The organism is Azospirillum brasilense (assembly GCF_022023855.1).
Taxonomy (GTDB): domain Bacteria; phylum Pseudomonadota; class Alphaproteobacteria; order Azospirillales; family Azospirillaceae; genus Azospirillum; species Azospirillum brasilense_F.
Genome location: NZ_CP059451.1, coordinates 285,764 through 396,088 on the forward strand (window position 1 = coordinate 285,764; position 110,325 = coordinate 396,088).

Here is a 110,325-nt window from a genome sequence, read left to right on the forward strand (position 1 = left end):
ATGCCCAGATCCTGGTGCGCCATCTCGCGCCCGCGGAACCGCATGGTCATCTTGACCTTGTCGCCCTCTTCGAGGAAGCGCCGCGCCGCCCGCATCTTCACGTCGTAATCGTGGTCATCGATGTTCGGCCGGAGCTTCAGCTCCTTGATCTCGATGATCTTCTGCTTCTTGCGGGCCTCGTTGGCCTTTTTCTGCTCCTCGAACCGGAACCGGCCGTAGTCGAGGATCTTGCATACCGGCGGCTCCGCCTGGGGGGCCACCTCGACGAGGTCGAGTTCAGCCTCGACCGCAGCGTCGAAGGCGTCGCGCAGCGAGACCACGCCGATCATCTCACCGTTGGCACCAACGAGGCGCACCGTGCGTGCCGTGATTTCCCGATTGATGCGCGGGCCTTCGCGGACCGGGTCCGCATCGTAGAGTTTAGCTATGTCCTGTCTCCAACGGTCTGTCCGGCGAGGAACCGGAATGGGTGCTGACGGCCCTGACGCCGTCCCTCAATTTAAAGCATCGGCGGCCACGGTCAATAGCCCTCGCGCAGTAGGCGCTTGCGCAGCAGCTTGCGCCGCCGCCGGACCGATTCCGCCGCCTGCCGTGCCCGGCGCTCCGAGGGCTTCTCGTAACGCCGATGCAGCTTCATCTCACGAAAAAGCCCTTCGCGCTGCATTTTTCTTTTCAGGACGCGCAGGGCGCCCCCCACATCGTTGTCGCGGACTTGAACGAGCATAGGGCGGCTGTCCTCGCGGTGGTTCCTGTGGAAAGGCTTTCTCGATACGGATGAAGCGGTTAGCCCATAGTGTCGAGAACGATCTGGCGAATCTCGCGCGGGGTGAGGCGGGGCCACCCCGGCGCCCACGCCGGCTCGATCGCGGGAACGGACTGTTGATGCTGAGGCTGGGCGGCCTGTGCCGTCCCGGTCGAAGGAAGCTTGATGGTCATGCGAATCCTATTGCCGATGCGGGCGAAGCCCGCCGGCCGCTGTTGGCTTATGTTGAAATCCGGGGATGCGGCGCTCAGAGCGCGCGCAGGTCCTCGGCCGAAACCTTGCCCCGCTGCGGGTCGCGGACGGCCTCGAACGACACTTTCTGCCCTTCGTCGAGATGGCCGATGCCGGAGCGGTCGACGGCGGAAATATGGACGAAGACGTCCGCCGAACCATCATCCGGCTGGATGAAGCCGTAACCCTTGGTGGAGTTGAACCATTTCACGGTGCCGTTGGCCATGGGTCTGTTCCCCTGCTGGTGTTGCCCCGCCCGACATCGGGCAGGCATCAAATTCACTTCGGGAAAAGAGACCCAAACCGGATGGCCATGGCTGAGGACAGCAGGCCCCGAAACAATCTTGATCGACTCCAGGTGGGAAGACCTCTCGGCTTTTACAAACGAGTACTGAGCGGTGTCGTCCGTTTTCCGCAAAAGAATGGGGCTGATGCAGGACGCTGGCGGGCGTCTGCAACGGCGAGGTCGCGATCACATCACGCGTGAACCGCGACGGGACGGTTCGCGTCGGCGGTGAACGGAACGCTGACCGTGGCTGTGCAGCCTGACCGGGCGTCGAAGGTGATGGTGCCGCCGACCTGCCGGACCAGCGCGTCGACCAGCGTCGTGCCGATTCCCCCCTTGGGCGGCATGTCCGGGCAGCCGATCCCGTCGTCGGCGACGGTCATCGTCAGACGGTCGCCCGTTTTCCGCAGCCGGACCGTGACCGTCCCGCCCCTCCCCTCCGGAAAGGCGTGCTTCAGCGCGTTGACGACGAGTTCGTTGGCGATCAGGCCGAGCGGTGTGGCGAGCTCGATGGAGCAGGACACGTCGTCCGTGTCAGGGTGGATGGTGATCGCCTCGTTCGGGCGAAGCTCCTGAAGGGCGCCGCAGAGCTGGCGCAGATGCGTTCCGAAATCGACGTTCATCAGGTCGCCGGAGGTGTAGAGCTGCTCGTGCAGGCGCCCCATCGAGGTCACGCGCCCGGCCAGTGCCTCGATGCGGCCCCGTGACAGGTCTCCCTTGGGCAGGCGGCGCATCTCCACCATCATCAAGCCGTAGATCACCTGCAGGTTGTTCTTCACGCGGTGGTGCACTTCGCGAAGCAGCACCGTCTTCTCGGCGACGGTGCCGCGGAGCCGCCGGTCCGCCTCCTGCAGGTCGCTCACGTAGGCGTGCAGCGCCCCGGACAGCGTGGCCGCCTCCGTGTAGCGGCCGGTCAGCGGCAGGACGGGCATCGCGCCGTCCGGACCCGCGGCTTCGACGGCTCTGGACATGGCGCGCAAGGGCGCCGACAGCCAGGTCGCCAGGACGTGACCGACGAGGACCGCCAGCAGGCTGGCAGCGATCCCCCAGGCGATCACCCGGTTCCGCAGCTCCGCGACCGGCGCCATCGCCTGATCGACCGGCTGGCGGAGCACGACGCTCCACCCCAGCCCGGGATAATCCCGGTAGCCCTTCGTGCGCGCCACGCTCGTCAGGAAGCGGCGCCCGTCCGGCCAGGATTCGACCCACGCGCGCCGCCCTGGCGCCGACGCGAAGACCAGCGGCTTGCCCACCAGGGGTTTGGGCCCGAGAATCACCGTGCCGTCGGCGGAGAGGATCATCGCCTCGACCTCGGCGTCCTCGGAAATCTGGCCGAGCACGGAGCGTTCGACCTCCGACGCCCAGTCCCAGCTCAGATGGGCGGCGACGACGCCGGTCAGAGTCCCCTGCTCGTCGCGCACCGGCGCCGCCAGATCGACGAAACGCGGAACCTCCATCCGGTTGGCGTACAGAAGCTTGCCCAGTACAACCGCGTCGTGCACGTCGCCGACATAGGGGCGGTCGAACCCCTGCTTCCACCATCCGCGCGCGCTCACGTCCATACCTTCATAGACACGGCCCGTCGCCGCCTCGAGAAGGCCGGTCGGCCGGATGAAGCCGATCCAGGCATAGTCCGGATAGCTGTCCTGAAGCTTCTGAAGGACGGCGCGCCGCGAATCGCGGGAGGTGTCGGTCGCACGGATGGTTTCGAGGCTCGTCACGACGAGAAGATCGCGGTAGCGCTCGAACATGCCGCGGTCGAGCTTGTCGGCGACTTGGCCCGCGTAGAGGTGCAACTGCCCACCGATCACACGCTGGAGCCGCTCCCCGGCTTCGACCTGCAGAATCGCGGCGGTGCCGGCCGTGAAGGCCAGCCCGACACCCCCCAGACAAGCGATCAGCATCGTCCTCAGGCCGATTTTCAAGGTCGCGCATCTTCCGTTGGTGAAGGCTTCGCCCGGCGCCGCCGTGCCGGTTCCCAGCAGGAAGAATGCACATATCCCCGCGGAACGAACAAGGGCTAGAAGCCCCCCGAAATGGCTGGGGAAACAACCACAGCCCGTTCAGCTTTGTTTTTCATCGCGCCGCCGGTTACAATCGTACCTCGAGCTGGACCACATCGTCCTGCACCCAGGACTGTGTTTACTCTGTACGGTGAGCTGCCATGACCGAACCCCGCCACATCCTGCTGGTCGACGATGAAGCCATCGCGATCATGGCGCTGGAGCATGGCCTGATGGACGAGGGGTTCCGGGTCACCACGGCCTTCAATGGCCAGGAGGCCCTGAAGCTCTGGCAGGACGATTCCTTCGACGCCCTGGTCACCGACCTCAAGATGCCGGTGATGGCCGGCGACGAGCTGATCCGCAACCTGCGGAGCGAGGAGCCCGGCTTGCCCGTGGTGGTGGTCAGCGGCTACGCCACCGGCGAGATTTCCGAAAAGCTGAAGGTGAGCTTTCCGGACCCCATCGCGATCATGCCGAAGCCGGTGCGCGTCGAGGAGATTTCGGACGCGCTGAAGCGGATGCTGGCGATCGCCCCCGGCGCCTGACCCCGGCGCGTCACGGCACAACCGAGGATCATGGACACCGTCACTCAAATGCTTCTCGGGGCCACGGTCGCGCAGGCCGGCTTCCGCCGCCGGCTGGGTCGCCGAGCGCTGGCCGTCGGCGCGGGCATCGCGCTGATCCCCGACCTGGACGTGGCCGCCGGCTGGATCGGCGGCCCCTTCGCCAATTGGGTCCATCACCGCGGCCTGACCCATTCGATTCTGTTCGGCCCGGTCGCCGGCCTGCTGCTCGGCTGGCTGGTCTGGCGCTGGCAGCGCCGACGCCATGGTCCGGACAGCCCGTCGGGTGACGGCGAGGCGCGGCGCGCCTGGATCTGGCTTGCCATCCTGGCGCTGATGACCCACCCGGTGATCGACGTCTTCACGTCCTACGGCACGCAGTGGCTCTATCCGCTCACCACCACGCGCTTCGCGATCAACGCGATGCCGATCATCGACCCGATCTACAGCCTGATCCTGGTGTTCGCGCTGGTGGCCGGCGTCGCGCTCCGCAAGCGGGCGGCCCTGGCGCAGGACATCGCGGGCGCGGCGCTGATCCTGGTGACGGCCTACACGCTCAGCGGCTGGGCCATCAACGATCGCGTCGAGGCGATCGCCCGGGCGCAGACCGGCGGCATGGCCCGGGTGACGGCCTACCCGACCCTGTTCCAGCCGGTGCTGCGCCGGGTGGTGGCCGAAACGCCGGACGCCGTGCTGGTCGGCTTCCACTCGGTTCTGGGCGACGGGGACATCCAGTGGGAGCGGTTCGAGCGGCACCGCTCGCCGGCCATCGAGGCGGTCGCGGCGACCCAGGAGGCCGAGGTCTTCCGCTGGTTCTCGATGGAGAAACTGATCTGGCGCGAACAGCCGTTGGAGTCCAGGAACACCCTGGTCCAGGCGCTCGACCATCGCTACGGCATGCCCGGCGTCTCGGCGCTCGGCTTCTGGGGCATCCGGGCCGTCGTCGACCCGGCGGGGAGGCTGGTGGGTCCGGTGGAGACCTTCCAGACGCCCCGGGACGCGTCGGGGGCGGCGTGGCAGGATTTGTGGGTCCGCATCGTCGGCACGGGTCCGGCGGACCGGACGGTCAGCGCCGACTGATCCCGCGGGTCCGTTACACCGCCAGAGCGACGCCGAGGTGCCGCTCCATGAGGGCGTGGTCGTCCCGCAGATCGGCGGCCGCCCCCTCATGCACAACTTGGCCGCGTTCCAGGATCACCGCACTCTGCGCGAAGTCCAGGGCGCGGTCCACCTGCTGCTCCACCAGGATCAGGGTGACGGTCAGCTGCGCCAGAGCCTGCATCAGTTGATCGCAGATCACCGGAGCCAAGCCCTCCAGCGGCTCGTCCAGCAGCAGCACCGTCGGCCGGCCGAGCAGCGCGCGGGCGACCGACAGCATCTGCTGCTCGCCGCCGGAGAGCGCGCCGCCGCCGTTGCCCCGCCGCTCCTTCAGGCGGGGGAACAGCGCGTAGGCCTCCTCCAGGGCGGAGCGCGGCCGGCCCTTCAGCCCGGTGACCAGATTCTCCTCCACCGTCAGCGAGCGGAAGATGTCGCGCGTCTGCGGCACATAGCCCAGCCCGGCCGCCGCCCGTGCGGAGGAATTGAGGCCGCTCAGCTCGACGCCGTCCAGCCGGACGCTGCCGGCGTGCCGCGTCGTCTGCCCGACCAGGGTGGCCAGCGTCGTGGTCTTGCCCATGCCGTTGCGGCCCAGCAGGGCCAGCCGCCCGCCGGCCGGCACGGTGAAGGTCAGCCCTTCGATGATGCGGGTCTCGCCGTAACCGGCGGTCAGACCGGTGATCTCCAGCGTCCCTTCAGTGCGGCGCATTGGCCCGGCTCCCCAGATAGACCTCGCGGACGCGCGGATCGGTGGTGATCTCCTGCGCCGTGCCGCTGCACAGCAGGCGACCCTGCGCCAGCACGACGATGCGCTTGGCGAAGCGGAAGACGAGATCCATGTCGTGCTCGATCATCAGAACGGCCAGATCGGCCGGCAGACGGTCCAGCGCGTCGAGGATGCGGTGGCTTTCCGAATGCGGCACGCCGGCCGCCGGCTCGTCGAGGATCAGGAGTTTCGGTTTCAACGCGAGCGCCAGCGCGATCTCCAGAAGACGCTGCTGCCCGTAGGCCAACGCCCCGACGGTGGTGCCCGCCACCGGGACCAGCCCCATGCCGTCGAGCAGGCCGGCCACCTCGTCGGCCAGCCCCGGCGTTCGCCGGACCGAGGCGAAGAGGCGGAAGGTCCGCCGCTCGCGCTCCAGAACGGCCAGCTCCAGATGCTCGCGCACCGTCATCGAACGGAACAGCCGGGCCACCTGGAAGGAGCGGATCAGGCCGAGGCGCACCCGCGCCTGGGCCGACAGGCGGGTGACGTCCTGCCCGGCCAGCCGGATGGTGCCGGAGCTGGGCGCCAGGACGCCGGTCACCAGATTGACGAAGGTCGTCTTGCCCGCCCCGTTCGGCCCGATCAGGGCGCAGCGCTCGCCGGGATGAAGCGCCAGGGTGATGTCGGCCGACACCTGCAACCCGTCGAAGTTCTTGCTCAGCCCCTGGACGTCGAGAAGCGCGGTCATGCCCGGTTCCCCTTGATGAGACGGTCGGCGAGCGAGGCGATGCCCCCCGGCAGGAACAGCACGGTGCCCATCAGGAACAGGCCGATGAACAGCATCCAGTGGAAGGGGTCGATTGCGGCCATGACGTGATGGATGGTCATGAAGGCCACCGTGCCGATGATGGCACCAACGAGCCGCCCGGCGCCGCCGAGCACCAGCATGACCAGCGCCTCCGCCGACCAGGAGAAGCTGACGCTGTCCAGCCCGACGATGCCGCTGGTCACCGCGGTCAGCGCCCCGGCCACCCCGGCGAACACCCCGGCGATGGCGTAGAGCGTGACCAGATAGCGGCGCGGCGAGCCCCCCAGGGCGGCGACGCGCAGCGGGTCCTCCTTCACGCCCCGGCAGGCCAGCCCGAAGGGCGAGCGGACGATGCGCCGCGCCACCAGGAAACCGACAAGAAGCACCGCCAGCGCGAACAGGTAGGAGGTGCGCCCGAACATGTCGAAGCGGAACAGGCCGAACAGCGGGCTCGGCTCGATGCCCGACAGGCCGTCGCTGCCCCCGGTGAGGTCGCGCGCCTTGTTGACCACCTCCTGGACGATCTGCACCACGGCGATGGTCAGCATCAGCAGAGTCAGGCCGCGCGCGTGCAGGATCAGCGCGCCGGTGACCAGGGCGACCAGACCGCCGGCCAGACCGCCGACGGCGAGCAGGACGAGCGGGTCGCTCACCAGATGCACCGCGGCGATGCCGGCGGCGTAGGCCCCGGCGCCGAACATCGCCGCCTGCCCCAGCGTGGCGATGCCGCCGAAGCCGAGCACGAGGTCGAGCGACAGGACGTACAGCGCCGTCGCGGCGATCCGCGTCATCAGGCCGAGATCGTTGGGGAACAGCCAGAAGGCGGCCAGCCCGGCGGCGGCCAGCAGCGGAACCGCGGCCCCGCCGAGCGCCCGGCGGAACCAGGGCCCGCGCGCCGCGACCTGCGGAGACGGATCGATGGCCACCGCGCCCGTGTCACGTCCACCCATCAGGCCGCCCTCCCCTGGAAGAAGCCGTGGGGCCAGCGGAACAGGATCAGGATCAGCGCGGCGTAGAAGAAGAACTCGCCGAAGCTCGGGATCAGGTATTTGCCCGCGGTGTCCACGATGCCCAATGCCAGGGCGGCGGCGGCCGAGCCGAGGATGTTGCCCGCCCCGCCGACGGCGACCACCGCCAGGAACAGGACGATGTAGCGGATGGCGTAATAGGGCTCCAGCGGCAGCAGCTCCGCCCCCAGCACCCCGCCCAGCGCCGCCAGCCCGGTGCCCAGCGCGAAGGTCGCGGTGTAGAGGCGCTCCGTCCGGATGCCCAGCGCCGCGGCCATGTTCGGGTCGTCCACGGCGGCGCGCAGCTTGATGCCGAAATCGGTGCGCTCCAGCAGCCACCATAGGCCCAGCACGGTCGCCGCCCCCAGGGCGATGACGAAGGCGCGGTGCACCGGGATCGACTTCGGCCCGATCGCCACGGTGCCGAGCAGTGCGTCCGGCAGCGGGATGCGCTTCAGCGTGGGGCCGAACAGGTAGTTGATCCCGGCGACGATGACGAAGGTCAGGCCGATGGTCAGCAGCACCTGGGCCAGCTCGTTGGCGGAGCCGTAGATGCGCCGGTACAGCAGCTTCTCCAGCGGCAGCGTGGCGAGCACGGTGAACAGGATCGCCGCCACCAGCCCCACGGCGTAGGGCAGGCCCAACCCCTGCGCGGCGTAGGAGGCGACGTAGCCGGCGACCATGGCGAAGGCGCCGTGCGCGAGGTTGACCACGCGCATCAGGCCGAGCGTGACCGACAGACCGACGGAGATGATGAAGAGGATCATCCCGTAGGCGACCCCGTCCACCACGATGCCGAAAAGCGTTTCCATCAGGAACTCCAGCGCGGACAGGCCCCCTTCCCGTCGGGGACGGGGGCCGTCGATGGTCCTACTTGCCGGCCTTGAAGCCGTAGTCGGGCTGATCGGGGAATCCGGCGACCTCGGTGTTCTGCAGCCGGCCGTCCTTGCGCTCGGTCACGCGCAGATAGATGGTCTGGGTGACGTGGCGGGACTCGGGGTCGATCCGCACCGGCCCGCGTGGGCTTTCCCAGGCCATGCCCTTGACCGCCGCCACCGCCTTCGCCCCGTCGCTCTTGCCGCCCGTCGCCTCGACCATGCGGTAGATGACGTGCGCGCCGTCATAGGCGCCGACCGAGGTGAAAGTGACGATGTCGGACGAGCCGAACAGCTCCTTGTGCTTGGCGAGGAACTGGCGGTTCAGGTCGGAATCGTGGGCTTGGCTGTAGTTGAAGGTCGTGGTGATGCCGACCGCCGCGTCGCCGAGCACCGGCAGGTCCGGTTCCTGCGTGATGTCGCCGGGACCGAAGAACCTGATCCCCGCGGCCTTCAGCCCGGTGTCGCTGAAGGCGCGGGCGAAGCCCAGCGTCGTCGGGCCGGCGGGCAGGAAGGCGTAGATGGCCTCCGCCCCGGAATCCTTGATGCGCTGCATGAAGGGGGCGAAGTCGGTGGACTTCAGGGGCATGCGGATGCTGTCGACCACCTTGCCGCCGGACTTCTCGAAGGTCTGCTTGAAGGCGGTCTCGCCGTCGATGCCGGGGCCGTAGTCGCTGACCGCGGTGGCCACCTTGCGGATGCCCTGCTTGGCGACATGCTCGGCCAGCGGCACGGTGTTCTGCCACAGGGTGAAGGAGGTGCGGACGTAGCGCGGCGACTTCTCGGTGATGGCGGAGGTCGCGGCGTTGAAGATCACGCAGGGGATGTTCGCCTCGTCGATCAGCGGGGCGACCGCCAGCGCGTCCGGCGTGAAGAAGAAGCCGGCGAGGTAGCCGACCTTCTCCTTGACCACCAGCTCCTGGGCCAGGGCCTTGCTCTGCGCCGGGTTGGCCTGATCGAGGTCCTTGTAGACGAACTCCACCGTGTTGCCGGCGACCGTCTTGCCATGCTGGGCCTGATAGACCTCGATGGCCTGCTTGAAGGTCTGGCCGACCGTGGCGAAGGGGCCGGAGAACGGCGCGATCACCCCGACCTTGATCGTGTCGGCCCAGGCCGAACCGGCGTTTAAGGCACATAGGAAAGCCGTGCCCAGCAGGGCCTTGCGAAATGTTCCGGACATGTTTCCTCCTCGTTTTGAAAGCCCCCGTGTTTTTCGTCGTTGATTGGGGGGCGTCTTGGCGTTCGCCGGGGCCGGACGCGCAGGCCGCCGATACCGTCACCAGTGCATGATTATCAGTGATCGCAGCGCTGCGCTCATTCGTTGAGCGAAGGCCCCATTCGTTTTTTGAATAACGCTCGGGGCGCCATTGCAATGCAGCATGGTCGTCTAAACTGGAAATAGACGGTGCCAAGCCGCAAAGCCTATGGGTGGTCTATAGTAAAACTCAATGCCCCAGGGCTTCGACGGTCCGGCCCGTGCCGCTCGACCGGTCCTCGGGGTGGACGAACTGCTTGACCAGCAGAGCCAGGGCGGCGACCAGACCCGGAACGGCGACGATGGCGAAGATGCTGGTGAAGTCGAGCTGTTGGCGGGCCAGCTCGGCCACCAGGAACGAGCCGCCGATCCCGCCGAAGCGGCCCAGCCCCAGCATCCACGCCACGCCGGTGGCCCGCCCGTGGGTCGGGTAGAAGCTGGCGGCCAGCGCCGGCAGCGAGGTCTGGGCGGTGTTCATGATGGTGCCCGCCGCGAAGACCGTGACCACCAGCAGCCCGACGTTCCCGGCCACCTGCCCGATGGCGTAGACGGCGCCGTAGGTGAGCACGAAGCCGAAGGCGATGATCCTGTTGGCGTTGAAGCGGTCCATCAGCCAGCCCGACAGGATGGCCCCGACGCCGCCCAGCGGGAACAGCGCGGCGATCAGCGCGGCGTCGCGCGGCGGCAGCCCGGCGTCCTTGAACAGGATCGGCATCCAGTTGATCAGCGCGTAGAAGATGACCAGCCCCATGAAATAGGCGACCCACAGCATCACCGAGCCGACCAGATAGCCGCGCGACAGCACGACCGCGATTCCGTTCCGCGCCTTGGTCGCCGGGGCCTTCTCGGTCATCACGAAGCCGGCCGCCCCGGCCGCCGTCTCGGAGATGCGGCGCAGCACGGCGCGGATGCGCTCCACCGGGTGGTTGTGGGCGACCATGTAGCGGACCGATTCCGGCAGCAGGACCAGCAGCACCGCCGCCAGGACCAGCGGCGCGATCCCGCCCAGCACCAGCACGCTGCGCCAGCCCCACAGCGGGATCATCCAGGCGGCGAGGAAGCCGCCGAAGGCCGCGCCGAGCGGGAAGCCGCAGAACATGGCGTTGGTGACCATGGCCCGCCGCCCCTCGGGGCAATATTCGCTCATCAGCGTGACGGCGTTGGGCATCGCCGCCCCCAGGCCGAGGCCGGTGACGAAGCGCAGCATGACGAGCTGGTCCAGGTTGCCCGAGAAGGCGGAGGCCAGACAGGCGGTGCCGATGACCAGCACCGAGCCGATCAGGATCGCCTTGCGGCCGAAGCGGTCGGCCAGAGGCCCGGCGGACAGGGCGCCGAAGGCCAGCCCGAACAGCGCCGCGCTCAGCACCGGCGCCAGCGCCGGCCGCGCAATTCCCCATTCCGTCGTCAGCGACGGGGCGATGTAGCCGATGGCCGCCGTGTCGAAGCCGTCCAGAAGAACGATGAAGAAGCACAGCGCGAACACCAGCCACTGGTATCGCGAAAAGGGGTGTTCGTTGAGAAAGGCCTGGACGTCGACGCTGCGCGCGGTTGGCATGGGTTTCCTCCTCGGGGCGGGTCTTCGCGGGACGTTTTTCTTGGTCTTGCGTCCCGCGTCCTTGTTGTTTGGGGCCGGGGGACCGGCGACGCGTTCCCCGATCAGGCGTTCAGCGATTTTTCCAGACGGTCGAGCGTCCGCATGGCCGGCAGGCACTGCGCCACGCTGGCGTTGGGCTCGCGCCCGTCGCGGATGGCGGCGAAGAACTCGCGGTCGATCAGCTCGATGCCGTTGGTCGACACGGTGAGGCCGCTGAGGTCGATCTTGTTGTCCTTGCCGTCGTACAGATCGTCGTAGCGGGCGATGTAGGTCCCATTATCGCAGATGTAGCGGAAGAAGGTGCCCAGCGGCCCGTCGTTGTTGAAGGACAGCGACAGGGTGCAGATCGCCCCGGACGGCACCTTCATGCCGATGCTCATGTCCATGGCGATGCCGAGCTGAGGGTGCGTCGGCCCCTGCAGGGCGTGCACCTGGCTGGCCATCTCGCCGGTCTGGTACTGGAACAGGTCCACCGTGTGGCAGGCGTGGTGCCACAGCAGATGGTCGGTCCAGGTGCGCGGCTTGCCCAGCGCGTTCATGTTGGAGCGGCGGAAGAAGTAGGTCTGGACGTCCATCTGCTGGATCGTCAGCTCGCCGGCCTGGACCCGGTTGCGGATCCACTGGTGGCTGGGGTTGAAGCGCCGCGTGTGCCCGGCCATGGCGACGAGGCCGCTGGCCCGCTGCGCTGCGACCAGCCGTTCCGCGTCGGCCAGACTGTCGGCCATCGGGATCTCCACCAGCACATGCTTGCCGGCTTCCAGACACTGGATCGCCTGGGTGGCGTGCACCGGCGTCGGGGTGGCGAGGATCACCGCCTCCACGTCGGTCCGCTCCAGGCTCTCGGCCAGATCCTTGGTCCAATGCGGAATGCCGCGCGCCTTGGCGAAGCCCTCGATGTCGTCCGGCTCGCCGCCGACCACCGACACCACCTCGACGCCGTCGATGGCGGCGACCGCCTCCAGATGCTTCACGCCGAAGGCGCCCGCGGCCCCGGCCACACAAATCCTCATCGCGTCCTCTCCCGAAATCCCTTGTCCGGGCCGGGGAGCCTCCCGCAGCGGCGGGTCCGGCTCCTTGCCCCTTAATCCCTCATGATCGAATGGGTATCATCCCGCCCGCCGCCGAGGAAATTCGTTCGTCGAAGAGCCCATTTGTTTTTTGAATAGCAGAGAGGTCGACCAGCGTGGAAGGAACCCCGTCGAGGCGGCTGCACGACAGCCCTTTCCTTACCCGACAGCGCGCCTTTGAGCACAGCCCCGTATGTTGCATCCCCATGATTCGACATGAGATTACGCCTGACGCGACATCTTCGTATCGACCCCGGAGGCATTCCCGCGCCCGGCATCCCATGGCGAGGCCCAACCGAAAAAGATGCCTATAGCAAAACCAAATGGTAACGAAGGGAGTTCGAAATAGGATTTGCCACCGGACCGGCGGATGATGGGCCATCGGAATCGGACTGCCCACAACAAGGCTGCCCACCACCAGACTGCCCATGCGGGGGAGCGGACATTCATGGCACAGAACAAAAGAGCGCTGGTGCTCAGCGCCCATTCGGCGGACTTCGTGTGGCGCGCCGGTGGCGCCATCGCGCTGCATCAGAAGAAGGGTTACGAGGTCACCATCGTCTGCCTGTCCTACGGCGAGCGCGGCGAGTCCGCCAAGCTGTGGAAGCAGGACGGCTGCACGCTGGACCACGTGAAGACGGAGCGCCGCAAGGAGGCCGAGGCCGCCGCCAAGGCGCTAAACGCCCACGACATCCAGTTCTTCGACCTGGGCGACTACCCGCTGGAGATCGACCGTGAGGCCAAGTTCCGTCTGGTCGACGTGATCCGCAAGGTGCAGCCGGCCTTCCTGATGAGCCACTCGCACTACGATCCCTACAACACCGACCATTCCTACGCGACCAAGGTCCTGATGGAATGCCGGATGATCGCCCAGGCCTGGGGCCACAATCCGGGCCAGAAGGTGCTCGGCGCGCCGCAGCTCTACCTGTTCGAGCCGCACCAGACCGAGCAGATGGGCTGGAAGCCGGACGTCTTCCTCGACATCACCGAGGTGTGGGACAACAAGCGCGCCGCCATCGAATGCATGGCCGGGCAGGAGCATCTCTGGGATTATTACACCAACCTGGCGCAGAACCGCGGCAACCACTTCCGCCGCAACTCCGGCGGGCAGGCCGGCGGGCGCAACGCCCGCTACGCCGAGGGCTTCCAGTCGGTCTATCCCCGCACCGTGGATGAACTGTGATGAACGTCGTCGTCCAAACCATCGAGCGGGCCGACCCGGCGGTGATCGCCGGTCTGGCCGAATGCGGCGTCGCCACCGTGCACGAGGCACAGGGCCGCAAGGGCCTGCTGGCCTCCGCCCTGCGCCCAATCTATCCCGGCGCCCAGCTCGCCGCCTCGGCGGTGACCGTGCTGGCCCCGCCGGCCGACAACTGGATGCTCCACGTCGCCATCGAGCAGGTGACGCCGGGCGACATCCTGGTGCTCGCCACCACCTCGCCGTCGGACGCCGGCTACTTCGGCGACCTGCTGGCAACCTCGGCCCAGGCGCGCGGCTGCGCCGGTCTGGTCATCGACGCCGGGGTGCGCGACGTCCGGACGCTGACCGACATGGGATTCCCGGTCTGGTCCCGCGCGGTCTGCGCGCAGGGCACCGTGAAGGAAACGCTGGGCTCGGTCAACGTGCCGGTGGTCTGCGCGGGCGCGCTGGTGAATCCCGGCGACGTGATCGTCGCGGACGATGACGGCGTCTGCGTGGTCCGCCGCGAGGAGGCCGCCGACGTGCTTGCGAAGGCGCAGGACCGGCTGGCGAAGGAGGAGGAGAAGCGGGCGCGGCTATCGGCCGGCGAACTCGGCCTCGACATCTACGGCATGCGCGGCCCGCTCGCCGCGAAGGGGCTGCGCTATGTCTGACGGCGTGCGCTGCCTGTGGATGCGCGGCGGGACCTCCAAGGGCGGGTATTTCCTGGCCGACGACCTGCCGCCCGGCACGGCGGCGCGCGACGCCTTCCTGCTGCGGGTGATGGGCTCGCCCGACCCGCGCCAGATCGACGGGCTGGGCGGCGCCGACCCGCTGACCTCCAAGGTGGCGGTGGTGCGCCGGTCGGAACGGCCGGGCGTGGATGTGGACTACCTGTTCCTTCAGGTGTTCGTGGACAAGGCCATCGTCACCGACGCCCAGAACTGCGGCAACATCCTGGCCGGCGTCGGCCCCTTCGCCATCGAGCGCGGCCTCGTTCCCGCCCGCGACGGCGTGACGCCGGTGACCATCCACATGGAGAACACCGGGCAGGTGGCGGTGGCCGCCGTGCCGACGCCGGGCGGGGCGGTCACCTACCGGGGCGAGGCGCGCATCGACGGCGTGCCCGGCACGGCGGCGGCGATCCCCATCGAATTCCGCGACACCGCCGGCTCCTCCTGCGGGGCGCTGCTGCCGACGGGCAACGTCGTGGACGTCATCGACGGCGTTCCGGTCACCTGCATCGACAACGGCATGCCGGTGGTGGTGGTGCGCGCCGCCGACCTCGGCGTGCGCGGCGACGAGACGCGGGAGGATCTCGACGCCGACACGGCGCTGAAGGCGCGGCTGGAATCGATCCGGCTGCAGGCCGGGCCGCGGATGAATCTCGGCGACGTGACGGACAAGTCGGTGCCGAAGATGACCCTGGTCAGCGCGCCGGCCAACGGCGGGGCGGTGTCCACCCGGACCTTCATCCCGCACCGCTGCCACGCCTCCATCGGCGTGCTCGGCGCGGTCAGCGTCGCCACCGCCTGCGCGCTGGAGGGCTCCCCCGCCGCGTCGCTCGCCGTGGTCCCCGACGGCGCCACCCGGACGCTGAGCGTCGAGCACCCGACCGGCGAGATGACCGTGGTCCTCGATCTGGACGGGTCCGGAACGGTGACCCGCGCCGCCCTGCTGCGCACCGCCCGCAAGCTGTTCGACGGCACCGTCTACGCCGACTGATCTCTTTCCCCGAAGGGAGCCTTCCCATGGACGCCGACTACCGTCCCTTCCACCCCAACCCGAGCAAGCCGGCCTACACGCCGCCGCCCGGCGCGGTGGACGCCCACTGCCATGTCTTCGGCCCGGCCGACCGCTTCCCCTACGCGCCGGAGCGCAAATACACCCCCTGCGACGCGCCGAAGGAAAAACTGTTCGCCCTTCGCGACGATCTGGGCTTCGCGCGCAACGTCATCGTCCAGGCGACCTGCCACGGCAAGGACAACCGGGCGCTGGTCGACGCGCTGAGGGCCTCCAACGGTCTGGCGCGCGGCGTCGCCTCGGTCGGCCCCTTGATCACCGAGGGCGAGCTGGCCGAGCTGCACGAGGCCGGGGTGCGTGGCGTGCGCTTCAACTTCGTCAAGCGTCTGGTGGACGCCACGCCCAAGGAGGTCTTCCTCGGCATCGCCGACAAGATCGCCAAGTTCGGCTGGCACATCGTGGTCTATTTCGAGGCGCCGGACCTGGACAATCTCACGCCCTTCCTGCGCGAGTTGCCGACCACCATCGTCGTGGACCATATGGGCCGCCCGGACATCGCCAAGGGGGTGGACCACCCGCAGTTCCAAAAATTCGTCGCCCTGATGGCCGAGAACCCGAAGGTCTGGAGCAAGGTCAGCTGCCCCGAGCGGCTGAGCGTCCAGGGTCCGCCAGCCTACGACGACGTGGTGCCCTTCGCCCGCCTGCTGGTCGACCGCTTCACCGACCGCGTGCTGTGGGGCACCGACTGGCCGCACCCGAACATGACCTCGCACATGCCCGACGACGGGCATCTGGTCGACGTCATCCCCCGCATCGCCACCGACGAGGCCAAGCGGACGGCGCTTCTCGTCGACAACCCGATGCGGCTTTACTGGTCCGAATAAGTCAGAAACGAAAAGGAGGAAACATCCATGAGCGCACCGACGCCACATGAGCCGATACCCGGCACCACCATCTTCGACGGCCGGATGGCCATGAAGGGCTATCCGCTCAACAAGATGTGCTACTCGTTCAACGAGGCGGCAGCCCGGCAGGAGTTCCTGGCCGACGAGGACGCCTACTGCGCCAAGTTCGGCCTGACCGACGAGCAGAAGACGGCCATCCGGGAGCGCAACGCGCTGGCCCTGCTCGCGGCCGGCGGCAACATCTACTACCTCGCCAAGTTCATCGGCATGCTCGGCCTGAATGTCCAGGACATTGGCGCGCAGCAGACCGGCATGACGGTCGAGGAATTCAAGGCGAAGCTCAAGGCGGCGGGGAACTGAGACCATGGCCAAGATCGTCGGTGGCGTCACCACCTCCCACATTCCCGCGATCGGCAACGCCATCGCCAACGAGCTGTTCGAGGACCCCTATTGGAAGCCGTTCTTCGACGGCTATCCCAAGGCCCGCGAGTGGCTGGCCGAGGTCAAGCCGGACGTGGCGATCGTGGTCTACAACGACCACGGCCTGAACTTCTTCCTCGACAAGATGCCGACCTTCTCTATCGGCGCGGCTCCGGAGTACCAGAACAAGGACGAGGGCTGGGGCCTGAAGCCGCTGCCGCCCTACCCCGGCGACCCGGAGCTGTCCTGGCACATCATCGAATCGCTGGTGAACGACGAGTTCGACATCTGCTCCTGCCAGGAGATGGCGGTGGACCACGGCTTCACCGTGCCGATGGCCCTGCTGTGGCCCGACCAGACCCAGCGTCCCGTTCGCACCATCCCGGTGGCCGTCAACACGGTGCAGCACCCGCTGCCGACCCCGGCGCGCTGCCTGAAGCTGGGCGAGGCCATCGGCCGCGCGGTGGCGTCCTACCCCAAGGACCTGAAGGTGGTCGTGCTGGGCACCGGCGGCCTGTCGCACCAGCTCGACGGCGAGCGGGCGGGCTTCATCAACAAGGACTTCGACCTGATGTGCCTTGAGAAGATCGTCGACGAGCCGGAAGCGCTGGCGAAATACTCCATCCACGATCTGGTCCGGCTGGCCGGCGCCCAGGGGGCGGAGCTGATCCTCTGGCTGATCATGCGCGGCGCGCTGGGCCGGAAGGTCGCGAAGGTCCACAGCAACTACCACATCCCGATCTCCAACACCGGGGCCGGCCTGCTGGTCCTCGAAAGCGCGGCCTGATCGGGCCTCCGCTGCCGTTGGCGTCCTTTCCGCCGCCGCGTTCCCCGGCGGAAGGGGCGCCATGTGCCCAGGACGGCGCAGCGCGTCCTGCAATCATCACAGCCTGGGCACACCCCGTCGACAACTTGATGGTGCAGCCCAAATTGCCAATTGAGCGGTGAATTGCTATAGAGACCCACCTCATTCCCGCACGGGTCGGTCGTCTGCAATGCACATGTTCAGCGCCGCCGTCACCCGGCGAGCCCTTCTGATGCTGCTCGCCGCCGCGCTGACGCTGCTGGGAATCGTCGCGATGTCGGGATGGCTGGCCGACAGCACACAGACGTTTTCCAGGTCCGTCGGCCGGATAACCGCACTGCGCGTTGCCGCCGGGACGCTCCTCAGCCAGTTGCAGGATGTCGAGATCGGTCAGCGGGGGTATCTCCTCACCGAGGACCGTCACTATCTCAAGCCCTATGAGGCCGCCAACGCCGCGGTCGACAGCACGATCGTCCGGTTGCGGAACCTCGCCGACGGGGATGCCGACGAGCTGCGCATCGTCGACCGCCTCGCCGTCCTAGCCGACGCCAAGCGGGAAGAGTTGGCGCAGACCATCACGCTGATGGAGGCCGGGCGCCGGGACGAGGCCCTGGCCGTCGTGCGCACCGGTCGCGGCATGATGCTGATGGACGATGCCCGCCGCTCGCTCGCCGACCTGATCACCCCCGCAGACGGCCAGCTCGACACCCAGCTCAGCGCATTGATCGGGCAGGCCAGGACATCGGGCTGGGTGGCCAACCTGGGCGGCCTGTTCATCGTTCTGGTCGTCGGCGGCGCCGTTTGGATCGCGCTCCGCTACACGCGGGACCTCATGCGGGCGCAGCACGCGATCCAGGCCCTCAACGACTCCCTGGAACAGCGCGTGTCGGAACGCACGATGGAGCTGCAACGGGCCAACGACGAAATCCAGCGCTTCGCCTACATCGTCAGCCATGACCTGCGCGCCCCGCTGGTGAACGTGATGGGCTTCACCGGCGAATTCGAGGTGGGGCTGGCCAGCGTGCGCACCCATCTCGACCGCCTGCCGTCGGATGGCGATGACGCCGCCGCGTCGGAGGCGCGCCGTGCGGTGGTGGAGGATATGCCGGAAGTCATCGGCTTCATCCGCGCATCGACGACAAAGATGGACCGGCTGATCAACGCCATCCTCGCCCTGTCGCGCCAGGGCGGGCGGACGCTGAACCCGGAACCCGTCTCCATGCAGGCGCTGCTGGAAAACGTGGTTGCCAGCCTTCGCCATCAGGCCAGCGAGCAGCGTTGCAGCATCGACATCGAGGAACCCTTGCCGTCCCTGCTGTCGGACCGGCTCGCGCTGGAGCAGGTGTTCGGAAACCTGCTCGACAACGCGATCAAGTATCTCGATCCGGCGCGGACGGGACGGATCGCCATCCAGGGGCGGGTCGAGGAGAAGCGCCTGATCTTCGAAGTCGCGGACAATGGGCGCGGAATTGCGCCGCAGGATCACGAACGGATCTTCGAGCTGTTCCGCCGCTCCGGCGTGCAGGATCGCCCCGGAGAGGGGATCGGGCTGGCCTATGTGCGGACGCTCATCCGGCGCCTGCAAGGCGAGGTGACCGTCGAATCGGTTCCTGGACAGGGCAGCGTCTTTCGCATAACCCTTCCCAAAGCCCTCGCCCTGTCTTTGGAGAAGACCGTCCATGACGCGTGACACACAGTCGGCGTGCATCGTCATGATCGAGGACGACGAGGGCCACGCGCGGCTGATCGAGAAGAACATCCGGCGGTCCGGCGCGACCAACGACATCGTCTCCTTCAGCGACGTCACGAGCGCGCTCGCCTACCTGTTCGGCCCGGACGGAAGCGGGCAAGCGAGCATGGGGCGGGCGCTTCTCATTCTTCTGGATTTGAACCTTCCAGACATGACGGGGATGGATATCCTGGCAAGGCTCAAGACCAACCCCTACACAAAACGCTTCCCCGTCGTGGTGCTGACCACGACCGACGACCGGCAGGAAATCCAGCGCTGCTACGATATCGGGGCCAATGTCTACGTCACCAAGCCGGTGAATTACGAGAGCTTCGCCACCGCGATCCGGAAGTTGGAACTGCTGTTTTCCATCATGCAGATTCCCGAGGCGGTGGCATGACCGACCCGGCCGTCCGCATCCTCTACATCGACGATGACGTCGCCATGGCGCGGCTGGTGCAACGGAAGCTCGAACGGCGCGGTTACGCCGTCGAATGCGCACAGGATGGCCAGGAGGGGTTGAGACGGCTGGACCTGGGCGGCATCACGGTGGTCGGGCTGGATCACGAGATGCCGGGGGCGACCGGGCTGGACATCCTGCCCGCCCTGTTATCGCGCGACGACGCGCCGCCGGTCGTCTACGTCACGGGCGCCGGCGACACGCGGGTGGCCGTCGCGGCGCTGAAGGCCGGCGCGGACGATTACGTTCCCAAGGAGGCCGGTGAGGAATTTTTCGATCTGCTGGTGGCGGCCATCGAGCAGGCCCTGGAGAAGGCTCATCTTCGCCGGGAACGGGAACGGGCGGATCAGGACGTGCGCGCCGCGCGGGACCGTGCGGAGATGCTGCTGCGGGAGGTCAACCACCGCGTCGCCAACAGCCTGGCCCTGGTCGGTGCCTTCATCCAGATGCAGAAATCCAGCCTCTCCGACCCCGAAGCCCGGGCCGCGCTGGGGGAGACCCAAGCGCGCATCATCGCGATCTCCGGCATCCACCGCAGCCTGTACACGTCCGACGACGTGCGCTCCGTCCGCATCGACCTGTATCTGGAAACGCTTCTCGCCGGAATGCACACCGCAATGGCGTCCCGGCGCCCGGACAGCTTCATCGTCGTCGCCGACGCCATATCGGTGCCGACCGACAAGGCCGTGTCCCTGGCGGTGATTGTGACCGAATTGGTCACGAACGCCTGCAAGTACGCCTACCCGGACGGCCGAGCCGGAAGCATCCGGGTCCGTGCGAAGGCCGCCGACGGAAATCTGTCGGTGAGCGTGGAGGATGACGGCGTCGGCTTCTCCCGTGACGACGCTCCGCGGGGAACCGGCCTCGGAACCCGGATCGTCCAGACGATGGCATCCAGCCTGGGTGCGCAGTTGAATTATGACAGGCGGCACGCTGGCACATGGGTGACGCTGACGATGCCTTTGCAGCCGCTGTGACGGGTCTTCCGAGAGCAGGCATTGTCACGGCAATGGCGGCGGCCCATCGTTCGTGACGGCATCTTCGCTGGAAGTGGGTTCAGAAGTTTGGCCCTGCCATCGTCGACAACTTGCGATCTTGGGGCGTTCTGCAGGCCTGTCCCGTTCCCGCGACAGAGCTCTTGCTTCATGCCAATTCACACAGCTCAGGATCAGGCCGTCGTCGTCGTGCGAAAGCGCTTCCGGTAGTCAACCGGATTGATGCCGAGATTGCGAACAAACACCCGCCTCATGGAACCGGCGTCACCAAACCCACAAATATGAGCCACCCGCTGGAGCGGCGTGGATGAATCGACCAGCATCCGGCGCGCCGCGTCGAGCCGCGCCGCTTCCACGAAATCGGCCGGAGGGCGGCCGACGTCGCGTTTGAACACCCTGGCAAAATTCCGCGAACTCATGCCGGCCTGGGACGCCAAGGCCTCCACGGACAGATCCGCGGAAAGGTTGTCCAGCACATACGCCTGGATCTTCTGGATTCCGGTACGGCTCGACACCTGGGCGGCGAGATGGGCACTGAATTGCGACTGCCCTCCAGGCCGCTTCAGGAACATCACCATGTAGCGCGCGACCAGCAGCGCCAGTTCCCGCCCGTGATCCTCCTCCAGCAGGGATAGCGCCAAGTCGATGCCGGAGGTGACGCCGGCGGCGGTGGAGATGTTGCCGTCGCGAATGAAGATCTGGTCCGAATCGACCGTCAGGGTTGGAAACTCAGCGCGAAGCTTGTCGGCGCATTCCCAATGGGTGGTGACACGGCGGCCATCAAGCAGGCCGGTGGCCGCCAGCAGGAACACCCCCGTGCAGATCGATCCGTAGCGGCGGACTTCGGGCGCGCGGCGCCTGAGCCAGTCGATCACCGCCGGATCGATGGCGCTGAACGACGGGTCACCGGCGATCAGCAACGTGTCGATCGGCTGATCGGGGTCGTGGATCGTTCGATCGGCGAGGAACCGCAGGCTGCCGGTCCCGCAAACCGGCCCCTCCGCGGTGCCCATCACCTGCACCTCGTAGGCCTTCGGATCGCCGAGACGGCGCGCCGCTTCCCAGAACACCTCCGCCGGACCCACCACATCCAACGCCTGTACCCCGGGAGGGGCGAGAAGCACAATCCGCATGAAAGACGCTCTTCTTGCAATCGGGCGGCCAAAGGGCACAGCCGCCCGATTGTATTTGGCATACCAACTATCAGGCAAGAGCCGGACTGCGGAGCGTGGTGACGCGAAGCAGCGGATTGCCGGCGTCCAGCCGGCCCAGCACCCGCAGAAGCCCGCAACTGATCGCCGGTTCGCACAGCACGACCGGCAGATAGGCGGCGGCGAAGACCGCCCAATCCGCGAACGGCGTCGCCCGCTCGCCCAGCATCAGCCAGAAGCCGACCATGGCAACCACGCCGCTGTAATAGACGGCGTCGAAGCGCAGCACCGACGACCAGCGGATCGAGGCCAGTCCACCGGATTCCAGCAGGCGCTTTCCACCCATGGCGTGTGCGGCAACCAGCGGCACCATCAGCGACAGCGAATTCACGGCGAGATGCCCGAGGTCCTGCGGCTCGAACAGAAGGGCCTGCAGCGTCAGGCCAATGCCGAACCCGAACAGGGTCGCGGGAAATCCGAAAATGAAATAGATGGCCGAGGCGCCGATGAAGTGCAGTTCCGACGGGCCGACCGGCTGGTGCCAGAACTCCATGAAGACCGAGAAGAAGATGGCCGCCAGGAGTGCCTTGCCCCATTCGAGAGGCCGGCGCAGGAAGGCCGGAGTGTGCGAGGCGAGAAGGCTGAGCGCGGCCGCGTTGGCGCCGACGATCTTCGCGGCGGACAGCATGCCGGGTTCAATGTGCATGGTCGTCTCCCGATGTTCGGATGGTGGTATCAGGCCGACCGGGTGTCGGCGGTCGCGGTGGCCGTGACAAGGCGGGCCGACAATTCGTCGGGCGTCGCGAGGCCGGATTGAAGGATCGTCGCCTCCAGGGCGCTCAACCACTGTTCGTAGTAGTTCCAGGAGGGGCCGTCGGAAGACTGTGTCCTCTCCCAGTCGCCGATGGCGGCGATCAGGTTCTGGCGGAAATCCTCCCATTCGAAATGGCCCTCCCGGGCCAGCGCGAGCGCCACCCCGAAGGCCGACCGCTCCCACTCCTCCGCGAAGCAGAGGGTGCCGTTGGCGCGGGGCGGGGAATCCTCGGCCCCGGCCATGCTGGTCAGGGCGAAATGTTCGAAGCGGGTCAGCATGCCCGTTCCTCCTGACGATGTTGAGGACCCGGTTCGGGGTTCAGGCGGACGCCGCCACCGCCACGCCCATCATGGCTTCCGGCGTGACCAGAGCGGCGAGTTGGTTCTCGCTCATGCCCTCGGTCCCGGCGGGGCGCTCGGGAATGACGAACCAGCGGATCTGCGCGCTGCTGTCCCAGACCTTGACCTCGGTGCTTTCGGGCACGGTGAGCCCGAACTCCTTCAGCACGGCGCGCGGCTCGCGGGCGGCGCGGCTGCGGAAGGTCGGGTCCTTGTACCAGTAGGGCGGCAGCCCCAGCACCGGCCAGGGATAGCAGGAGCAGAGCGTGCAGATGACCAGGTTGTGGACGCCCTCGCCGTTCGCCACGGCGCGCATGTGCTCGCCCTCGGCCCCGGCCATGCCTTCCGGCAGATCCGTCAATTCGGCGATGGCGGCCGGCGCATCCGCGACCAGCCGTTGCTTGAAGGCCGGATCGACCCAGGCGCGGGCGACGATCCTGGCGCCGTTGAACGGACCCATCTTAGTTTCGAACACGTTCAGCACCGTGTCCACGGTCTTGCTGGTGATGACGCCCTTTTCGATGAGCAGCGCCTCAAGGGCGCGGACGCGCGCGGCGCTCCGGGCCTCGCGGTCGTCGGGATGATGGAAACGATCGGTCATTCGCGATGGCTCCGGTTCAGGCGGTGGGCTTGGTGACGTAGGCGGCGTAGAGGTCGGCGTAGAGCGTGACGTTCGGCTCCGTGTTGCCGGGCCACAGGTCCTTGGCCTCGAAACGCACGCAATAAACCGGCATCGGCGCGCCGACGCCGTCCGTCCCGGTGTCGGTCAGATAGCCGTAGGCACCTGGGTAGACCGTCTCGACCACGCCACTGTGGTTGCGCAGGAAACCGGGAAGGCGGGTGTGCTCAAGCGTCGGCACGTTCCTGACCGTCACCGTGTCGCCTTCTTGGAAGTCGGGCAGGATCGCGACGTCACGCTTCGGGGAATCCCCTTCCGCCAGATAGCGTTCGACGCGCCGGTCGATCTCCGGCGCGCCGCCTTGCGGCAGAGGCTTCTCCGGATCGGCGAGATACTCGGCCGTGCGCGCGTCCAACTCCTCCTCCGTGATGTAGCCGTTCTCGATGAAATAGCCACTGATGCCGCCCAGCCATTTCTCGTAATAGCGGTATTTGAAGTAGTCGAAGGGATTGAGCCCTTCGGCCCCGGTGCGCAGGTGGGCCCAGGTCCAGACGGTGTGAAAGGCGCTCGGCGTGGCGGGAAGCGGCAGTTGCGGGCTGAGCGCCATCATCGCCGTGTGAATGCCGAAGATGCGCTTCTCCCATTCCTCAACGAAGACGCGCGTTTCGACGGTGATGGGGCCGAGACCTTCCAGGCCCCCGAGGTAATGTTGCAGCTTCATTGGATGCTTCCTGAAATCGGGAACGGAATCAGAAGCGTCAGAGGGCGGGAACGTCCGCCCGGACGGCGCAGCCGCGAAGTCCCTCCAGCAGCGTTTCGGCATCGAGGTCGCGGCCGATGAAGACAAGCTGGTTCAGCCGTTCCTCGCCGGGTTTCCAAGGCCGGCCCGGCCGCCCGTCCAGCGTCATGTGGACGCCGTGAAAGACGAAGCGGCGGCCCTGGCCGTCGAGATCCAGCACGCCCTTGGCGCGCAGCAGGTCACGCCCCTTGTCCTGGATAAGCTGGTTGAGCCAGCGGTCGACGGCCGCCGGGTCAAGCCGTCCGGGCTCGCGAAAGGCCACGCAGCCGATGCCGGCGTCGTGTTCGTGCTCATGCTCATCCAGGATATCGGGGTCGAGGCGCAGGATGTTCTGCAGGTCGAAGGCGCCGATGCCGAGGATCTCCGAGAGCGGCAGGGCGCACTCCTCGGTGCGGTGGATGCGCGCCAGCGGGTTGAGCCGGCGGATCTCGCGTTCCACGGCGTCGAGCGCCGCGGCGGGTTCCAGGTCGATCTTGTTCAGCAGGATAACGTCCGCGAAGGCAACCTGTTCGCGCGCTTCGTCATGACCGAGTTGCAGGGGAAGGTGGCGGGCATCGGCCACGGTGATGATGGCGTCCAGTACAAAGCGGCCACGCAGCCCTTCGTCCAGCACGAAGGATTGAATGACGGGAGCCGGGTCGGCAAGGCCGCTCGTTTCGATCACCACCCGGTCGAATCCGCGTTCGCCTTCGGCCAGCTTCACCAACGCCTCGATCAGGTCACCGCGGACGATGCAGCAGACGCACCCGTTGTTGAGTTCGACGATCGTCTCGTCCGTCGCCGTCACGAGCAGCCCGTCGATGCCAAGTTCCCCATATTCGTTGACGATGACGGCGGTCCGCCCGCCACCGCACTCCGCCAGGATGCGGTTGAGCAGGGTCGTCTTGCCGGCCCCGAGAAATCCGGTCAACACGGTCACCGGAATCGGTCGCATGGCGATGCTCCGTTGCTTCAGGTTGCAAAGGGCAGCCTTCACCTGCGGAGATGGCCGAAAAGATCCGGACGTTCCGCTTCAGCGCTGCTGTGGTATACATTGCACCGCATACCATTCGCTGACTCAACAAGCGGCAGAGGGCAATTCCGGACAAAGCGCCTATCAGAATCGGCCAACCGCTTTGTGTGGATCGACATGGGGATACGGACTCTGACGCGGTTCGGGAGTCCTGGCACCGCATGGCGGCGTGGTGCGGGAATGGGGGATTGGCGACGGCTTGGGGTTCGGTGCGGAAGCCGGGCGCTGTTGATGCTCGCGCTAAGAACCGCTGGCCGCGACGGAGGGAGTATGCCGTCTTGAGAGCGATCGGCGAGCAGACCGCCGACGCGCCGAAAAGCGGCGTTCTCAAGGGGGCTGAATTCTCAGTTTTGGTTGCAAAGTCGCAAATACGCTGGGAGAGCGGCGCTATACGGGCTCAGTTCGCCCCAAAGCCAGATCAAGTGTCGGAAAGTCTTGGCGAGGTTGGCGATGCCGCTCGTCACCGTCGCGCGACCGAGGCCGATGGCACGGATGAACGACAGCCGGTCGCGCACCTGATACCAGCCTTGGCGACGGCGGCGGTGGCGGACCTGGGTTGGTTCCCGTTTCCCGAATACACTCAGCCCGGCTTTTTCGCAGCAACGCCCGGCAAATATGCTCAGAAAACGACGCCGCTACTCATGGTCACCGACGGGCGGCATGGAGACCACCATATCGACCCAGATGCTTCCGCCCGTGGTCATGTGGTCGTGCATGTGCCGGCGCGCGGCCTCGCCATCCCCTTCCAGGATCGCTTTCACGAAAAGGTCGTGTTCCGTGTAGGACTTCAAGGGACGCGCGGTGTGCTGGAACGGATACTGGCGGTAGATGCGCAGGCGACTGCGAATGAGTTTCGCCTGATGCTCCAGATGCTCGTTCCGGCTTCCGGCGTAGATCAACTCATGGAGTTCGCGATTGAGATTGTCGTAGGCCTCGATGTCGCCGGCCTCGGCGGCGGCGCGGCTCGCTTCGTGCACTTCCAGAAGACGCTTGCGCCCGGCGATTCCCATGCGGCGGGCGGAAAGGCTGGCGGCCAGGGATTCCAGTTCGACCAGAACCTCCATCATGCCGACGAGCTGCTTGGCGGACATCCGCAATACGGAGGCGCCGGCTCCCGGCTTTATCGTGACCAGGCCGCTCGAACCGAGCTGGGACAGCACCTCGCGCACCGGCGTCCGTGACACGCCGAACCGTTCGGCCAAAGCTCGTTCGTCCAGGCGCTCACCGGGCGCGATGATCCCGCCCAGAATTTCCTGTTCGAGCACCTGCCGCATTTCCGTTACGCGGCTTGGCTTTTCCGCCTGCATGGCATGATCCGTTGGCAAATCGGGATCGGCCAACAGTATCGCGTGCGCCGGTCGGCGTCAATGTGATGGTATGCCAAAACTCGCTTTTGGTCGACCGAAGAGCCGCAACCGGCGGAGAAATCAGGCCGTAGCAAGCCGCAGCGCACCCTCGCCCGGCGAAGGTTTTCAGCGCTCTCCAACGCGCAAAGCACGATCGGATACCGATGCCGCCTATTGCTGGGCGAGCAAACCATAAGCGTGCCAAACTTTCCATGTTGCATTCCATTGTCGCTCTCTGGTATGCATATCGTCGTTCATGGTTCTTTAGAAAAACGAAGGCGGTATCCGCAGGGCCGCGCCGTCGCCAATGACGGCGCCTGGGAGGAAACAATGAACGGGACGCCACGGGGTCAATCGGACGGGCCGGCGACAGCCCCCCAACTGACCGTGAAGGACGCGGTGGGCACCATCCGGCTCAACCGCCCGCTTCAGCACAATCGGATCGACGTGGCGGACATCGCCATTCTGGAGGAAAGAATCGCGGCCGCCGAAGCGAACCCGTCCGTTCGCGTGCTGGTTCTGACCGCGACGGGGCCGAGCTTCTCGTCCGGGTACGACCTGAGCACGGCCCAATCGTCCCAGCGCGGCGGGGCGGACGGTCAGGACGGGGAGAATGCCTTCGCACGGTTGTGCGATCGCGTTGAAGCGGTCCGTGTTCCGACGATCTGCGCCCTCAACGGCAGCGTCTATGGTGGCTCTACCGACTTGGCGCTCGCCTGCGACTTCCGCATCGGCGTGACCGGGATGCGCATGCGCATGCCGGCCGGGCAGCTTGGCATACAATTCTACCCCGGCGGCCTTCGCCGTTACGTGTCGCGGCTCGGCCTCAACGCGGCCAAGCGCTTGTTTCTCACGGCGGAAACGATCGCCGACCACGAAATGTTGAACATCGGCTTCCTGGACCGGGTCGTCGATCCCGACGACCTCCCGGCCGCCGTGGACGAACTGGCCGGACGCATCACGGCCTGCGCGCCGCAGGCCATCGCCGGCATGAAGCGCGCGCTCAATGACATCGCCCGTGGAGAAATGGACGATCGGGCGGCGGAAGCGGCCTTCACCGCGAGCCTACGATCCGACGAGTTCGCCAACGCCCTGAAGGTTTGGTCGCAGCGCCGAGCGTCCTGACCGCCTCCGCCCCGGGCGCACGCCGGATCGGCGCACCAGCCGCATTCGACCGCCCCATTCAAAAAGAGACCGTCCATGACCGACCAGAACCTGGTTCTGAACACGACCCCCCATGCCCTCGCGCGCGAGTTGTCGGGTTTGCTGCTGATCGGCGGCGAGCTCCGGCCGGCGGCCACGGGGAAGACCTTCGATATCGTGAACCCCGCAACGGGCGACGTGATCGCCACGGCGGCGGACGGCGGCGAGCGGGACGTTGACGCCGCGGTCCGCGCGGCGGCCGCGGCGCAAGGCGCCTGGGCGCGCCTTTCGGCGCGCGAGCGGGGCCGGCTGCTGGTCGAATGCGGGCGCCGTCTGACCGGCCATGCCGAGGAGATCGGGCGCCTGCTCGCCCTCGAGACGGGGAAGGCCATTCGGACCGAAAGCCGGGTCGAGGCGTCGCTGGTGGCGGACACCCTGACCTTCTACGGCGGGCTCGCGTCCGAGCTGAAGGGCGAAACCGTCCCCTTCCACCCGAAGATGCTGACCTTCACCCAGCGCGAGCCGATCGGCGTCGTCGGCGCCATCATCCCGTGGAACGTGCCGCTGTACCTGATGGCGCTCAAGATCGCGCCGGCGCTGGTCGCCGGAAACGCGGTCATCGTCAAATCCGCCGAGGAGGCGCCTCTCGCGGCCCTGCGCGTCGTCCAGGTCATGAACCAGGTTCTGCCGACGGGGGTCCTCAACATCCTGTCGGGCGACGGTCCCGGCTGCGGCGCCCCCCTGGTCACCCATCCGGGGGTCGGCAAGGTGACCTTCACCGGCTCGGTGGAGACGGGGAAGATCATTTCGCATCTGGCGGCCGACAAGCTGATCCCCGTCACCCTCGAACTGGGCGGCAAAAGCCCGATGATCGTGATGGGCGACGCCGATCTCGACAAGGCCATCGACGGCGCCGTGGCGGGCATGCGCTTCACGCGGCAGGGCCAGAGCTGCACCGCCTCCTCGCGCATCTTCGTCCACGAGAGCCTTCACGACTCCTTCATCGACAAACTCAAGGCGAAGGTCGACGCCATGACCATGGGCGACCCGCTGGACGAGGCGACGGACATCGGCACCATCATCTCGCCGCAGCAGTTCGAGCGGGTGCAGTCCTACATCGCGCTCGGCGAGACGGCGGAGGGCGCGGTGGCCCATCGTTGCTCGGCCCTGCCGAAGGACGAGCGGTTGGCGCGCGGCCTGTTCGTACAGCCCGTCCTCTTCACCGGCCTTGCCAACGATCACCGGCTGGCCCGCGAGGAAATCTTCGGACCGGTCACCTGCGTGATCGCCTTCCGCGACTACGAGGACGCGTTGGCCATGGCCAACGACAGCGATTTCGGCCTCGCCGCGACCATCTGGACGCGCGATCTCCGCACCGCCCTCGACGCGACCCGGCGGCTCCAGGCCGGCTTCGTGCAGGTCAACCAGAACCTCGTGGTTCAGCCGGGCCTGTCCTACGGCGGCTTCAAGCAGTCCGGCCTTGGCAAGGAAGCATCCCTCGAAGCGATGCTCGACCACTTCACGCACAAGAAGACGGTCATCATCAACATGGACTGATCAAGAATTCATCAAAAAAAGGGAGGAAACAAGAATGCGTACGTCCTTTATCGCCGCCCTTCTCGCCACGACGACCTTGACGGCGGGAGCGGCCCAGGCCGCCGACGTCATCCGGATCGGCGTTCTGAACGATCAGTCGGGTCTGTACAGCGAATTCGGCGGCGCCGGTTCGGTCGAGGCGGCGCGGCTGGCCGTCGAGGATTTCGGCGGCCAGGTTCTGGGCAAGAAGATCGAGATCCTGTCGGCGGACCACCAGAACAAGCCCGACATCGGGCTGGCGAAGGCCCGCGAATGGTTCGACACCCAGGGCGTCCATGCCATCGCCGACCTGACCAATTCGGCCATCGCCATCGGGGTCCAGAACCTCGCCCGCGAACGCGGGAAGATCACCCTGGCCACTGGTCCGGGGACGACGCGCCTCACCAACGAAGACTGCTCGCCCAACGGCTTCCACTGGATGTGGGACACCTATTCCCAGGCGGTCGGAACCGCCCGCGCCGTGGTCCAGGACGGCGGCAAGGACTGGTTCATGCTGACCGCCGACTATGCCTTCGGTCATCAGATGTCCGCCGACATCGACAAGACGGTCAAGGAGAACGGCGGCAAGGTGCTGGGGCAGGTCAGGCACCCGCTCGGCAACAGCGATTTCTCCTCCTTCCTTCTCCAGGCACAGGCGTCCAAGGCCGCGATCATTGGGCTCGCCAACGGCGGGACGGACACCACCAACGCGGTCAAGCAGGCGGCGGAGTTCGGCATCACCAGCAGCGGCCAGAAGCTCGTCGGGCTGGCCGTCCTGATCAGCGACGTGCATGCGCTCGGCCTTGAAAACGCCAAGGGGCTGATCGCGACCACGGCCTACTACTGGGATCGCGACGAGGGCAGCCGCAAGCTGGGTGAGCGCTTCGAGGCGCGCATGAAGCGCAAACCCAACATGGTCCAGGCCGGCGTGTACTCGGCGGTGACGCATTACCTGAAGGCGATGCAGGCGGCCGGCACCGACGACGGCACCGTGGTCGCCGCCAAGATGAGGGAACTTCCCGTCGACGATCTCATCACCAAGGGCGGCAAGGTCCGCGAGGACGGCCGGGTCATCCGTGACATGTACCTGATCGAGGTCAAGACTCCGGCCGAGTCCAAGGGACCCTGGGATTATTACAAGGTTCAGCGCACCATCCCCGGCGACCAGGCGGCGATCCCCTTGAGCGAAAGCAAGTGCTCCCTGGTCAAGAAGTGACCCACTGAAAGACCCTTCCGGAGGAAAATCATGGCGCGGATTGCTTTCATCGGACTCGGCAACATGGGCCGTCCCATGTGCGACAACCTGACCAAGGCCGGGCATGACGTCGTCGGGTACGACGTGGTGGCCGCGGCGCGCGACGCCTACGCCGCCGCCGGTGGCCGCGTGGTTTCCACGCTGGCCGATGCGCTGGCCGATGCCGACACCGTCATCAGCATGATCCCGACGGGAAAGCATGTGCGGGCCGCCTACGAGGGCCAAGACGAGGGTGAGGGCGGCGTGCTGGCGCACGCCCGTCCGGGCACGATGCTGATCGACTGCTCCACCATCGACGTGGAGAGCGCGCGGGCGGTCAGCAAGGCGGCGGCCGAGGCCGGTTTCGTCATGGTGGACGCCCCGGTGTCCGGCGCCGTTCCGGCGGCGCAGGCCGGGACCCTGACCTTCATGGTCGGCGGCACCGCCGAGGGTTTCGAGCGCGCCCGCCCGGTGCTGGCTGCCATGGGTCCCAAAATCTTCCATGTCGGCGCATCCGGGAACGGCGTAGCCCTGAAGATCTGCAACAACATGATGGCGGGCATGAGCATGGTCGCCATCAGCGAGGTGTTCGCCCTGGCCGAGAAGCTCGGGCTCGACCACCAGACGGTCTACGATGTCATGACCGTGTCCTCGGGCAATTGCTGGGCCTTGCAGAGCTATTGCCCGGTTCCGGGGCCGGTGCCGGCATCGCCGGCCAACCGCGACTACCAGCCGGGCTTCGCGGCGGCCATGATGCTGAAGGACATGCGCCTGTCCCAGAACGCGGCCGCCACCAGCGGCGCCGCCACGCCGCTCGCCGGCAGCGCCGCCGCGCTCTACCAGATGCTTGTGGAGCACGGTCACGGAAACAAGGATTTCAGCGCCGTCTTCGCCCTGATCACCGGACGGCTGACATCGGCGTGAAAGGGAAACCGAGCATGGTTCATGCGATCCGCGTCCACCAGCCCGGTGGTCCCGAAGCCCTGGCCTGGGAGGAGGTGGCCGTGCCGCCGCCCGGCCCGGGGGAGGCCCTGGTCCGCCACACGGCGATCGGCGTCAACCTCATCGACACCTATCACCGCTCGGCCCTCTCCGGGCAGTACGCGATCCCACGCCCAGCCGTGCTGGGTGTGGAGGGCGCCGGCGTCGTCGAGGCGGTCGGCCCCGGCGTCACCGATGTGGCGCCCGGCGACCGCGTCGCCTACTGGATGCTGCTCGGCGCCTACGCCGAGCAGCGCATTGTTCCCACGCACCGCTTGGTGAAACTGCCGGACACGGTGCCGGACGAGGTGGCCGCCGCCGCGATGGTCAAGGGGACGACGGCGCAGTATCTGCTGCATCGCGTTCACCCGGTCAAGGCGGGGGAAACCCTTCTCGTGCACGCCGCGGCGGGCGGCGTCGGCCAGATGCTGTGCCAGTGGGCGCACGCTCTGGGGGCGACGGTGATCGGCACGGTCGGCTCGCCGGAAAAGGCGGCCGTCGCCCGGGGCGCCGGCTGCGATCACGTCATCCTCTACCGCGAGGAGGATTTCGTCGCGCGCGTCCGCGACATCACCGGCGGTCGCGGTGTCGACGTGGTCTACGACTCCGTCGGGCAGGACACCTTCATGGCGTCGCTGGACTGTCTGAAGCCCTTCGGCCTGATGGTCAGCTTCGGACAGGCGAGCGGCCCAGTGCCGCCCTTGGATATCAGCGTGTTGGCGCAAAAGGGCTCGATCTTCCTCGCCAAGCCGACCCTGGCCACGGTCACCCGCAGCCGCGACGACATCGAGACCCTGGCCGGCGGGCTGTTCGAGGCCCTGGCCTCGGGCCGCGTCCAGGTCGGCATCGCCCATCGGACGCCGCTCACCGAGGCCGCATCGGTGCACCGCGACCTGGAAGCCCGCCGCACGACGGGATCGATCGTGCTCATTCCCTGAAGCGAACCGTCCTTCGCTTCAGGGAATGACATGGCCCGCATCGCGGCGACAGGAACACCGGAATGACGCACAATCTTTACAGCCTGCTTTTGAAACCCGGAGCACCGTCCGACGCGCGGGTGGCCCTGCGAACCGATACGGGGCGAACCGACAGGGGGCGGACCTGGACCTACGCGGACCTGTGGCGAACCGCCGGACGCATGGCACACCTCCTTGACGAGGCCGGCGTCGGTCCGGGAAACCGGGTCGCCGTGCAGGTGGCGAAGTCGCCCGAGGCGGTGTGCCTTTATCTCGCCGTCCTGCAACTCGGGGCCATCTACCTGCCGCTCAACACGGCCTACACGCTGGCCGAACTGCGCTACTTTCTCGACGACGCGGAACCCACGGTGTTCGTCGGGCAGACTCCGGTCGTGGGCGATCTGGTGCCACCGGCTGGGTGCCGAACCTTCACGCTCGATCCGGACGGCGAAGGAACCGTGATGGCGGCGTGCCGCGGACGGCCACCCTGGGAGCGTGTCGCCGAGGTGGGTCCCGACGAGGTGGCGGCGATCCTCTACACCTCCGGAACGACGGGGCGCCCCAAGGGCGCCATGATCTCCCACGGCAATCTGGCCTTTGGCACCCGCACACTGAACGCGCTTTGGGGCATCTCCGAAGCCGATGTGCTGTTGCATGCCCTGCCCATTTTCCACGCACACGGCCTGTTCATCGCCTTGAACTCGATGCTGTATGCGGGCGCGTCCTCTGTTTTCCTTCCCAAGTTCACGCCCGACGCCGTGATCGAGCATCTGCCGCACAGCACCGTGTTCATGGGCGTCCCGACGCTCTACACGCGCCTCCTGGCCGACCCGCGGCTCGCCAGGGAGCGCTGCGGAACCATGCGCCTGTTCACCTGCGGCTCGGCTCCTCTGTCACGGGAAATCTTCGAGGCGTTCGAGGCTCGCACCGGGCATCGGATTCTCGAACGCTACGGCATGACGGAAACCACGATCATTGCCTCCAATCCTCTCGACGGCGAGCGTCTGCCCGGCACGGTCGGCTACCCCCTGCCGGGGCTGGAGGTCCGGGTTGTGGACGCCGCCGGACAGCCGCAGCCTGCGGGCACGGTCGGCGGCCTCGAACTGCGCGGTCCGAACGTGTTCAAGGGCTATTGGCGGATGCCGGAAAAAACGGCGGCGGAATTCCGGCCGGACAGCTTCTTCATGACGGGGGATCTGGCGCGCGCCGCGCCGGACGGCCGTCTCACGCTGGTCAGCCGCGCGAAGGAGATCATCATTTCCGGCGGCTACAATGTTTATCCGCGCGAGGTGGAGATCGTGCTCAACCGCATCGATGGGGTGGGCGAGACCGCGGTCTTCGGCGTTCCCCACCCCGATTTCGGCGAGGGCGTGGTGGCCGCCGTCGAGCGCCAACCGGGCGGCGAGCCGCTCGATCCAGCCTCCATTCTCGCACGGGCGGCGCGCGAACTCGCCGGATACAAGCTGCCCAAGGCCGTGATCGTCCAGGATGCCCTGCCCCGGAACGCCATGGGAAAGATTCTAAAGAACGAACTCAGTTCGCAGCACAAGGACGTGTTCAGGAAGCGAGACGCGACCGGTTGAGGTGTCGGCGCACGAAGGCAAAGGGCCATAGTGAACCGCGCCGGCGACGCCGAGCGATCCCGTCAATGCCGAAGCCTGTCGTCAGCAGGCGGAGCATTGGTTCCGCGCAGCCCACGGCCGCACCGATCCCTGAGGCTCGCTGATACAGTTGTCGGTATCCTCGGGCCGTGGCGGCCTGACCCAGACCAAATGGCCTCCGGAAAATCCGGAGCGGTTCAGTCACTATGTCCTCATCGACTGGAGCGACGAGTTCCAGCGCAGCATCCGTTTGCGAAATCCGGAGCTTCTGTCCTCGGCCGCGCCGAGGAACGCGCTGAGCGGATCGCACACGACGAGCCGCGGCGCCGCATCATAAAAGGATGGAAAGGTCATAACCGGATCATGCCACGATGATGCGAGGGCCTCTTTGTCCTCGCGCAAACGGCACGGCCAAGCACCGCCGGCAAGCGGGAAATGCCCAACGGAGGAAGGCAGGCTCTCACCCCACCCTCCCCCTGCGCATCCCACCGGGGTGGGATCAATGCTTCATCTCACCGAGCTGCTTGCGGGAGTCGCCGCTCTTGTCGAGGATGACGCTGTCGTCCGCCTTGCCATCGACTTCCAGAATGCCGATGAGCCCCTTGGTGGCGCGGCTCAGAGCGTGGTCGACCAAGGCGTACTTGCCCGGATAGTCGACCTTGAACTCCACCATCGTCGCCCCGCCCGGCGCCACCGTGACCGTCTGGACATTCTTCAGCGGCGGCGTGTCCAGGGCACCGAGATTGTGGACGCGATCGAAGATCTCGCCGATGACATGGAACGACGAGGTGAAGTTCGGCCCACCGACACCGAACCAGATGCGCACGGTTTCGCCCACACTGGCCTTCAGCGGCTTGTCCTTCACCAGCCCACCCACGGCGCCGTTGAACACCAGATAGCCGGGCTTCTCGTTGACCAAGCCGTCGTAGTCATCCTCCGCCGCCGGCAGGTTCTTCGCCTTGGTGGCGTAGATCTCCTGCTGCATCACATAGAATTCCTTGTCGACCTTCGGCAGGCCGCCTTCGGGCTCCACCACGATCAGGCCGAACATGCCCTTGGCGATGTGCTGAGCGACCATCGGCGTGGCGCAGTGATAGACGTAGACGCCCGGCGCCATCGCCTTGAACGAGAATTCCTTGGTCTGGCCCGGCTCCGCCTGGGTGATCTGTCCGCCGCCGAGGAAACCGGTGGCCGCGTGGAAATCAATGGAATGGTTCATGACCGACCCGGGCGCGTTCGTCATGGACACGTTCACCGTGTCGCCGACACGGACGCGGACCATCGGGCCGGGAACCTTGTTGTTGAACGTCCAGTAGGTGTAGGTCGTGCCGTCATCCAGCCTGGCTTCGACCTCGGTCGTGGTCAGCACGACATTGTGGGTCTTGGGCGCGCGCGTGCCCGCCGCTTCCGGCGCCGGGACCGCCGCGGGGTCCTGGACGATGTCGACCGCCGGCTCCTTGACCTTCGGCTCGGCGTACAGCGTGGTGGCCGATGCGGCGCCGATCCCCGACAGGGCGATGAGGGCGGCGGCGCTGACGGTGGCGAGGAAGGTCTTGGTTTTCATGATGCAATCCAGGGCGAGTGTTGCTTCTGAAGCCAACATCCCGGATTTCACGCCCCGATTACTTGACGGCCGTCAAGAATTTGAAGAAAGGGCAATGCCCTGTTTTTTCGAATTTCTCTTGCTTTTGTCACAACTCCAATAAAGCCCGGTGAGCAGGCTGCGCGCGATGTTGCGCGCGCGGTCGGTGAAAAAAGCGGCGGCGGCGGGCGGGCAGACCTCGGCGGCTGTGTCGGAGAACAGCGACAGCCAACGGTCAAACTGCGCCGGCCCGATGTCTAGGTTGGCATGCAGCGGCATCGGACGGCCGTGGTAGCGGCCCGAAAGCAGGGCGACCGACGACCAGAAATCCTCCATGGTGCGCAGATGCGGCTCCCAGTCGGTGATGGTCCGGTCGAACACCGGCCCCAGCGTCGCGTCGGCTCGAACCTTTCCGTAGAAGGCATGGACGAGCGTCCGGATCATCGCTTCGTCGATGCCGGTTGCAGCGACGCGTTCGGCGATGACGATGTCCCGGTGCGTGCGGTGGGGTGCGGCGTTCATGGTCAATGGCTCCTTCCCGGTCAAGCAGCCTTGCGCGACTCGTCGCGGCGGTCCACGTCGGCGGACGGCTGGCCCGCCAGCGTGTCGGCGAAGCCGTGGTTCACGTCGCGATGGTTGGCCTCGTCGTTGCGGACGGCGAGTACGACATCGCGCAAGGTCGCGGCTTCCGGAAGCTTCCAGTAATCGATGGCGAGGCGCGGGGCCGGCGGGTTCGCGTGCCGGCCGGCGTCGATCTCGGCGAGATAGCCGGTGTAGCTGACGACCGCTTCCTCTTCGAAATAGCCGACCACGCGGTGGGCCGTCTTCGGCGAGATCAGGTACAGCAGGAAGAAGGCGTTGTAGAAGGCACCCTGGGTCAGCAGGATCAGGACGCGTTCCAGCCAGTTCGGTTTCGCCACCTCGATGAAGGTCATCAGGTGCATGCGTTCGTTCTCCGCCTCGTCGAGCAGGGTGTGAATCCAGCCCTGGTCGTGCTGCATGCGGCGCAGGCAGCGCAGATGCTGCAACGTCGCGCCGACCATGCCCGGAACCGCCGCAACCGTTTCCAGCACGATGGCGCGATGGCCGTAGCGTTTGGCGAAAAAGGTGTCGGCCAGCAGGCGCAGTGCCTTGGTGAAGCCCAGCGCGATGCGGTCACTGAGGTCGCGCGGCGTGTGATGCGTGGTGAGGATGAGAGGCTTCATGATGTGAGCTCCTTGGCTCCGGTGCGCTGGCGCGCCCGATCGACGATGGCCGCCGGCGTCTTCAGCGTGAGTGGATGTCCGGTGGATCAAGCGCGTCGCCGGTGGCGGCAATCGTGCGATGTCATGGGAATAATATGCACTATAAATGCATCTTTAAGAATGGACAGATTGTCGCACCAGTCCGCGTTCGAAGCGGATCCTGAGCGTCTAACGCCTCATGGGGCGCATACTAGATGCTGAAGCAGATGCTAAGCAGACTGCATCGCAACGCGGCGATCTGCAGCAAATTAAAACATTCATATTCAATGAATGTATATGGCGGGGCCGATCTCTTTGGCAGATACGGGCTTGATGCCTGACGTGCTGCCCTTCGCTTCCGGATTGAGGGGCGTTTCAGCTGGATCGCGATGTGCGTGCTGTGGTCCGGGCGCTGAACCGCTCCTGAATCCAGTTGGCGATTTCGTCGGAGAACTCTGCCGGGGCCTTCCGGCCGAATGTGTTGGCAACGTTGGCAAGCGTCTCTTGGGCCAGTACGGCCCGCATCGCCTTTTCCGCGCGAATCATCACCGCATGGACCGCACAGACACCGGATGTCGCCCAGGAGGGCGGTCGCTGGCCGAACACTGCACAGCGACCGCGGATTTCCTGGCAATCGAAAAGCGGCTTGTCGCCTTCGATCGCATCGACAATGTCCAGAAAGGTGATGTCTTCCGGCGCTTTGGCGAGTCGATAGCCGCCGCGCACGCCTTCGCTAGCCATGACGAGTCCGGCCTTTTCAAGCTTCGGGAAAATCTTGGCCAGAAAAGACGGTGAGATGCCCTGCAGTTCGGCCAGGTCACGGCTGCTCAGTGGCTGGTTACCCGATGAGACCAGCCAGAGGAGGCAGTGAATGCCGTACTCAACGCTGACGGTGAGATGTGCCATGGCCGGTTCCGATAGAAAACAGGGGAACGGGGACATTAATAATCCGCGTTTCAAAGCGCAAGCCGTCCCTGTTCCGCAACGCCTCCGTCACTTCTTGTCCGGCGTGGTCAACTCCGTATCAGCGGTGTCCACAACGAAGACCGCAAGGAGTTTCGCCGGCTTGGTGTCGCTGGCGTTGGCGCTGACCCCATGATGGTCGCCCGGCAGTTCGGTGAAGTTCTCGCCGACACGATAGGTTTTGGCCGGGCCGTCATTGACCTTGCTGCGGATCGCCCCTTCCAGCACGGTGGCGTAGATGAGCGCCGACTTCGCATGGGTATGGGCAGGTGAAGAGCCGCCCGGACCATATTCGACCAGCACGCCCTTGACGCTCTTGCCGGGCACGTCGGGCAGTGCGTGTTCGTAGACCAAAGTCACCTTGGCATTTTTCGGCTGGGGAGTATCCGCGAGAGCCGTGGCGAACGGCAGGGTCGCGACCAGCAAGGGGGCGAGAAAGCGTTTCATGGTTCTGCTCCTTCGGCAATCGATGGCTTTGATTGGACGCCGGTAAAGACGCCCTGCGGCGGAAAGTCGATCAGACGCCGGCCTTGGACCGATTGAGCCAGTCAGTCAGGTTGATCTGGCCGAGGCGGGCCGGGCCGGTGGGGACCAGGGAAAACTCGGTGACGCGGCCGCCGAAATAGCGGGCTGCCGGATCGCTGACAGCGGTGCGGCGGTCGCCCACCGCCGTCAGATAACGGCCGACGATGTCGGCGAAGGGGCCGCGGTCCGGGCCGGCAATGTCGATGAGGCCGTTGAGCGGCTGCGCCAGGGCGGTCTCTGCCAGGACGGCCGCCACATCGTCCGCGGCAATCGGCTGGAACTGCACCGGCGCCAGCCGCACCGTGTCGCCGTCGGCATGGCCGTCGGCGATGCCGGCGAGGAATTCCAGGAACTGGGTGGCGCGGACAACGGTGTAGGGAATGCCGGACTGCGCGATCAGCCGTTCCTGTTCCACCTTGGCACGGAAATAGCCAAGGTCGGCGACGCGGTCGGTACCGACGATCGACAGGGCGACATGGTGGCGGACACCGGCCTTCGCCTCGACCGCGGCCAGATTGCCGCCGGAGGTCCGGAAGAAGTCGGTCACGACCCCTTCGTCGAAGGACGGGACATTGGACACGTCGACAACGACCGCAGCGCCGTTCAGCGCACCGGCCAATCCTTCGCCGGTGATGGTGTTCACGCCCTTGCTGGGCGAAGCGGCCACGACCTCATGGCCGCTGGCGCTCAGGATGGCGACAAGCTTGGAACCGATCAGTCCCGTTCCACCGATGACGACGATTTTCATGAGTCCCTCTCCTGTCCGACGGGCATCCGTTGCCTGATTGAGAAGCCGGGGAATGGCGAAAGGCGGCAGCGGGCATTCGGTCCCTGCTGATCGCCGTGATCCGGCCGCCATCCGGTAACGCGGACAATATCCGTCCGTGTTCAGCCGCGCAAGCATAAAACGCAGACTAATTTTATCAGCGTTTCGGTGGCCGGGTGCTGATGGCGCTTTTTAAGGCTGTTCAGTCCTGGTGCAGGGTCACCCCGTCGGGCCCGGCTTCTGACCGTGCAGAGGTGGGGTCGAAGGGGTTCAGCCATTCGCGATGCCGGGCGAAATGCACGGCCAACAGGTCGATGAAGGTTCTCACCTTGGTGGACAGGTGATCCCGGTGCGGATAGATGGCGTTGATGGCGAACTCCACCGGCCGGTGGTCCGGCAGCAGCCGGCACAGGGCTCCGTTGCGCAAATCGTCCAGTACGATAAAGCTGGGCAGCAGCAGCAGCCCCTCGCCGCTCAAAGCGACCAGCAGCAGGGTTTCCGCGCTGTTGGTCACCAGATTGCCGGACACCCGTGCCGACACGCCCGACTGGTCCGGTCCGATGAAACGCCACTCATTGCCGAACGGATAATGGCTGTAGCGCAGGCAATTATGGTTCGCCAGATCCTCCAGGTTTTGGGGAATGCCGTGCTTTTCCAGATAGGCCGGCGCCGCGCACAGCACGTGCCGCCAGGGCGTCAGCCGCCGGCAGATCAGGCTGGTGTTCTGCGGCTGCAACGGGTGCACCGCGAGGTCGAATCCTTCGTCCACGATGTCCACCGAAGCCTCGCCGATGGTCAGTTCCACCGAAATTGCCGGGTAGCGTGTGACGAAGTCGCCGATCACCGGCGCGATGAAGCGGGCGAGGTGCGTGCCGATGTGCAGGCGCAGGGTTCCCCGCGGCGTCGCGTTCAGCGCCACCGCCAGCTCGTCCGCGGCTTCCAGATCGGCGAGGATAGTGACGCAGCGGTCGTAATAGGCGCGGCCGGCGTCGGTCAGGCTGACCCGCCGCGTGGTCCGGTTCAGCAGGCGGACCGCCAACCGGTCCTCCAGCGCCTGGACATGGTTGCTCACCATGGTGACGGACAGGTTCAGCCGCCGCGCCGCCGCGGAGAAGCCGCCGCACTCCACCACCCGCACAAAGGCCGTCAGGCTCGTCAGCCGGTCCACGCGCACCCCCGCCGCCCTGGTTCGCCACGATTATCCACTCACACTGGATAAGCTTTCCAGTCTTTCCCGAATTCTCAACCGACGCCCCCGCACCCATCCTGACATCGCGGTTCGGGACGGCCAAAGCCCCCGCGAATACCTCGGAAAGGATGGGTGCCATGGTTGAACTCACTCACGGCGAAGAGGCCGGAGCGACGCCTGCCGCGCTCGGCGCGCGCAAGGCGCTGAAGCGCATGGCGCTCGCGCTGGCTCTTCTCGGCGGTGTCACCGCGGCCGGCAACGCCGGCTATCGCTACTGGACGGTCGGTCGGCATCTGGAAAGCACCGACGACGCCTATGTCAAAGCCGATCACACGGTGATCGCGCCCAAGGTGTCCGGCTATATCGCCGAGGTTCTGGTGCAGGACAACGAGCGCGTCGTTGCCGGTCAGCCACTGGCGCGGATCGACGACCGTGATTTCCGCGTTGCGTTGGATCAAGCCCAGGCCGACCTGGAGACGGCGGAGGCGGCGATCCGCAACCTGGACGCCCAGATCGTGCTGCAGCGGTCGCTGATCGAACAGGAGAAAGCCGATGTGGCGGCGAGCGAGGTCGCGCTGGTCTTCGCGCAGAAGGACAATGCACGCTACAGCAACCTGATGCAGACTGGCTACGGCACGACCCAGCGGGCGCAGCAGGCGGAGTCGACCCTGGGACAGGCGCAGGCCAAGCTGCGCGGCGACCGCGCCGCTCTGGTGGCCGCCGAGAACAAGGTCGCGGTGCTGGTCACCGAGCAGGGCAAGGCGGAGGCACAGCGCGACCGAAGCCGCAGCGCGCTGGAACAGGCGCGGCTGAACCTGTCCTACACGGTCATTGCCGCCCCGATCTCCGGCACGGTCGGCGCCCGCTCGCTGCGGGTCGGCCAATATGTGCAGACAGGCACGCAGCTGATGGCCGTAGTGCCGCTGCAGGCGGTCTATGTCGTTGCGAATTTCAAGGAAACCCAGCTGACCCACGTCCATGCCGGGCAGCCGGTGGAGATCGCGGTGGACGGCTTCCCCGGCGTCGAGCTGAGGGGCCATGTGGACAGCCTGTCGCCAGCCAGCGGGCTGGAATTCGCCCTGCTGCCCCCGGACAATGCGACCGGCAACTTCACCAAGATCGTGCAGCGCATCCCCGTGAGGATCGTCCTGGATCCCGGTCCCCTGTCGGGCCTTCTGCGCCCCGGCATGTCGGTCGAGCCGACCATCGACACCCGCGAAACGGCGACGCCCGCAAGCTGAGCACCCCTCTGGGCAAAGGACCAAGACCATGTCCATTCCTGCCTCAGCCGGCCCGGCCGGCGCTGCCTCCACCCGCAACTGGCTCGCCGTGACCGGTTCGACGCTGGGCGCATTCATGGCGGTGCTCAACATCCAGATCGTCAATGCGTCACTCGCCGACATCCAGGGTGCGATCGGCGCCGGCATCGACGACGGCGGCTGGATCTCCACCGCCTATCTGGTGGCCGAGATCGTTGTGATCCCCCTGAGCGGCTGGCTGGCCCAGGTCTTCTCCATCCGCCGCTATCTGCTGGTTAACGCGGTGCTGTTTCTCGTCTTCTCCGTCCTCTGCGCCTTTGCCGCGAACCTGGAGCAGATGATCGTCCTGCGTGCCATCCAGGGTTTCAGCGGCGGCGTGCTGATCCCGATGGCCTTCACCATCATCATCACGCTTCTGCCCAAGGCGCAGCAGTCCACCGGGCTCGCCCTGTTCGCCCTGTCGGCGACCTTCGCCCCGGCGATCGGGCCGACCATCGGCGGCTATCTGACGGAAAACTGGGGCTGGCAGTACATCTTCTACGTCAATCTGATCCCCGGCGCCGTGATGGTCGGCCTGCTGGCCTTCTCGCTGGACCCCGCGCCCATGAAGCTCCACCTGCTGAAGACCGGCGACTGGCCTGGGATCGTCACGATGGCGGTGGGGCTTGGCGCATTGCAGACCGTGCTGGAAGAAGGCAACAAGGAGGACTGGTTCGGTTCGCCCTTCATCCTGCGCCTGAGCGTCGTGGCGGCGGTCTCGCTGGGACTGTTCCTGTGGATCGAGCTGCGCAGCGCCCGGCCGCTGCTGAACCTGCGGCTGCTGGTGCGGCGCAACTTCGGCTTCGGCATCCTGGCGAACTTCATGCTGGGTGTGGCGCTCTATGGGTCCGTCTTCGTGCTGCCCGTCTACCTGTCGCGCATCCAGGGCTACAATGCGGAACAGATCGGTGGCGTGCTGGCCTGGACCGGGCTGCCGCAGCTTCTGCTGATCCCGCTGGTTCCGCGCCTGATGAAGCGGTTCGATGCGCGCCTGCTGATCGCCGTTGGCTTCTCGCTCTTCGCCGGCAGCGCCTTCATGAACATCGCCATGACCGCCTCCTACGCTGCCGACCAGCTGCTGGTGCCGAACATCATCCGTGCCATCGGGCAAGCGCTGGTCTTCGCGCCGCTGTCGGCGGTGGCGACCGCCGGGATCGAGAAGGAGAACGCAGGCTCCGCCTCCGGCCTGTTCAACATGATGCGGAACCTGGGAGGGGCCGTGGGCATCGCCCTGCTGCAGACCTTCCTGACGAAACGCGAGCAGTTCCACTCCAACATCCTGTCGCACGCGGTGTCGCTGTTCGAGCCGGCGACCGTCGCCCGCATCGAGCAACTGACGCGGTACTTCCAGTCGCACGGCATCACCGACCCGCTCGACGCCGGGCGGCGCGCCTATGTCGCCATCGGCGCGGTGGTGCGCAAGCAGGCCTACGTCATGGCGTTCGGCGATGCCTTTTGCCTGCTTGGTGCCGCCCTGCTCGTCGCCCTGCTCGCGACCCTGCTGCTGAAGAAGCCCGACCATCTGAGCGGGGGCGGCGCCCATTGAACGGCGGCTCTTGCCCGACAATCCGGAGGGATGTCATGAGACACCTATCCAGCCGATCGGCGACCACCCATCCCTGGCCTGCCGGCAGCGGGGAACGCCACCGGCTCCACGGTTCCGCACGGATCCTGGACATCGTGGAATGGCTGGCGGGCGATGATTGCCATGCCATGGACGAAGCGGCGTTCATCGCCGGGCTGGGACGGCGGCTGCGGTCGGTTGGACTGCCCATCGACCGGCTGACGCTCCACTTGCGCACACTCCATCCGGAGATTCTCGGTCGCACCATCGCCTGGGCTCCGAACGAACCGGTGGAAATTCACGACCGGGAGCATGGCATGGAGGTGTCGGCCGGATTCCTCGGCAGCCCGGTGCGGCGGGTGATGGACAGCGGCGAGACGCTTCTGGTGCGGCCGACCGATCCGACGAATTCGCCCTGGCCGCTGATGGACGTCTTTGCCGGGCGCGGCCTTGCCGAACTGCTGATCGTGCCGCTCAACACCGCCGATGGACCGGTCAGCGCCGCCGCCTTCGGCACGGTGAGGACGCGCGGCTTCTCCGTCGGCGAACGCGCCGCGCTGGACCGGATTCTGCCGGCGCTGCGCAACAGCTGTGAACTGCGAACCCTGCGGCAGGTGGAGTTGACACTGCTCGACACATTCGTCGGCCCGGGAACAGCCCGGCGCATCCTGGCCGGCCATATCCGGCGCGGCCAGATGGAGACGCTGCGCACGGCGTTGATGCTGTGCGATATGCGCGGCTTTACGAGCCTGTCGAACCGTTTGCCGGGTGCCCGCGTGCTGGAACTGCTGGATCTCTATTTCGATCAGGTGCTGCCGGCCATCGCGAGCGCCAGCGGCGAGGTCCTGAAGTTCATGGGAGATGCCGTCCTGGCCTTCTTCCCTGGCAACCCGCCGGAAGCGGCCTGCGCGGCGGCGCTGCACGCGGCCGAGGAGGTCTGCGCCCGCCTCACCGCCTTGGCCGTGGCCGATCCGCCGCTGGCTGCGACCATCGCCTTGCATTATGGGGAGGTGAGCTACGGCAACATTGGATCGGGACGGAGGCTGGACTTCACCGTGATCGGACCCGATGTGAATCTGGTCAGCCGCATCCAGGCCGTGGGTAGCCGCACCGACCATCCGCTGCTGATGTCCAGGCGCTTTGCCGAATTGCTGCCGCCTGATCACACTACACCTGCCGGAACCTACAGCTTGAAAGGATTTGCCGAACCGGTCGACCTCTATGAACGGATCGGCAGTCCATCCGACCGACAACCCTCATGAGGCCTATACGGATTACGCGCTGCGCATGCTCATGTATCTGGCCGGGCGGCAGGACGGAATGCCGACCATCAGCGAGATCGCGCAGGTGTACGGCATCTCGAAGAACCACCTGATGCAGCATGGCGTCGATGCTCGGCCTTCCGCAGCCTCCCGTTTTCCATACCGCCGGACGGGAGAGAGAGGCTCGTGACCGGAACGGTTCGTTGAAGTGGCTTCAAACTCGTCCATGGCATCGACAAAAACGTCACAAGGAGCCCGGGCGGAGGAAGGTGGGAGACATCACACCTGACCAGGCTGGGGCGTCCCGTTGGCGGCGAGCTTGGCGATTTGAGCAGCCGCGAAGTCGATGAACAGTCGGACGCGCAGGGGAAGGTGGCGCGCGAAGGCGTGAAGCGCCTGAACCGGCACGGCGGGCAGTGGCGCCTCCGGCAGCACCACCTGCAGCTTTCCCGTCTCCAGCCCATCCTGCACCGCGACGCGCATGACCTGTGCGATGCCCACCCCCGCCAGTGCCGCGCCGCGGAGGCCCGCGCCGCTGTCGGTATCGAGCACGCTCTCTGGCAGGAAGGAGCTTCCGTCGGCGAAGGTGATCGGAAAGGCGCGGCCGGCGACCGTGTAGCGGACATGAGTGTGTGTGCGGAGCGCCGCGACGGTTCGCGGGACGCCGCGTGCCGCCAGATAGGCTGGAGAGGCAACGAGGACCATCGGAAGCGCCCCCAACCGCCGCGAGGTCAATTCGGTATCGGCAAGGAGGCCGGCGCGCAATGCGACGTCATAGCCTTCGCGGATCAGGTCGACATGCCGGTCCGTCAGACTGACGTCGATCTTCAACCCAGGATTTCGCCCGAGTACCTCGCGTGCCAGCGGCTCCATCAAAGCCGCGCCGAGATCGGCAGGCATCGTCACGCGCAGCAGTCCCTGAGCGGTGCGTCCAGGCTGGAGAATGTCCCCAGCGTCTTCGATGGCACGCAGGAGCGGTGCAACTCGTTCCGCGTAGGCGACAGCCTCGGCGGTCAGTGCGAGGTTGCGGGTGGAGCGATGGAACAGCCGCACGCCGAACTGCCGCTCCAGTCTGGCAACACTCTTCGAAATGGCCGACGGAGTGGTGCCGAGCCGGCGGGCGGCACCGGTGAAGGATCCGGTTTCCGCTGTGCGCAGGAAGGCCAGCAAGTCGTGGGTGCGGTCGGGAACGGGCATTCGGGACGATCCGGAACAGGTGCTTGTCCGCACACCAGGCTAATTCCAACCGGCCGCGGCGACCAGATACCCGGTGTTCTTCATGATGGAGAGTACCATGGGTAAGCTTGCGGGAAAAATCGCCGTCGTCACCGGCGGTAACAGCGGCATCGGCCTTGCCGCAGCCACGATGTTCGTGGCTGAAGGAGCCAGAGTCGTGATTACCGGCCGCCGTAGGGAGGCTGTGGAACAGGCCGCCGCAACGCTCGGGCAGGACGCGGTCGGGCTGGTCGGCGACGTGGCCGACCTCGCCGCGCATGACCGGCTGGTCTCGGTGGTGCGGGAAAAGTTCGGCGCGATCGACATCTACATGGCCAACGCCGGCGTCAACATCATCGCACCTTCGGCGGTGGTGACGGAAGCGGACTATGATGCCCAGTTCGCCACCAACACACGCGGCGTGTTCTTCGGGGTCACCAAGGCGCTTCCTCTGATGCGCGACGGTGGAGCCATCATCCTGACCGGCTCGATCGCGAGCGGGAAGGCGCTGGACGGGCATGCGGTCTATGCCGGCAGCAAGGCGGCGCTGGGCGCCTTCGCGCGGAGTTGGGCGCTCGAACTCCGCAACCGGCGCATCCGTGTCAATGTGCTGAGCCCCGGTCCCGTGGACACGCCGATTCTGGACAAGCTCGGCATACAGCCGGACGACCGGCCATCCTTCGAGCAGGATCTGGCGCGGTCGATCCCGCTTGGCCGCCTTGGGTGTCCTGAGGAACTGGCGCATGCCGCCCTGTTCCTCGCCAGCGACGACGGCGGCTTCGTGAACGGCATCGACTTGCGCGTCGACGGCGGGATGACGCTGCTTTAGGACCGGCTACCACATGGGCTCGTGTGAGGCGGTGGTGTGCCCCCCGGACGTGTGGTCAGATCCCTGGCGGAGTGTTCCCCGGCCGGACAGGTCGGGGTTGCATCGGCCGGACCCCGCCTCCGGTGACACGGAGAGCATCAATGAGCGGCGTCCGGCAGCGGGTGGCAGGCCGTACAGAGCCTACAGCCTGGGAGCGACCCGCGCGCGCATGAAGGCGAGATACTCGGCTTCCGAGGTTTCTCGGCGGGCGGCGACCAGCGGCTTTATGTCCTCGGTCGCCACGTAGCGGAGCTGGTCCGTGCCGTCCGTGGCGGCGGTGTGGATCACCTCCGCCACCTCCTCGCTGGTGGCGGCGCCGCGGGAGGCGCGAAGGCCGGCGAACACCGCGTTGGCCGCAGTGACGAAGGGCTCATAGTCGGGCAGGGTCTTGCCGACGGACGCCTCCTGGCCGCTACGCTGCCCGAAGTTGGTGCTGGTCACGCCACCGGGCTCGACGATCTTCACGGAAATGCCGATGCCCGACAACTCGTAGGACAGTGATTCGGAGAATCCTTCCAGGGCGAACTTGGACGCACAGTAGAGTGAAATCATCGGCAGCGCGAAGACCCCGGCGCCGGAGCCGACATTGACGATTACCCCCGATCGGTTGGCGCGGAAATGGGGAAGCACGGCGCGGGTCACGTCCATCATGCCGAAGACGTTGACCTCGAACTGTTCCAGAACCTTCTCGCGCGGTGTGGATTCGAACACGCCGAACAGGCCGAAACCGGCGTTGTTCACAAGCACGTCGATCCGGCCGAAGCGGTCGATGGCCGCCGCGACCGCCGCCTCGATGCTCGCCGGATCCTGGACGTCCAGCCGCGTGACCAGGACACGGTCCAGCGCGGCGAATTCGGCGCCGGCCCCCGGCGAGCGCATGGTGGCGACGACGTTCCAGCCGCGGGCGGCGAACAGACGGGCAGTTGCTTCGCCGAAGCCGCTCGAACAGCCGGTGATGAGCACGGTGCGGGTCATGGGGGCCTTCCTTGTCGGGAGCGTTCGTTGCGAGGTCGCTCCATTGGTTGCGATAAGCCAGCCGTTCTTCGCGGCCGGGAGGGGGCATCACTGTCGGTCGGGAGTCGTCAACTCCGTCTCCGCCGTGTCGACCACGAAGACCGCAAGGAGCTTGGCCGGCTGGCTGTCGCTGGCGTTGGCGCTGACGTTGTGGTGGTCGCCCGGCAGCTCGGTGAAATTCTCTCCGGCCTGGAAGGTCCTGACCGGGCCGCCGTTGATCTGGCTGCGCACCGCCCCCTCCAGCACGGTGGCGTAGATGAGCGCCGATTTCGCGTGGGTATGTGACGGCGAGTAGCCGCCCGGGCCGTATTCGACCAGCACGCCCCGGATGCTTTTGCCGGGAACATCCGGCAGCGCGTGCTCGTAGACCTGCGTGACCTTGGCGTTCCGGCTTCCCGGCAGGTCGGCCAGGGCGATGGACGGCGGCAGTGCGGCGAGGGCCAGGGCCGCGGTGGAGAGCAGGACGCGCGTCAGCGCGCCGGCATGGCGAGTCATGGGAATTCTCCGGATGGGTGGTGCAGGATCAGCGGCGCGGTGCCCGGCGGAGCCAGGCGTCCAGGCCGATGCGGCCGAGGCGGGCCTCGCCGGTCGGCACCAGGGATAGTTCCTCGACACGGCCGCCGAAGTAACGGGCCTCCGGGTCGCCGACCACCCCGCGGTCGTCGCCGACCGCCGCCATGTAGCGGCCGACGATCGCCGGGAACGGCGCGCGGTCCGGGCCGGCGATGTCGATGACGCCGTTGCGCGGCGCGCCGAGCGCCGTCTCGGCCAGGATGGCCGCCACATCGTCGGCGGCGATCGGTTGGAAGAGACCGGTGGCCAGCCGCACCGTGTCGCCGTCTGCGTGGGTGGCGGCGATGGCCCCAAGGAACTCCATGAACTGGGTGGCCCGGACGATGGAGTGGGGAATGCCGGAGGCGGCGACCAGCCGTTCCTGCTCCGCCTTGGCCCGGAAATAGCCGTTGTCGGGCATCCGGTCGGTGTTGACGATGGACAGGACGACATGGTGCCCGATACCAGCGGCGGCTTCCGCCGCGAGCAGGTTGCGGCCGGACGTCTGGAAGAAGTCCATCACCGCCCGATCCTCGAAGGAGGGCGCGTTGGCAACGTCGATCACCACCGCGGCGCCGGCGAGGGCGTCGGCAAGGCCGGCGCCGGTGAGGGTGTCGACCCCCGTGCTGGGCGACGCGGCGACCACCGCATGGCCGTGGTCGCGCAGGAGGGCGGCGAGCTTGGAACCGATCAGACCGGTTCCGCCGATGACGACGATCTTCATGGGATGCACCTCGGATCGGGGGCCGGGCGTCAGCCGGCGATGAAGGACAGGAGATCGGGGTTCACCACGTCGGCGTGGGTCGTGCACATCCCGTGCGGGAGGCGCTCGTAGACCTTGAGGGTGCCGGCCTTGAGCAGCTTGACCGACAGCAGCGCGGAATCGGCGATGGGCACGATCTGGTCGTCGTCGCCGTGCATGACCAGCGTCGGCACGTCGATAGCCTTGAGGTCTTCGGTGAAGTCGGTCTCCGAGAAGGCCTTGACCCCGTCATACTGGGCCTTGGCGCCCCCCATCATGGCCTGCCGCCACCAGTTTTGGATAACGCCCTGCGATACCGCCGCACCGGGCCGGTTGAAGCCGTAGAAGGGGCCGCTCGGGATGTCGAGGTAGAACTGCGCCCGGTTCGCGGCGAGCTGGCGGCGGAAATCGTCGAACACCGCGATCGGCAGGCCTCCGGGGTTGGCCGCGGTCTTCACCATGATGGGGGGCACCGCCCCGATGAGGACGAGCTTGGCGACGCGCCCCCGGCCATGGCGGGCGACGTAGCGGGTGGCTTCGCCGCCGCCGGTGGAATGGCCGATGTGGATGGCGTCGCGCAGGTCGAGATGCTCCACCACCGCCGCGGCATCGGCCGCATAATGGTCCATGTCGTGACCCTCGCCGACCTGCGCGGAACGCCCATGGCCGCGGCGGTCGTGGGCGATCACGCGATAGCCCTTGTCCGCGAAGAACAGCATCTGGCTGTCCCAGTCGTCCGCGCTGAGCGGCCAGCCGTGGTGGAAGACGACGGGCTGCCCGCTGCGGGGACCCCAGTCCTTGTAGAAGATCGAAACGCCGTCCTTGGTGGTGATGGTGCTCATGGTTGGACTCCGGTCGAGGGGGGAGGAGGGCGTCGGCCCCGGCGCGGTCTGAGCGGCCGCAGGTGGGATGGGCAGCACCGCCAGCAGGGCGGTACCCGCTCCAAAGCCCAGGAGCTTGCGGCGGACCGGGTCCGCCGGGTCTGGAAGGGGCGGTTCGGCACGAGGCGGGTTGGTCATGGGACGCTCCGTTGAACGCTGGAGGTTGACCGCAGGCTATCGCGCGTCGATGATGTCTCAAAGGACGTCATTCCCGGGATTTCGGACATGACCCGTCACGTGCGTTTCCTGGTCCATCCGGGCTTCGTGCTGCTCGATCTCGGTGGGCCGCTCGATGCCTTCTCCTTCGCCAACCGGCTGTGCGGGGAGTGCTACCGACTCTCCGTCGCCTCGGTCGCGGGCGGTCCGGTGCGCAGTTCCTGCGGGTTGGAGGTCATCACCGCCCCCATGCCGGAAGCCGGCGCCGAAGTCTGCGCCGACAGCCCGGCGGACACGCTCATCGTGGTCGGCGCGCCGGAACCGCCGGAAGGGCCATCGGTGAAGGCGCTTGCGGCGGCCATCGCCGCGGCGGCGCCCCACACCCGGAGGATCGCCAGCGTCTGCACGGGGGCCTTTATCCTCGCCGCGAGCGGCATCCTCGACGGGCGGCCGGCGACCACCCACTGGTTCTACGCGCCGCGGCTCCAGGCGCGCTACCCGAACCTGCGGGTGGACGGCGACCGCATTCACACCTGCGACGGCGGTGTCTGGACGTCGGCGGGCCTATCGGCGGGGATCGACATGACGCTCGCCCTGATCGAGGAGGATCTGGGCCAGGAAGCGGCGCGGTCGCTTGCCCGCATGCTTGTCGTCTATTACCGGCGCCCCGGCGGCCAGTACCAGTATTCCTCCCTGCTCGACTTCGATCCGGGGTCCGACCGCATCCGCCGCACGCTGAGCTTCGCGCGGGAGAATCTGGCGGCGGATCTCTCGGTGGAGCGGCTGGCCGACGTGGCGCATCTCAGCGTGCGGCAGTTCGGACGCGCCTTCACCACCTCCACCGGCATGACGCCGGCCAAGGCCGTGGAGCGGATGCGGGTGGAGGCGGCGCGGACGATGGTGGAGGACGGCCGGCAGACCTTCGCGGAAATCGCCCGCCTCGTCGGCTTCATCGACCCGGACCGCATGTGCCAGAGCTTCCTGCGCGTTCTCGGCCAGACCCCGCAGGAGCTTCGACGCCAGTTCCGGCAGATGGCACCGTGACGGGTCAGGGCGGGGAGGCACCGGTCAGGGCCTCTGAGACGCGCCACAGCCGCTCGGCAAGCGCATCGTCCGCGGCCCAGGGATGCACGCCGCGCCGCCCCGTCGCCGCGCTATGGACCGGGGCGACGTCGCAATCCTCGCAATAGATCCCGCCGAGGCCGTCGAGCCGCGGGCTGGTCGCGCACCAGACGCTGGTGGCCGCCCCTTGCGCGACGGTCTTCATGCCGCGGGACGGGTCGATGCGCGGGCGCCCCTCCGCGTCCAGGGCGTCGAAACCGGCGATCTCCTCGGCGCTCAGGTGGCGGCTCAGCTCGGTGAGGATCTGTCCCGGATGCAGCGCGTAGGCACGCACCCCGTGCTCCCGGCCGCGGCGATCCAGGGCCACGGCGAACAGTGCGTTGGCGGTCTTGGACTGGCCGTAGGCGATCCACTTGTCATACGGGCGCCGTTCGAAGTCGAGGTCGTCGAAATCGATTCCGGCGATCTGGTGGCCACGCGACGAAACCGACACGACGCGCGCGCCACCCGCATCGCGTCCCGCCGCGAGCAGCGCCGGCCACAAGGCCAGGGTCAGCCGGAAATGGCCGAGATGATTCGTCGCGAACTGCCCCTCGCGCCCGTCGGCGTCGCGGTAAAGTGGCGTCGCCATGATGCCGGCGCTGTTGACGAGGATCGACAGCGGCCGCCCGGTCTCGCGGAAGCGCCGGGCGAAGGCGGCGATCGAGGCGGCGTCCGCGAGGTCAAGCGCCTCCAACTCGACGCGGTCGAGGCCGGCCAGCGCCGCCGCCGCCCGGGTGTGATCCCGGGCCGGTACGATGACCATTGCGCCGGCCTCGGCGAGCGCGCGCGTCGTCTCCAGCCCGATGCCGGAATAGCCTCCGGTGACCACCGCCACCCGCCCGCGGAGATCGATGCCGCGGACGGCCTCGGCGGCGGTGGTGGCGGGACCGAAGCCGGACCCGATGGGTGTCTGGTCGGGGGATATCATAGGGCCTCTTCGCAGGGTGTGGTGTCGGAAGCCATCGTCACCTATATGCGCGGGATGATCCATTCAGCCCCGTCCGGAATCCTGTCGTGATCGTCCAGAACGCGCCCGCCGACGTGCTGTCGGATGTGCTCCGCCTGATGCAGGCCCAGACCCTGTGCTCCGCGCGCCTCGCCGCCAGGGGTGACTGGTCGATCCGCTTCCAGCCGCCGAACGCCATCAAGTTCAATGTGGTGACAGCGGGCACCTGCTGGATCCGGCCGGATGGGCCGGAAGCGCCGCAGCGCCTCGATGCCGGCGATTGCTTCGTGGTGGTGCGCGGTGGCTTCGTCCTGGCGAGCGCGCCGGACCTGCCCCCCGTCCCGGCCGCGGAAGTGTTTCATGCGCCGGGCGGTGAGGCCAGCGTCAACGCGGGAAGTGGCGCGCCCGGCGGCGACGGGAACGAGGTGCGGTTCCTCGGCGGCAGCGTGCGGTTCGACCGGCTGGACGGTGGCCTGCTGTTCGACCTGCTGCCGGGGCTGCTGATGATCCGCGGCGAAGCCCCGGGGGCCGCGCCGGTCGGCTGGCTGCTGGAGCAGCTTGATCGGGAATGGCGCGGCGGGACGGTGGGGTCTCAGCTCGCCTGCAACGACCTGTTGCGCTTAATGTTCGTCCACGCCTTGCGGACGCATCTGAGTGAGCAGCCGCCGCAAGGCGCCAACTGGCTGGCGGCCAGCCTGGATCCCTCGATCGGCCGGGTCCTCGGCGCCATCCACGCCGAGCCCTGCCGCAACTGGACGCTTGCGGAACTGGCGGGCATCGCCGGGCAGTCGCGCTCCAGCTTCGCCGCCGCCTTTCGGGAGCGCGTGGGGGTTCCCCCGATCGATTACATGCTGCGCTGGCGCATGCGCCTCGCCGCGACGCGGCTGCGGCAAGGGCAGGAACCCGTCTCCGTCATCGCCGCCTCGCTCGGCTATCTGTCGGACAGCGCCTTCAGCGCCACGTTCCGGCGGATCATGGGGGTCTCGCCGGCGCGCTACCGGACGGGGGCGGACAGACAGGTCGCTTCGGATCGCGGTCCCACGATCAGAAGTTGATCGCCCGACAGTCGCGCATCGGCTGTGTGCGCCCTTTCATCCCACGGTGATCTTGCTCCAAATGGTTGTTTTTGTCCTTGGAAGCGCGGTGGTCGACGGCATTCCCGAACACTTCCGCGAAGGCTTGAGGGATAGGCGGCGTGCTTGTCGGAGGTGATCGTCTCCGGTGTAATGCCCGCCACCGCCACCGCCACGGCCGAGCGAAAGAACCGTTCAGCGGCGACCTGGTCGCGGTGTTCACTGAGGCAGACGTCGACAGGGCGCCATCACTGTCGATGACCCGGTGCAGGTAGCGCCGCCGTCCGCCGACCTTCAGGTGGGTCTCGTCCACGTACCAGCTCCGGCCGATCTTGCATCGACGACGCTGGCGCAAGGCATCGGTGAGCAGGGGGCGATTCTGGCCTCCTGTTCGCGCACCGCCTCATGAGAGAAGACAAAGCCTCGCAGCAGCAGGACCTCGGCCAAATCCCGCAAGCTCATCTTCAGGCGCAGCCTCCAGAGCACTATCAGAATGACGATGTCGGTTGGTACCTGCAGCCGGCTCAGCACCGAACCCGTACGCTCGGTCGTCGCCATCGGGTGGTAGTGCGGGCAGTGCATGCGCCTTTTTCAAGAGGGAGGGGATTCCCTATGGCAGCACCGCCGCACTGATCAAGCCGGGGCGAAAGCTGACGGAACCCCCGAGGCCGGCGTGCAGGGTCAGGCAGTGCAAAGTCATGATACATTCTCCTGAGTGACTATGGGCTCAGGGTCGGCTCCGGAGCAGGCCGGCTGAAGGGTATTGATCGGGATGGGATGATGTTTCGCGCTTTAAGATTCAAAGAAAATGAATATTTTTCAGAGACAGAATGCCGCAACCCGCGTGGCTGCGACCGCTGAAGCCCCCCTGACGGAGCTGGGTTCCTTCCTATCCGGACAGATCGGATCGGTTGATTGCAAGCTCCAGGCCGCATGGCTATATTGATGCAATCCCTATGCAGGTTTGGTTGGCGATGCGCTTGTCGAGCTATACGGATTATGCGCTGCGCGTGCTCATGTACCTGGCCGTGCGCCAGGAGGGTCTGCCGACCATCAGCGACATCGCACAGGTGTACGGCATTTCAAAAAACCACCTGATGAAGGTCGTGCATGACCTCGGACGGGGCGGCTACGTCGAAACCGTGAGGGGCCGGAACGGCGGGCTGCGCCTGGGCCGTCCGGCCGAGCAGATCCGGATCGGCGACGTCGTCCGCTACACCGAGGAGGACATGGCCATCGTCGACTGCATGGGCGCGCTGAAGGACACCTCCGTCTGCCGGCTGAGTCCGGCTTGCAACCTGCGCACCGCCCTGCACGAGGCATTGCAGGCGTTCCTGGCCGTCCTTGACGACTACACGCTGGCCGACATTGTCCGCCATCGCCGCAGCATGGCGTCCCTGCTCGGCCTGCCGCAGCCACCCCTCCCCCATTCCGCGGCTGAACGGGGGGAGGCGGAGCCGGGCTCGCGACCGGGACAGGCAGCTCAAGCGGCCTCAAGATCCTCCGCGGGGCCGAAGAACTCGTAATGCACCTGAGCGCGCGGCACGCCAGCGAGGGCGAGACCTCCGACGAAGGCCTTCAAGAACGGCTTCGGGCCGCACAGATAAAAGTCGGCGTTGTGGAACGGCGTGTTCGCCCGCAGCCACTCGACCGTGATGAAGCCGGCCGTGTCATGGGAAACGCCCGACCGATCCCCGGGCAGCGGGTCGCTGTAGAAGGTTGACACCCTGATGCCGGGCCGCGACGCGGCCAGCCTGCGGATGTGCTCGTCCATGGCGTGGGTGGCACTGTTCAGGGTGCCATGGACGTAATGCGCTTCCACCGTGGTCGGAGCGGCGGCGATCGCCTCGAGCATGCTCACCATGGGCGTCAGCCCGACGCCGCCGCTCAGCAGAACGACCGGCCGTTCCGGCTGTTCGGGCAGGAAGAAGTCGCCGGCGGGCGGGGATACCTTCAGCGCGGTCCCTTCCTGGGCATGGTCGTGCAGCCAATTGGAACCGGCGCCGTGGGGCTCCCGCTTCACGGAGATGCGATAGCCGAGGGTGTCGGGACCGGCGGAGATGCTGTAGTTCCGGCGCAGCGGCGCACGTCCCGGCAGGGGAAGCAGGAACGTCAGGTACTGCCCAGGCCGATGTCGGATCACAGGGCCGCCGTCGCTCGGCGACAGATGGAAGGAGGTGATTGTCCCGCTTTCCCTGACCCGCCGCGTAACGACGAAGTCCCGCCAGCCGCTCCACCCTCCGCTCTCATTGGCGAGGGCGTCGTAGATGCGCCCCTCCCTTCCCATCAGGATGCGGGCCAGATGCCAATACGCCTCTCCCCACGCATCCAGCACCTCCTCCGTCGCGGCGGTGCCCAGCACCTCGCGGATCGCTCCGAGGAGGGCGGCTGCGACATGAGGATAATGCTCCGGAAGGATCTGCAGCCCGACGTGCTTTTGCGCGATGCGCTCGACCATGGGCGTCAAGGTGCCGAGATTGTCTATGTTGCGGGCATAGGCGAGGATGGCATTGGCGAGCGCCTTGGTTTGTGCGCCCTCCTCGCCTTGATGCGACTGGTTGAACAGCGCGGCAACCTCGGGGTCGCGAAACAGGATTTGATACATCGTCCGCGTGACGATGGTTCCATGCTCGGCGAGAGTGGGAACGGTGGCCTTGACGATCGCGACGGTCTGCTGAGTGAGAGGCATTGGCGAATGGGCTCCGGGGTTGGCGGGAGCAATTGCCCCGCTTGGATTGTGGCGGCGAGGAGGTTCCTGCCAGATCAAACATTCATTTTAAATGAATGTATTGGCGCCGCTTAAGATGCAATAGAAATATATGTTTATCGTCGGAATTCTGCTCGCTTGAGGAAAGCCGGCTCCACTGACGTGGCGCCTCCGTCAGCATCACCTGCAGCCTCCCCGGATCCAGCCAGCCGCACCGTGTCGCCGGCCGTGTGGGTGGCGGCGGCGACGACGAAGAATTTTAGGAACCGGGTGGCGCGAACGACGGTGTGGGGAACGCCGGAGGCTGCGACCAGCCGTTCCTACTCAACCTTTGCCCGGAAATAGCCGTTGTCGGGCATCCGGTCGGTGTTGACGATGGACAGGACGACATGGTGCGACACCGGCGGCCTCGCCGCCGGTCGCCACCGCTCCCATCCGCATCGGCTCAGGCTTTGGCGGCCACCGGGAGACGGAAAGGGGCACCCAGCCGGTTGAAGGCGTTCATCGCAGCGATGGCGATGGTGAGATCGACCAGATCCTTCGGCTCGAACGCCGCCGCTGCCGCCGCATAGGCGGCGTCGGAAGCGTGGGTTTCGCTGACGCGGGTCACCTCCTCGGCCCAGGCCAGGGCTGAGCGCTCCGTGTCGGAGAACAGGTGCGGGACCTCCTCCCACACCGGCACCAGCGTGACCTTGTCGATCGACATGGTCTTCCGAAGGTCGCGGCTGTGCAGATCGATGCAGTGAGCGCAGCCGTTGATTTGCGAGACCCTGAGGAACACGAGGTGGATGAGTTCCTCGGGCAGGTTGGTGCGCTTCGTGACGTAATGATGGACGCCGAACAGAGCCTTCGCACCGTCGGGCGCAACCTCGTACCAAGCCAAGCGTGACATGTTCTTTGCCTTTCCTGACATCAACTGATTGCGGTTCCCGCTTCGCCGGCCCATGGCCGCCGCCGGGTGTTTTCGAAGCCCCTCAGCGCGCGATTTGCCGGCCGAGCCAGTCCTCGAACCGGATGGCACCGAGACGGGGGTTCTGGCCGGGGGTCAGCGATTGATCGTTGAGTACGTCGCCGAAGTAGCGCGCGTGGATGTCCGGCACGACCTTGCGCGTGTCCTTCGTCGCCTGTAGGAAGCGCCGGACCAGCTCGTCGAGTGGGATCGCCTCCGGACCGGCGACTTCGAGCGTGCCGTTGACCGGCGACGCGAGCGCGACATCGGCAAGGGCCGCCACCACGTCATCGGAGGCGATCGGTTGGATCAGCGCTGGCGACAGGCGAATTTCCCCGCCGACGGTGGCCGACTGCGCGATCCCGCCGACGAATTCGAAGAACTGCGTGGCGCGCAGGATGGTGTGGGGAATGCCGGACGCCTTGATGAGGCCTTCCTGGGCGACCTTCGCCCGGAAGTATCCGTTGTCGGGAAGCCGTTCACTGCCGACGATCGAAAGGGCGACATGGTGGCGGACACCGGCGGCCGCTTCGGCGGCGAGCAGGTTGCGGCCCGAGGTCTCGAAGAAGTCGAGGACGGCCTTGTCCTCCCAGACCGGCGCGTTCGCCACGTCGACGACGACAGCGGCTCCGTCGATCGCCTGGGCCAAGCCCTCACGGGTGATGGTGTTCACGCCCGTTTTTGGGGAGGCTGCGAGCGCATCGTGGCCGCGCTCGCGGAGAGTCTGCACCAGCTTCGATCCGATGAGGCCGGTGCCTCCGATGACGACGATCTTCATGGGGGCTCCCCGCTTCTAGACGGAAACCAGCGCCGTCGATGGAAGGGAGAGTGCCCGCGCGCGCCGGGGAAGTCCTTGCGGCGGGCTTGAATTGCCCTTCAAGGAGGCTTGGATTTCCGTCCAAGGAAGCCATACGGCGCGGCGTGCCTTGACGCGAACGGTGCAGCCGGCAACGCGCCGCCGTGCTATCAAGGGCACACATCGTTCGCCCGTCGCCCCGGACAGGGAGACGAGGACGCTCGGTCCAGGGAGGTGCAGGCCTTGCAGTTCCGTTTCGGAGAGTGTGTGCTCGATCAGGAGCGCCGGGAACTGACCCTGCGCGGACAGGTCGTGGGCGTCGGCCCGCAGGTCTTCGACCTGCTGCTGCATCTCGTCCGCAACCGCGACCGGGTCGTCAGCAAGGACGATCTGCTGGAGGCGGTGTGGAACGGACGGACCGTCTCCGAATCGACCATCACCAGCCACATCAACGCAGTTCGCAAGGCCATCGGCGACAGCGGTGGGGCACAGCGCCTGGTCCGCACGGTCCCCCGCAAGGGATTCCGCTTCGTCGGCGCGATCGAAGTCGGTGCGATTGAAGTCGGGGCGGCCGAGGTCGGCGCGATCGGGGAGACCCCGTCCGGGCCGGTCCTGCCGGGCAAGCCCTCGATCACCGTGCTGCCATTCCAGAATCTGAGCGGCGACCCGGAGCAGGACTACTTCGCCGACGGCGTGGTGGAGGACATCATCGCCGCCCTGTCGCGCATCCGCTGGCTGTTCGTCATCGCGCGCAACTCGAGCTTTGCCTACAAGGGCCGGGCGGTGGATGTAACGGACGTCGGCCGCGAGCTGGGCGTCCGTTACGTGCTCGAAGGCAGCGTCCGCAAGGCCGGGAACAGGGTGCGCATCACCGGGCAGCTCATCGACGCGACGAGCGGGACGCATCTCTGGGCGGAGCGCTTCGAAGGCATGCTCGATGACCTTTTCGAGCTGCAGGACCGGATCGCCGAAAGCGTCGTCGGCGCGATCGCGCCGCAGCTCGAGCGGGCGGAGATCGAGCGCGCCAAGCGCAAGCCGACGGAAAGCCTGGACGCCTACGATTACTATCTCCGCGGCATGGCGAAACTGCACAGCGGAACCCGCGAGGCGATCGACGCGGCGCTGCCCCTGTTCCACAAGGCGACGGGACTAGACCCGGAATTCGCATCGGCCTATGGCGGGGCGGCTTGGTGCCATCTCTGGCGCAAGGTGAACGGTTGGATGACCGACCGCCCCCTGGAAATCGCCGAAGGGGTGCGGCTGGCGCGGCTGGCGGTGGAGTTCGGCCGCGACGACGCGGTCGCGCTGACGAGAGCCGGGCACGCGCTTGGTCACTTCGCCGGCGATCTCGATGGCGGCATCGCGCTCATCGACCGGGCCGTGCTGCTCAACCCCAATTTCGCCCCCGCCTGGTTCCTCGGTGGCTACCTGCGCGCCTTCCGCGGTGAAACGGAAAGCGCGAGCGAGCATTTCGCCCATGCCGCCCGCCTGAGCCCGCTGGACCCGGAGATGTTCCGGATGCAGGCGGGGACGGCACTCGCGCATTTCTTCGCCGGGCGCTACGATTGCGCCGTGGCCTGGGCGGACAAGGCGTTGGGGAACCTGCCCAGCCTCCTGGTCGCCATCGCCCTGACGGCGGCGAGTCACGCGCTCGCCGGGCGGACGGAGGACGCGCGGCAGACGATGCAGCAATTGCGCGCGCTCGACCCGTCCTTGCGCGTCTCCACTCTCAGGGAGTGGCTGCCGATCCACCGTCCCGAGGATCTCACACGGTTTGCGGAGGGACTGGGACTGGCTGGGTTGCCCGAGTGAGCTCAGGCCATGTCCGACTCAGCAGGTGCCGTTTCGCCTCAGACACTGACTCAAGCTGTGGCAGAAATGGGTGTGCTCGCCCGCCCTGACGCTGGCGCACAAGGGCGCTGAGAGGAGCGCTGAAGGTTCTGTTGCAAAGTTTGGTGACAGGCGCGGAGGGCTTGCGGCGCCTGTATCGTCAGGCGGCAGGACCGAACAGGCTGACGATGAAAGATGCCTGGGCTGGCATGTCGTTGACCGAAACAGCCCGGACCTGGCCCTTGCGGACCGTGGCTATGATCTCGTAACCGGCGGTCGTCCGACGCGCACCGTGGAAGCTCTTGGACCCGAGCCCCGGCCGGACCGGCGGCCTGATGCGCCGATGGTCCTGTTCAACGATGTTGTTCAGGTACTCGCATTGCCGCACCGCTCACGCCGGCTTCGTCCTGGTATGCCCTGGAGCAGGCGCCTCACGAGCGCCGACCAGTCAAGGGCAGTGGCCTCAATCACCACAGCGACCGCGGGTCGCAATACGTCGCCATTCGGTACACGGTGCGTCTCAACGAAGCTGGAGTCGAGCCCTCCGTGGGCAGCGTCGGCGACTCCTACGACAACGCCTTGGCCGAGACGATCAACGGCCTCTACAAAGCCGAGGTGATCCGGCGCCGCGGACCATGGCGCACGCTGGAGGCCGTCGAGTTCGCCACCCTGGAATGGGTGGACTGGTTCAATCACCGGCGCTTGCTCGAACCCATCGGCAATATCCCTCCCGCCGAGGCCGAGGCGCGCTACTATGCTCAAACCGAGAACGTCGCCATGGCAGCGTGACTCAAGGCAAATGGCCTCCGGGAAACCCGGTGCAGTTCAGGCGGGAGCCAAAACCTGCAACAGAACCGGTTGTTCAGCCCTTTGTGCTGGCGATGCTCCCTGCTCATCGCCAGCTCCCCGTTTTTCGCATCTACGCTATGAACACACTCGCCCTGCCAAGCAGAACGCGGGTCATTGCCCATTCCGGGATCCAAACGCTACTAAACCAGCCCGGCCGCGCGAGCCCACTTGTACTTGGCGCCCAGCACCGCAACCGGCGTCTCGGTCGTGTAGGGGTAAGCCACGACACCGTGGTCATACAGGTGGCTTGCGGCCTCCTCCACCTGGACGTCGCCGGCCAGCGAAGCGACGATGGGCTTCTCGATGCCCTTCGCCTTCATCTCCTCCTTCACCTCGATAACGAGCTTGGCGAACACCATTGGCGGCGTGATGATCGTGTGCCAGTAGCCCAGGATCAACGCGTGGATGCGGTCATCCTCCAGGCCAAGCCTGATGGTGTTCTTATAGGTCGACGGCGGTTCGCCACCCGTGATGTCCACAGGATTGCCGGCGGCGCCGAAAGGCGGAATGAATTTGCGGAAGGCGGCGTCGAGGTCCGGCGGCATCGCCATCAACGACAGGCCGTTGTCCACGCAGGCGTCCGACAACAGCACACCCGATCCGCCGGCACCGGTGATGATCACGACGTTCTCGCCCTTCGGCGTCGGCAGCACCGGGATTCCACGGGCGAATTGCAGCAGGTCCTGCAGACTGCGCGCCCGGACCACGCCCGACTGCCGCAGCACGTCTTCGTAAATCCTGTCGTTGCCGGCGAGCGCGCCGGTGTGGGAACTGGCCGCCCGCGCGCCAAGCGCCGTGCGCCCGGCCTTCAGCACGACCACCGGCTTCTTCTTCGAAACCTGCTTGGCGGCCTCCGCGAAGGCACGGCCGTCCTTCAGATCCTCGCAGTGCATGGCGACGACCTGGGTGTTGTCGTCCTGTTCGAAGAAGTACAGCAGGTCGTCCTCATCGATGTCCGACTTGTTGCCGAGTCCGACGATCGCCGAAACGCCCATCTTGGCGGAGCGGCTGAAGCCGATGATCGCCATGCCAATACCGCCGGATTGCGACGACAGCGCCGCCTTGCCCTTCACGTCGTAGGGCGTGCAGAAGGTGGCACACAGGTTTGCCGGCGTGTAGTAGAAACCGTAGATGTTCGGCCCCATCAAGCGCACGTCGTGCTTGCGCGCGATGGCGACGATCTCCTCCTGCCCTTCGACGTTGCCGGTTTCGGCGAAGCCCGAAGGAATCAGCACGGCGCCGGGGATCTTCTTCTCGCCGACCTCGCCCAAGGCCTGGGCGACGAACTTGGCCGGAATGGCGAACACCGCCACGTCGATGTCGCCCGGCACGTCCTTGACGCTCTTGTAGGCCCTGTAGCCGAGGATGTCGTTGGCCTTCGGATGGATCGGATAGATCCGGCCCTTGTAGCCACCGTTGATGAGGTTCTTCATCACCGAGTTGCCGATCTTCCCATCCTCGGCCGAGGCGCCGATGACGGCCACCGCCTCGGGCTTCATGATCCGGTTCATCTGCCGGACGATCTGTTCCTGCGATGGGCGGTAGCGCGGCGTCCTGACCGCGAAGTCCAGGACCACGCGCACGTCAGCGGCGGTGGCTCCGTTCTCGCGCGCGAAGACCGGGTTGAGGTCGAGTTCGACGATCTCCGGCACCTCGTCGACGAGGCGCGAGACGTTGACGATCACATCGGCAAGCGCCTCGTGGTCGACCGCCTTGCCGCCGCGCACGCCCTTCAGCATCTCCGCGGCCTGGATGCCGTCAAGCATCGACAGGGCTTCCTCGCGGCTGACCGGAGCGAGGCGGAAGGTGATGTCCTTCAGCACCTCGACCAGCACGCCACCGAGGCCGAAGGCCACCAGCTTGCCGAAACTCGGGTCGGTGATGGAACCGACGATCACCTCCACGCCTCCTTGCAGCATCTGCTGGACCTGCACACCGATCAACTCCGCCCCGGGGTCATAGGCGCTGGCGTTCGCCATGATGGTCCTGAAGCCTTGGCGGACGGCATCGGCGTTCCGGAGATCAACCAGAACGCCGCCGGCTTCCGTCTTGTGCAGGATCTGCGGCGACACGATTTTCATGACCACCGGGAAACCCATGCCCTCGGCGAGGGTGACGGCTTCGTCGGCGCTCGTCGCCAAGCCCTCCTTCGGCACTGGAATGCCGTACACATCGCAGAGTTGCTTGGCTTCCGGCGCGGTCAGCGCGTTGCGGCCCTCGGCCTTGGCGGTGTCGAGAAGGCGGCGGACGACATCCGTTGGGCGCTCGGTGTGGAGCGGATCGATGACTGCGGCCATGGCCTTTCCTCCTTTGCAAACTGGTCGGCTCACGTTTTGGAGGTGAGCTCGGATGGATTTTCGGGGGCGGCAGCCTCCTGCAACGCGTCGCCGGTGATGCGCTGACGGGCCATCGCGTTTGCCCTTTCCGGGGAGGACCGCCGCCTGTCCTACTCAGTGGTCAGCGGCCTGCGCGCGGCACCGAGTGCGCCGCTGTCTCGGACCTCGGAAATGCGGCGTTCGTCGAAGCCGAGCACCTCGCGCAGGATCTCGTCGGTGTGTTCGCCCAGCAGCGGCGACCGCGTGACCTCGGTCGGGCTGTCCGACAGCTTGATCGGGTTGCCGACCGTCAGGTACTTGCCGCGCGTCGGGTGGTCCACCTCGACGATGGTGCCGGTCTCGCGCAGCGACTGATCCTCCGCCAGCTCCTTCATCGACAGGATGGGGCCGCAGGGGATGTCGTACTTGTTCAGGATCTCCATGACCTCGAACTTCGTCTTGGTCATGGTCCACTCTTCGACGGTCGCGAAGATGTCCTTCAGGCGCGGCAGGCGCGCGGCGGGCGTCGCGTAGTCCGGATCGGTGACCCACTCCGGCTTGCCGATGACGTCGCAGATCTTCGCCCAGACCGGCGCCTGGGTGATGAAGTAGATGTAGGCGTTGGGGTCGGTCTCCCAGCCCTTGCACTTCAGGATCCAACCCGGCTGGCCACCGCCCGAGGCGTTGCCGGCGCGCGGCACGGTGTCGCCGAACGCGCCGTTGGGGTACTGCGGGTACTCTTTCAGCGGGCCACGCTCCAGCCGCTGCTGGTCGCGCAGCTTGACGCGGCAGAGGTTCAGCACGGCGTCCTGCATGGCCGCCAGCACCTTCTGGCCGCGCCCGGTCTGGGTGCGCTGGTAGAGCGCCGTCACGATGCCCAGCGCCAGATGCAGGCCGGTGCCGCTGTCGCCGATCTGGGCGCCGGTGACCATCGGCGGGCCGTCGTCGAAGCCGGTCGTCGAGGCCGAGCCACCGGCGCACTGCGCGACGTTCTCGTAGACCTTGCAGTCCTCGTAGGGACCGGGGCCGAAGCCCTTGACCGAGGCGACGATGATGCGGGGGTTCAGCTCCTGGATGCGCTCCCAGGTCAGGCCCATGCGGTCGAGCACGCCGGGGGCGAAATTCTCGACCATCACGTCGCAGATGCGCACCAGATCCTCCAGGACGCGCTTGCCGTCCGGGTTCTTGGTGTCCAGCGTGATGGACCGCTTGTTGTGGTTCAGCATGGTGAAGTAGAGGCTGTCGGCCTCGGGCACGTCACGCAGCTGGCCGCGCGTGATGTCGCCCTCGCCCGGACGCTCGACCTTGATGACGTCGGCGCCGAACCACGCCAGAAGCTGCGTGCAGGTCGGACCCGACTGAACGTGGGTAAAGTCCAGAACCCGCACGCCTTCGAGTGCCTTGCCCATGCCGTCTCTCCCTGTTGAGCCGCAGGCACACGGAGCCCGGCGGCGTGACCAAACCGTTCGTCATTGCAGCGAGCAGGAGTGGAGGGTGCGGGCCGCTGATTCCCGCATGCCTCTGAACGGCTACCGAAGCCAGCCCTTTATTTCCAATATTCGCTGATTACCTTTTTTCGTTCTTGCATATTGTTTGCCGCACTGTGTTGCGTATTCCTGGACAAAACCTTGCCTGACCAATTCGCAGAGCGCCGGCCTCACGGCGGCCGGCTTCAAGCTTGCCGCCTTCGTGATGGCCAGCAGCGAGACCGGAGGTGTCGTGGCCTCGGGACCCGGCATGGCACGCAGCGTGTTGAGCATGGTCCAATTGACGGATGTCGGAGAGATCACACACGCCTCCCTTGGTGCGCTGGGGATCGCTGCCTTTCGCAGTCCGTATTGCAATCGGCTCTGGCATGCCAGATCCAATGCGATCAGGCTAAAACCTCAAGCCCGCTTGAGGTCAAGAAGAAATTTGGGGCAGTGAATCGGCCCGATCGGGCCTGAGGCGCGCCCTGTCTCCCGAAGCCCCTGTTTCGGCGTTGATGTGCATTTGGGCTCGAGCCGCACTCAAGCACCCTCTCGCAACGGGAAGCGCCTTCCGCGCCAGCGTGGGCTAGGCGACCAGGGGACGCAGGAAGATGGAGAGAACTCCGCTTTGGAATGAGAAGGAAGACCGTTGTTCGCTGTTGTGGCAATGGCACTGAGGGAGAACCTGCATGGTTTCATCCGCATCGATGCCGCATATCGTCCTGCTGGGCGATTCGATCTTCGACAACTCCGTCTATGCGGGAGGTGGACCGGACGTGACGGCACAACTTCGTTTGCGTCTGCCGTCGGGCTGGCGTGCGACTTTAAGAGCAGAAGACGGTGCCGTGACCAGCAGCGTCGCTCGGCAAGTCCAGCAATGTCCTCCTGGAGCGACGCATCTCATCGTGCTTGCCGATGGCAATCTGCACGATCCACGACGCGCGCTACCCCGACCCGCTTCGGCAACGACCGGTCATTACCGGCCTGACCATCTTCAACAATGTGGTCACCCGTGAGGCATTCATACGCGGCTTACCGCTCATCGGCTTGCGCATGATCTGCGACAAGGCAGAGGACTACGCAAATCCCATTGAGCCGTCTGTCCAGGATGGTGTGAAGATTGCCGCTTCCATCGCCACTTTGACCACCTCTCACAACGGATCACAACCACGAGCGGCGGTGTTTGCGTTCTGACGAGGGCAACCACCATCCCTCCGGACGCTGCCACCCCGAAAGCGGACACAGATTATTGAGTAAAGAATAGCCACGCTACCGTGCATACTGAAGCCAACGCGGCGAGCGCGGCGCCGCTTCGCGTCATGACGCCCTGGCGATGCAGCAGAACAACCGTGCCGATCAGCAGCGGCGAGACGATCAGCAGTCCGATTTGGGCTTCATTCATTGGCACTGTCGCTTCCGTCGGATCAGTTGGTGGTTCGGGCGCGATATGAATGCTGCGAGCGTGGAGAACGGGCAGCCTTGATCGTCGTCAAAAGCAGCTGGACTTCATCGGATTCGGCCGCACATCGGATAGTGGGCACGCGGGACCGCGGTATCAGCGCCATCAGGTGATCGCGCCGAACAGAAGGCGCGCATGGCGCTGTTCATCCGCTCCATCGGCCTCAGTCATGCGACGGTGAAGATCGGCAGCGCCAAAGCCGCCGCATGTTTCCGCCTTTTCAGCCAGAATCCGGAGTTCAGCCCCCAAAGAATACCGCTTCCCCACCGGTGCGGCCCTTCCATCGGCCTCGACCCTCGTCCAAGGCCGGTTTATCGAGGTGTTCCATTGCGCGGATCGCCCCGAATATGCAGAACCTCGATATGGGCCGCGAAAAGGCGCGCCAGTGCGAAGGCCTCTTCCAGAAGCGCCGCATCGGTGGGAAGACCGCCGACCGGAATGAGGATGTTCTTGATCATGGGGCCTCCCGAGCGCTTCATGCAAATAAAGACAAAGACTCGAAGATCCTGCCCACTCGTCGCTGTGCTGTCTTATCCCCGCTAAGGGCGTTCCTTTCCGCCTTTGGCGTCAGGCCTCGCAAACCCTGCCATGACCCAATGATCGCTTCAACCATCGTTGTTCGGCAGACTTGGCCACGCCTTCTCCGAAGAGGGGTGACGCTCCTATTGAAACGGCCGCCCCGTCAAGTCGGCACCGACGGCGATCGGCCGAACTGCGATTTCGATCAGGCGGTACTTCACCCCGCTCACCGTCGCCTCACGATACCAATTGATGAGGTCACCCCACGGATCAACGATTCTGGCGAGGCCGGAGATGAAGGCGACGACCGCTCCTGCGTCGATGATCCCTCGGACCACATACCAGCCGCCGATGCCGAGGACTGCCGCGACGCCAAGGTGGTTCATCAAATTCATCAGAAAATTCATCCCGAACTTCAGCGTGTAAATGCCCATGTTCAAGGTGAAGACGGCGTCAACCCGAGCGGTTTGCGCCCGGTCCTCGGAACTGTCACTCCCAGCAGCCCCTCCAGCGGCCATGCCGCTGGTGATGCGGCGCAACGTTCGGATGCGCGTGGCGGCCCGGCGGTTGATCGCCCGCTGGATCAGCGGAACAAAGGTAAGCATCCGGTGAGTGCCGCGGTCAGGCTGGCTTCCAATTCCAGGGCAGCAGTTCGGGCAGGCGGTTCTGCGGCATGTCGGCGATGCGGGCCAACACGTCGGCGAGCCACGCCTGGGGATCGACATCGTTGAGCTTTGCGGTGGTGAGCAGGCCATACATGATCGCCGCCCGCTGTCCGCCGCGATCGGAGCCGCAGAACAGCCACGCTTTCCGGCCCAAAGCGATCCCGCGCAGGCCGCGTTCGGCGGCGTTGTTCGTGAGACACAGCCGGTCATCGCCGAGGAAGCGGGTGAAGCCGTCCCAGCGGGTCAGCATGTAGTCCATCGCCTTGGCCACGGGGGCATGGCGGGAGAGCCGGACCCGCTCCGTCCGCAACCAGTTCTCCAGCGCGGCTACCAGGGCGACGCCGTGCTCCTGGCGTGCCGCCAACCGCTCGGCCGCCGGCTTGCCGCTCAAGGCGCGCTCGAGATCGAAGAGGGCGTCGATGCGCCTCACGGCCTCCAGCGCCAGTGGTGAGATCGGCGGGGCGTCCTTGCCGCGCTTGGTGTTCGCGGCGATGTCTGCCAACTTGAAGAAGCCGCGCCGGGCATGCGCCCAGCACAGCACGTCGCCGATCGGCCCCGGCCGGCGGCCGGGTTCGTACAGCCGGTTGTAGCCGGCGAACGCATCGGCCTGCAGCCAGCCCGTGAAGCCGGCCAAGTGCCGTTCGCGGTGTTCGCCCTTGCGGTCGCGCGAATAGTGGAACAGCACCGCCGGTGGGGCTTGGCCGGCGAACGGCCGGTCGTCGCGCACATACACCCACAGCCGCCCGGTGTCGGTCTTGCCCTTGGCCAGCACGGGCACCGGCGTGTCATCGCCATGCAGCCTCCCGGCCGCCATCACATGCGCCGCGATCAGGTCGTGCAGCGGCTCCAGCACCGCGGCGGCGGTGCCCACCTGGTCGGCCAGGGTGGACAGGCTGAGCGGCACGCCCTCCCGCGCGAAGCGCTCGGCCTGCCGGTTCAGCGGCTGATGCTGGCCGAACTTCTCGAACAGGATGGTGGCCAGCAGGTTCGGTCCCGCCCAGCCGCGCGGGGTGGCATGGAAGGGTGCCGGCGGCTGGCTGATCGTCTCGCCCAGCTTGCACAGCTTGTCCGAGCCGCAACACGGGCAACTCGCCGGGGCCGGCACAACGACGCGCTCGCGCGGCAGGTGGTCGGGAAAGGGCTGGCGCGATGGCCGTTTGCGGGCGAAGGCCGCCACCGCGGTGGTCTTGGCGGCGGCCTGCTCCGCCGCCAACTCGTCCTCGCTGGCCGTCGCTTCCAACTCTTCGAGCTGGAACTCCAACTGATCCAGCAGGCGTGCCTTGCGCTCGGAGCGTGTGCCGTAGAGCTCACGCCGGAGCTTCTCGATCTCCAGCTTCAGGCTGGCGATCAGCGCCTCGGTGTTCGACGCCACCGCCCTGGCCCGGGCCGCTTCGGCTTCTGCCGCGTCCGCCCGCGCCTCGGCCTGCGCCAACGCGGCGCGCAGGAGGGCGATGTTGTCGGGCAGGTTGGCGGTCATGACACCAGTTTACCTGGGATCGCCCCGTCGAGCCGCCGCAATCCCCCCTGAACCGGCCCGTCGATTCACCGTGTCGCAGTCACCCCGCGGCCTCAGGGCGCCAAGTCTTCTGCGGGTTGCGCCAGTCGATGCCTTCGAGCAGATAGCCCATCTGCCCGACCGAGATCGACACCGCGCCGTCCACCGGCGTCGGCCAGATGAACCGCCCCCTCTCCAGCCTCTTCATGAACAGGCAACTGCCCTGGCCGTCATGCCAGATGATCTTGACCAGATCGCCGCGGCGCCCGCGGAAGAGGAAGAGATGGCCGCTGTGCGGGTCCTGGGCGAAGCGTTCCTGCACCAGCAGCGCCAAACTCGCCCAGCCCTTGCGCATGTCGGTGTGCCCGCTGGCCAGCCACACCCGCACGCCACTCGGCACCGGGATCATGCCAGGGCACCGACAACGGCCGCCGCCAGGGCCGGATCGACTGGCCCTTCCAGACGCAGGCGTGCCCCGCTGGGCAGGATGACCTCGAGAACCGCCGGGCTTATCGCAGGCCTTGCCGGTGGCGGCAACGGTCCAGGGGGCTCCCCGGCCGTCGGTTCGGTTTCAGTCGGCTCCGGCGTGATGGTCACCGCGACGAAACTGGACGGTTCGGCCACGGCGGTCCCGCTGGACTGCATCAGCCCTCGCCAACGGTAAAGCAGGCTTTCGTGCACGCCCAGCCGGCGGGCCGCTTCCGTCACCACCACACCGGGGCGGAACGCCTCCTCGACCATCCGCATCTTCTCCGCCGGCGTGTAATTCCGCCGCCGTTCCGTCCCCGTCAGAACCTCGACCCGTTGATAAGCCATGACGTTTGCAACTCGTTTGCGTCCGCGCGATGACGCGCCACGCAAAACTCAGACGCCAGACCCTACTTTGCCAAGGCGGCGCTCACCGGAGGCGTACGAACAAAGATCATCTGCGGCAGGAACAGCAGCGTGCTCGCCAACGCGAACTCCGGCCGCAGATAAGCCATGTAGCCGAGCACGCCGACCAGGATCCCACTTTGCAACAGGGGTTCCGACAGGCTGATGCCGACGAAACTCCCGACCGGGTCCGCCCCCGACAGGACCAGTGCGATCGCCACACCGCCTTGTTCATGCGAAGCGCTCGACTGTGAGGCATGGCCGCACAAGCCGAGAATTGTCATGCGCAGGTGCCTCACCGCCGTTTCGCTGACCCAGCCACGGTAGAGGTTCAGGATGAACTTGAGCACGCCTTCAAGAATGGCGATGCCGAGATAGACGACGGACAGCCCCACGATCGCCGAAAGCGATCCGGACGAAATGGCATCGTTGATGATGCGCCTCTGGATTTCAAGGGGCCACACGCTCAAAAGGAAGACCATGGCGGACAGGACCGACAGCCCGACTTGGTGTTTCCCGCTGTGGCGCCACACATAGCTGGCGATCGATGGCGGCAACGGCTCGGGCCGGCCTCCCCGCACCGCGGCTTCGTGCTGCACCGCGTGAATCATCGTATCGTCAGGCTTCGTGCGCTCGGTGCTCGGACCGCCGGCTGGACGGTCCGTGCGGGAACTGGCCCGCTGCCATCGCCCCTCGTCGCGCCTGTCGTCCATACCAGCGATAAAACAAGCGCTTGATGCTCTCGGCCAAAATCAGGTAGGCCGCGACGGTCCCCGCCAGGAAGATGAAGTAACCCAATGGCAGGCTTACGAAGCCGAACAGCGGGCCGAGCGGGCTCAGCGGGATGAGTGCCGCAAGCAGGACCATCCCCACCGACAAGGCCGCCAGAAGTGGATGCGGCCGACTGACCAGCGGCGACCGCCGCGTCCGGATGACGAAGATGATCAGCGCCTGGGTCGCCAGGGATTCCACGAACCAGCCGGTCTGGAAAAGCGCCTCCCCGGCACCGAATATGGTCAGCAGGGCGTAGAAGGTCAGGAAATCGAACAGGGAACTGACCGGCCCCAGGATGAGCATGAAGCGGCGGATCAGATCCATGTTCCAGCGGACCGGGCGGACGATGGTTTCCGGATCGACGCGGTCGAAGGGGATGCCGATCTCCGACGCGTCGTAGAGCAGGTTGTTCAGCAGCACCTGGATCGGAAGCATCGGCAGGAAGGGCAGGACCAACGCGGCGCCCGCCATGCTCAGCATGTTGCCGAAATTCGAACTGCTTCCCATCAGGATGTATTTGGTGACGTTCTCGACCGTACGGCGGCCTTCCAGCACGCCGCCGTGAATCACCGACAGGTCGTGTTCCAGCAGGATCAGGCTCGCCGCGTCCTTGGCCACATCGGCGGCGCCGTCGACCGAGATGCCGACATCGGCCGCGTGCAGCGCCGCCGCGTCGTTGATGCCGTCGCCGAGAAAGCCCACCGCGTGCCCGCGTTGCTTCAGCGCCAGCAGCACGCGCTGCTTCTGCGGCGGCGACAGCCGGCAGAACACGTTCACTTTGGCGAGCCGCAAGCGGAGCGCCTCCTCGCTCATGGCGCGCAGCTCGTCGCCGGTGATCAGACCGGTCACGGGAATGCCCAGATCGCGGCAGACGTGCCGGGTCACGCGGTCGTTGTCACCGGTCAGGATCTTCACGGCGACCCCGGCCTTCGACAAGGCGTGCACGGCCGCCGCCGCGTCGGCCTTGGGCGGGTCGAGGAAGGCGGCGAAGCCAGCGAACACCAGTTCGGTCTCGTCCGTGACCCGCGCTTCCCGCTGGTCCGGCCCGACCACGCGCGAGGCGATGCCGAGCACCCGGAACCCGTCGTCGCTCAACTGTTCGAACAGGCGCTGGACGCGCGCCCTGGCCTCGGTGTCGAAGGCGCTCGGCCGCCCAGGCCCCGGCTCGTATTGGGTGGACAGGCGCAAGACATCCTCCGGCGCACCCTTGACGATCAGCAGGTGCTGTCCGCCGCGCTCCAGAAGGACGGAGACGCGCCGACGCTCGAAGTCGAAGGGCACCTCGTCGAGCTTGAGCCAATCGACGGCATCCGGCTGGCCATGCTCCAGGATGGCGTCGTCGAGCGGGCTGCGGATGCCGCTTTCGAAGCGGCTGTTGAGCCAGGCCAGCCGGAACACCCCGTCGTTGTCTTCTCCTTGAGCGTCGATGTGCCGGACCAGACGGATGCGCGCCTCGGTCAGGGTACCGGTCTTGTCCGTGCACAGGACATCCATGGCTCCCAGATTGTGCAGCGCCGTCAGCCGCTTGACGATCACCTTGCGTTCGGCGAGACGCAGGGCGCCGCGGGCCAGCGTCACCGTCAAGACCATCGGCAGCAATTCCGGCGTCAGCCCGACCGCCAGCGCGACCGCGAACATCAGCGATTCCAGCCAGGGCCTGTGGAACAGCACGTTCGCCAGCAGCACGAACAGCACCAGGAACACGGTCACACGCAGGATCAGCAGACCGAAATGGCGCACGCCGATCTCGAAATCGGTGGGCGGCGGCGGCGCCCTCAGGCTGTGCGCCATCGCGCCGAGCAGGGTGGCGCGTCCGGTCCGCAGGATCACCGCCCGTCCCGTGCCGCTGATGACCGACGTGCCCATGAACAGCATATTGGTCGCCTCGCTGGGATCGGCGGCGTGCGGCAGGTTGGCCGCGTGCTTTTCGGTCGGATAGGGCTCGCCCGTCAGCAGCGCCTGGTTTACGAAGAGGTCGCGCGCCTCGATCAGCCGGGCATCCGCCGGCACGAGGTCGCCCGCGACCAGTTGCACGACGTCGCCCGGCACCAGCCGCTCGACCGGCAACTCGCGTTCCTGGCCATCGCGGAGGACTCTGGCCCGCAGCGCGACCGAGCGGCGCAGGTCCTCGATGGCGTTGTTGGCGCGGACCTCCTGGACGAAGTCGAGAACGACGCTGACGAACACGATGATCACGACGATGGCGAAGCTGTAGAAGTCGCCGGCCATGGCCGAGAAGCCGCTGGCCAGAAGCAGGATGATCAGAAGAGGGTTGTGCAGGCGGTCGAGAAATTGGAGCCACAAGGGTCTCCGCCGCACCGCCGAAAGATCATTGGAGCCGCAGCGGGTCAACCGCGCGTCCGCTTCGGCGCCGCTCAGCCCGCCCGCCGTGCTTCCGATCCCGGCGAGGAGGGAGTCCAGCGGCTGGCTGGCCGGGGCGACGCTGTCGGGATCGATTTCCATGCCGCCCGTCTCCTTGCACGCTGCGTCCCGCTGCCTCGCCCCGTTCACTCGTAGCGCAGAGCTTCGATCGGCTGGAGGCGGGAAGCCTTGCGGGCCGGGTAGAAGCCGAAGAAGACACCGACCGCCGCAGCGAAGCCAACGGCCAGAAGGATGGCCGACAGGCTGAGTTCCGTCTGCCAGTGCGCCCAATGGCCGATGGTGAAGGAGGCCGCCGCGCCGGCGGCGATTCCGACCAGCCCGCCGGTCAGGGACAAGGTCAGCGCCTCGATCAGGAACTGGCTCAGGATGTCGCGGCTTCGCGCCCCGACGGCGAGGCGCAAGCCGATCTCCCGCGTGCGCTCCGTGACGCTGACCAGCATGATGTTCATGATGCCGATCCCGCCCACCACCAGCGACACCGAGGCCACCGCCGCCAGCAGCAGGGTCAGCACGCGCGACGACGCCTCCTGTGCCTGGGCGATTTCCGACAGGTTGCGGAGCCAGAAATCGTCGTCCTGCGCCGGCTGGAGATGGTGGCGCTGCCTCAGCAGGCCGTGGATCTGCACCTCGGCGGCGTGCATGTCGGCACCGTCGCGCATCTTGATGAGGATGGCGCCCACCGCCCGCCGGTTCACCTCGCTGGCTCCCAGAACGCGGTTGCGCGCGGTGCTCAGCGGCATGACGATGGTGTCGTCCTGGTCCTGCCCCTGCATGCTCTGCCCCTTGCGGTCCAGAACGCCGACCACAGTGAAGGGCACCTTCTTGATGCGGATCATCTGACCGACGGGGTCGGCATTGCCGAACAGCGTGGTGGCCACCGTCTGGCCGAGCAGCGCCACTTTGGCGGCCCGGTCCAGATCGGCCTGCTCGAAGGGCCGGCCCTGGACGACGCCCCAGCCCCGCGCCGTCAGAAAGTCCGGGGTGGAGCCGACGATCACGGTCGACCAGTTCAGGTTGCCGTAGATGACCTGCGCGCTGCCGCGGACTCCCGGTGCGGCCATCAGGATTTCGGGAATGTCCCGTTCCAGAGCCTGCGCATCATCCTCGCTCAGCGTCATCTCGGTGCCGAAGCCGAGACGCACGCCGCCCGAGGTGATGGCGCCGGACACCACCACGATCAGGTTGGAGCCGAGGCTGTTGATCTGTTCGGCGATGCGGGCTTCCGCCCCGGCGCCGACCGCGATCATGGTGATCACCGATCCCACCCCGATGATGATTCCGAGCATCGTCAGTACGCTGCGCATCAGGTTGAGGCGCAGCGCGGCAAGCGCGATACGGATCGACGACAGGAGGTTCATGCCGCTGCCTCCGCCGGGCGCCAGCCGGCCAGCACCTCGGAGGCCACGCGGGGCGCCGCCACCGGCCGATCGTCCATCAGGCGGCCGTCGCGAAAGCGCAGCGTGCGCCGGGCGAAGGCGGCGATATCCGGTTCGTGCGTCACCAGAATAACCGTGATGCCGCGCGCGTTGAAGGTCTGGAACAGCGCCATGACCTCGACGCTGGTGCGCGAGTCGAGCGCGCCGGTCGGCTCGTCGGCGAGGATCAGCAGCGGGTCGTTGACCAGCGCGCGCGCAATGGCGACACGCTGCTGCTGGCCGCCCGACAGTTGCGAGGGATGATGCCATGCCCGCTCGGCGAGACCGACCTCGGCCAGCCGGACCAAGGCACGACGGCGCCGTTCGGGTGCTGAGACTCCGGCGTACACGAGCGGCAGCTCGACATTCTCGACCGACGGCGTGCGCGGCAACAAATTGAAGCCCTGGAATACGAAACCGACCAAGCGATTGCGCACCACCGCCAGCTCATCGGGAGCAAGATGCGAGACGTCACGGCCGTCGAGGCGGTAGAGGCCACCGCTGGGGCTGTCGAGGCAGCCGAGCAGATTCATGAAGGTGGACTTGCCCGAACCGGATGGCCCCATGACGGCGACGAATTCGCCAGGGGCGATGCGAACCGACACGTCGTCGAGCGCACGCAACGGTACGTTGCCCAGCCGGTAATCCTTGCACAGATGCTCGGTCTCGATCAGCCAGTCTCCCATGGCTGGGCTCCCCGCTGTCTGAAGCGTCGGCGTCACATACGCGGTCCGGCGCCAATGGATGGAACGGCACCCGAAGCCGTGGACGGCGCCGTTTCGCCGAGCACGACACGGTCTCCGACTTCCAGCTTTCCTTCGACGACCTCCACCATGCTGCCGTCGGAAACACCAAGCCGGAGAGGGCGGCGCTCCGGCTGCCCGGTGGCGTTCAGCACCCAGACCGCGCCCGTCTGCTGGGATGGCGGGCTGCTCGACGGGGCGGCCTTGGCCGGGTGATAGCGCAAGGCGGCGCTGGGAACCAGCAGCGCGTCGTCGCGGTGGTCGGTGACGATGCGGACGTTGGCGGTCAGACCGGGAAGGAGTGCGAGGTCGGGATTGGGCGCCGAGATGACCACGTCGTAGGTGACGACGTTCTGCACGACCTGTGGCGCCTTGCGGATCTGAATCACCGCTCCGGTGAAGCGGTGGCCGGGGTAAGCGTCCACGGTGAAGTGCACGTCCTGGCCCACCCGGACGGTCCCGACATCCGCCTCGTCCACGGAAGCGTCCACCTGCATGGCCGTCAGATCCTGGGCGATGGTGAACAGCACCGGGGCCTGCAAACTGGCCGCCACCGTCTGGCCGCGGTCGACGTTGCGCTGGATGACGGTGCCGTCCACCGGGGCGACGATGCGCGTGTGCTCCAGATTGATGCGCGCTCCCTGATACGCCGCCTGTTTCTGCTGCACCAACGCCGTCGCGCTCGCCACGTTGGCTTGGGCGAGGGTAAGCTGGGCCTCGCTGGAGCGGACGGTTGCCTGCTGGCTGATCTCCTGCGCGGTCAGAGCCTCGACCTCCGCCTGGGCGGCGTCGTTGGCGGATTTCGCACTGTCGCGGCCCGAGGCGGAGGCATTTCCGCGGTCGAAGAGCCGTTGCGTGCGTTCATAATTGCTCCTGGCGTTGAACAGGAGCGCTTGGGCCTTGCGCAGCTGAGCCTGTACGTTGGTCAGGGTGGCGCGCGCGGCCTCCAGGTCGGCGTTGGCGCGTATGACCGTGGCGCGCTGGGTCTCGATGCCCGCCTGGGCAACGGCGAGGTCGCCGGCCGCCTGCGCCACCTGTGTCTCGAACAGCGCAGGATCGATGCGGGCGACGAGCTGACCGGTCTTCACCTCGGTGTTGAAGTCGGCGAGCAATTCGCTGATCTGTCCCGACACCTGCGACCCCACCTGCACGGTGACGACCGGGTTGACGGTGCCCGACGCGGTGGTCGACGCGGTAACCGCCCCACGGGCCACCGGGCCGGTGCGGTAAGCGGGCGCGGCGTTGCGGGTGCCCACAGCGTGAGAAAGCAGCATTGCGGCGGCCGTCAGCGCGAGCACGAGCCCGAACAGCCAGCCGGGATGTCGGGCGACACGGCGTTCCGCTGGGATCTTTGATCGTCCAGGGCTCGGACCGTGTTCGGTCAGCGGCCCGTGCTCGGTCAGCGGCAGCGTCATCGGCTGGCTCCGGAAGGACTGGGTCCACGCTCCGCACCATGGACTCCCGCAGCCTATCCAAGGGATGCCCCGGGACATTAACGTGCATCAAGATCAGCGCTCACGGATGGAGTTAACCCGCAAAAGGCGGCGCCCACAGGGACGCTTCGACCGAAAGAGGTCGGGCTCCGCCCGATCTCCGCGTCTTTACGATACGCCGCCTTTACCTGGGTTAATGCCTCGACGCCGCCTTCACCCATGCTTGACGCTCGATACGCCGGGCAAGCGGGTGATTGGGCGGGGCAGACCTCCTGCAGCGGAGATCCCCCGCTCCGGCCGGTCGCCTTGTTTCTCGGATCCAAGACAGGAGATTGATATGGCGATGTCCTTGCGCAACCTATCCGTCGTCGTGCTGGGCACCCTGCTCGCGGCGGGGTGCTCGGGGTTAAGCGCGGAAGACCGCAACCTTCTGATCCAGACGCAAGCCACCGCCAATGACGCCAAGGCGGAGGCGGCGCGGGCCGCCAGCGCCGCCCAGCAGTCGGCCGAACAAGCGCGCGCTGCGGCGGCGGACGCCAGGGCGGCGAACGAAAAGGCGGAACGCATGTTCAGCCGCAGCCAGCGGAAAACCCGCTCTTAGGCGGACTGAGGCCGTAGGTGACCGTGGGCGCTGCCATCCTGTTGCGTTCGATTGGAGGCGTTGTCACTGCCCTGGCGGCCCTAGCCTTTGCTCCGGTGCCGGTGACGGCGGCCGACATCATTGGAACACTACCATTCGGTATTTTCTTTGCGTCGGCGGACGACACGCTGGCCGACATCGCCATCGACAATGATCTCGGCTACACCGAGATCATCATGGCAAATCCAGCCATCGACCCGTGGCTGCCGGGCGACCGAACACTCGTGGTGCTGCCGACGGCGCATATCCTTCCATCCGGAGGGCGCAGCGGCATCGTGATCAATCTTGCGGAGCAGCGCCTGTATCACTTCGCACGGGGGAAGCCGCCGGCCAGTTTTCCGGTGGGAATCGGTGCCGAGGCCGCCAACCTGCGGACCGGTTCCACCTCTGTCCGGGCCAAGCGTGTCAACCCGCCCTGGATGCCCTCCACGCGCATGCGGGAGGAGGATCCAGACCTGCCGCCCTATGTCCCGCCGGGGCCGGACAACCCGCTGGGACCCAAGGCGCTGTACCTCGGCTGGACGGGAATCATCGTCCATGGGACCAACAAACCTTATGGTGTTGGGCGCCGCGTGAGCCACGGCTGCTTCCGCCTGCACAACCGGGATATCGGGCGCCTGTACGAGGAGGTGCCCATCGGCACTCAGATTCGTGTCGTGGACGAGCCGGTGAAGCTCGGCTGGGTCGGCGACAGCCTTTACATCGAGGTTCACCTGACGACCCGGCAAGCCGATGCCCTAGAGGAAACAGGGCGCTTCGACCCGACCGACTTCCCGGACCTTGAGGCGATCGTTGCACGCGCCGCGGGTCGTGCCGCGTCACGGGTGGATTGGGGCGCCGTCCACAAGGCGGTCGAGGAACAGCGCGGCATCCCGCGGCCCATCCTGCGTGAGCCGGCGGAGACTGAACCGCTCCGAGTTTTCCGGAGACTCCATGTTCTGAGAAGATGGGGTCATCATGACGAAACCGTTATCACCCAGATACGCTTCCGAGGTCCACGAGCGCGTGGTGCGGACGGCGTTCGCGTGAAGACGTCGCCACGGCGGCGTGATCCTTACATACCGGCCTCCGACAAAGCCGGCGCGGTTTAAAGATCGACGAGCCTGACACGGTTGGCAATGCAGGGCGGCGATGGCGCTGCGCAGGCGCCTTATCCTGCGTCTTTTTGTCCTGCGCCCTTCTGAGCCCTGTCAGCCATGTACCTCGTACGAAGAGTGGACTTCCTGAGCGCCCCAGCCATAGCATGCAGTTGATCATCGCAGAACCTTTCCGGCTTGCCGTCGGCTTCGGGCGGGCGGTCGTTTCTGCACAAGACGCTTTACCACTTGCACCAGCCCCGTGGCACAGGGAGGCCTGACATGGTCGACACTCCGTGCCGATTGCCCAGCCTAGCGGTCGGAGCAATCATCGTTTCATCGATTGTTGCCGCGTCCGCGCGCGCCGCGTCGGATGGACCAGGCAGCATCGGCTTCGGGCGCCACTTGGTCGAGGAGGTCTGCGGTGAGTGCCACCGCGTGTCGCAGCCGCCGATGGCTAAGCCGCCCCCCATGCAGGAGGAGCTTGCTGCGCCCGATCTGGTGGAGCGAATGCGCGATCCAGGGATCACCGAAATGGCCCTGCGCAGTTACCTGCGGACATCCCACCCGGTGATGCCGAACATCCGTCTGTCCATGGAAGAAACGGATGATGTCGTCGCGTACCTGATGTCCCTAAAGGAAGGCTTGCAATGAAGACGGGCCTATGCGCGGGGGTGTTGATGACGTTTTTCGCCATGGCGGACGTGACACAGGCAGCAGACGCGGAAGCCGGCAGAAGCATCGCCGACCGTTGGTGCGCCGCCTGCCACCTGACCTCGGACAGCAATGCGGACAGCCGTGTCGTGCGCGGCACCGACGCGGTCCCGACATTGGCCAGCATCGCGCGCGATCCGAACCGCAGCCCGAACTGGTTGCGGCAATGGCTGACCTTTCCTCACCCGCCGATGCCGGACCTGAACCTTTCACGCTCGGAGATTGATGACGTTATCGCCTATCTGCGAGGGATGTCGCGCTAACGCGAGCCCGACCACTCCGCGCCGCGCGCCTGGATCAAGGTCGCAGGAGGCCGCCGATGTCCAGAACGCTCGTGAAGCAGACCTTCACATGGAGGGCTGAGCATGAGAGCGATGATCCTGCCACAACCGCGCGCATCGCTGATTCCCGCTTTGCTGCCGGACCCAGAGCCAGGACCGGGCCAAATCCTGATCGCCGTGCACGCCTGCGCGGTGTGCCGAACCGACCTGCACGTCATGGACGGCGAACTGCCGCATCCCAAGCTGCCACTTATTCCCGGCCATGAGATCATCGGGAGCGTCCTCGAAACCGGGCCGGGCGTGGAGCGCTTTCATCTTGGGGACCGCGTGGGCATCGCCTGGCTCGGCTGGAGTTGCGGCGAATGCGTCTATTGCCGCTCGGGACGCGAGAACCTGTGCGATCGCGCGCGCTACACCGGCTACCAGATCGACGGCGGCTACGCCGAGATGGCGGTCGCCGACGCTCGCTACGCCTTTCCTGTCGACCCGTCCTACACGGACATCGAAGCGGCGCCGCTGATGTGCGCCGGCCTGATCGGCTACCGCGCCCTCCGGGCCGTCGGGGAGGTGAAACGCCTGGGTCTTTACGGCTTCGGGGCCGCTGCGCACATCGTCATCCAGATTGCCCGGCACTGGGGTCAGCGGGTTTTCGCTTTCACGCGGACTGGGGACGAGGCTGCACAGGCCCTGGCCCGTGATCTTGGCGCGGCATGGGCCGGCGGGTCTGAGGAGCCCCCTCCGGAGCCTCTGGATGCCGCCATTCTCTTCGCCCCCGTCGGCGCGCTGGTGCCGACGGCGCTGCGGGCGGTGGTGAAGGGGGGCACCGTCGTCTGCGCCGGCATCCACATGAGCGACATCCCCTCCTTCCCCTATGACATCCTATGGGGTGAGCGGGTGATCCGCTCCGTCGCCAACCTCACCCGGCGGGACGGGGAGGAGTTCCTGGCGCTTGCGCCCCGCATCCCCGTACGGACCCGCACAACGCCCTTTCCCCTCGCCCAGGCCAATGAAGCCGTGGAAGCGCTGCGCTGCGGGACCGTCACCGGAGCGGCGGTGCTGACCTTCTGAGGTGGCGTCCTTCCGCTGTGCGGCCGCTGCTTGCATCAGGTGGAATTCAGAATTCCTCTCCTGGTCCTGGGCACACAGCATTTAAATCGACAGACCAAATCGATCGATAATTACTGATGTCAGAGTTATTTCGAAGCGGATCGATTGGAAGAGTCCATAACATGAATTGCGCCCACCCCGGGCGAGTTCAATAATGGTTTCCGGAAATCTTGTGACAATCGCCCGCGGTCCCGTGGATTGGTGAGTGGCAACGACACGTCTTGCTTGGCGAGTGGCTGAGGTGCCGTGGCGTCGTTCATCTCGGCCAGCTCAGTGAGCCGCATCCAATCGAGCACACGCAGGTGGCCTTTCGCGAAGGACAGCAGCCCAGCCGTACGCATCTCCTTGAGCGTCCGACAGACATGGACCGGTGTCAGTCCTGTGGCATCGGCAATGAGGACCTGACTGATCGGCAACGTCACGTCCGAAATGTCCGGTGCGGTCCTTTGCCGTTGCCGATTGTAAAGGGCAAGGAGAAGCCGGGCAATCCGCTCCGCGGCGGTGCGGGTGCCGAGCCCGCCCAGGAGCCGCCAATCAGAGATCGTTTCGGCCGCGAGCAAGGATGCCATCCGCAAGGCAACGTTCGGCACCTGTTGGCAAAAGCGCATCAGGGAATGGCGTGGCATCGGACAGACGATCAGATCGGTGAGCGCTTCAACCGTGCAGGGCATATCACCGTCGGGCCCCCGCTCGAAACCGATCAGATTTCCCGGCATGACGAAACGCAGCACTTGGCGCCGCCCGTTCTCGTGCATCATGGACGCCAACGCCCAGCCACGGCGAACGATGTAGACCATCTCGTTTTCGTCACCTTCGACAAACAAACTGGCGCCGGCACGAATGGTGCGGACCGGGCGTTTGATCGCCGCCCAGCTGGGCAATTGTTCATCCGCAACGCTTGCGCACAACCCGTCACGTCGCAGCGGGCACGCTTGGCAGTCTGATTGCATGACCGCCTCCTCAGCCTGGAGTCAGTGCGGAAGGCTTGGCCGCTCCAACGGAAGCAGCTGAGCCTGGGCCATGGCGTCGAGAAAGGCGGACAGAATGACATGGGGCGCCACAGGACCTCCCGGCGCCTCCTGAGCCATTTTGAAAGCGTCGAACATTGCACATGCGACCGCCAGCTTCGCGGCGATCCCGAGAGGCGTGCGTGCCGGCGTGCAGACGAGTGACCGCAACACGCTCTGGCAGTCCATCTCCGTTGTCCGGTCCGGCGCCTCGCTTGCAACGGACTGGACGCGGTCCAGTGCTTCGGTCTGTCCCACCTTTTGTACCCATTGAAAGAGAAACAGCAAATCCTGATCGCGATGCCTGCCGCTCGCCAGGGCCAAGGCAATTGCGTTCATGAGTTCGGCATGAAGATGCTCGACTTCTGCAAGGTCACCGGTTGGCATCATGGCCGCCTCCTGTGGCAATGCACGGGGTTAAGCTTGAGCACCGCCCCCATCAGGAAAAAGTGGCATCGAAAACTCGGTTTGGGCTGAAACACAGCCCATGGTTTTTCGCCGCCGATCTTTCAACGCTTGGGCTCATCACGGCAACAGTCCCTCATTGTGCCGCCGATTGTCTTGATCTGGATCACCATCCGGCACGCCTATGCCAATGAGACGGAACATAGCCGTAAAATAGGCCGACGACACCCCATCACGCCTTATGCATCATACCCAATTCGTTACGATATCAATGCCGAGCATAATAAGATAAACTATGACGAAACACATTCTTCATATTGTCACGAACCTTCATGACACAACAATGTCCCGAACCATGAAATCATTGCACACTTTGATAGAAAGAGTATAAGGAGTCTATAATTTAGAATGCCGACGGCAACCTTTTGATAATCAAGAGGTTTGGCAATGCATCTATTAACCAATATCTCGCCGGCCCCTCCACCTCCCATAGGTTTGGCGCGTCGGAACATCAGCCGCCATCTTCTCAGCGTCGTGGTCACGGCCTTGGCGGCCATGGCTGCCATCGCCGTCAGCTTGGTCGCATGGAATCTGGCAACACAGCGACGGTTTGCCGCCGCCGAGATGGCGATCACGGTCCGCGCCATCGCGGCGGCTCTCGATCAGCAACTGCTCGTCACCACCTCGGCCCTGGAGGGGCTTGCCGCGACCATGGTTGTCGATGGCGATCCGCAACGGCTTTATCGCGTCGCTCAGGCGGTCAAGGACAAGCATTCCCACTGGTCGCACGTAACGCTTCGCGATGCCGATGGAAGCGCGGTGTTCAGCACCAAAGTTCCGTACGGAACGACCGTGCCGACGGTTGCCGACATCAGTCCCGAGCTGGCCGAGGCGATGTCCACCGGACAACCGCAGATTTCCGGACTGTTGTACGGGCCCATCGCCAACGAGCACGTCGGCGCAGTCCTGGTGCCCGTGCAGGTGAAGGATGGCAAACGTTACGCACTCATTGCAGCGGTGACGACCTCGAAGTGGGAGACCCTCCTTCGAGAGCAGCCAATCCCCGACGGTTGGGTGGCTGGGATCATCGACCGAAACGGGGTCGTCGTCGCGCGAACGCGCGCTGCCGAACAGTTTGTCGGCAAACCAGCCCCTGGGTGGGTTCAGAGGGCGATCCAATCTGCTCCGACCGGGCAAGCGGCCGGCCCCGCTCTGGAGGGAGAGCCGTTGTCGCTCGTGTTCTCGCGTTCAAAAGTGTCGGGGTGGACGGTCGCGTTCGCCGCGCCGGCCTCCGTGTTCGAGGAGCCCCTGCGTCGATCGCTGTGGTCGGCGGCCGCCATCAGTGCCCTTGCGCTCGGCTGCGCCTCCCTCCTGGTGCTGCGTTACGCCCGTCGGCTGTCCAGGTCGGTGATCGGGTTGGCGCAGGTTGCGGCAGCGTTGCAGACACCCGGAGCGGCGTTGCCGCCGCCGCCGCCGACCAACCTGGAGGAATTGGCCTCGGTCTACGACACGATGCGGAACACCAGCGTGCTCCTGCGCCGGGCGGAAGACCAGCGGATCATGTCGATGCGCGAACTTCAGCACCGGGTCAAGAACGACCTCCAGGCGATCCTGAGCCTGCTTGCGTTGGAAGGCGGCCAAGCCAAGTGCGAAGAAACCATCCGCATCCTGGAAGAACTTCAGGGACGGGTCGAGGCGCTTCGCCTCGTCCATTCGCGCCTGTATGAGGCCAGCCAAGTCGGCGTCGTGGAGTTGGGAGACTATCTTCTGGAACTGTGCGCCAACGCCGTAGCCCTTCATGGACGCGGCCTTGCCGGTGGCATCGCGCTGCGAACCAGCGTCGACCATACGTATGTCGACCACAACACCGCCGTCTCACTCGGGCTGATCGCCAACGAGTTCATCACCAACAGCGCCAAGCATGCGTTCCCACAGGGAAGCGGGACGATCACCCTCGCCTTGCTTGTGGCAAAGCCCGGCCAGATCCATCTGACTCTGTCCGATAATGGCGTTGGCCTGCCGCCGGAGCGGGTACGGTCCTCCGGCCTCGAATTGATCACCATGCTGGCCGAGCAGGTTGGCGCGGAGTCGGCGTGGACAACCTCGCCGCAAACCAGTTTGCGGCTGACCCTTCACACCGGCGCCGCAGGACACCCCGATTGAAGTCGGGGCTTGCTAACCTGGGTTAAGGTCCACTCTGCTCGATCCGGCCAAACTGGTGTCACACCCGTGACCAGGGAGTCCGTCATGATGATCACGATCGAAGACTGCATCGGGCTGAGTGGTTTGACCCGCGAGGAGATCGACGCCATCGCCGAGCATGAGCATTTGCCGGAGATCGTCGCCGCGGAACTCGGCTCCTACCTCGACCAGACCCCGGAGGGGCAACGCACCATCCGCCGCATGATCGAGGATGACATTGCCCATGCCGTGGCCTGCCGGGACATGAAGCGCGCCGGTGTCCTGAAGATCGTTCTGGCGCATTACGTCCGCCATCACGAGAACGAGCAAGCGGTGCGCAAGGGAGAGGGCGATGGTCACCACACAATCGCCTGACAGGGACGACTTGCGGAGCGCCAAGGGCGGCGCACAGCCGCCACCCCGGCTCGCAGCCGCGCCGGGGCCTCAGGACGATGCCTTTCCCGACCCGCCGGCCCGCAGCCGCGCCACCGCCCGCCGAAGCCCCGCCTACAGCTTTCCCTATCTGCCCATCCGCGGTGAGTTGATTGACCACCTCGTGCACGCTTGGCAGAGCCGGTTCACACTGTCGGTTTCTCCGGCGACCTTGGCGCTCGCCTTCGCCGACTGGGCCATGCACCTCTCCAACGCGCCCGGCAAGCAGGCCGAGATCGCCGACAAGGCGATCCGCAAGCTCAACCGGCTGCTCGTCTACACGGCGATGTCAGCGCTGGACCCGGACTGCCCGCCCTGCATCGAGCCGCTGCCCGGCGACCAGCGGTTCCGGGACGAGGGCTGGCAAGCGTTCCCATTCAACCTCTATGCACAATCCTTCCTGCTGATGCAGCAATTGGTCCACAAGGCGACGACGGACATCGCCGGTGTTTCCCGAACGCACGCGCGCATCGTGCCTTTCGTCGCGCGGCAATGGCTGGACGTGTTCGCGCCCTCCAACCATCCGATGACAAGCCCGGAGATCCTGCGTCTGGCCGTCACCAGTCAAGGAATGAACTTCGTGCGCGGGGCGGAGAACTGGATGCAGGACGTCCTGCGTTATCTTGCCGGCCGTCCGGCTCCGGGGGCCGAGCAATACCAGATCGGACGCGACGTCGCGGCGACACCGGGACAGATCATCGTCCGCAATGAACTGATGGAGCTGATCCAGTATGGCCCGACCACGGTGACAGTCGTCGCCGAGCCGGTGCTGATCGTTCCGGCCTGGATCATGAAATACTACATCCTCGACCTGTCGCCGGAGAACTCGTTGGTTCGCCATCTGGTGAACAGTGGCTTCACCGTCTTCGTCATTTCCTGGCGCAACCCGGGACCGGAACTGCGTGACTATGGCCTCGACGCGTATCGCCGGCTTGGCGTCATGGCGGCGCTGGAGGCGATCGGAGCCGTCTGTGGCGGGAAGCGGGTCCACGCCTGCGGCTACTGCCTGGGCGGCACCCTGCTGGCCATGGCCGCGGCCGCGATGGCGCGGGACAACGAAGAGCGTCTGGCGTCGGTGACCCTGCTGGCGGCGCAGACCGATTTCACCGAAGCCGGCGAGTTGATGCTGTTCATCAACGAAAGCCAGATCGCGTACCTGGAAGACACGATGTGGGAGTCCGGCTACCTGGACACGCCCCAGATGGCGGGAGCCTTTCAGATGATGCGTTCCAACGACCTGATCTGGTCGCGCTTGGTTCGCCAGTATCTGCGTGGCGACGAACCGGTGACGACCGACCTGATGGCGTGGAACGCCGATGGCACAAGGCTGCCTTACCGGATGCATTCGGAGTACATGCGCCGGCTGCTGCTGGGCAACGACCTGGCGGAGGGACGCTTTCATATCGAAGGCCGGCCGATCGCGCTGACCGACATCCGAGCGCCGATCTTCGCCGTGGGCACCGTCCGCGATCACGTCGCGCCGTGGAAGTCCGTCTATAAAATCCACCTGCTGAGCGACACAGCGGTCACCTTCGTTCTGGCGGAGCACGGCCACAACACCGGCATCGTCGCGGGGCCCGACAACCCCAAAACCCACTTCCGCCTCACGGAACGCGAGGCTGACGCCCGCTACACCGATCCCGACACCTGGATCGCGACGGCACCGCTGCGCTCCGGCTCCTGGTGGCCGGCATGGACCGATTGGTTGATGCGCCGATCCTCGTCCAAGCACCCGGCCCCAACTGCCTTTGGCGAACCGGAACGGGGCTATCCACCCTCGGGGCCTGCTCCGGGCCACTACGTGCTGGAGCCATGAACGGCGTTGGGTGCACACGATCGCCGCGATGGTCCCGGCGTCTGCCGCCGCTCCCTCCTTATCCAGGTTCCCGTCTTTATCCAGGTTAATGTCACGATCCTCATACGTGCCAATGCTGTCTCACGATGCTCGTCGGGCGAAAACGCCCCTTCACACGACCAGGAGACGCGGCCATGTCCTACCGGGAAATTCTCGTCCAGTTCGATGATTGCCCGACCGGCGCGGCACGGGTCGAAGCGGCCATGCGCCTGGCGGAGCAGCACACGGCGCACCTGACCGGCCTCGTGCTCGACATTCAGCCGCGCATTCCCATGTCCATCGACGGTGGCGTTCCGCAATTCGTGACCGACGCGCTGAACCGGTCCGCGGCGGAGGAGACGGAGCGCACGGTCGCCAGGATGGACGCCTTGCTCGACCGGCAGCGGTGCGTGGCGGAACGGCGGATCTGCAAGTGCGATGACACAGCGATCGACAGGGCCCTGGCCCTGAACGCCCGTTACGCGGACCTTCTCGTCCTCGGTCAGGCGCTGCCCGGCCATTCGGCGCTCGTCGGCCGGCTCGAGATCGAAACGGTGGTGATGTCCTGCGGGCGGCCGGTGCTGCTGGTTCCCCAAGCCGGCCTCCGTCCCACCATCGGGAAACGGATCGTGGTGGCCTGGGACGCGGGCCGGGCGGCGGCGCGCGCGGTCGCCGATGCCATGCCCATGCTGGAGAAGGCGACATCGGTCACGGTGCTGGTGGTCGATGCGGCATCCACGCCAAGCGGTCACGGCGCGTTGCCGGGGGCGGACATCGGCACTCTGTTGGCCCGCCACGGCGTGACGGTGGAGGTGGCCTCCCTGTCGTCGGAGGGCAGCGACGTGGCGGATGTGGCGTTGAACTGGATGTTCGACCACGATGCGGATCTGCTGGTCATGGGTGCCTATGGCCACTCCCGCGCCCGTGAATGGGTCCTCGGCGGAGCGACGCGCTCGATCCTCGACCGCATGACCGTCCCGGTGCTGATGTCCCACTGACGCTTCGGCGCCGGACATACCGATGCGGGCAAGACCGGGAGGTCATCATGGACATCAAGACGATCCTCGTGCCGTTCGCCCGGGATCTCCACACGAGCGCCGGCCTTTCGACGGCCATCGCGGTGGCGCGCCTGATGGGTGCGCGCCTCATCGGCCTCCATTGCCCGGCCGAGACCGCCCTGCCCTGGTACGTCGCGGCACCGGTGGCCATCCCACCGGTGCCCGATCCACCGGTGCCCGGCCGGCCGTCGGCCGAAGCGGAACAGAGCTTCATCGCCCGGTGCAGCGCCGCCTGCCTGAAATGCGACTGGATCGCCGATCACGGCTTCCTGCCCGAGCGGCTGGCCTTCCACAGCCGTTACGCCGATCTGATCGTTGCCGGCCGCGGTGATGGAGACGCGCAAGGCAAGGGTGGACTGTCGCCGCGCGCGCTCGGCCAACTGGTGCTGAGCGCCAGCGCACCGCTGCTGATCGTCCCGTCGGGAGCGGAGGAAACGTTCCGGCCGCAACGCGTGCTTGTCGCGTGGAACGAGCGCCGCGAGGCCGGCCGCGCCTTGCACGGCGCGCTGCCCTTCCTGCGCCGCGCCAAGGAAACCATCCTGCTCTCCGTGCACCCGCCGGGGTACGACGACGCGCCCGACCGCCGCGCCCTGGCCTATCTGGAGGCGCACCGCATCCACGCGGACGCGCGGATCAATTTCGCCGCCGAGTTCGAAGCGCCGGGAGCGATTCTCGCCCAGGCCCGCGCGATGGAGGCGGATCTCCTCGTCATGGGGGCTTACGGCCACGCCCGCGTGTTCGAACAAGCATTGGGAGGCGCCACGCACCATGTGCTGGAAGCCGCCGATCGGCCGGTGCTGATGGTGCATTGAGCCGTGGCGAACCCGCACACCATCGCCGCTCCACAGGAAACGAGGGAAGCCCGCGTCCCGCTGGAGGCGAAGATCGCCTTTCTGCGCAAGCCCGACGCCTATCCGGATCGTCCAAGCCGGGTTGAGACCATCGAAACACACCTGTCGTGGGTTTTCCTGACCGAGCGGCACGCCTACAAGCTGAAGAAGCCGGCGCGTCTGCCCCATGTGGATTTCACGTCCCTCACCGCCCGGCGAAGCAACTGCTTGACCGAGATGCGGCTGAACCGCCGCTTGGCGCCCGATGTCTATCTCGGCGTGGTCGGCCTGCTCGCCCATCCGGACGGCTCGTTCCGTCTCGGAGGACGCCCCGGCCCGCGGGACTTGGATGCGCGGGATTTGGTGGCCGACTGGCTGGTGTGGATGGTGCGCCTGCCGCAGGAGCGGCGGTTGGACGAGCGCATCCGGGCCGGCGCCCTGACACCGGCCGACATCGAGCGGCTCGGCCTCGTCCTGACGGAGTTCTACGGCGGCGGCTTGGCGGAACCGATATCGCCAGCCGACTATCAGCGGCGTTTCGAGGCGGACATCAGCCGCAATCTCGACGTGACGGTTTCCCGGGTGACCGGGCCGCTGGCCGAACGAGCCCGCGCCGCCGCCGCCGCGCAGGTCGCGTTTCTGTCGGAACACGGCCGACTGCTTCGGGTGCGGGCGGCAGAGGGGCGGATCGTCGAGGGGCACGGCGACCTGCGGCCCGAGCATGTCTTCCTCGATGGCATGCCCCGGATCATCGACTGCTTGGAGTTCAGCCGCGACCTGCGGTTGCTCGACCCGGTGGACGAACTGGCTTATCTGGCGCTCGAATGCGAGCGGCATGGCGCCCGACGGGTCGGCGACGCCATTCTCGACTTGTACCGCGGCTGGAGCGGCGACGCCGCCGATCGGCGGCTGATCGCCTTCTACCGCAGTTTCCGCGCCAGCCTGCGGGCGCGCCTCGCCGCCGGGCGGCTGGACGAGGCGGCGGGAGGGCGGCGCGGCGACTGGCTCGCCCGCATTGACGCCTATCTGCGCCTGGCCACCGCGCGCCCCATCGGTCAAGGATAGGAGCTTCCGACAATGGAGCGTAGATCTCTATGGTGCACGCTGGCGCTGTTGATCGCCATGACCGTGTTTGCTCCGGAACTGGCCTACGGCAAGGACCGGGTGGTGGGCTGGCGACTGGAACGCGATGGTGCGGGCTATTGCCTGCTCCTTTCGGAATACCGGATCGGCGGGCACCCGGAGATCGATGCCGCCATCGCAATGTCGGTCACCGGTGATTTCAGGACATTCCGGCTGCATATCTTCCGCGCGGACTTCGACCTGTCCATCGGCGCCGTCTATGACGTCGTCGTCAGCATCGACCGGCGCTGGACCGGGCAAGGCATCGTCGAGGTTCCGGTGCCGGACATCTTCAACCTGGGCCTGCCGTTGACGCGCGACCTGCTCGATGCCCTGATGCGCGGATCGAGCCTGTCCGTCCACGGACGGCGCAGCACGGTGTCCATCCTGCTGAGCGGGACGAGCAAGGCCATTCCAGCCTTGCTCGACTGCGTGGCTGGACGGCCGGGCCGGCCGGGCATCAACCCCTTCGAAGCGGAGACGGGTGCGGGCGACATGATGTGACGGCCGCCGAAACGCACCCGCATCGGGTTTCTGACGGTTCCCATCAACGCAGGGGCACGCCATGGACAGCACGACGGAACCGCCGGCAAACGGACGTCAGCCCTGGGAAGCGTCCTATCCGGCCGGGCTCGACTGGCGCACCCCCATCCCCGAACAGCCGCTGCACCGGCTGGTGGAGGAGGCCTGCGCCGTCTTTCCGAGCACCGTCTGCCTCGACTTCTATGGAAAGCGGATCACCTACCGGCAGACCAGCGGCCTGATCGATCGCGCCGCGCGCGGGCTTCAGGAGCTGGGCGTCGGAAAGGGAGGCAAGGTGGCTCTTCTGCTGCCGAACTGCCCCTATTCAGTGATCACGTTCCACGCCATCCTGAAGGCCGGCGGCGTTGTCGTGAACCTCAACCCGCTCGCCTCCATCGCCCAGTTGGCCGATCAGATCGGGCATTCCGAAACCGAGGTCCTGATCACGCTGGACCTCGTCCCGTTCCGCGCCAAGCTCGACGCGCTGGGGTGGCCGGGCCGGCTTCGAACGGTCGTCGTGGCGCGCATGGCCGACGCCCTGCCATTTCCGAGAAACTGGGCCTATCGGCTGTTCAAACGCCGGGACGTGGCCCACATCCCCCGGGACGACCGGCATGTGTGTTTCCGCCGTTTGCTCGCCGACCGTGGCGCGCCTCGCCCGGTGGTGGTGCAGCCGCGCACCGACCCCGCGGTGCTGCAATACACCGGCGGCACCACCGGCGTTCCCAAGGGCACCGTCCTGACCCATGCGGGCCTGTACGCCAACGCGATCCAGTGCCGCCGTTGGTTCACCGGCGCCGAACCGGGCCGTGAACGGGTGCTGGCGGTGTTGCCCTTCTTCCACGTGTTCGGCATGACCGGCGTGATGAATTTCGCCCTGGCGTTGGGGGCGGAGCTGATCTTGCTGCCGCGGGTGGACGTGCGCGAGATCCTGGAGACCATCCAGCGCAAACGCCCGACCATTTTCAGCGGCGTGCCGCGCCTGTTCCAGGCCATTGCCGCCTTTCCCCACCTGAACCGCTATGATCTGTCGTCGCTGCGCCTGTGCGTGTCGGGAGGCGACAGCCTGCCGCCGCTTCTGCTGGAGCGCTTCCAGCAGCTCACCGGGGCCTATCTGGCCGAAGGCTACGGCCTGACCGAAGCCTCTCCAGTGGTGACCTGCAACCCGTTCAGCGGCTTGAACAAGCCGGGCTCGGCGGGGCTGCCGCTGCCGGGCACCCTGGTCGAGATCGTCTCGCTGGACGACCGCCGCACGCTCCTGTGCCAAGGCCGCATCGGCGAGGTGTGCGTGAGCGGACCGCAGTTGATGGCCGGCTATTGGCAGGACGCCCCGGCGACGGCGCAGGCAATGGACGGCGGCCATCTGCACACCGGGGACATCGGCTTTCTCGACGGCGACGGCTACCTGCACATCGTGGACCGTCTGAAGGACCTGATCGTCACCGGTGGGCAGCACGTCTACCCGCGCACCGTCGAAGCGGTCATCAAGCAGCACCCGCAGATCGCCGACGCCGCGGCGGTGGGCGAGCCCGACCCGGTGCGCGGGCAGGCGATCCGGGCCTTCGTCGTGCCGCAACCCGGGTCCACGCTGTCGGAAGCGGAGTTGCGCGCCTTCCTCGCCCCTCGCCTGTCACGCTTCGAACAGCCGCAGCGGATCGAGTTCCGCACGGCCTTGCCGACCTCGATGATCGGCAAGATTCTGAAACGCGAACTCATCCCCGAACGGCCAGGGGGCGACGACCGGGAGGTCAATCGGCCAGCAGATCGCTGACCGACCCGCCACCGTGAATGCGGGCAATGGCCTCCGCAAGCAGCGGGGCCGTGGGCAGCACCGTCACGCGGCGGGACACCAGCTTCTCCGGCAGGCGGAACGGCGGCAGCGTGTCGGTGACGACGACATGGTCGAACAGCGGCGACGCGACGACCGTCGGGGCGCCGCCGACGAACAGCCCGTGCGTGGCGAGGGCGAAGACCGGGCCACCGCCCGCGGCGCGGCAGGCCGAGGCGGCGCGCATCATCGTGGTGCCGGTGCTGATCAGGTCGTCGAGGATCGCCACCGTCCTCCCCTGGACGTCGCCGACCAGCGTCCCGCCCCGCACCACGCCGCCGCTGCGCGTCTTTTCCATGAAGGCGAGCCCGACGTCGCGACACAAGGCGTGTTCCAGGGACTCCCGGAGCCGTTCGGCCCGCTTCACCCCGCCGACGTCCGGGGACACCACGGACAGGCCGCCCTGACCGGCCAGCGGCGCCAGATGCGCCGCGAACAGCTTGCGCGCCTCCAGATGCTCCGTGCGGCATCGGAAGGCGTTCTCGAACGCCGCCTCGTTGTGGACATCGACCGCGACGACCCGGTCCACGCCGACCGCTTCCATCATGCCGGCCAGATAGCGTAGGGTCACGGGATCGCGCGGCTTGGTCCGCCGGTCCTTGCGCGCGTAGGCCAGATAGGGCGTGACGACGGTCACGCTCGCGGCGGACGCGTCCTTCACCGCGCCGACGAAGAACAGCAGCCGGCACAGCTTGTCGTGCACGCTGCGCTCCGCATCGCCTTGCAGGGACTGCACCACGTAGACGTCCCTGTTGCGCGCCCCCACCAGCGGGCGGACCTTGAGTTCCCCGTCCTCGAAGCCCCGCTCCTCGTGAAGGCTCACCGGCATCTTCAGATGCTGGGCGATCCGCGCCCCATGGCCCCAGTCCGGGTCCAGATCGAAGAGCAGGATGCCATCGTTTCCCATGGGAGCCTCCTCCGGGCGGGCACGGCTCATGGCCGGTCGGCGGGGCGCGCCGCAACCCGTCTCAGGCTGCCGTCCACACGTCTGGCGTACACGTCCACATGGTGGCCGAGATTGCACACCCGCTCTGCATCTCCGAGCGCCGCCTTGAGAGCATCACGCCGGGACGGAAAGAAGCCGGCGCAGTCACCGCCCTGCATGCGCACGGTCCACGCCTTTTGCTGCCGTTCCACGATGTATTCCAAATGCAGATAGGAATCCATGACACCACCCATCCGTTCCGCCCCGACCGTCCGGTCGAGGCTCTGCTTCACACGGTGTCGACCCGCCGGTCCGCCTCCCGGGCAAGGCGTTCCAGAATCGGAGCGATCTCCACCAGGAGAGGAGGCCCGGAGGTCCGATGCGACAGGGCTTCCGGAAGGGATGCCAGCTCCGCCGCCGCATGGGCCCGGATCGCCGGAAGGTCCGGCAGCGGCGCCACCCGCCGGCCGCCGCGCATCACCGGCACCAGCAGGGGCCGCCCCTCTTCGTCACTGTCCAGGGTCGAAAGCCGGTCGGCCTCGATCCGGCCCTCCGCCCCATAGCGCCGGAAGACCTGCTTGCGTCCGGGCCACGTTGCCTTGCCGGCGGACCGCTTGCGCCGCGGCAGGCCGGCGTACTCCACCAATTTGTAAGCGCAATCCAGCGCCGGCGCGTCGCTGGAGGTCCCCAGACTGGTGCCGACGCCGAAGCTGTCGATGGGCGCCCCGCCGTCCAGGAGGTCGGCGATCTCCGCCTCATCCAGACCGCCGCTGGCGATGATGCGCGTCCCGGCAAGGCCGCCCTCGTCCAGGATGCCCCGCACCTTGCGGGAGAGCGCGGCCAGATCACCGCTGTCGAGCCGCACGCCGTCGATCCGGATGCCCTCGCCGGCCAGATCGCGGGCCAGCGCGACCACGGTCCTGGCCGCCGCTTCGGTGTCGTGGGTGTCCAGGAGCAGCACGAGCTGTCGCGGGCGGGAGCGCGCGAAGTTGGCGAAGGCCTCCCTCTCGATGGCATGGGCCTGGATGAAGGAATGGGCCATGGTGCCGACGGCGGGGATGCCGAAGCGCATGGCGGCCAGCGCCGTCGCGGTTCCGGCGAACCCCGCCAGATAGCTCGCCCGCGCGGCCAGCAGTGCCGCCTCCGCCCCATGTGCGCGGCGCAGTCCGAAATCGATGAGCGGGCGGTGCCGCGCCGCCAGCACCAGCCGCGCCGCCTTCGAGGCGATGACGGTCTCCAGATGGATCAGATTGATGAGGCGGCTTTCGACGAGCTGCGCCTGCGGCAAGGGTGCCGTCACCCGCAGGATCGGCTCGTGGGCGAAGAAGACCGTCCCTTCGGGCAGCGCCTCCACATCGCCGTTGAAACGAAAGTTCGCCAGCGCCTCGACGGCCGCACCGGAGAACCGGCCCTCGCCGTGAAGCCAAGCGATCTCGTCGGCGCTCAACCGGGCGCTTTCCAGGAAAGCCACCGTCTGTTCGAGGCCGGCAGCCATCAGGAAGTTCCGCCCCGGCGGCAGCTTGCGCACGAACAGCTCGAACGACGCCACGTCGGTCAGGCCGTGCTCGACATAGGCCTGGACCATGGCGAGCTGGTAATAGTCCGTCAGCAGAAGGCTGTTGCCATCCCCGTGTCCGTCCGACTCCGGCATGGCCGTCCCTTTCCCACGCCCTCAGGCGCGAATGCCCGACAGGTCCCGGTTCAGTCGCGCCTCCAGGCGACGCGGACATAGTAGGCGTCCTTGTCGTAGTGGAAGTCGAGGTCGCCGGCATAGGCGTGGTGCAGGGCCTCGCCGATGCGGCGGGGCAGATGCACGTCGGTGGTCGTCACCACCACGTCACCATCGCGATGTTCGATGCCGATGATGCGGTGCAGGGGATGCTCGTCCTTTTCCAGGCGCTCCTGGTGATGGACGGCGGCCAGGATCTCGTCGCGATGCGAGCCGAGGAAGCCCCCGGACAGGGTCACGGTGCCGGCAGGGTAGAGGTCGTTGGCGCGGTGGCAGGCCTGACACACTTCCTTCACGGCATCGACGGCGGGCAGCCCCCAACTCCACCGCCCGTGGTGGTAAACGGCGCCGCATTGCGGGCAGACCATCGGATCGGACAGCTTGGCCGCCCGTTTGTACGGGTCGTGGACATGCTCCTGGATCAGACGGTCGCGGCGGGCCGGCTGCGGACGCTGATCGTGGGGACGCGGTTCGTGGATGTGTTCGCCCATGGGGAACCTACCGGTGAAGGAAAGGGAGTGCCGGTTCTGCCCGGCACTCGATGACTCCGTGGCGCGACGCCGTGCCGTTCAGGCCTTCGCGATTTCGATCTTCCGCTTGGACGGTTGGCCCGGTTCGGTCTTGGGAAGGACGACGGTGAGGACCCCATTCTTCATGCTGGCCGCGATGCGGTCGCGGTCCACATTGGCGGGTAGGCGGAACGACCGTGCGCACAGGCCGTAGCGTCGCTCCGAGACGTAACGGTTGGCGTCCTTCTCATCCTTTTCCTCGCTCTTCTCGGCCTTGATGGACAGGACGTCGTCCTGGACGCTGAGGTCCACGGCTTGCTCGTCCATGCCGGGCATTTCTATGGTCACCCGATATTCATCCGCGCGCTCCTCGACCTCGGCCGGCGGCGCGAACGCCGCGCTCTCCAACTCCGTGCGCAGCAACGGTTCCAGGTCGAACGGCGAGCGCCGGCTCCAGGGGAAGCGGAACATTGAGGACGCCTCGTCGAACAACCGGTCGAACTCGTCGCGCAACGCCAGGATCGGGTGCCGGTTGCGGGCGGCGATCTGCTGAGCCGCCGCGCCGGTGGAGGTGGTGTCCCGCCGGGAGGTCTCTTCCTGTTGGGGCTTTTCCGTCACGTTTGTGTCGGCCATGGGAGTGCCTCCTGCTTGTTACGGTGGCGCGTGTGTCGTCTCCTCTATCGACCAAAAACGGCCCGGACACGTTAACCTGGATCAAGCATGCCCCGGACCGGGTCCAGGCGATGAGGAGGTAGCCCCACCTCCTGTTGCCGGAGGTGCCCTTAACCTGTGTGAAGAGAGCTTCCCCGAAGGACGCCTAAACACGTTGAACGGTGGCAAGCGGGGGACAGCATGACGCCAGGATCAGCAACGATGAACGGCCCCGGCATTCCTTTCCGGTTCCGGGACAGGATCGAGGCCGGCCGCCGCCTCGCCGCACGGCTGACGCATCTCTGCGACGAGAAGCCAGTCGTCCTGGCTCTGCCGCGCGGCGGGGTCGAGGTGGCGGTCGAGGTGGCGGGAGCACTCCATGCGCCGCTCGACATCGTGCTCGTGCGCAAGATCGGCGCGCCGTTCCAGCCGGAGTTGGCCGTCGGTGCCGTGGCCGACTGCGGCCATATCGAAACCGCCATCAACCCGAATGTTGCAGACTTCGTGACCGATGCCTGGATCGGAAGGGAGAAGGGGCGTCAGCTTCGGGAGATCGAGCGCCGGCGAGCCGTGTACATCGGCGACCGTCCGCGCGTGCCGGTGGCTGGGCGCACCGCCATTCTCGTGGATGATGGCATTGCAACCGGGGCGACGATGCTCGCCGCCCTGCGGTCGGTGCGCCACGCGAACCCGAAACGGCTGGTGCTGGCGGTGCCGGTGGCGCCGCTTGACATCCTATCGGAGCTGCGGGCCGAAGCCGACGAGGTCATCCGCCGTAAGCGGTGACTGAGGGCAGCCACCGCTTCGGACCATGTCAGAAATGGGCGCGCACCGCGGCGCGGATGCGGCGGATGTTGTCGTCGATCCGCTCGGGCGTGGTGTGCGGCCCCAGATCGTCGAAATGGACATGCTCGACCACCTTGATGCCGCACAGCCCCATGATCGCGGCATCCTGCGTGATTTTGAAGGCCTGCATTTCCCCGACCGCTTCCAAATAGTCCAGCGGGGCGGCGGAGCTGGTGACGATCAGTCCTTTGCGCCCGTGCAGCTTGCCCTTGATTTCTTCGCCACGCATCTCCCAGGCGAAACCGTAGGTGAAGACCCGGTCCACATAGCCCTTGAGCATGGCGGGCATTCCGGCCCACCAGATCGGAAACAGGAACGTGATCGCCTGCGACCCGGCAATGATCTCCTGCTCCAGCCGGATGTCCTCGGGCACAGGTCCCTTTCCGGCCAACTCCTCCTCCGAGAGGACTGGGTTGAAGCCCATGGTGTAGAGGTCGCGTTCCTCAACGATGTGTCCGTATTGTTCCAGCTCGTCCATATAGGCCCCCGCGGCCTGACGGATGAAGCTGCCGGAGCGCGGGTGTGCGAAGACGACGACGTGCTTCATGATGGATCTCCCGTCACAGGGGTGCGCGGGGTGCGGTCGAGCCCTCGTTCCAGCTCCACCACGGCGCGCAACGTCCTCAGCACACTGTCGGGCGTCACGCTGATGGAGTCGATGCCGAGCCGCACCAGAAACTCGGCGATCTCCGGATAGTCCGAGGGCGCCTGGCCGCAGATTCCGCACGGCCGGTCATTGCGCCGCGCGCCTTCCACGGCTTGGCGCAGGAAGGCCAACACGCCGGGATCGCGCTCGTCGAAGTCGAAGGCGACCAGCGGGCTGTCGCGGTCCACGCCGAGCGTGAGCTGAGTCAGATCGTTCGACCCGATGGAAAATCCGTCGAAACGTTGGGCGAACTCGTCCACCAGCAGCACGTTGTTGGGGATCTCGCACATCACGTAGATCTCCAGCCCGTCGCGCCCGCGCTCCAGCCCATAGCGGGCCATGGCGGCGATCACCCGGTCCGCCTCCTCCAGGCGGCGGCAGAAGGGGACCATGACCTTCACGTTGGTCAATCCCATCTCGGCACGCACCCGGACCAGCGCCCGGCATTCCAGCGCGAAGCCCTCCTCGTAGGCAGGATGAGCGTAGCGCGCCGCCCCCCGGAAGCCGAGCATGGGATTCTCCTCGACCGGCTCGAACCACCGCCCGCCGATCAGGGAAGCGTATTCGTTGGTCTTGAAGTCCGACAGGCGAACGATGACCGGGCGCGGGAAGAAGGCCGCCGCGATGGTGCCGATCCCTTCCGACAGACGCTCGACGAAATAGGCGCCGCCGTCGGGATGGCTGCAGGTCAGCCGGGCGATGTGGGCGCGCACGTCGGAGTCCTCGACGCGCTCCGGATGGACGAGCGCCATCGGATGAACCTTGATGGCCTCGCTGATGATGAATTCCATGCGCGCCAGGCCAACCCCGTCCACCGGAAGCTGGCCGGTCTGGAAGGCCTGGTCGGGGTTGCCGAGATTCACCATGATGCGCGTTTGCGGGCGCGGCAGCCGGCCGAGGTCGATGCGCTCCACGCGGAACGGCACGGCGCCGTCATAGACCTTGCCGGTGTCGCCCTCGGCGCAGGAAACGGTCACCGTTTGACCGTCGCGCAGTGCCTCCGTCGCGCGCTCCGCCCCGACCACGGCGGGAATGCCCAGTTCGCGCGCGACGATGGCGGCGTGGCAGGTGCGGCCGCCCCGGTTGGTGACGATGGCGGCAGCCGTCTTCATCACCGGCTCCCAATCAGGCGTCGTGGCGTCGGCCACCAGCACCTCGCCCGGGCGGAAGGTGGACAGCTGGTGGGCACCGGTCACCAAACGGACGACCCCGGTGGCCATGCGCCCGCCAACCGCGCGCCCGGAAACGAGTAGGGTGCCCTTCCCTTCCGGAACGAAGTTCTTCAGTTCCAGGGCCGAGCGCCGGGAGGCGACCGTCTCCGGCCGCGCCTGGACGATGTACAGGCCGCCGTCCTGCCCGTCCTTGGCCCATTCGATGTCCATGGGTTGGCCGTAATGGTCCTCGATCCGGATGGCCTGTTCGGCGAGCCGCAGCACCTCCCCGTCGGTCAGGCAGAAGCGCTGCCGGTCGGCGCCGGGTGTGGGGACGGTGCGCGTCGGCTCACGCGTGCGGCCCGAGCGGTAGACCATCTTCACCAGCTTCTCGCCCAGGCGCCGCCGCAGCACCGCGCGACGGCCCTGCCGGAAGGTCGGCTTGTGCACATAGAACTCGTCGGGATCGACCGTCCCCTGGACGACCGTTTCCCCCAGCCCATAGGCGCCGGTGATGAACACGGCATCCCGGTATCCCGATTCCGTGTCGAGCGTGAACATCACCCCGGCCGAGGCGAGGTCGGAGCGCACCATCTTCTGCACGCCGACCGACAGCGCGACCTTGAAGTGGTCGAAGCCCTGGTCGATCCGATAGGAGATGGCGCGATCGGTGAACAGCGAGGCGTGGCAGCGCCGCACGGCGTCGAGGAGCATCGCCTCGCCCGCCACATTCAGATAGGTCTCGTGTTGCCCGGCAAAGCTGGCCGTAGGCAAGTCCTCGGCAGTGGCGGAACTGCGCACCGCCACGGTCAGGCCTTCCCCATATTCGGCCAGCAAGGCACGGAAGGCCGTGCGCACTTGCTCTTCCATGTCCGGCGTCAGGCCGGCGGCATAAACGATCTCCCGGGCGCGGGTCCCGGCACAGGCCAGACGCTCCACATCCGCCTTGTCCAGATCGTCCAACAGCACGTGCAGGCCGTCCCAGGCGTTGGCAGCGGTCAGCGCGTTGCGGAAGGCGTCGGCGGTCAGGGCGAAACCGTCCGGCACCTCCACCCCCAGAGGCTTCAATCGCCGATGGAGTTCACCGAGCGAGGCGTTCTTGCCGCCCACCAAGGCGACATCGTCACGGCCAAGATCGGAAAACCAGCGGATGTACGAACTGTCCGGCATGGCCTGCCTCCCAACGTGATGTCGCCGGCGCTGGTGGCGTGATGTCCGGCGCCGGGCGCTTGGGTGATTGATCTCGAGCGGCGAGCGGAGGCGTGACTCCTACGACGCCGTATGGGCCTTCACGTCTTGTCTGCGGCGGCGCGCGTGGTCTTCCAACTCCCGGCGGATCGCGTCGAAAGCGTCGCGGATAGCAACCTTGGGATCTTCATGGGCAGGGTCGGCGGATTTGGCGTGGCGCACGACCAATTCTTCCCCCGGAACGGTCAAGTCAATCCGGACGGTGTAGAGCTTGCCCTTGTGGTATCGATGCGGCGCATCGAGGACCACGTGGCAGGCCATGATGTGTTCGAAGAACCGCTCCAGCTTGGCGGCATGTTCCCGGACACAGGCTTCCAGGAAGGGCGAGGGTTCCATGTTGTGGAAGGTGATCTGCAGCGGCAGTTGCATGGCGCTCCTCCGGTGGACGGTCGCATCGTTGTCGCGGTCCGTTGGCTACGGCGCGGCCGGGATCATCATCGGGGTGCGCGGGCCGGAGGGCCTTAACCCAGGTAAAGGAAGACCAGCGGTATCAGGGACCGGCGTTCGCGCCGCGCGCTCCTAAACGGACGGAACCGTTAGAGCGCGCTTTGCAAGTTTATTGCGCACGGGGGCCAGGCGGCGGTGAGATGGTCCCCGTTTCCCGGACAGATTTGCGGCTTTGCTAAGCTTGGTTCAGGTCCGTGTCATGCCGCCAATCTGATGGGGTCCGGTGTGCCCTGGTAGGCCTCCTCCGGGGTTCTGCCGCCGAGCGCGGAGTGCGGACGGTCCATGTTGTAGTAATGGATCCACCGGCCGATCCCGGCCCTCGCCTCGCTGCCGGTCTCGAAGGCGTGGAGGTAGACGCACTCGTACTTCATCGATCGCCACAGCCGCTCGATGAAGACGTTGTCCATCCACCGGCCGCGCCCGTCCATCGATACCCGGATGCCGGCCGCGGTCAAGAGGCCGGTGAAACGCGGACTGGTGAACTGGCTGCCCTGATCGGTGTTGAAGATGTCCGGTCGGCCGTGCCGCGCCATCGCCTCCTCCACCGCCTCGATGCAGAACTCGACGTCCATGGTGTTCGACAGCCGCCAGCTCAGGACCTTGCGCGTCGCCCAATCCATCACCGCCACCAGGGACAGGAAGCCCCGGCGCATCGGAAGGTAGGTGATGTCAGCGCACCAGACCTGGTTGGGTCGGTCGATGGTCAGGTCGCGCAGCAAGTACGGCCAAATCTTGTGCTCGGGGTGCCGCACCGTCGTCTTCGGACGCTGGTAGACCGCTCGCAGCCCCATCCGCGCCATCAGGCGGCGAACCCGCTTGCGGTTGACCTCATGGCCGTGCCGGCGCAGATGCCGGGTCATCTGCCGGCTGCCGTACCAGGGCGTTTCCAGGAACTGCTCGTCGCTCCGCCGCATCACCTCCAGGTTTGCGGCCGGTTCGCCCTTGGCCGGCCCGTAGTAGCTGGACCGGCTGATGGAAACCAACGTGCACTGCCGGGTGATCGACAGGCTCAGATGCTCCGGTTTGATCAGCTCCCGCCTCCGGCCGACGCTCATCGTCCGGAGGCCTTGCGCAAAAAATCCCGCTCCACCACCAACTGCCCGATCATCGCGTGGAGCTTTTCCACCTCCCCCTGATGGCTGGTTTCGGCGGCTTCCGCCTTGCCGGAGAACACACCAGCCATCCCCTCCACCGCCTGCTTCTTCCACGCGTTGATCAGCGTCTGATGCACTCCGTGCTTGGACACCAACTGCGACACCGTCAACTCGCCTCGGATCGCCTCCAGTGCCACCTTCGCCTTGAACTCCGCCGAATACCGCTTCCGCTTCCCCGTCATCGGGTCCGTCCTTCTTCCTGGGCGAACCAAGCTTAGCGAACTGTCCGGGAAACGGGGACCATCTCAAAGCGTCAGGATCATCGGCGTCAGCATGGCAGTCGCAATGCCATTCAGAGCCATGGCGAGCCCGGCGAAGACGCCTGCCACAGGGCTCATCTGGAAGGCGCGCCCGACCCCGATGCCATGCGCTGCCAGCCCCAACGCAAAACCCAGCCCACGGTGATCGGCATCAGGAAGGCGACGGTGAAGCGGACCAAGGAGCGCAGTTCCGACGACGCCGGTCGCCATGACGAACACCATGGTCAGAGACGGCAAGCCCCCCGCCTGTTGGGAGACCTCCATGGCAATCGGCATGGTGGCCGACTTCGGTGCCAACGACAGGAGCATGGTATTACCGAGCCCAAACAGTCGGGCCAAGCAAATGACGGACAACACTGCGACGAGGCAGCCGACGAGCAGTGAAGCGCTGAGCGGAAGGCATGTGCGGACGATGAGCCGCCGCTGTTCGTAGAGCGGAATGGCCAATGCCACGGTTGCCGGGCCAAGCAGGAAGCGCAAAGGAACCGTTCCCTGCGTGTAGGCTTCCACGGGGATTCCAGTGACCAGAAGAAGGGCGACGAGCATTGCCGCCGCCACCGCGACCGGCTGGGTCAGCGGATGCCCTCCACAACGCCTGTGGAACTCCTGGGCCAGCAGAAAGGCAACGACGGTGGCGGTAAGCCATGGCAGTGGTGAAGTGAGCAGAGCGTCCCAAACCTCAGGGTGCTTCATGGTCCGCCTCGTGGCGTTGCGACACCAAACGGGCCACGGCGCTGAAGCTCCAAACCGTGGCTGCAACCGTGATCACAGTGCTGATCACCAGGGTGACGAGCAGCGCTCCCCACTGATCCCTCAGGTGCTGCGCATCGGTCATGATGCCGACACCCGCCGGAACGAACATCACCGGCAGGTAACGGAGCAGCACCTCTGCGATCGTCCCCAAGCCATGGGGTATGCGTCCCCGAAAAACCAGGAAAGCGAACAACGTGGCGCAGCCGACCACCGTACCAGGCAACGGCACGGCCAACAGCCGGACGAACAGTTCGCCACCCAGCTGGCAACCGAGCAGCAGCGCAAGCGGCCGAAGGGCGCTCATGACGCGACGCCCGACTGCGCAAGCGTTGCCATCACAGGGGAAAAGTCTGGCTGAGTTGGCATCCGACTGTCCTTTTGCGGGCTTCCAATTGCCGGGCACCGCGCATACTGGGCGCCTCTCGGATGGAAAAAACCGTACAATTTACAAATCATACAGGCAATAGCTTTTTGCGTATGGATCAACGGGCGCCTGCGGAGCAGCTGGTTGGTCGCGCCCAGCCTTTGGAGTGCCGAAATCCCTTGTGTATCCTTGCTTTTTCCGCGGAACAATGATCGCATACAAAACATACAACACCCTTGAGACCTTCGCCGACAACCTGGGCAAGCTTGCGCGCCGGCAGCAGGGCAGCTCTGCACACCGGCTTGAATGCTCTGGGCATCCCCCCTTCGGCTCGCCACGTTGCCGAGGATGGGCTTCACAACACCCTCCTCCGCGTGATTGTCGGTCGGACCGGACCATCCTCCCGCTGGATGCTTTGGACACCCTCACCCCACCACCCTGCATACAGACAATAATCCGTACAATCTCCTTGCAATCAGGCGCATAACACCATACAAACAAGATACTTGTCGGCGAGCGGATAGGTGACGCGTCCAAAACTCCCATCAATGGCCGCCGAAACACCTCGACACCATGGCAAGCCGCACGCTCTGAACCGTCTCCCTTTCCCCTGGCAAGGATATAAACTCCAATGCCACACGAGAGCTTTTCCGTACCCAGATCGCCAGTCTGAAACAGGATGGCCGCTACCGGGTCTTCGCCAACCTCGAACGGCAAGCGGGGAACTTTCCGAAAGCCACCTTCCGCGACGCCGCCGGGAAGGAGCGGGAGGTCACCGTCTGGTGCTCCAACGACTATCTGGGCATGGGCCAGAACCCGGTCGTCCTGAAGGCGATGCACGACGCCATCGACGGCGTGGGTGCGGGCGCCGGCGGCACGCGCAACATCTCCGGCACCAACATCTACCACGTGCTGCTGGAACGCGAACTGGCCGACCTCCACCGGAAGGAGGCGGCGCTGCTCTTCACCTCCGGCTACGTGTCCAACGACGCGACGCTGGGGACGCTGGGCAAGCTGCTGCCCAACTGCGTGATCCTGTCGGACGCGCTGAACCACAATTCGATGATCACCGGCATCCGCAACAGCGGCGCCGAGAAGCACATCTTCCGCCACAACGACCCCAAGCACCTGGACGAGCTGCTGTCGCAGATCGCCCCGGACCGCCCGAAGGTCGTGGCCTTCGAGAGCGTCTACTCCATGGACGGCGACGTCGCCCCGATCCATGACCTGTGCGACGTCGCCGACAAGCACGGCGCCATGACCTATCTGGACGAGGTGCACGCGGTCGGCATGTACGGCCCGCGCGGCGGCGGCGTGGCGGAGCGCGACGGCGCCATGGACCGGCTGACCATCATCGAGGGCACGCTGGGCAAGGCGTTCGGCGTCCAGGGCGGCTACATCACCGGCTCCACCGCGCTGGTCGACTGCATCCGCAGCTTCGCCGCCGGCTTCATCTTCTCAACCTCCCTGTCGCCGGTTCTCGCCGCCGGGGCGCTGGCCAGCATCCGCTACCTGAAGACCAGCCAGACGGAGCGCGACCGGCACCAGGAGCGCGCGGCGACCCTGAAGCGGCTGATGGCCGAGGCCGGCCTGCCGGTGATGCCGTCGGCCAGCCACATCGTTCCGGTGATGGTCGGCGACGCCCACCGCTGCAAGCGCGCCTCGGACGAGCTGATGGAACGGCACGACATCTACGTCCAGCCGATCAACTACCCGACCGTGCCGCGCGGCGGCGAGCGCCTGCGCTTCACCCCGACCCCGCTGCACAGCGACGCCGAGATGGCGCGTCTCGTCGACGCCCTGCTCGACGTGTGGACATCGCTGAATCTGCAGGTAAGCAAACGTGCGGCCTGACCGCGCCATCGCGGGGGGTGGGCGTCCGGCGACGCCCCTGCTCACCCCAAACGATGCGCAGACGCGCTTGGCGGATCATTGGTCGTCGATGAGGAGAACCGCAATGACCGAGCAACACTACCCCGCTCTATCCCCCGTCAAGACGGGCATCTGCGGACGGTGTCCGCGCTGTGGAAAGGGAAGCATTTTCCAAGGTTTCTTGAAACTGGCCCCACGCTGCAACGCGTGTGGTCTGGACCTGTCCTTCGCGGACCCGGCGGACGGCCCGGCATTCTTCGTCATGTCGATCGTCAGTTTTCCGGTGGTGGCGTTCGCGGGATGGCTCGAAATCCAATACGAACCGTCCGTTTGGGTGCATTTCATCACCACCCTGCCGATGCTGCTGGGCGGTTGCTTGGCCCTTTTGCCGCCCTTCAAGGGATGGATCGTGAGTTCGCAATACGTGCACAAAGCTGCAGAAGGGCGTCTGGTGCAAAGCACGGAAAAGTGATCCGGCACCAGCAAAACTCAGCGACCTCCAGCGGGCAGAGCCACTTTGCGCCTCCGACGCCCAAGGCAATTATCAGACGCACAACGGAGAAACAGTCATGGAAGATCACCGGGTAACGCTCCGGGCGCTTGTCCTTTTGCTGGTGGGTGTGGTCGGGTACGTCGGCGTCCTGCTCGCAAGCCCGGACGTGGCTGTCTTCATCATTGTGGTCGCGTCATGGATCAATTTGGCGATCCTGGTGCGCTTGACCCGGTGAGAGGCTGACGGCTGCTGCGGATGCCATTTGGTGGCTCGCGTCATCACGGCCCGATCGGCCTGTTCCGCTTGTGTAGACTAGGCTCCCAGGTGCCGCACCGCTTCCGCATGGAGCCCCGAACCGCGTTCCCCTGGGCCGTTGGGAGCCTTCTTGCGTGGACGTCGCTCGACCGTCATAGGGTGCCGTTGGATGTCAGAGCTGTACGCCACACGGCCCATAAGGAAGATCATGCACGCGGAACACAAGGATTGGGCGCCCGAAATCAGGACCAAGGACAAGCCTGTCTACTTGGCCATCGCCGACGCGATCGCGGACGACATTCGCAGCGGCCGCCTTGCGCCCGGCCAGCGGTTGCCACCACAGCGTGCTCTTGCCGAGCATTTGGGTCTTGACTTGACCACCGTCACCCGCGCTTACAAGGAAGCTGGGCACCGCGGTTTGCTCGACGCCCGTGTCGGGCTGGGGACCTTTATCCGCCCGTCGGCGCCCGTGCCGGCGCGTGCTGAACGCAGCGCCAATGCCTTCGGCGTCTTCGTCAATATGACGATGAACCAGCCGCCGCTGCCGGACTCGCCGGAGTTGTTGGAAAGCGTCCGCCAAGGCATGGCCGAGGCGATCTTGCAGGCCGACCCACGGACGGTTTTGCGCTATCCCGATGTGGGAGCGAGCCTAAGGGATCGCGATGCGGGGGTCCGATGGCTTGGCCGGCGTCTGCCGGATCTGTCCGGGGATCGCATCGTCCTCTGCCCTGGCACGCAAAGCGCGCTGCTCTGCCTGTTGACCGCGTTGGCACGCTCCGGTGACACCGTGTGTGCGGAAGCTCTGACCTATCCGGGCTTCAAGGCGCTCGCGCAACAAATCGGCCTACGGGTGGTCGGCGTGGCCATGGACGACCAGGGGCTCGATCCGGAAGCGCTGAAAGCGGCGTTCTCCGCGCATGCCCCAAGGGTCCTGTACTGCACGCCGACGCTGCACAATCCGACCACGGCGACGATGTCCTTGGAGCGGCGGCAGGCGATCGTGGCCGTTGCGCGTGAACACAACGTGCCGATCATCGAGGACGACATCTATGGTGTTCTTCCGGAGATCGGCATGCCGCCCATCGCCGCCCTCGCGCCTGAATTGACCTACCACGTGGCCGGCCTTGCCAAATGTGTCGCCCCCGGGCTGCGCATCACCTACATCGCCGCTCCCGACGCCCGGCAAGCAATGTGGGTGATTGGAGCGCAACGGGCGACGATGCTGGCCACGCCGCCCATCTTGGCGGTGATCGCCACCCGGTGGATCAGCGATGGAACCGCCGATCGACTGCTCGGCGCTGTTCGTGCGGAAGCGGTGGCCCGTCAGCACATGGCAAAAGCCACACTTCCGCCAGGAAGCTATGCGGCGCACCCCGAAGGCTTCCATCTGTGGCTCCGCCTGCCCGCGGCGTGGACGCGCGGCGAGTTTGCGACACACCTGCGCACCCGCGGCATCGCGACCGTGGTCAGCGACACCTTTGCCGTTGCCGAGCCGGTTCCAGAAGCGCTGCGCATCTGCTTGGGGGCGCCAGCCAACCGCGCCGACACGCAGCGTGTCCTGGACATCCTTGCGGAAGCGCTCGACCAGAGTCCAGCTCTGGCCGGTGTGGTCATCTGAAGCAGCAACGCAACCGCCGCGTTGAGACTCGCGGATTCAGACCAGTGAAGCCGACGCGGCTTCTTTTTAGGAGTGATGAGGATCATGAAGGACATCGCGCAAGCGTTTGAACAGGCCTTCAAGGTGATGCCGCTGATCGCCGTGCTGCGGGGCATAACGCCTGAGGAAGCGGATCCGGTGTTCGACGCGGTGGTGGAGGCTGGGGTCACGCTCATCGAAATCCCGCTCAACTCACCCGATGCCTTGATCAGCATCGGCAAACTTGCCGCCCGGCGGTTTCCCGGGGTGTGCATCGGAGCGGGCACCGTTTTGACCGCTGCGGACGTAGAGCGCGTAAACGCGGTTGGTGGCGAGATGATCGTCACCCCAAACACCGAGCCCGTGGTAATCGACGCCGCCGTCCGCGCCGACCGCGTCCCGGTGATCGGTTGCCTGACGCCCACGGAAGCGCTGGTCGCTTCGCGCCACGGCGCGCGCGTGCTGAAGATCTTTCCGGCGGCCCGCCTTGGCGCCGCCTACCTCACGGATGTCCGAGCGGTGCTTCCGCTGGGAAGCCGGCTTCTGGCATTCGGCGGCGTCGGCCTCAACGACATGGCCGAGTACCGCGCCGCCGGAGCCGATGGCTTCGGCTTCGGCACCACTCTTTACAAGCCGGGACGTACCGCCCGCGACGTCGGCGCCGTGGCGCGCGACCTCGTTGCTGAATGGAAACGCCTCGACATCGCGGGCGGGTAACCACCGCACTTATCAACACCAACACCGACATTGCCCGAGCGCAACACCCCTGTCCGTGTCGCGCCCGGCGCTCCGAAGAACCGCCAGGGCCTGCGCGAGACATTGCGGCAAGTGGCCAACCTTCGGGCCGAGGCACCTGTCATGTCTTCCATGGCCGTATGAATTCCAAAGGCATATTGGATGCATTCAAGTTGACACTGTCGGTCTCATCGGAGCATACGATCACACATTGCATGCAGGCATTGCTTGCTATTGCCTCCCGAAGGAACACGCGATGTCATCCGAACAGGAATGGCCGCCTCTTCCCCCTCTCAGCACCGGCCTGCGTGGTCGCTGCCCACGCTGCGGCCAGAGTCATCGGTTCAGCGGCTTCCTGAAGCTGCGCTCGCACTGCGAGGTCTGTGGCTTGGACTACTCCTATGCCGATCCGGCTGACGGCCCCGCCTTCTCCGTCATCTGCTCCGTCTGCATTCCCGCGGTCATCCTGGCGCTCTGGATCGAGGCACAGTTTGAGCCCCCTTACTGGGTGCACCTCGTCACGACCCTGCCGTTCCTGTTGCTGACCTGTGTTCCGCCCTTGCGGCCGTTGACGGGTTGGCTGGTGGCCAGCCAGCACTTCTACAAGGCCGAGGAAGCCCGTTTCGTAACAGCCGCGCCAACCCAGTCGCCTGTGACCCTACCCTCAGACAAAGACTCGCGCTCGACCTGACTGGCGTCAGGTTCCCCTGACGATAGATAGTGTCATAGCTTGGAGATGTTCAAAATGTATGATTGGTTCCCTCTAGTCTTCTTTCCGTTCAAGATTATCGTGTTAGGAACGGGCATGTTCTTCGCCATCAAGTGGCATCACGATCAAGCGAAGAAGGATCAAGCGAAGAAGAATAAAGAAACCAGCGGACCGTAAGCAGCCCCGGCATCGGCCGGCCCTTCGGCTTGCGGAAATGGCTCTGGAGCGAGACGACTTTCTCGCCGTCAACGCTGGGCGGGAAGAGCGCGAAACTCCTCGGCGCTGGGCTCAACCGCCTCATTCAGGCCGCTTGCTTTCCGGCGTAATTGAGCAAAGTCGAGCTGAGCGCTCTGGTGCCGAACTGCACCTGGTGCAAGGCACAGGGCCGGCGGCATCGGCTGACCACCGCCTGGGGCAGCCACGGTTCGGAAAAGCAATCCAGCGGCAAGCCGTGCCGGGAGCCCCGGCGCGAGCGCACCCAAAGGTGAACGGTTCCGCCCAGCAGAAGCACGTCCAGTGGCTCGCCCGCGCCGGCGACGCCGAGCGACCCGATGATTCCGTTAAAGCCGAAACCTGCCGTCGGCACGCGGAGCACTGGTTCCGTGTGGCCCACGGCCGCACCGATCCCTGAGGCTCCGCTGATCCACCGTCGTCAGTATCCTCAGGTCGTCTGGCGTGACGCGGTCCAAATGACTTTCAGGACATCCGTAGCGGTTCAGACCGCATCGCCTTCCCCCCAACCCACCCATAGAGGCCAGGGTTTTCATGGTTTCCGCTATGGCGAAAACGCTGCAACAGAGCCCAACCTTGCGCTTACACGGAACTGCGACCAAGCAGCGGAGCGACCGTCCGCAGGGCTTGATCCAAATCTGTGAGCAAGTCACCTTCCCCCTCCAATCCGATGGACAAGCGCAACAGGCTGTCGTCGATGCCCGCCGCTCGCCGCGCCTCGATTCCCATGCTCGCGTGCGTCATCGTCGCCGGATGAGCGACGAGGCTTTCGATGCCGCCAAGGGACTCGGCGAGCGTGAACACTTTCACCGCCTCCACGAAACGGCGTGCGCCGTCCGCTCCGCCTTTGATGTTGAAGCTCAGCATGGCGCCGAAACCACGCTGCTGGCGCTCCGCGATGGCGTGGCCAGGGTGAGACGGCAGGCCTGGATAATGCACGGTCTCCACGCACGGATGACGATCGAGAAAATCGGCCACCGCAAAGGCGGTGCGCTGCTGGTACTCCAGCCGTGGGAACAGCGTTCTCAAGCCACGCAACGTCAGGTACGCGTCGAAGGGCGACCCTGTGAGGCCCATCGCGTTCGCCCATTCCTTGAGGTGGTTCAGATCCTGCGTGTGCGCGGCGATGACAGCTCCCCCCACGACGTCGGAATGGCCGTTGAGGTACTTGGTCGTTGAATGGATGACGAAGTCGGCCCCGAGCGCCAGGGGTTGCTGGAGCGCGGGCGAAAGGAAGGTGTTGTCGACGGCGATCCTGGCTCCCGCCGCCTTGCCCTGTTCGGCCAGTTTGGCGATGTCAGTGATGCGCATCAGCGGATTGCTCGGTGTTTCGATCAGAATAAGGGCCGGGCCGCGTCGAAGAGCCTCGGCGAAACCTGCCGCCTCGTTCAGATCGACGAACGCCACGTCGAAATGCCCCTTCGCCGCTCGCATCGAAAGCAGGCGATGGGTTCCGCCGTAGCAATCGTGAGGAGCGACTATCAGGTCGCCAGGGTCAAGCATCGCCAGCAGCAGGCTGACGGCGGCCATGCCGGTGGCCGTGACCACTGCACCGGCCCCGCCCTCCAATTGGGCGAGGGTATCGGCGAGCAGATCGCGTGTCGGGTTGGCCGTTCGCGAATAGTCGTATGGTCCGGGCTTCTCAAAGCCGGGAAACCGGTAGGTGGTCGACAGGTGAATCGGCGGTGTCACCGCGCCGTACTGCGCGTCGCTCCCGATGCCGTTGGCGGCGGCGATCGTCTGCGGGGATTTCCCATTGTCCATGCTCGGCATCCTTTGCTGCGTGCCGTGGTCCGGCTGTTCGGCCACTCCTGGCCTGTCCCGATGGCGCGCGTCAGCGCGCCGCCGCCCGAAGGTTCGCGGCGCGGCTTGTCCGTCCGGGCTCGCTCGCCACATCGCCACGCATGGTGCGCACCAGGTTGTAGACCATCATGAGCGCCCCCGCGAGAAACAGGGCGCCGCCGGCTGCGCGGATGACATGGAAGGGGTGAGTGGCCGTGACCGTCTCGACGAACGAATATTGAAGAAAGCCAAGGGTGTCGTAGGCGCGCCACATCAGACCCTGCATAATGCCCGACACCCACATAGCGGCGATGTAGAGCAGAATGCCCACGCTCGCCGTCCAGAAATGCAGGCTGACCAGCGCCACGGAGTACAGGCGCTCCCGCCCCCAGAGCCGCGGGACGAGGTGGTAGAGGGAGCCGAACACCATGAAAGCCACCCAGCCGAGCGCCCCGGAATGCACATGGCCGACGGTCCAGTCGGTGTAGTGCGACAGGGCGTTCACCGGCTTGATGGCCATCAGCGGACCCTCGAAGGTCGACATGCCGTAGAAGGCCACCGACGTCACGAGAAAGCGCAGGACCGGGTCGGTGCGCAGCTTGTCCCAGGCACCCGACAGGGTCATGATGCCGTTGATCATGCCGCCCCAGGACGGCATCCACAGCATGATCGAAAAGGTCATGCCCAGCGTTTGCGCCCAGTCCGGCAGAGCCGTGTAGTGCAGGTGGTGCGGACCGGCCCAGATGTAGATGAACACCAGCGACCAGAAGTGCACGATCGACAGGCGGTATGAATAGACCGGCCGATCCGCCTGTTTCGGCACGAAATAATACATCATGCCGACGACGCCGGCGGTCAGGAAAAAGCCGACGATGTTGTGCCCGAACCACCACTGCACCATGGCATCCTGCACGCCGGACAGTAACGGGTAGCTCTTCGCTCCGGTGAAGGAGACGGGCACGGCCAGATTGTTCAGCGTGTGCACCATGCCGACGACGATGACAAAGGACAGGTAGAACCACAGAGCCACGTAGATGTGCCTCTCCCGCCGCTGCAGGATCGTCCGGACCAGGATCGTCGCGTAGAGCAGCCACACACCGAGCAGGAACAGGTCGGTGTACCACTCGAACTCCGCGTATTCCTTGCTCTGGGTGGCGCCCATCACGTAGCCGGACACCGCCAGGAGGACGAAGATCTGATAGCACCCGAACAGCAGCTGGTGCAGTTCCCGGCT

113 protein-coding genes and 2 pseudogenes (2 of these 115 only partly in view) are annotated in these 110,325 nt (G+C 66.3%); 49 read left to right on the forward strand and 66 right to left on the reverse strand.

What is annotated here, in order from left to right; genetic code table 11:
* From infC to H1Q64_RS24010, 4 genes are all read right to left on the reverse strand, one after another.
* A protein-coding gene (gene infC, locus H1Q64_RS23995; RefSeq protein WP_035673684.1) for a translation initiation factor IF-3 crosses the window boundary here: on the reverse strand, positions 1-428 show its 5' portion. The gene continues 106 nt to the left of window position 1, outside the view; only the first 428 of its 534 coding nucleotides appear in the window; its start codon is at positions 426-428; the stop codon falls past the left edge of the window.
* Positions 429-520: 92 nt separating this feature from the next.
* Complete coding sequence (rpsU, locus tag H1Q64_RS24000) at positions 521-724, reverse strand: 30S ribosomal protein S21 (protein ID WP_035673681.1); 204 nt, start codon at positions 722-724, stop codon at positions 521-523.
* A 286-nt stretch (positions 725-1,010) separates the two neighbouring features.
* Entirely contained in the window at positions 1,011-1,220 is a 210-nt protein-coding gene (locus H1Q64_RS24005; RefSeq protein WP_237907044.1) for a cold-shock protein, read from the reverse strand.
* A gap of 251 nt (positions 1,221-1,471) precedes the next feature.
* A complete protein-coding gene (locus tag H1Q64_RS24010) occupies positions 1,472-3,205 on the reverse strand; it encodes a sensor histidine kinase (RefSeq protein ID WP_237907045.1) in 1,734 nt (577 codons plus the stop codon).
* Between the two features lie 239 nt (positions 3,206-3,444).
* On the opposite strand from H1Q64_RS24010, the gene H1Q64_RS24015 reads away from it, so the two are divergent.
* The gene (locus tag H1Q64_RS24015; protein WP_237907046.1) at positions 3,445-3,831 is read left to right on the forward strand and encodes a response regulator; all 387 of its coding nucleotides are present in this window, start codon (positions 3,445-3,447) and stop codon (positions 3,829-3,831) included.
* A gap of 30 nt (positions 3,832-3,861) precedes the next feature.
* Positions 3,862-4,929, forward strand: coding sequence for a metal-dependent hydrolase (locus H1Q64_RS24020; protein WP_237907047.1), 1,068 nt, complete (start codon positions 3,862-3,864; stop codon positions 4,927-4,929).
* A gap of 13 nt (positions 4,930-4,942) precedes the next feature.
* Here the strand turns inward: H1Q64_RS24020 and H1Q64_RS24025 are convergent, their stop codons facing one another.
* From H1Q64_RS24025 to H1Q64_RS24055, 7 genes are all read right to left on the reverse strand, one after another.
* Positions 4,943-5,653, reverse strand: coding sequence for an ABC transporter ATP-binding protein (locus H1Q64_RS24025; RefSeq protein WP_237907048.1), 711 nt, complete (start codon positions 5,651-5,653; stop codon positions 4,943-4,945).
* Positions 5,640-6,398, reverse strand: a complete 759-nt coding sequence (locus H1Q64_RS24030) for an ABC transporter ATP-binding protein (protein WP_237907049.1) — start codon at positions 6,396-6,398, stop codon at positions 5,640-5,642. Before H1Q64_RS24030 ends, H1Q64_RS24025 begins: the two co-directional genes overlap by 14 nt.
* Entirely contained in the window at positions 6,395-7,408 is a 1,014-nt protein-coding gene (locus H1Q64_RS24035; protein WP_237907050.1) for a branched-chain amino acid ABC transporter permease, read from the reverse strand. The genes H1Q64_RS24030 and H1Q64_RS24035 overlap by 4 nt, the downstream gene beginning before the upstream one ends.
* Entirely contained in the window at positions 7,408-8,277 is an 870-nt protein-coding gene (locus H1Q64_RS24040; RefSeq protein WP_237907051.1) for a branched-chain amino acid ABC transporter permease, read from the reverse strand. Before H1Q64_RS24040 ends, H1Q64_RS24035 begins: the two co-directional genes overlap by 1 nt.
* Positions 8,278-8,335: 58 nt before the next feature.
* On the reverse strand, positions 8,336-9,520 hold the full coding sequence (locus tag H1Q64_RS24045) for an ABC transporter substrate-binding protein (protein ID WP_237907052.1): 1,185 nt from the start codon (positions 9,518-9,520) through the stop codon (positions 8,336-8,338).
* A 265-nt stretch (positions 9,521-9,785) separates the two neighbouring features.
* Complete coding sequence (locus H1Q64_RS24050) at positions 9,786-11,150, reverse strand: MFS transporter (RefSeq protein ID WP_237907053.1); 1,365 nt, start codon at positions 11,148-11,150, stop codon at positions 9,786-9,788.
* A gap of 101 nt (positions 11,151-11,251) precedes the next feature.
* Positions 11,252-12,199 (reverse strand): Gfo/Idh/MocA family oxidoreductase, encoded by a 948-nt coding sequence (locus H1Q64_RS24055; protein ID WP_237907054.1) that lies wholly within the window; start codon positions 12,197-12,199, stop codon positions 11,252-11,254.
* A gap of 505 nt (positions 12,200-12,704) precedes the next feature.
* Here H1Q64_RS24055 and H1Q64_RS24060 point away from each other — a divergent pair.
* The 9 genes from H1Q64_RS24060 (at position 12,705) to H1Q64_RS24100 (ending at position 20,475) form a co-directional block, all read left to right on the forward strand.
* Positions 12,705-13,439, forward strand: coding sequence for a PIG-L deacetylase family protein (locus H1Q64_RS24060; protein ID WP_014198973.1), 735 nt, complete (start codon positions 12,705-12,707; stop codon positions 13,437-13,439).
* Complete coding sequence (locus tag H1Q64_RS24065; protein ID WP_237907055.1) at positions 13,439-14,110, forward strand: 4-carboxy-4-hydroxy-2-oxoadipate aldolase/oxaloacetate decarboxylase; 672 nt, start codon at positions 13,439-13,441, stop codon at positions 14,108-14,110. Before H1Q64_RS24060 ends, H1Q64_RS24065 begins: the two co-directional genes overlap by 1 nt.
* Positions 14,103-15,161, forward strand: a complete 1,059-nt coding sequence (locus H1Q64_RS24070; protein ID WP_237907056.1) for a 4-oxalomesaconate tautomerase — start codon at positions 14,103-14,105, stop codon at positions 15,159-15,161. Before H1Q64_RS24065 ends, H1Q64_RS24070 begins: the two co-directional genes overlap by 8 nt.
* Positions 15,162-15,187: 26 nt before the next feature.
* Positions 15,188-16,063, forward strand: a complete 876-nt coding sequence (locus H1Q64_RS24075; RefSeq protein ID WP_237907057.1) for an amidohydrolase family protein — start codon at positions 15,188-15,190, stop codon at positions 16,061-16,063.
* 27 nt (positions 16,064-16,090) lie between these two features.
* Complete coding sequence (locus H1Q64_RS24080; protein WP_237907058.1) at positions 16,091-16,444, forward strand: protocatechuate 4,5-dioxygenase subunit alpha; 354 nt, start codon at positions 16,091-16,093, stop codon at positions 16,442-16,444.
* A gap of 4 nt (positions 16,445-16,448) precedes the next feature.
* Positions 16,449-17,291, forward strand: a complete 843-nt coding sequence (locus tag H1Q64_RS24085) for a class III extradiol dioxygenase family protein (protein ID WP_237907059.1) — start codon at positions 16,449-16,451, stop codon at positions 17,289-17,291.
* Positions 17,292-17,499: 208 nt separating this feature from the next.
* Complete coding sequence (locus H1Q64_RS24090; RefSeq protein WP_237907060.1) at positions 17,500-18,999, forward strand: sensor histidine kinase; 1,500 nt, start codon at positions 17,500-17,502, stop codon at positions 18,997-18,999.
* The gene (locus H1Q64_RS24095; protein WP_237907061.1) at positions 18,989-19,438 is read left to right on the forward strand and encodes a response regulator; all 450 of its coding nucleotides are present in this window, start codon (positions 18,989-18,991) and stop codon (positions 19,436-19,438) included. Before H1Q64_RS24090 ends, H1Q64_RS24095 begins: the two co-directional genes overlap by 11 nt.
* A complete protein-coding gene (locus H1Q64_RS24100) occupies positions 19,435-20,475 on the forward strand; it encodes a sensor histidine kinase (RefSeq protein ID WP_237907062.1) in 1,041 nt (346 codons plus the stop codon). Before H1Q64_RS24095 ends, H1Q64_RS24100 begins: the two co-directional genes overlap by 4 nt.
* A gap of 191 nt (positions 20,476-20,666) precedes the next feature.
* On the opposite strand, the gene H1Q64_RS24105 is transcribed toward H1Q64_RS24100, so the two are convergent.
* The 7 genes from H1Q64_RS24105 to H1Q64_RS24135 form a co-directional block, all read right to left on the reverse strand.
* Positions 20,667-21,626 (reverse strand): GlxA family transcriptional regulator, encoded by a 960-nt coding sequence (locus H1Q64_RS24105; protein ID WP_237907063.1) that lies wholly within the window; start codon positions 21,624-21,626, stop codon positions 20,667-20,669.
* 70 nt (positions 21,627-21,696) lie between these two features.
* The gene (locus tag H1Q64_RS24110; RefSeq protein ID WP_237907064.1) at positions 21,697-22,350 is read right to left on the reverse strand and encodes an energy-coupling factor ABC transporter permease; all 654 of its coding nucleotides are present in this window, start codon (positions 22,348-22,350) and stop codon (positions 21,697-21,699) included.
* 29 nt (positions 22,351-22,379) lie between these two features.
* On the reverse strand, positions 22,380-22,736 hold the full coding sequence (locus tag H1Q64_RS24115; protein WP_237907065.1) for a nitrile hydratase accessory protein: 357 nt from the start codon (positions 22,734-22,736) through the stop codon (positions 22,380-22,382).
* A gap of 40 nt (positions 22,737-22,776) precedes the next feature.
* A complete protein-coding gene (nthA, locus tag H1Q64_RS24120; protein WP_237907066.1) occupies positions 22,777-23,397 on the reverse strand; it encodes a nitrile hydratase subunit alpha in 621 nt (206 codons plus the stop codon).
* A 16-nt stretch (positions 23,398-23,413) separates the two neighbouring features.
* Positions 23,414-24,136 carry a nitrile hydratase subunit beta gene (gene nthB / locus H1Q64_RS24125; RefSeq protein WP_237907067.1) on the reverse strand — a complete coding sequence of 241 codons (723 nt, stop codon included), beginning with the start codon at positions 24,134-24,136 and terminating at the stop codon, positions 23,414-23,416.
* Between the two features lie 37 nt (positions 24,137-24,173).
* Positions 24,174-25,148 (reverse strand): CobW family GTP-binding protein, encoded by a 975-nt coding sequence (locus H1Q64_RS24130; RefSeq protein ID WP_237907068.1) that lies wholly within the window; start codon positions 25,146-25,148, stop codon positions 24,174-24,176.
* A 713-nt stretch (positions 25,149-25,861) separates the two neighbouring features.
* Positions 25,862-26,533: a GntR family transcriptional regulator gene (locus H1Q64_RS24135; RefSeq protein WP_237907069.1), complete on the reverse strand. Its 672-nt coding sequence runs from the start codon at positions 26,531-26,533 to the stop codon at positions 25,862-25,864.
* Between the two features lie 279 nt (positions 26,534-26,812).
* On the opposite strand from H1Q64_RS24135, the gene H1Q64_RS24140 reads away from it, so the two are divergent.
* From H1Q64_RS24140 to H1Q64_RS24165, 6 genes are all read left to right on the forward strand, one after another.
* Positions 26,813-27,697 carry an enoyl-CoA hydratase/isomerase family protein gene (locus tag H1Q64_RS24140; protein WP_237907070.1) on the forward strand — a complete coding sequence of 295 codons (885 nt, stop codon included), beginning with the start codon at positions 26,813-26,815 and terminating at the stop codon, positions 27,695-27,697.
* Between the two features lie 75 nt (positions 27,698-27,772).
* Entirely contained in the window at positions 27,773-29,272 is a 1,500-nt protein-coding gene (locus tag H1Q64_RS24145) for an aldehyde dehydrogenase family protein (RefSeq protein WP_237907071.1), read from the forward strand.
* Positions 29,273-29,306: 34 nt separating this feature from the next.
* On the forward strand, positions 29,307-30,506 hold the full coding sequence (locus H1Q64_RS24150; RefSeq protein ID WP_237907072.1) for an ABC transporter substrate-binding protein: 1,200 nt from the start codon (positions 29,307-29,309) through the stop codon (positions 30,504-30,506).
* 30 nt (positions 30,507-30,536) lie between these two features.
* Positions 30,537-31,448 carry a 3-hydroxyisobutyrate dehydrogenase gene (gene mmsB, locus H1Q64_RS24155; protein WP_237907073.1) on the forward strand — a complete coding sequence of 304 codons (912 nt, stop codon included), beginning with the start codon at positions 30,537-30,539 and terminating at the stop codon, positions 31,446-31,448.
* A 14-nt stretch (positions 31,449-31,462) separates the two neighbouring features.
* A complete protein-coding gene (locus H1Q64_RS24160) occupies positions 31,463-32,443 on the forward strand; it encodes a quinone oxidoreductase family protein (protein ID WP_237907074.1) in 981 nt (326 codons plus the stop codon).
* A 62-nt stretch (positions 32,444-32,505) separates the two neighbouring features.
* A complete protein-coding gene (locus H1Q64_RS24165) occupies positions 32,506-34,044 on the forward strand; it encodes an AMP-binding protein (RefSeq protein ID WP_237907075.1) in 1,539 nt (512 codons plus the stop codon).
* 517 nt (positions 34,045-34,561) lie between these two features.
* On the opposite strand, the gene nirK is transcribed toward H1Q64_RS24165, so the two are convergent.
* The 7 genes from nirK to H1Q64_RS24200 form a co-directional block, all read right to left on the reverse strand.
* Entirely contained in the window at positions 34,562-35,626 is a 1,065-nt protein-coding gene (gene nirK / locus H1Q64_RS24170) for a copper-containing nitrite reductase (protein WP_237907076.1), read from the reverse strand.
* 72 nt (positions 35,627-35,698) lie between these two features.
* Positions 35,699-36,166 carry a group III truncated hemoglobin gene (locus H1Q64_RS24175; RefSeq protein ID WP_237907077.1) on the reverse strand — a complete coding sequence of 156 codons (468 nt, stop codon included), beginning with the start codon at positions 36,164-36,166 and terminating at the stop codon, positions 35,699-35,701.
* A gap of 20 nt (positions 36,167-36,186) precedes the next feature.
* On the reverse strand, positions 36,187-36,849 hold the full coding sequence (locus H1Q64_RS24180; RefSeq protein WP_237907078.1) for an alternative oxidase: 663 nt from the start codon (positions 36,847-36,849) through the stop codon (positions 36,187-36,189).
* Between the two features lie 393 nt (positions 36,850-37,242).
* The gene (locus H1Q64_RS24185) at positions 37,243-37,773 is read right to left on the reverse strand and encodes an RrF2 family transcriptional regulator (protein WP_237907079.1); all 531 of its coding nucleotides are present in this window, start codon (positions 37,771-37,773) and stop codon (positions 37,243-37,245) included.
* Between the two features lie 87 nt (positions 37,774-37,860).
* The gene (locus H1Q64_RS24190; RefSeq protein ID WP_237907080.1) at positions 37,861-38,277 is read right to left on the reverse strand and encodes a cupin domain-containing protein; all 417 of its coding nucleotides are present in this window, start codon (positions 38,275-38,277) and stop codon (positions 37,861-37,863) included.
* Positions 38,278-38,347: 70 nt separating this feature from the next.
* Positions 38,348-39,103: an SDR family oxidoreductase gene (locus H1Q64_RS24195; protein ID WP_237907081.1), complete on the reverse strand. Its 756-nt coding sequence runs from the start codon at positions 39,101-39,103 to the stop codon at positions 38,348-38,350.
* 220 nt (positions 39,104-39,323) lie between these two features.
* Positions 39,324-40,289: a LysR family transcriptional regulator gene (locus H1Q64_RS24200; RefSeq protein ID WP_237907082.1), complete on the reverse strand. Its 966-nt coding sequence runs from the start codon at positions 40,287-40,289 to the stop codon at positions 39,324-39,326.
* Between the two features lie 158 nt (positions 40,290-40,447).
* Here H1Q64_RS24200 and H1Q64_RS24205 point away from each other — a divergent pair, with 158 nt between their 5' ends.
* From H1Q64_RS24205 to H1Q64_RS34150, 4 genes are all read left to right on the forward strand, one after another.
* Positions 40,448-41,551 carry an HlyD family secretion protein gene (locus tag H1Q64_RS24205; RefSeq protein ID WP_237907083.1) on the forward strand — a complete coding sequence of 368 codons (1,104 nt, stop codon included), beginning with the start codon at positions 40,448-40,450 and terminating at the stop codon, positions 41,549-41,551.
* Between the two features lie 28 nt (positions 41,552-41,579).
* Complete coding sequence (locus tag H1Q64_RS24210; protein WP_237907084.1) at positions 41,580-43,154, forward strand: MDR family MFS transporter; 1,575 nt, start codon at positions 41,580-41,582, stop codon at positions 43,152-43,154.
* Positions 43,155-43,288: 134 nt separating this feature from the next.
* Positions 43,289-44,434 (forward strand): adenylate/guanylate cyclase domain-containing protein, encoded by a 1,146-nt coding sequence (locus tag H1Q64_RS24215; protein ID WP_237907085.1) that lies wholly within the window; start codon positions 43,289-43,291, stop codon positions 44,432-44,434.
* Positions 44,435-44,459: 25 nt separating this feature from the next.
* On the forward strand, positions 44,460-44,624 hold the full coding sequence (locus H1Q64_RS34150) for a hypothetical protein (protein WP_419468862.1): 165 nt from the start codon (positions 44,460-44,462) through the stop codon (positions 44,622-44,624).
* Between the two features lie 89 nt (positions 44,625-44,713).
* Here the strand turns inward: H1Q64_RS34150 and H1Q64_RS24225 are convergent, their stop codons facing one another.
* Complete coding sequence (locus H1Q64_RS24225) at positions 44,714-45,631, reverse strand: LysR family transcriptional regulator (RefSeq protein ID WP_237907086.1); 918 nt, start codon at positions 45,629-45,631, stop codon at positions 44,714-44,716.
* Between the two features lie 97 nt (positions 45,632-45,728).
* Here H1Q64_RS24225 and H1Q64_RS24230 point away from each other — a divergent pair, with 97 nt between their 5' ends.
* Positions 45,729-46,478 (forward strand): SDR family NAD(P)-dependent oxidoreductase, encoded by a 750-nt coding sequence (locus tag H1Q64_RS24230; protein WP_237907182.1) that lies wholly within the window; start codon positions 45,729-45,731, stop codon positions 46,476-46,478.
* Between the two features lie 180 nt (positions 46,479-46,658).
* Here H1Q64_RS24230 and H1Q64_RS24235 read toward each other — a convergent pair whose 3' ends face one another.
* From H1Q64_RS24235 to H1Q64_RS24250, 4 genes are all read right to left on the reverse strand, one after another.
* Complete coding sequence (locus H1Q64_RS24235; protein WP_237907087.1) at positions 46,659-47,492, reverse strand: SDR family oxidoreductase; 834 nt, start codon at positions 47,490-47,492, stop codon at positions 46,659-46,661.
* Between the two features lie 87 nt (positions 47,493-47,579).
* Positions 47,580-48,026 (reverse strand): cupin domain-containing protein, encoded by a 447-nt coding sequence (locus H1Q64_RS24240; protein ID WP_419468863.1) that lies wholly within the window; start codon positions 48,024-48,026, stop codon positions 47,580-47,582.
* Between the two features lie 28 nt (positions 48,027-48,054).
* A complete protein-coding gene (locus H1Q64_RS24245; RefSeq protein WP_237907088.1) occupies positions 48,055-48,807 on the reverse strand; it encodes an SDR family oxidoreductase in 753 nt (250 codons plus the stop codon).
* A gap of 29 nt (positions 48,808-48,836) precedes the next feature.
* A complete protein-coding gene (locus H1Q64_RS24250) occupies positions 48,837-49,667 on the reverse strand; it encodes an alpha/beta fold hydrolase (RefSeq protein WP_237907184.1) in 831 nt (276 codons plus the stop codon).
* 264 nt (positions 49,668-49,931) lie between these two features.
* Here H1Q64_RS24250 and H1Q64_RS24255 point away from each other — a divergent pair, with 264 nt between their 5' ends.
* Positions 49,932-50,906: a GlxA family transcriptional regulator gene (locus H1Q64_RS24255; RefSeq protein WP_237907089.1), complete on the forward strand. Its 975-nt coding sequence runs from the start codon at positions 49,932-49,934 to the stop codon at positions 50,904-50,906.
* 4 nt (positions 50,907-50,910) lie between these two features.
* On the opposite strand, the gene H1Q64_RS24260 is transcribed toward H1Q64_RS24255, so the two are convergent.
* Complete coding sequence (locus H1Q64_RS24260; RefSeq protein WP_237907090.1) at positions 50,911-51,894, reverse strand: oxidoreductase; 984 nt, start codon at positions 51,892-51,894, stop codon at positions 50,911-50,913.
* Positions 51,895-51,980: 86 nt separating this feature from the next.
* Here H1Q64_RS24260 and H1Q64_RS24265 point away from each other — a divergent pair, with 86 nt between their 5' ends.
* Positions 51,981-52,967 (forward strand): AraC family transcriptional regulator, encoded by a 987-nt coding sequence (locus H1Q64_RS24265; RefSeq protein ID WP_237907091.1) that lies wholly within the window; start codon positions 51,981-51,983, stop codon positions 52,965-52,967.
* On the opposite strand, the pseudogene H1Q64_RS34155 reads toward H1Q64_RS24265, so the two are convergent.
* Together H1Q64_RS34155 and H1Q64_RS24270 are read right to left on the reverse strand one after the other, a co-directional pair.
* A pseudogene (locus H1Q64_RS34155) lies at positions 52,907-53,298 on the reverse strand (DDE-type integrase/transposase/recombinase). The gene H1Q64_RS24265 and the pseudogene H1Q64_RS34155 sit on opposite strands and share 61 nt — an antisense overlap.
* On the reverse strand, positions 53,280-53,543 hold the full coding sequence (locus H1Q64_RS24270; protein ID WP_237907092.1) for a hypothetical protein: 264 nt from the start codon (positions 53,541-53,543) through the stop codon (positions 53,280-53,282). Before H1Q64_RS24270 ends, H1Q64_RS34155 begins: the two are co-directional and overlap by 19 nt.
* 416 nt (positions 53,544-53,959) lie before the next feature.
* Between H1Q64_RS24270 and H1Q64_RS24275 the strand changes: the two genes are divergently transcribed.
* Complete coding sequence (locus tag H1Q64_RS24275; protein WP_237907093.1) at positions 53,960-54,511, forward strand: Rrf2 family transcriptional regulator; 552 nt, start codon at positions 53,960-53,962, stop codon at positions 54,509-54,511.
* On the opposite strand, the gene hmpA is transcribed toward H1Q64_RS24275, so the two are convergent.
* The 3 genes from hmpA to H1Q64_RS24300 form a co-directional block, all read right to left on the reverse strand.
* Positions 54,469-55,674 (reverse strand): NO-inducible flavohemoprotein, encoded by a 1,206-nt coding sequence (gene hmpA / locus H1Q64_RS24280; protein WP_237907094.1) that lies wholly within the window; start codon positions 55,672-55,674, stop codon positions 54,469-54,471. The genes H1Q64_RS24275 and hmpA overlap by 43 nt on opposite strands.
* Before the next feature lie 463 nt (positions 55,675-56,137).
* A complete protein-coding gene (locus H1Q64_RS24290) occupies positions 56,138-56,584 on the reverse strand; it encodes a carboxymuconolactone decarboxylase family protein (RefSeq protein ID WP_419468864.1) in 447 nt (148 codons plus the stop codon).
* Positions 56,585-56,666: 82 nt separating this feature from the next.
* Positions 56,667-57,419 (reverse strand): SDR family oxidoreductase, encoded by a 753-nt coding sequence (locus H1Q64_RS24300; protein ID WP_237907095.1) that lies wholly within the window; start codon positions 57,417-57,419, stop codon positions 56,667-56,669.
* A gap of 261 nt (positions 57,420-57,680) precedes the next feature.
* On the opposite strand from H1Q64_RS24300, the gene H1Q64_RS24305 reads away from it, so the two are divergent.
* Positions 57,681-59,249 carry a winged helix-turn-helix domain-containing tetratricopeptide repeat protein gene (locus tag H1Q64_RS24305; protein ID WP_237907096.1) on the forward strand — a complete coding sequence of 523 codons (1,569 nt, stop codon included), beginning with the start codon at positions 57,681-57,683 and terminating at the stop codon, positions 59,247-59,249.
* A gap of 178 nt (positions 59,250-59,427) precedes the next feature.
* Here the strand turns inward: H1Q64_RS24305 and H1Q64_RS24310 are convergent, their stop codons facing one another.
* The gene (locus tag H1Q64_RS24310) at positions 59,428-59,655 is read right to left on the reverse strand and encodes a transposase (RefSeq protein WP_237907097.1); all 228 of its coding nucleotides are present in this window, start codon (positions 59,653-59,655) and stop codon (positions 59,428-59,430) included.
* On the opposite strand from H1Q64_RS24310, the pseudogene H1Q64_RS24315 reads away from it, so the two are divergent.
* Positions 59,651-60,056 (forward strand): annotated as a pseudogene (locus H1Q64_RS24315) (integrase core domain-containing protein); the annotation flags it as partial. The gene H1Q64_RS24310 and the pseudogene H1Q64_RS24315 overlap by 5 nt on opposite strands.
* A 200-nt stretch (positions 60,057-60,256) precedes the next feature.
* Here H1Q64_RS24315 and H1Q64_RS24320 read toward each other — a convergent pair.
* The 3 genes from H1Q64_RS24320 to H1Q64_RS24330 form a co-directional block, all read right to left on the reverse strand.
* Positions 60,257-62,413, reverse strand: coding sequence for an acetate--CoA ligase family protein (locus H1Q64_RS24320; RefSeq protein WP_237907098.1), 2,157 nt, complete (start codon positions 62,411-62,413; stop codon positions 60,257-60,259).
* 149 nt (positions 62,414-62,562) lie between these two features.
* Complete coding sequence (gene frc, locus H1Q64_RS24325) at positions 62,563-63,840, reverse strand: formyl-CoA transferase (protein ID WP_237907099.1); 1,278 nt, start codon at positions 63,838-63,840, stop codon at positions 62,563-62,565.
* A gap of 120 nt (positions 63,841-63,960) precedes the next feature.
* Entirely contained in the window at positions 63,961-64,191 is a 231-nt protein-coding gene (locus H1Q64_RS24330) for a hypothetical protein (RefSeq protein WP_237907100.1), read from the reverse strand.
* Between the two features lie 624 nt (positions 64,192-64,815).
* On the opposite strand from H1Q64_RS24330, the gene H1Q64_RS24335 reads away from it, so the two are divergent.
* Entirely contained in the window at positions 64,816-65,094 is a 279-nt protein-coding gene (locus tag H1Q64_RS24335) for a hypothetical protein (RefSeq protein ID WP_237907101.1), read from the forward strand.
* 52 nt (positions 65,095-65,146) lie between these two features.
* Here H1Q64_RS24335 and H1Q64_RS24340 read toward each other — a convergent pair whose 3' ends face one another.
* From H1Q64_RS24340 to H1Q64_RS24390, 11 genes are all read right to left on the reverse strand, one after another.
* Positions 65,147-65,302: a hypothetical protein gene (locus tag H1Q64_RS24340; RefSeq protein ID WP_237907102.1), complete on the reverse strand. Its 156-nt coding sequence runs from the start codon at positions 65,300-65,302 to the stop codon at positions 65,147-65,149.
* A 368-nt stretch (positions 65,303-65,670) separates the two neighbouring features.
* Positions 65,671-65,817: a universal stress protein gene (locus tag H1Q64_RS24345; protein WP_237907103.1), complete on the reverse strand. Its 147-nt coding sequence runs from the start codon at positions 65,815-65,817 to the stop codon at positions 65,671-65,673.
* Positions 65,818-66,021: 204 nt separating this feature from the next.
* Positions 66,022-66,483 carry a hypothetical protein gene (locus H1Q64_RS24350; protein ID WP_237907104.1) on the reverse strand — a complete coding sequence of 154 codons (462 nt, stop codon included), beginning with the start codon at positions 66,481-66,483 and terminating at the stop codon, positions 66,022-66,024.
* 16 nt (positions 66,484-66,499) lie between these two features.
* A complete protein-coding gene (tnpC, locus tag H1Q64_RS24355) occupies positions 66,500-68,020 on the reverse strand; it encodes an IS66 family transposase (protein ID WP_237907105.1) in 1,521 nt (506 codons plus the stop codon).
* 79 nt (positions 68,021-68,099) lie between these two features.
* Positions 68,100-68,447: an IS66 family insertion sequence element accessory protein TnpB gene (tnpB, locus tag H1Q64_RS24360; protein ID WP_237907106.1), complete on the reverse strand. Its 348-nt coding sequence runs from the start codon at positions 68,445-68,447 to the stop codon at positions 68,100-68,102.
* Positions 68,444-68,854 (reverse strand): IS66-like element accessory protein TnpA, encoded by a 411-nt coding sequence (gene tnpA, locus H1Q64_RS24365; protein ID WP_237907107.1) that lies wholly within the window; start codon positions 68,852-68,854, stop codon positions 68,444-68,446. The genes tnpB and tnpA overlap by 4 nt, the downstream gene beginning before the upstream one ends.
* A gap of 62 nt (positions 68,855-68,916) precedes the next feature.
* The gene (locus tag H1Q64_RS24370) at positions 68,917-69,522 is read right to left on the reverse strand and encodes an ABC transporter transmembrane domain-containing protein (RefSeq protein WP_237907108.1); all 606 of its coding nucleotides are present in this window, start codon (positions 69,520-69,522) and stop codon (positions 68,917-68,919) included.
* 7 nt (positions 69,523-69,529) lie between these two features.
* Positions 69,530-72,148 carry a magnesium-translocating P-type ATPase gene (gene mgtA / locus H1Q64_RS24375; protein ID WP_237907109.1) on the reverse strand — a complete coding sequence of 873 codons (2,619 nt, stop codon included), beginning with the start codon at positions 72,146-72,148 and terminating at the stop codon, positions 69,530-69,532.
* 44 nt (positions 72,149-72,192) lie between these two features.
* On the reverse strand, positions 72,193-73,425 hold the full coding sequence (locus H1Q64_RS24380; RefSeq protein ID WP_237907110.1) for an ABC transporter permease: 1,233 nt from the start codon (positions 73,423-73,425) through the stop codon (positions 72,193-72,195).
* A complete protein-coding gene (locus H1Q64_RS24385; protein ID WP_237907111.1) occupies positions 73,422-74,168 on the reverse strand; it encodes an ABC transporter ATP-binding protein in 747 nt (248 codons plus the stop codon). The genes H1Q64_RS24380 and H1Q64_RS24385 overlap by 4 nt, the downstream gene beginning before the upstream one ends.
* A 32-nt stretch (positions 74,169-74,200) precedes the next feature.
* On the reverse strand, positions 74,201-75,640 hold the full coding sequence (locus tag H1Q64_RS24390; RefSeq protein ID WP_237907112.1) for an efflux RND transporter periplasmic adaptor subunit: 1,440 nt from the start codon (positions 75,638-75,640) through the stop codon (positions 74,201-74,203).
* A 355-nt stretch (positions 75,641-75,995) separates the two neighbouring features.
* Between H1Q64_RS24390 and H1Q64_RS24395 the strand changes: the two genes are divergently transcribed.
* From H1Q64_RS24395 to H1Q64_RS24415, 5 genes are all read left to right on the forward strand, one after another.
* The gene (locus H1Q64_RS24395) at positions 75,996-76,259 is read left to right on the forward strand and encodes an alanine-zipper protein (protein ID WP_237907113.1); all 264 of its coding nucleotides are present in this window, start codon (positions 75,996-75,998) and stop codon (positions 76,257-76,259) included.
* A gap of 17 nt (positions 76,260-76,276) precedes the next feature.
* Entirely contained in the window at positions 76,277-77,389 is a 1,113-nt protein-coding gene (locus tag H1Q64_RS24400) for a L,D-transpeptidase family protein (protein WP_237907114.1), read from the forward strand.
* 267 nt (positions 77,390-77,656) lie between these two features.
* Positions 77,657-78,028, forward strand: coding sequence for a c-type cytochrome (locus H1Q64_RS24405; protein ID WP_237907115.1), 372 nt, complete (start codon positions 77,657-77,659; stop codon positions 78,026-78,028).
* Complete coding sequence (locus H1Q64_RS24410; protein WP_237907116.1) at positions 78,025-78,351, forward strand: c-type cytochrome; 327 nt, start codon at positions 78,025-78,027, stop codon at positions 78,349-78,351. Before H1Q64_RS24405 ends, H1Q64_RS24410 begins: the two co-directional genes overlap by 4 nt.
* Before the next feature lie 102 nt (positions 78,352-78,453).
* Positions 78,454-79,437: a zinc-dependent alcohol dehydrogenase family protein gene (locus H1Q64_RS24415; protein WP_237907117.1), complete on the forward strand. Its 984-nt coding sequence runs from the start codon at positions 78,454-78,456 to the stop codon at positions 79,435-79,437.
* Between the two features lie 125 nt (positions 79,438-79,562).
* Here the strand turns inward: H1Q64_RS24415 and H1Q64_RS24420 are convergent, their stop codons facing one another.
* Together H1Q64_RS24420 and H1Q64_RS24425 are read right to left on the reverse strand one after the other, a co-directional pair.
* The gene (locus H1Q64_RS24420; protein ID WP_237907118.1) at positions 79,563-80,426 is read right to left on the reverse strand and encodes a Crp/Fnr family transcriptional regulator; all 864 of its coding nucleotides are present in this window, start codon (positions 80,424-80,426) and stop codon (positions 79,563-79,565) included.
* A 21-nt stretch (positions 80,427-80,447) separates the two neighbouring features.
* Complete coding sequence (locus H1Q64_RS24425; RefSeq protein ID WP_237907119.1) at positions 80,448-80,873, reverse strand: hypothetical protein; 426 nt, start codon at positions 80,871-80,873, stop codon at positions 80,448-80,450.
* 570 nt (positions 80,874-81,443) lie between these two features.
* Here H1Q64_RS24425 and H1Q64_RS24430 point away from each other — a divergent pair.
* The 8 genes from H1Q64_RS24430 to H1Q64_RS24465 all read left to right on the forward strand — a co-directional run bounded on the left by H1Q64_RS24430 (position 81,444) and on the right by H1Q64_RS24465 (position 90,638).
* Positions 81,444-83,051, forward strand: a complete 1,608-nt coding sequence (locus H1Q64_RS24430; protein WP_237907120.1) for a sensor histidine kinase — start codon at positions 81,444-81,446, stop codon at positions 83,049-83,051.
* Positions 83,052-83,135: 84 nt separating this feature from the next.
* Positions 83,136-83,444 carry a hypothetical protein gene (locus H1Q64_RS24435; RefSeq protein ID WP_330874613.1) on the forward strand — a complete coding sequence of 103 codons (309 nt, stop codon included), beginning with the start codon at positions 83,136-83,138 and terminating at the stop codon, positions 83,442-83,444.
* Complete coding sequence (locus tag H1Q64_RS24440) at positions 83,422-85,317, forward strand: PHA/PHB synthase family protein (protein ID WP_237907121.1); 1,896 nt, start codon at positions 83,422-83,424, stop codon at positions 85,315-85,317. Before H1Q64_RS24435 ends, H1Q64_RS24440 begins: the two co-directional genes overlap by 23 nt.
* A 173-nt stretch (positions 85,318-85,490) precedes the next feature.
* On the forward strand, positions 85,491-86,333 hold the full coding sequence (locus H1Q64_RS24445) for a universal stress protein (RefSeq protein ID WP_237907122.1): 843 nt from the start codon (positions 85,491-85,493) through the stop codon (positions 86,331-86,333).
* 47 nt (positions 86,334-86,380) lie between these two features.
* Entirely contained in the window at positions 86,381-87,205 is an 825-nt protein-coding gene (locus H1Q64_RS24450) for a universal stress protein (RefSeq protein ID WP_237907123.1), read from the forward strand.
* Positions 87,206-87,208: 3 nt separating this feature from the next.
* On the forward strand, positions 87,209-88,288 hold the full coding sequence (locus tag H1Q64_RS24455; protein ID WP_237907124.1) for a hypothetical protein: 1,080 nt from the start codon (positions 87,209-87,211) through the stop codon (positions 88,286-88,288).
* 12 nt (positions 88,289-88,300) lie between these two features.
* Entirely contained in the window at positions 88,301-88,849 is a 549-nt protein-coding gene (locus H1Q64_RS24460; protein WP_237907125.1) for a hypothetical protein, read from the forward strand.
* Between the two features lie 61 nt (positions 88,850-88,910).
* Positions 88,911-90,638: a long-chain-fatty-acid--CoA ligase gene (locus tag H1Q64_RS24465; RefSeq protein WP_237907126.1), complete on the forward strand. Its 1,728-nt coding sequence runs from the start codon at positions 88,911-88,913 to the stop codon at positions 90,636-90,638.
* Here the strand turns inward: H1Q64_RS24465 and H1Q64_RS24470 are convergent.
* The 5 genes from H1Q64_RS24470 to H1Q64_RS24490 form a co-directional block, all read right to left on the reverse strand.
* A complete protein-coding gene (locus H1Q64_RS24470; RefSeq protein WP_237907127.1) occupies positions 90,616-91,602 on the reverse strand; it encodes a ribose-phosphate diphosphokinase in 987 nt (328 codons plus the stop codon). The two genes, H1Q64_RS24465 and H1Q64_RS24470, sit on opposite strands and share 23 nt — an antisense overlap.
* A gap of 26 nt (positions 91,603-91,628) precedes the next feature.
* The gene (locus tag H1Q64_RS24475; protein ID WP_237907128.1) at positions 91,629-91,862 is read right to left on the reverse strand and encodes a hypothetical protein; all 234 of its coding nucleotides are present in this window, start codon (positions 91,860-91,862) and stop codon (positions 91,629-91,631) included.
* A 47-nt stretch (positions 91,863-91,909) separates the two neighbouring features.
* Positions 91,910-93,271: a nicotinate phosphoribosyltransferase gene (locus H1Q64_RS24480; RefSeq protein WP_237907129.1), complete on the reverse strand. Its 1,362-nt coding sequence runs from the start codon at positions 93,269-93,271 to the stop codon at positions 91,910-91,912.
* Between the two features lie 50 nt (positions 93,272-93,321).
* Positions 93,322-93,840 (reverse strand): BCAM0308 family protein, encoded by a 519-nt coding sequence (locus H1Q64_RS24485; protein WP_237907130.1) that lies wholly within the window; start codon positions 93,838-93,840, stop codon positions 93,322-93,324.
* A 78-nt stretch (positions 93,841-93,918) separates the two neighbouring features.
* On the reverse strand, positions 93,919-94,491 hold the full coding sequence (locus H1Q64_RS24490) for an Hsp20/alpha crystallin family protein (RefSeq protein WP_237907131.1): 573 nt from the start codon (positions 94,489-94,491) through the stop codon (positions 93,919-93,921).
* A gap of 240 nt (positions 94,492-94,731) precedes the next feature.
* On the opposite strand from H1Q64_RS24490, the gene H1Q64_RS24495 reads away from it, so the two are divergent.
* Positions 94,732-95,295 (forward strand): phosphoribosyltransferase, encoded by a 564-nt coding sequence (locus H1Q64_RS24495; protein ID WP_237907132.1) that lies wholly within the window; start codon positions 94,732-94,734, stop codon positions 95,293-95,295.
* A 28-nt stretch (positions 95,296-95,323) separates the two neighbouring features.
* On the opposite strand, the gene H1Q64_RS24500 is transcribed toward H1Q64_RS24495, so the two are convergent.
* From H1Q64_RS24500 to H1Q64_RS24525, 6 genes are all read right to left on the reverse strand, one after another.
* A complete protein-coding gene (locus H1Q64_RS24500) occupies positions 95,324-95,902 on the reverse strand; it encodes an NAD(P)H-dependent oxidoreductase (RefSeq protein ID WP_237907133.1) in 579 nt (192 codons plus the stop codon).
* On the reverse strand, positions 95,899-98,322 hold the full coding sequence (gene ppsA / locus H1Q64_RS24505; RefSeq protein WP_237907134.1) for a phosphoenolpyruvate synthase: 2,424 nt from the start codon (positions 98,320-98,322) through the stop codon (positions 95,899-95,901). Before ppsA ends, H1Q64_RS24500 begins: the two co-directional genes overlap by 4 nt.
* A 99-nt stretch (positions 98,323-98,421) precedes the next feature.
* Positions 98,422-98,769 (reverse strand): HPF/RaiA family ribosome-associated protein, encoded by a 348-nt coding sequence (locus H1Q64_RS24510; RefSeq protein ID WP_237907135.1) that lies wholly within the window; start codon positions 98,767-98,769, stop codon positions 98,422-98,424.
* A gap of 275 nt (positions 98,770-99,044) precedes the next feature.
* Positions 99,045-100,183 (reverse strand): IS3 family transposase gene (locus H1Q64_RS24515; RefSeq protein ID WP_237907136.1). Its coding sequence is split into 2 segments (ribosomal slippage): positions 99,045-99,928 and positions 99,928-100,183, totalling 1,140 coding nucleotides; the frame shifts between segments, so codons are not numbered across the junction.
* Positions 100,184-100,246: 63 nt separating this feature from the next.
* The gene (locus H1Q64_RS24520) at positions 100,247-100,954 is read right to left on the reverse strand and encodes an LrgB family protein (RefSeq protein ID WP_237907137.1); all 708 of its coding nucleotides are present in this window, start codon (positions 100,952-100,954) and stop codon (positions 100,247-100,249) included.
* Positions 100,941-101,318, reverse strand: a complete 378-nt coding sequence (locus tag H1Q64_RS24525) for a CidA/LrgA family protein (RefSeq protein WP_237907138.1) — start codon at positions 101,316-101,318, stop codon at positions 100,941-100,943. Before H1Q64_RS24525 ends, H1Q64_RS24520 begins: the two co-directional genes overlap by 14 nt.
* A gap of 681 nt (positions 101,319-101,999) precedes the next feature.
* On the opposite strand from H1Q64_RS24525, the gene hemA reads away from it, so the two are divergent.
* The 7 genes from hemA (at position 102,000) to H1Q64_RS24560 (ending at position 107,709) form a co-directional block, all read left to right on the forward strand.
* Complete coding sequence (hemA, locus tag H1Q64_RS24530) at positions 102,000-103,232, forward strand: 5-aminolevulinate synthase (protein ID WP_237907187.1); 1,233 nt, start codon at positions 102,000-102,002, stop codon at positions 103,230-103,232.
* A 103-nt stretch (positions 103,233-103,335) separates the two neighbouring features.
* On the forward strand, positions 103,336-103,722 hold the full coding sequence (locus tag H1Q64_RS24535) for a DUF983 domain-containing protein (protein ID WP_237907139.1): 387 nt from the start codon (positions 103,336-103,338) through the stop codon (positions 103,720-103,722).
* A gap of 97 nt (positions 103,723-103,819) precedes the next feature.
* Positions 103,820-103,978: a sugar tyrosine-protein kinase gene (locus H1Q64_RS24540; RefSeq protein WP_237907140.1), complete on the forward strand. Its 159-nt coding sequence runs from the start codon at positions 103,820-103,822 to the stop codon at positions 103,976-103,978.
* Between the two features lie 189 nt (positions 103,979-104,167).
* Positions 104,168-105,616 (forward strand): PLP-dependent aminotransferase family protein, encoded by a 1,449-nt coding sequence (locus H1Q64_RS24545; RefSeq protein WP_237907141.1) that lies wholly within the window; start codon positions 104,168-104,170, stop codon positions 105,614-105,616.
* An 84-nt stretch (positions 105,617-105,700) separates the two neighbouring features.
* Positions 105,701-106,351, forward strand: a complete 651-nt coding sequence (locus H1Q64_RS24550) for a 2-dehydro-3-deoxy-6-phosphogalactonate aldolase (RefSeq protein ID WP_237907142.1) — start codon at positions 105,701-105,703, stop codon at positions 106,349-106,351.
* A 274-nt stretch (positions 106,352-106,625) separates the two neighbouring features.
* Positions 106,626-107,060, forward strand: coding sequence for a DUF983 domain-containing protein (locus H1Q64_RS24555; RefSeq protein WP_237907143.1), 435 nt, complete (start codon positions 106,626-106,628; stop codon positions 107,058-107,060).
* A gap of 232 nt (positions 107,061-107,292) precedes the next feature.
* Positions 107,293-107,709, forward strand: coding sequence for a DUF4167 domain-containing protein (locus tag H1Q64_RS24560; RefSeq protein WP_237907144.1), 417 nt, complete (start codon positions 107,293-107,295; stop codon positions 107,707-107,709).
* 182 nt (positions 107,710-107,891) lie between these two features.
* Here H1Q64_RS24560 and metB read toward each other — a convergent pair whose 3' ends face one another.
* A complete protein-coding gene (gene metB, locus H1Q64_RS24565; protein ID WP_237907188.1) occupies positions 107,892-109,073 on the reverse strand; it encodes a cystathionine gamma-synthase in 1,182 nt (393 codons plus the stop codon).
* 70 nt (positions 109,074-109,143) lie between these two features.
* On the reverse strand, positions 109,144-110,325 hold the 3' portion of the coding sequence (gene ccoN, locus H1Q64_RS24570) for a cytochrome-c oxidase, cbb3-type subunit I (RefSeq protein ID WP_237907189.1). 228 nt of this gene lie beyond the right edge of the window; 1,182 of the gene's 1,410 nt are visible here — the last part of the coding sequence; its start codon lies beyond the right edge, outside the window; the stop codon is at positions 109,144-109,146.

Bases quoted from the DNA above. Each gene is read 5' to 3' on its own strand.
- H1Q64_RS24105 (WP_237907063.1), bottom strand. From the start codon at position 21,626: ATGCGGATTGTGCTTCTCGCCCCTCCCGGGGTACAGGCGTTGGATGTG.
- H1Q64_RS24490 (WP_237907131.1), bottom strand. From the start codon at position 94,491: ATGGCCGACACAAACGTGACGGAAAAGCCCCAACAGGAAGAGACCTCC.
- H1Q64_RS24350 (WP_237907104.1), bottom strand. From the start codon at position 66,483: ATGCTTACCTTTGTTCCGCTGATCCAGCGGGCGATCAACCGCCGGGCC.
- H1Q64_RS24405 (WP_237907115.1), top strand. From the start codon at position 77,657: ATGGTCGACACTCCGTGCCGATTGCCCAGCCTAGCGGTCGGAGCAATC.
- H1Q64_RS24135 (WP_237907069.1), bottom strand. From the start codon at position 26,533: ATGCAGGCGGAAAAGCCAAGCCGCGTAACGGAAATGCGGCAGGTGCTC.
- H1Q64_RS24470 (WP_237907127.1), bottom strand. From the start codon at position 91,602: ATGGGAAACGATGGCATCCTGCTCTTCGATCTGGACCCGGACTGGGGC.
- H1Q64_RS24290 (WP_419468864.1), bottom strand. From the start codon at position 56,584: ATGTCACGCTTGGCTTGGTACGAGGTTGCGCCCGACGGTGCGAAGGCT.
- H1Q64_RS24095 (WP_237907061.1), top strand. From the start codon at position 18,989: ATGACGCGTGACACACAGTCGGCGTGCATCGTCATGATCGAGGACGAC.
- H1Q64_RS24245 (WP_237907088.1), bottom strand. From the start codon at position 48,807: ATGAAGATCGTCGTCATCGGCGGAACCGGTCTGATCGGTTCCAAGCTC.
- H1Q64_RS24185 (WP_237907079.1), bottom strand. From the start codon at position 37,773: ATGGCACATCTCACCGTCAGCGTTGAGTACGGCATTCACTGCCTCCTC.
- H1Q64_RS24475 (WP_237907128.1), bottom strand. From the start codon at position 91,862: ATGGATTCCTATCTGCATTTGGAATACATCGTGGAACGGCAGCAAAAG.
- H1Q64_RS24085 (WP_237907059.1), top strand. From the start codon at position 16,449: ATGGCCAAGATCGTCGGTGGCGTCACCACCTCCCACATTCCCGCGATC.
- H1Q64_RS24140 (WP_237907070.1), top strand. From the start codon at position 26,813: ATGCATATCGTCGTTCATGGTTCTTTAGAAAAACGAAGGCGGTATCCG.
- nthA (WP_237907066.1), bottom strand. From the start codon at position 23,397: ATGACCGATCGTTTCCATCATCCCGACGACCGCGAGGCCCGGAGCGCC.
- H1Q64_RS24330 (WP_237907100.1), bottom strand. From the start codon at position 64,191: ATGCTCAACACGCTGCGTGCCATGCCGGGTCCCGAGGCCACGACACCT.
- H1Q64_RS24100 (WP_237907062.1), top strand. From the start codon at position 19,435: ATGACCGACCCGGCCGTCCGCATCCTCTACATCGACGATGACGTCGCC.
- H1Q64_RS24060 (WP_014198973.1), top strand. From the start codon at position 12,705: ATGGCACAGAACAAAAGAGCGCTGGTGCTCAGCGCCCATTCGGCGGAC.
- H1Q64_RS24540 (WP_237907140.1), top strand. From the start codon at position 103,820: ATGGAAGATCACCGGGTAACGCTCCGGGCGCTTGTCCTTTTGCTGGTG.
- H1Q64_RS24210 (WP_237907084.1), top strand. From the start codon at position 41,580: ATGTCCATTCCTGCCTCAGCCGGCCCGGCCGGCGCTGCCTCCACCCGC.
- H1Q64_RS24250 (WP_237907184.1), bottom strand. From the start codon at position 49,667: ATGAGCACCATCACCACCAAGGACGGCGTTTCGATCTTCTACAAGGAC.
- nthB (WP_237907067.1), bottom strand. From the start codon at position 24,136: ATGAAGCTGCAACATTACCTCGGGGGCCTGGAAGGTCTCGGCCCCATC.
- H1Q64_RS24115 (WP_237907065.1), bottom strand. From the start codon at position 22,736: ATGCTGACCCGCTTCGAACATTTCGCCCTGACCAGCATGGCCGGGGCC.
- H1Q64_RS24345 (WP_237907103.1), bottom strand. From the start codon at position 65,817: ATGATCAAGAACATCCTCATTCCGGTCGGCGGTCTTCCCACCGATGCG.
- H1Q64_RS24440 (WP_237907121.1), top strand. From the start codon at position 83,422: ATGGTCACCACACAATCGCCTGACAGGGACGACTTGCGGAGCGCCAAG.
- H1Q64_RS24205 (WP_237907083.1), top strand. From the start codon at position 40,448: ATGGTTGAACTCACTCACGGCGAAGAGGCCGGAGCGACGCCTGCCGCG.
- H1Q64_RS24230 (WP_237907182.1), top strand. From the start codon at position 45,729: ATGGGTAAGCTTGCGGGAAAAATCGCCGTCGTCACCGGCGGTAACAGC.
- H1Q64_RS24260 (WP_237907090.1), bottom strand. From the start codon at position 51,894: ATGATATCCCCCGACCAGACACCCATCGGGTCCGGCTTCGGTCCCGCC.
- H1Q64_RS24255 (WP_237907089.1), top strand. From the start codon at position 49,932: ATGACCCGTCACGTGCGTTTCCTGGTCCATCCGGGCTTCGTGCTGCTC.
- H1Q64_RS24535 (WP_237907139.1), top strand. From the start codon at position 103,336: ATGACCGAGCAACACTACCCCGCTCTATCCCCCGTCAAGACGGGCATC.
- H1Q64_RS24075 (WP_237907057.1), top strand. From the start codon at position 15,188: ATGGACGCCGACTACCGTCCCTTCCACCCCAACCCGAGCAAGCCGGCC.
- H1Q64_RS24005 (WP_237907044.1), bottom strand. From the start codon at position 1,220: ATGGCCAACGGCACCGTGAAATGGTTCAACTCCACCAAGGGTTACGGC.
- H1Q64_RS24055 (WP_237907054.1), bottom strand. From the start codon at position 12,199: ATGAGGATTTGTGTGGCCGGGGCCGCGGGCGCCTTCGGCGTGAAGCAT.
- H1Q64_RS24225 (WP_237907086.1), bottom strand. From the start codon at position 45,631: ATGCCCGTTCCCGACCGCACCCACGACTTGCTGGCCTTCCTGCGCACA.
- H1Q64_RS24510 (WP_237907135.1), bottom strand. From the start codon at position 98,769: ATGCAACTGCCGCTGCAGATCACCTTCCACAACATGGAACCCTCGCCC.
- H1Q64_RS24525 (WP_237907138.1), bottom strand. From the start codon at position 101,318: ATGAGCGCCCTTCGGCCGCTTGCGCTGCTGCTCGGTTGCCAGCTGGGT.
- H1Q64_RS24555 (WP_237907143.1), top strand. From the start codon at position 106,626: ATGTCATCCGAACAGGAATGGCCGCCTCTTCCCCCTCTCAGCACCGGC.
- H1Q64_RS24520 (WP_237907137.1), bottom strand. From the start codon at position 100,954: ATGAAGCACCCTGAGGTTTGGGACGCTCTGCTCACTTCACCACTGCCA.
- H1Q64_RS24335 (WP_237907101.1), top strand. From the start codon at position 64,816: ATGGCAATCTGCACGATCCACGACGCGCGCTACCCCGACCCGCTTCGG.
- H1Q64_RS24425 (WP_237907119.1), bottom strand. From the start codon at position 80,873: ATGATGCCAACCGGTGACCTTGCAGAAGTCGAGCATCTTCATGCCGAA.
- H1Q64_RS24030 (WP_237907049.1), bottom strand. From the start codon at position 6,398: ATGACCGCGCTTCTCGACGTCCAGGGGCTGAGCAAGAACTTCGACGGG.
- hmpA (WP_237907094.1), bottom strand. From the start codon at position 55,674: ATGCCTCTCACTCAGCAGACCGTCGCGATCGTCAAGGCCACCGTTCCC.
- H1Q64_RS24380 (WP_237907110.1), bottom strand. From the start codon at position 73,425: ATGAACCTCCTGTCGTCGATCCGTATCGCGCTTGCCGCGCTGCGCCTC.
- H1Q64_RS24445 (WP_237907122.1), top strand. From the start codon at position 85,491: ATGTCCTACCGGGAAATTCTCGTCCAGTTCGATGATTGCCCGACCGGC.
- H1Q64_RS24050 (WP_237907053.1), bottom strand. From the start codon at position 11,150: ATGCCAACCGCGCGCAGCGTCGACGTCCAGGCCTTTCTCAACGAACAC.
- H1Q64_RS24175 (WP_237907077.1), bottom strand. From the start codon at position 36,166: ATGAACGCCGCACCCCACCGCACGCACCGGGACATCGTCATCGCCGAA.
- H1Q64_RS24480 (WP_237907129.1), bottom strand. From the start codon at position 93,271: ATGCCGGAGTCGGACGGACACGGGGATGGCAACAGCCTTCTGCTGACG.
- H1Q64_RS24110 (WP_237907064.1), bottom strand. From the start codon at position 22,350: ATGCACATTGAACCCGGCATGCTGTCCGCCGCGAAGATCGTCGGCGCC.
- H1Q64_RS24270 (WP_237907092.1), bottom strand. From the start codon at position 53,543: ATGGCGACGACCGAGCGTACGGGTTCGGTGCTGAGCCGGCTGCAGGTA.
- H1Q64_RS24340 (WP_237907102.1), bottom strand. From the start codon at position 65,302: ATGAATGAAGCCCAAATCGGACTGCTGATCGTCTCGCCGCTGCTGATC.
- H1Q64_RS24275 (WP_237907093.1), top strand. From the start codon at position 53,960: ATGCGCTTGTCGAGCTATACGGATTATGCGCTGCGCGTGCTCATGTAC.
- ppsA (WP_237907134.1), bottom strand. From the start codon at position 98,322: ATGCCGGACAGTTCGTACATCCGCTGGTTTTCCGATCTTGGCCGTGAC.
- rpsU (WP_035673681.1), bottom strand. From the start codon at position 724: ATGCTCGTTCAAGTCCGCGACAACGATGTGGGGGGCGCCCTGCGCGTC.
- H1Q64_RS24560 (WP_237907144.1), top strand. From the start codon at position 107,293: ATGGCTCTGGAGCGAGACGACTTTCTCGCCGTCAACGCTGGGCGGGAA.
- metB (WP_237907188.1), bottom strand. From the start codon at position 109,073: ATGGACAATGGGAAATCCCCGCAGACGATCGCCGCCGCCAACGGCATC.
- H1Q64_RS24300 (WP_237907095.1), bottom strand. From the start codon at position 57,419: ATGAAGATCGTCGTCATCGGAGGCACCGGCCTCATCGGATCGAAGCTG.
- H1Q64_RS34150 (WP_419468862.1), top strand. From the start codon at position 44,460: ATGCTCATGTATCTGGCCGGGCGGCAGGACGGAATGCCGACCATCAGC.
- H1Q64_RS24025 (WP_237907048.1), bottom strand. From the start codon at position 5,653: ATGCGCCGCACTGAAGGGACGCTGGAGATCACCGGTCTGACCGCCGGT.
- H1Q64_RS24160 (WP_237907074.1), top strand. From the start codon at position 31,463: ATGGTTCATGCGATCCGCGTCCACCAGCCCGGTGGTCCCGAAGCCCTG.
- H1Q64_RS24390 (WP_237907112.1), bottom strand. From the start codon at position 75,640: ATGACGCTGCCGCTGACCGAGCACGGGCCGCTGACCGAACACGGTCCG.
- H1Q64_RS24195 (WP_237907081.1), bottom strand. From the start codon at position 39,103: ATGAAAATCGTCGTCATCGGTGGAACGGGACTGATCGGTTCCAAGCTT.
- H1Q64_RS24130 (WP_237907068.1), bottom strand. From the start codon at position 25,148: ATGCGACCGATTCCGGTGACCGTGTTGACCGGATTTCTCGGGGCCGGC.
- H1Q64_RS24035 (WP_237907050.1), bottom strand. From the start codon at position 7,408: ATGGGTGGACGTGACACGGGCGCGGTGGCCATCGATCCGTCTCCGCAG.
- H1Q64_RS24165 (WP_237907075.1), top strand. From the start codon at position 32,506: ATGACGCACAATCTTTACAGCCTGCTTTTGAAACCCGGAGCACCGTCC.
- H1Q64_RS24190 (WP_237907080.1), bottom strand. From the start codon at position 38,277: ATGAAACGCTTTCTCGCCCCCTTGCTGGTCGCGACCCTGCCGTTCGCC.
- mmsB (WP_237907073.1), top strand. From the start codon at position 30,537: ATGGCGCGGATTGCTTTCATCGGACTCGGCAACATGGGCCGTCCCATG.
- H1Q64_RS24080 (WP_237907058.1), top strand. From the start codon at position 16,091: ATGAGCGCACCGACGCCACATGAGCCGATACCCGGCACCACCATCTTC.
- tnpA (WP_237907107.1), bottom strand. From the start codon at position 68,854: ATGGCTTATCAACGGGTCGAGGTTCTGACGGGGACGGAACGGCGGCGG.
- H1Q64_RS24150 (WP_237907072.1), top strand. From the start codon at position 29,307: ATGCGTACGTCCTTTATCGCCGCCCTTCTCGCCACGACGACCTTGACG.
- H1Q64_RS24020 (WP_237907047.1), top strand. From the start codon at position 3,862: ATGGACACCGTCACTCAAATGCTTCTCGGGGCCACGGTCGCGCAGGCC.
- tnpC (WP_237907105.1), bottom strand. From the start codon at position 68,020: ATGACCGCCAACCTGCCCGACAACATCGCCCTCCTGCGCGCCGCGTTG.
- H1Q64_RS24040 (WP_237907051.1), bottom strand. From the start codon at position 8,277: ATGGAAACGCTTTTCGGCATCGTGGTGGACGGGGTCGCCTACGGGATG.
- tnpB (WP_237907106.1), bottom strand. From the start codon at position 68,447: ATGATCCCGGTGCCGAGTGGCGTGCGGGTGTGGCTGGCCAGCGGGCAC.
- H1Q64_RS24435 (WP_330874613.1), top strand. From the start codon at position 83,136: ATGATGATCACGATCGAAGACTGCATCGGGCTGAGTGGTTTGACCCGC.
- H1Q64_RS24370 (WP_237907108.1), bottom strand. From the start codon at position 69,522: ATGATTCACGCGGTGCAGCACGAAGCCGCGGTGCGGGGAGGCCGGCCC.
- mgtA (WP_237907109.1), bottom strand. From the start codon at position 72,148: ATGGAAATCGATCCCGACAGCGTCGCCCCGGCCAGCCAGCCGCTGGAC.
- H1Q64_RS24395 (WP_237907113.1), top strand. From the start codon at position 75,996: ATGGCGATGTCCTTGCGCAACCTATCCGTCGTCGTGCTGGGCACCCTG.
- H1Q64_RS24415 (WP_237907117.1), top strand. From the start codon at position 78,454: ATGAGAGCGATGATCCTGCCACAACCGCGCGCATCGCTGATTCCCGCT.
- H1Q64_RS24495 (WP_237907132.1), top strand. From the start codon at position 94,732: ATGAACGGCCCCGGCATTCCTTTCCGGTTCCGGGACAGGATCGAGGCC.
- H1Q64_RS24235 (WP_237907087.1), bottom strand. From the start codon at position 47,492: ATGACCCGCACCGTGCTCATCACCGGCTGTTCGAGCGGCTTCGGCGAA.
- H1Q64_RS24320 (WP_237907098.1), bottom strand. From the start codon at position 62,413: ATGGCCGCAGTCATCGATCCGCTCCACACCGAGCGCCCAACGGATGTC.
- H1Q64_RS24180 (WP_237907078.1), bottom strand. From the start codon at position 36,849: ATGAAGCCTCTCATCCTCACCACGCATCACACGCCGCGCGACCTCAGT.
- H1Q64_RS24015 (WP_237907046.1), top strand. From the start codon at position 3,445: ATGACCGAACCCCGCCACATCCTGCTGGTCGACGATGAAGCCATCGCG.
- H1Q64_RS24385 (WP_237907111.1), bottom strand. From the start codon at position 74,168: ATGGGAGACTGGCTGATCGAGACCGAGCATCTGTGCAAGGATTACCGG.
- H1Q64_RS24500 (WP_237907133.1), bottom strand. From the start codon at position 95,902: ATGAAGCACGTCGTCGTCTTCGCACACCCGCGCTCCGGCAGCTTCATC.
- H1Q64_RS24070 (WP_237907056.1), top strand. From the start codon at position 14,103: ATGTCTGACGGCGTGCGCTGCCTGTGGATGCGCGGCGGGACCTCCAAG.
- H1Q64_RS24420 (WP_237907118.1), bottom strand. From the start codon at position 80,426: ATGCAATCAGACTGCCAAGCGTGCCCGCTGCGACGTGACGGGTTGTGC.
- H1Q64_RS24450 (WP_237907123.1), top strand. From the start codon at position 86,381: ATGGACATCAAGACGATCCTCGTGCCGTTCGCCCGGGATCTCCACACG.
- H1Q64_RS24045 (WP_237907052.1), bottom strand. From the start codon at position 9,520: ATGTCCGGAACATTTCGCAAGGCCCTGCTGGGCACGGCTTTCCTATGT.
- H1Q64_RS24430 (WP_237907120.1), top strand. From the start codon at position 81,444: ATGGCTGCCATCGCCGTCAGCTTGGTCGCATGGAATCTGGCAACACAG.
- H1Q64_RS24465 (WP_237907126.1), top strand. From the start codon at position 88,911: ATGGACAGCACGACGGAACCGCCGGCAAACGGACGTCAGCCCTGGGAA.
- nirK (WP_237907076.1), bottom strand. From the start codon at position 35,626: ATGAAAACCAAGACCTTCCTCGCCACCGTCAGCGCCGCCGCCCTCATC.
- H1Q64_RS24065 (WP_237907055.1), top strand. From the start codon at position 13,439: ATGAACGTCGTCGTCCAAACCATCGAGCGGGCCGACCCGGCGGTGATC.
- H1Q64_RS24240 (WP_419468863.1), bottom strand. From the start codon at position 48,026: ATGACTCGCCATGCCGGCGCGCTGACGCGCGTCCTGCTCTCCACCGCG.
- H1Q64_RS24485 (WP_237907130.1), bottom strand. From the start codon at position 93,840: ATGGGCGAACACATCCACGAACCGCGTCCCCACGATCAGCGTCCGCAG.
- frc (WP_237907099.1), bottom strand. From the start codon at position 63,840: ATGGGCAAGGCACTCGAAGGCGTGCGGGTTCTGGACTTTACCCACGTT.
- H1Q64_RS24550 (WP_237907142.1), top strand. From the start codon at position 105,701: ATGAAGGACATCGCGCAAGCGTTTGAACAGGCCTTCAAGGTGATGCCG.
- H1Q64_RS24090 (WP_237907060.1), top strand. From the start codon at position 17,500: ATGCACATGTTCAGCGCCGCCGTCACCCGGCGAGCCCTTCTGATGCTG.
- H1Q64_RS24545 (WP_237907141.1), top strand. From the start codon at position 104,168: ATGTCAGAGCTGTACGCCACACGGCCCATAAGGAAGATCATGCACGCG.
- H1Q64_RS24145 (WP_237907071.1), top strand. From the start codon at position 27,773: ATGACCGACCAGAACCTGGTTCTGAACACGACCCCCCATGCCCTCGCG.
- H1Q64_RS24460 (WP_237907125.1), top strand. From the start codon at position 88,301: ATGGAGCGTAGATCTCTATGGTGCACGCTGGCGCTGTTGATCGCCATG.
- H1Q64_RS24410 (WP_237907116.1), top strand. From the start codon at position 78,025: ATGAAGACGGGCCTATGCGCGGGGGTGTTGATGACGTTTTTCGCCATG.